Source organism: Bacillus sp. SD088, assembly GCF_017355205.1.
Lineage (GTDB): Bacteria > Bacillota > Bacilli > Bacillales > Bacillaceae_C > Lederbergia.
This window is the reverse complement of record NZ_JADIJK010000022.1, coordinates 1-93,157: the sequence shown is the minus strand read 5'-3', so window position 1 is coordinate 93,157 and position 93,157 is coordinate 1. Positions and strand designations below refer to the sequence as shown.

Below are 93,157 nucleotides of genomic sequence, written 5' to 3'. Positions count from 1 at the left end.
TAACCTTTGAACATTTGAGTTACATTCCTACTCAATTGCTGGCAATGGTTTAAAACCATTTATCCAATATTTATTGACGTTCGTTTCGTTCAGTTTTCAAAGATCAAATTCCCCATCGCCTCAAAGGCGACTTTTATATAATAACATTAATCAAAGTCATTGTCAATGTTTTTTTTATTTTTTGTTTTGTCCTCTCAAGGACATGTTCTAATATACCAAGTTTTTCATTTGATTGCAAGAGTTTTTTCAAAAAAATATACTTACTAATATCTTTCTTTCATTAGTAAGTATTGAAAGTCTTCTAATTGTCTTTTACTATACACTCAATATAAAGATTTCTGTTTTTTTCAAGATCAATAATCTCCCCAGTTTCTCCTATACTTACAAGCGGTCGTAATTTGGCATCGGTTTTAGCGAATACAGCCTTCGCTTGTTGACCATTTGATAGACGGATAGTTGTGCCAATTGGCAAATTTGCAATAGTGGATATAAGTTCCTTTAAAATTGTAATATGTAATTTTCCAAATTGATCAATTTTCATTAACTCGAGTGTTTTAAAAGGGGATTCTTGGTTTTTAAATAATCTTTTAGACGTCATCGCATGATAAATATCAGCTATAGCTATAATTTGAGACATCATGGATACGGAATTTCCCTTTTTTCCACTTGGGTACCCAGTTCCATCTAATCTTTCATGATGCTGAACAATCGCAAGCTTTGTTTCTGGTTTTAAAATAGATATATTTTTAATCATCTGGTAGCTATAAAGCGGATGTTCCTTAATTTTTCTCCACTCTGAATTATTCAGCGTTCTAGTGTTCATAAAAAGATTTGTATCAATTTTTGCCATTCCACAATCAGCTAAAAGACCAGCTAGTGCAACTTGAAATATCTGTCCTTGGCTATACCCCATTCTCTTTGCTATCCATCCAGAAAGAATACTAACGGCTATAGGGTGATGATACATATACTCTTCTGCCTGTGATAAATGATGGATAGAATAAATCCATTTCTTATCTTCTAAAGCTATCGTCAATAACGGGATAAGCAAGGCACGTACATTTGAGATGTTAATTGGTAAACCTGTTTGCCAGAGCTGGAATTCCTTCCTAAACTGCTGAACCGTTCCCTCATATTCACGTGTAAAATGAACAGAACTATCCATATTCTTTACATTATATTCTGCATCTCTATTGATTTCCTTTTCGCTTTTGCTCCCTAGTTGGTATTGAACTTCAATTTTCTCTATTGAAAAGGCCTTCAAAACCTCGATATGCTTTTTTTAATTCTGTATTAGCGGGTATAAGTGGATAATTGGAACGCCCGTACACATCTTTCTGCACGATGTATCCTCCCTTAGCTCTTCCACCGTTACATTCATCTCATCACTTCCAAGTTGGCAAATTTAGAAAAAGTCTCTTTACTACTTCTTTCGGCTCCAAATTTAATATTTTTAGCCATGAATAAAGGCGCCAAAAAATTGGCGCCCTTCTCTTATTCTTCATTTGGCGATTCAGGAAGTTCTTCATTTTCCACTTCTTCCTCTATTACTTCTTCCTTTTCAACCTTTGCAACGGTTGAAACAGAAGAATCATCTCCAAGAGTCATTAGTTTAACCCCTTGTGTGTTTCTGCCAATTATAGAGATATCCTGAACATCCATTCGAATGACGACCCCACTATTCGTGATGATCATAATGTCCTCGTCACCTTGAACAGTTTCTACTGCAACTACCGTTCCAGTACGCTCGGTGATTTTACAAGTAATTAACCCTTTTCCACCACGGCTTTGAATCCGGTATTCTGCTGCTGGAGTACGTTTACCAAAACCATTTTTGGTTACGACCAAAACATCTTCATGTTCTTCTAGTATTTCCATACCAACTGTTTCATCGTCACCTGCTAATGTAATACCTTTTACCCCTGTTGCTGTTCTCCCCATCGATCTAACATCTACTTCGTTAAACCGAATAAGCAAGCCCTTCTTGGTCCCAACAACAATATCTTTATTTCCATCGGTTAATTGTACAGAAATTAGTTCATCATTTTCTCTTAAACCAAGAGCAATTAACCCATTTGTTCTAATATTAGCAAAGGCTGAAAGAGGTGTGCGCTTGATCACTCCTTGTTTCGTGGCAAAGAATAAATACCAATCTTCAAGGAATTCTTCCACACAGATCACTGTATTAACCCATTCATCCTTTTCAATGCCTAAAAGATTAATAATCGGCAAACCTTTCGCTGTCCGACTAAATTCAGGTATTTCGTAACCTTTCGCACGGTATACCTTTCCTTTATTGGTAAAAAAGAGGATGGTGTCATGAGTTGAACTAGTAATTAAATGTTGAACAAAGTCATTCTCATTTGTTCCCATTCCTTGTACTCCACGTCCGCCTCGTCTTTGACTACGATATGTTGTGATTGGCAATCGTTTAATATAACCATTATGAGTAAGGGTGACAACAATATTTTCTCTAGGAATAAGATCTTCATCCTCGATTTGCTCAATGCCACCTGAAATGATTTCTGTTCTGCGGCCATCGTCAAAACGTTCCTTAATTTCGAGTAGTTCTTCCCTAATAATTTCTAGCACTTTTTCTTCATCTGCTAGAATTGCTTTAAGTTCAGAAATCAGGGAAAGTAAATTTTGATATTCTTCTTCAATTTTCTCCCGCTCTAAACCAGTCAAACGCTGTAAACGCATATCCAAAATAGCTTGTGCTTGCTTTTCAGATAAATCGAATTGCTCCATTAAGCCAGCTCGTGCAATATCAGTTGTCTTAGAGCCACGAATTAAGCTAATAATCGCATCAATATGATCAAGGGCAATTCGGAGTCCTTCTAAAATATGGGCTCTCGCTTCTGCTTTGCGTAATTCAAATTCAGTTCTTCTGCGAATGATGACTTGTTGGTGTTCGAGATAATAGGTAAGGCATTGTTTAAGATTTAAAACCTTTGGTTCGCCATTTACCAGTGCAAGCATGTTGATACCAAAGCTCGTTTGCATGGCCGTCATTTTATATAAATTATTTAAAATAACCTCTGCATTTGCATCCCTACGAACTTCCATGACGATTCTCATTCCGTTACGGTCAGATTCATCATTTAATTCTGTAATGCCATCTATTTTTTTATCGCGGACCAATTCTGCAATTCTTTCAATTAGTCTTGCTTTATTCACTTGGAAAGGTAGTTCATGAACGATAATCGTTTCTCTTCCATTTTGTTTCGTCTCAACATCTACCTTTGCTCGAATAATAATCGAGCCTCGCCCTGTTTCATAAGCCCTTCTAATACCGCTTCTGCCTATAATCATACCGGCTGTTGGAAAATCTGGACCTGGAATATATTCCATTAGCTCCTGAATAGAAATTTCAGGTTCCTTACTTAAAGCCAAGATCGCATTAATAACTTCTCCTAGTTGATGTGGTGGAATATTCGTCGCCATTCCGACCGCAATCCCTGATGTACCGTTCACTAATAAATTAGGAAAACGAGATGGTAATACTTCAGGTTCTCTTTCAGATCCATCATAGTTGTCCTTATAGTCAATCGTATCTTTTGTGATATCGCGAACAAGTTCCATCGAAATTTTCGACATTCTTGCTTCTGTATAACGCATGGCTGCCGCTGAGTCACCATCAACAGATCCGAAATTCCCGTGTCCATCGACAAGCATATAGCGATAACTAAAATCTTGGGCCATCCGAACCATCGTCTCATAGACAGCTGAATCACCGTGCGGGTGATACTTCCCGATCACTTCTCCGACAATTCTTGCTGATTTTTTAAAAGCCTTATCACTCGTCATTCCAAGATCATTCATTGCATAGAGGATACGACGATGGACAGGTTTTAAGCCATCACGAACGTCTGGGAGCGCTCGAGACACAATGACACTCATCGCATAATCCAGGAATGAGGTACGCATCTCCTGACTTAAATTAATTTCTCTTACATTCGATTCCTCCATAATAGGAACACCCTCCTCTCACTTCGTTTTTAAATATCTAAGTTTTTCACATATAATGCATTTTCTTCAATAAACACTCGACGCGGTTCGACTTTTTCCCCCATAAGCATATCAAAGGTTCTATCTGCATCAATTGCATCTTCTAGACTAACTTGTAGCATTGTTCTGCCTTCTGGATTCATAGTTGTTTCCCATAATTGTTCTGGATTCATCTCTCCAAGACCTTTATAACGCTGAATCCCTGGTTTTGGGGCCTCTGGCAATTCTACTAGCTTTTCATCCAATTCTTTATCTGAATAAACGTAGTGGTCCTTTTTCCCTTGGGAAATTTTAAATAATGGTGGCTGAGCAATATACACATACCCCGCTTCAACCAAAGGCCTCATAAATCGATAGAAAAATGTCAATAATAATGTTCGTATATGAGCTCCATCCACATCCGCATCTGTCATAATGACCACTTTATGATAACGGGCCTTAGCAATATCAAACTCTTCGCCAATCCCTGTGCCAAGAGCCGTAATAATGGTCCGAATTTCATTATTGGAAAGGATTCGATCCAATCGGGCCTTTTCGACATTGAGGATTTTCCCTCTTAAAGGCAAAATAGCTTGGAAATGGCGATCCCGTCCCTGTTTGGCAGATCCTCCAGCTGAATCACCCTCAACAATATACAATTCACTAATTTTTGGGTCTCGTGAAGAGCAGTCTGATAGCTTTCCAGGGAGATTAGAGATTTCTAAAGCACTTTTTCTTCTCGTTAGGTCACGTGCTTTTTTCGCTGCATCACGTGCTCTTGCAGCCATTAAGCCTTTGTCGACAATTTTTCGAGCAAGTACGGGGTTTTCTAATAAAACTTTCGCAAAATGCTCAGAAAAGAGAGCGTCAGTAATCTGACGGACCTCTGAATTCCCTAGTTTTGTTTTCGTTTGACCTTCAAATTGGGGTTCAGGATGTTTAATCGAAATAATAGCTGTTAGTCCTTCACGAACATCCTCTCCCGAAAGATTGCTATCATTATCTTTGAATATATTATTTCGTCTTGCATAATCATTAATGACTCTCGTCAAGGCTGTTTTAAAACCAAATTCGTGAGTACCACCTTCATATGTGTGGATATTATTGGCAAATGAATAGAGACTGCTGGCAAATCCATCGTTATATTGAAGTGCCACTTCCACGATGATTTCATCTCTTTCGCCTTCGATATAAACAGGCTCTTCATGAAGGACTTCTTTAGAATGATTCAGATACTCAACATATGATTTAATGCCGCCCTCATAATGATATTCACTTTTTTTGCCTTCTTCACGCTTATCTTCAATGGTTAATTTTAATCCTTTATTTAGAAAAGCTAATTCTCTTGTACGAGTAGCTAATGTATCAAAGTCATATTCAGTTGTTTCTTTAAAAATTTCAGGATCTGGGGAGAAACGAATAATCGTTCCCGTATGGTCTGTCTCGCCGATCACCTTCAAATCGCAAGCAGGTACACCCCGCTCATATTTTTGATAATGAATTTTTCCATTCAAATGGACATATACTTCAAGCACAGATGATAGAGCATTTACAACAGAAGCTCCTACCCCATGGAGTCCACCGGATACTTTATATCCACCTCCACCAAATTTCCCTCCAGCATGAAGAACCGTTAAAATAACCTCGACGGCTGGTCTTCCCATTTTTTCCTGAATCCCAACTGGAATTCCACGGCCATTATCCGTTACGGTTATACTATTATCTTTTTCAATTACTAGATTAATTTCATCACAATAGCCCGCCAAGGCCTCGTCGATACTATTGTCTACAATTTCCCATACTAGATGATGAAGTCCTTTTGAACTAGTAGAGCCTATATACATTCCTGGCCGTTTTCGAACAGCCTCCAAGCCCTCAAGCACTTGTATTTGATGCTCATCGTATAATTGATTTTGAACTTCTTTGTGGTCCATTGTCAAAAAACTCACCTGCTCTTTCAATCAATTTTGCCTATTGATATCTGTTCAAAAAGGAGGACAAAAAGAGAAGGATCGGCTTAAATCGCAACGAGTTAGGACTATGATTACTCGACCCATCATAAATATTTGTTGTGATGCCGACACTAGCGCATTCTGTTATGAAAGTCGCCTGCTATTTTCCCTATACTTTTTGAACACCCCTTACCTGACAAAACATTTATATCATTAACCCATGGTCCTGCATATCCAACAACCGCTTTTGTAAAGTTGATGAGGCTATAGGAGAGAAATAAATATGAGGTTCTGTAATGATCAAAGATTTAAAATCTCCATTGGCTAGATTAATAATTAAATCTTCTTTATGCTGCAAAAACTTTTGGATTTCAACAGAATATTCAACTGTCTCCTTTTCCAAAATCGCAATGATCTCATTCGATCGAATCATAATATCTTCTCCAGCATGAACATACATTCCTTCACCTCATTTCTCTCTTTCAATTTCGCCATTTCGCACCATGAAGGTAGTTGCGTCCCTTAAGGTTTGATGGTCAATGCCATCTACTGTTGTGGTCGTAACAAAAGTTTGAATTCTTCCCTCAATTGTATTGAGAAGATGAGTTCTGCGATAATCATCCAATTCTGATAAAACATCATCAAGAAGGAGAATGGGATATTCACCAATTTCAGAATGAATCAAGTCAATTTCAGCTAATTTCACTGAAAGAGCGGTTGTTCGCTGCTGTCCTTGGGAACCAAATGTTTGAACATCCCGTCCATTCACAAGAAAACCAATCTCATCCCGATGGGGACCAATTAAAGTAATTCCCCGGTCAATCTCTCTTTGTTCTAAAGAGGCAAACTTTTCCTCTAATCCTTTTATCATCTTTGACCAATCTACTTCATTCGATACCTCAATGGATGGTTTATAGCGAATTTCAAGCTTTTCTTTTCCTTGTGATATTCCTTCATGGATCGGTTGTGCCCATTTTTCTAGCATACGAATAAACTCAAAGCGTTTTAGCATGACTTTGATTGCTACTTCTGCAAATTGTTCATTCAAAACATGTAAAAATGTTTTATCATCATTCTTTCTTGCTTGCAATTGTTTTAGAAAATGATTTCGTTGTTGTAATACCTTTTGAAAACGATTCATATCATGTAAATAAACTGGAGAAACTTGGCCAATTTCCATATCAATAAAACGACGCCTTATTTGTGGGCTCCCCTTAACAAGGTGGAGATCTTCAGGCGCAAACATGACAATATTCATATTTCCAATATAACGGCTTAATTTCTTCTGTTCAATATGATTAAATTTGGCTTTTTTCCCTTTTTTAGAAATCGTTAGTTCTAGAGGAACAGTTCCATGACGTTTTTCTATCCTACCCTCTATTTTAGCATACTCTGAGTCCCAACGGATCAAATCTTTATCATTTGAGGTACGATGGGATTTTGCCATTCCTAATACATAGATCGATTCCATCATATTTGTTTTCCCTTGAGCATTCTCTCCTAAAATCACATTAACATTATTTTCAAAATTCAGCTGAAGGCTCTCATAATTCCTATAATTAACTAATTCCAACTCTTCAATATACATGAAAGGCAACATCCTTTAACTAAGAAAAGCGCGGCACCGGAAGCTGAATAGCTCCTACACCAAGTTCAGAAGCGATCCTAAGGAAGCATTTTATTTCCCCATCCTTTGTAAAAAGCGAGAACAACCAGTTTCCGGCATAAATCTCCCTTTTTGAAGGAAGGTAGTAAACCTCTTAAACAATTGTAAAGATGCCGATCCCTTTAATCTCTATTCTATCATGAATTCTCAGTTTACGCCCTCGCCGTTGGTCCTGCTCTCCATTAACCCAAACCTCATACTCACTTAAGAACCATTCCGCCATTCCGCCCGAAGAAATTAGATCTGTTAGCTTTAGAAATTGGCCTAAGGTGATCGTGTCAGTATCAATCTTCACTTCATTTTCCATTTCGCTCACTCATTTCCGAATAATCACTCCTTTTATTTTACTAAAAGAAATGCGAGAAGACAAAGGAAAGTCAGAAGAATAGCTGGAAACATAGGTCCTATGGTAATGCAGTTCTGATTATGCAAAAGGAAAATCCCGCCAAGTGGCAGGATTATTGAAAAATATTAAAATGTCCTAACAGGCATATTCAATTGTAAAATCGTATCATCGTGTACAGCTTGAATGATGAAGGGACGCATAGCCCCTGTAAATCTAATTTTGATGTCTGTTCCTTCTACCGCTTTTAAGGCATCCATCATATATTTTGCACTAAATGAGATTTTGAGCTCTTCTCCCTCAATTGACTCCGTATTGATCTGCTCAACAACCGTTCCGATTTCAGGTGTGGTAGACGATATTTCAATCTTCTTCCCCTCCATCGTCGTTAATTTCACGACATTATTCCGGTCACTTCTTGTTAATAAAGAAGCACGATCAATTGCATGTAGGAAGTCTTTAGAAGGCAAAATCAATTCAGTTTTATACTCTGTTGGAATCAATTTAGATGTGTCTGGATAATTACCTTCCAACAAACGAGAAAAGAATAATAGATTTTTAAATTTAAATAAGACCTGATTATCTGTGATCACAATATCAACCAAATCGTTAGAGCCATCTAAAATTTTACTTAATTCTACTAAACTTTTTCCAGGGATGACTGCTTGAAATGAATTCTCTCCTGCTCCCTCTATTGGCGCAGTCCTCATCGCAAGACGATGGCTATCTGTTGCTGTGCACCTTAAAGTATTTTTCTCCACTAACCAGTTTACACCTGTCAAGATCGGACGTGTTTCTGAGGTGGACACAGCAAAAACCGTTTGTCTGATTAGGGTTTTTAACAAATCAGCTGGTAAAGAAAAAATATGTTCTTCAGGTATTTGTGGTAAGTATGGATATTCATCTGGATCTAAACCATTTAAATTAAATTCCGCTGATCCTGAACGAATAATTGTTTGTTGATGATTAGATACTTCAAATTCGACTGTATCCATAGGTAATTTACGAACGATTTCTGAAAAAAACTTTGCATTTAAAACAATTCCACCTGTTTCTTGTATTTCGACAATTTCATCCCCGTTTTCCTCTTTTGGAATAAAAGATTCAATGGAAATATCAGAGTCACTTCCTGTAAAAGTTAGCCCCTCTTCTGTTGCAATCATTTTGATCCCCGTTAATATCGGGATCGTTGTTCTTGAAGATACGGCTTTTGTTACATCTTGAACACTATCGATTAGTCGGTTACGTTGAATGATAAACTTCATGCTTTGCCTCCCAGTCATCAAAAATTTTAAGGACATAATATTAATTATTAATAATAAAAAAATAGTAATAATAGTAATAGTACCTGTGAATATGTGGATAAGTCTGTGTATGACTAGATTTCATCGGTTATTCACATGTGGAAAGGTTGTGTACGAAAGAAAGATAGTTATACACAACATCCCCATTATGAATTCTTTAATGAAGCCTGAATTTCCTCTAGTTTACTTTTAAAATTAGAATCTGATTCTACAAGCTTGGAAATTTTTTCATGTGCGTGAATTACAGTAGTATGATCTCTACCACCAAATTCCTCTCCAATTTTAGGCAGGGAGAAATCTGTAAGCTCTCTAGATAAGTACATGGCAATTTGTCTAGGAAAAGCAATTGACTTTGTTCTTTTCTTTGCCTTGAAATCTTCAAGCTTAACATTATATTCGGCACCAATCATTTTTTGGATATCAAGAATTGTAATTTCCCTTTGTTTAGCTCCAGGAATAATACTTTTTAGAGCTTCTGCAGCTAAATCAGCATTAATATCTTTGTTAATAAGAGAAGAAAAAGCGACAACGCGAATAAGGGCTCCTTCTAATTCCCTTATATTCGTGTCTATCTGGTTCGCAATATAGAGCATGACTTCGTTGGGAATATCTAATCCATCTGCTTTCGCCTTTTTTCGTAAAATAGCGATCCTTGTTTCTAAATCTGGTGGGGTAATATCAGTGATTAATCCCCATTCAAAACGGGAACGTAATCGATCCTCTAGGGTTGGAATTTCCTTTGGCGGCCGATCACTTGCAATGACAATTTGCTTACTCTCTTCATGAAGAGTATTGAATGTATGGAAAAATTCTTCCTGTGTTGATTCTTTTCCGGCAAGGAATTGAATATCATCTATTAATAGAATATCGACACTACGGTATTTATTGCGAAAATCGACCGCTTTATTGTCACGAATTGCATTAATAAATTCGTTTGTAAATTTTTCTGATGAGAGATAAACAATTTTGGCGTCTGGTTTATGTTCGACAATATAATGCCCAATTGCGTGCATAAGATGGGTTTTCCCCATTCCAACACCACCATAGATAAACAAAGGATTGTAGGCCTTTGCTGGTGCTTCTGCTACAGCTAATGAAGCGGCGTGAGCAAAGCGATTTCCGGCACCAATGACAAAAGTTTCAAACGTATATTTGGGATTCAGCATATTTTGATAGACATCAACAGACTCTTTCTTCTCCACCTTTTGAATCTTGGGAGCTTGTTTGCTTTCTTCCTCTTGATCAGGAGGGATAATGAATTTCACATATAATTCTTCACCGATAATTTCATAGAGGAGACCAGCCAATAATTCTGTGTAATGACCTTCTAGCCAATCTCTTGCAAATTCATTAGGCGCCGTCACAATCATTGTATCCCCTTGGAGCTTGTGAGCTTTCGTAAGTCGCAACCATGTATCAAAACTTGGTTTGCTTACTTTTTTTTCAATACTTAATAAAACCTGATCCCAAAGCTCGGCTATGTTTTCCAACTTTCTACCTCCCTTGCAATAGGTCAACACTGCTGTTATATAACTGCGTACCTTAAATTTTAGGTTTAAGTATAAATATACATTGCTATGAATGTGGGTAAATGTATATATAAGAAGAAAAGCGGTTTTCGACATCTTCCACTCATTGTGGACAAGTTTATTCAGAAGGGGTGGATAATATATCCACAAGATATCCACAACTGTGGATAATGTAATAAACAATAAAAATGTATCCAGAGTGAAAACAACATAATCATATCAAATAAACATGAACTAATCAATGTGTAGGAAGAAGTATCCACAAAGCACAACATAAGTGGATGAAAGTTACCCACAGGCCGTTGGTTTGTGAAAAACTTGTCGATATCTGTTGTGGATAATAAAAAACGTGTCGAAATTATCCACATTCGAAAAAAGAGGGAAAAAATGACCAAAGATAACGCTGGGGATAAAGTAAGATTGTCTATCAAATATAATTTTTAAAAAATCTGGAATACCTCTTAAACAATGCCTTTATGTTGAACTTTTTGTTGCCCTCTTGACAATAAAAGGTCATCTATTTATACTTATTTAGTATGTCTGATAGCGAAATTTTTTAAGTGTGTGTTGAAAAAGGAGGATAAAAAGGACCAAGAAGTTCGAGGCGGCGTAGTTTTGAGTAACGGAAAAACGAGTCAGCGAACTTACGCGTGTTGTTGGTGATTTCGGAAGTTGGAGATCCATTATCTCGCAGTGTCATTTTTACCGGACTTTTTAAACATCCTCTTTAACCTCGAGGAGGTGTCATGAATGAAAAGAACATTTCAACCAAATAAAAGAAAAAGAAGCAAAGTACACGGATTCCGTCAACGTATGAGCACGAAAAATGGTCGTAGAATTTTAGCTGCTCGTCGTCGTAAAGGAAGAAAAGTGTTATCAGCGTAGACCACTGAAACGTCTCAGTGGTCTTTTTTTAGATTCTAGCTCTATCTAAGAATGAAGCAAGGATCGATACATTAACTTGAAAAGACAGATACTGTGGGTGAAGGAATGAAAAAGGGATTCAGAATCAAAAAAAATGATGATTTCCAGGCTGTTTTTAGAAAAGGCAAGTCAGTAGCTAATCGACAGTTTGTTGTGTATATATTAAAAAAAGAAGAGCAAGAAAATTTCAGAATAGGCCTCTCTGTAAGTAAAAAGGTTGGCAATGCGGTAAAGAGAAATGAAATAAAGCGTTATATAAGGCAAGTGTTTCATGAATTTAGCCCACAGATAAAAACAGGAAATGATTATGTGATTATTGCAAGAAAGCCAGTAGCAGAAATGGACTTTCATCAGGCTAAAAAAAGCTTACAACATGTACTGAGGCTTGGAAAAGTTCTAGAAAGGTTAGAAAAATAAATAAAAATACCCATTTTTTCACAACTTATGCTTATAAAAATGGTAAAATAGCCAAAGAACATTTGTATAGATGAATGCTTAACGAAAACAGGAGGATATTAGGCTTGAAAAAGAGAATATTATGGATGTCAGTACTGTTATTGGTTGTGTTGCTGGCAACAGGGTGCTCTACTATCGATAACCCTGATTATATTACAGCAGAAAGTACGGGATTTTGGAGTAAATATATTGTTTATCCCTTATCAAGTGTGATTACTTTTTTTGCGGAACTTTTTGGGAATAGTTATGGACTAGCTATTATTGTTGTAACCATACTAATTCGTCTGGCGATTCTACCTTTAATGATTAAACAAACGAAAAATTCAAAAGCAATGCAAGCGATTCAACCAGAAATGCAGAAGTTGAAGGAAAAATATAGTTCCAAAGACCAAAAGACACAACAGAAGTTACAAGAGGAAACAATGAAGCTTTTTCAAACGAATAAGGTGAATCCATTGGCAGGCTGTTTTCCGCTTCTAATTCAAATGCCAATTTTAATCGGATTTTACCAGGCGATTATTCGGACAAGAGGAATATCGGAAGGTGGGGATTTCCTTTGGTTTGATTTGGGAGCTCCGGACCCACTATACCTATTACCGATTATTGCTGGAATTACAACCTTCTTGCAACAAAAGATTATGATGGCTGGAACTGGTAGTGCAAATCCGCAGATGCAAATGATGCTTTATATCATGCCGGTAATGATTTTAATTTTTGCGATTAATTTCCCAGCAGCTTTAGCTTTATACTGGGTGGTCGGGAATATATTTATGATCGTACAAACGTATTTTATTAAACCACCAGCAATCCAGACTAATAACCTAACGAATACCAATAAAGGAAAGGTGAGGGGAGCTAAAAAGTGAGAGAAATCACTGCTACTGGACAAACCGTTGAAGAAGCAGTAGGATCCGCATTGGCTCAATTAAATACAACAAAAGATCGGACAGAAATCACCATTGTGGACGAAGGAAAAAGGGGATTACTTGGTTTATTTGGTGCAAAACCAGCGATTATAAAAGTAAAAGTAAAACCGACAGCGATTGAAACAACCGTTGATTATGTAAAAATGATTTTAACGAGTATGGGGATATCAGCTGAAATTGAAGTAGAACAAAAAGGTGAAAGATATGTTATTTTGCAAATAACAGGTGAAAAAATGGGACTTTTGATCGGAAAAAGAGGACAAACGATCAATTCATTGCAATATTTAGCCCAGCTTGTCGCAAACCGCCATGCAGATCCTTATATTACGGTAATTTTGAACCCTGAAAATTATCGGGATCGAAGGGAACAAACATTGATTCAATTGGCTGAACGTCTTGCTTCAAAGGCCATTCAAATACAAAAGCCTGTAAAACTTGAACCTATGCCTAATTTTGAACGGAAAATTATTCATACAGCATTAGCGGGACATAAAAAAGTCCAGACAGTTTCTGATGGCCATGAGCCTAATCGTCATATTGTCATTAAACCAAATTATTGAACCGCTCAAGAGGGAACATCTGCTAATATGTTAGCGGATGTTCTTTTTTTCACTTAGAGATGATGATAAGATAGTTGTAATGAATTGGATAGAAATGGATGGTGACATACATGATTCAGAAAGCCCCATCAGAAAAAAATAAAGATTTTTGGATATTCCTGATTGCGGTGATACTTTTATGGATCAAAATTTCAATTCTGTATAAATGGTGCTTTCATATTCATATCCAATCTTTTTGGGAAGCATTTTTATTAGAAGCGACGACATTAGCGTCACTTTTAGTGATTTTCAGTTTTGGCTTTTTGTTCAAAAAAAATCGAAGCAAAATATGTATAGCAATTTATTTTCTCTTAACCGCCATATTATATGGGAATGTACTTTATTATCGCTTTTACATTGATTTTGTAACGGTGCCAGTTCTGTTTCAATTTAAAAATGTAGGCGGTTTAAGCCAAAGTACATTGGAATTGGTCAAGTTTTATGATGTGTTTTTATTCTTAGATTGCATTGTGCTCATCTTTTTAGCAAAGCAGCAGGTATTGAAGGATTACGCTCTTACTATTCGGAAAAGAGTGGTTCGAGGTGTGCTGGGGATTGCTGTCATTGTTCCAATTGTTGCTTCCTGCTTTTTTCATTCTGGCTTTTGGAATCAATCCTATGATAAAGAGTTAATTGTCAAATCTTTAGGCCTTTATTCATATCACCTTTTTGATATTTACCAAAACTCAACATCCTCTATGAAAAGTGTGCTGGCCGATAGTAGCGAAATAGAGGAAATTGCCAGTTATGTAAAGGGTAGGCAAGGGCAAGATTCCGTATCTGAATATCATGGTGCAGCGAGCGGCAAAAATGTGATTGTCATCTTTTTGGAATCAACTCAAGAATTCGTAATTGACCAGGAAATTGATGGGCAGGAAGTTACTCCTTATTTAAATCAATTGAAGGAGGAGAGCCTCTATTTTCCGAATTTTTATCATCAAACCGCGCAAGGAAAGACATCCGATGCGGAGTTTATTTTAGATAATGGGTTATATCCATTATCAGGAGGGTCTGTTTTTGTAAGAAAAACGAACAATCACTTCGCGTCATTACCAAAAGTCTTAAAGGAACACGATTACTATTCCGCCAGTTTTCATGGGAATGATGCCTTTTTCTGGAATCGGGAAGTTGCTTATGAATCCTTTGGTTATGATCGGTTTTTCTCTAAAAAGGATTTTGAGGTGACCGAGGAAAATTCCATCAATTATGGTATAAAGGATATCGACTTTTTCCAACAATCGATTCCGTATTTATCAGAACTACCAGAGCCTTATTATGCTAAATTTTTAACGTTAACCAATCATTTCCCTTATTTGCTAGATCCTGAAGATCAGCTGATATCAGGACCCGATACAGATCAGGGAATGGTGAATCGTTATTTTACAACCGTCCGATATGAAGATGAAGCCATTAAGACATTTTTTGATGAAATAAAAGGATCAGAAATATATGACAATAGTATTTTTGTGTTGTTTGGAGATCATTATGGTATTTCTAAAAGTTATTATGATTCACTTGGTGAGGTGCTCGACCATGAAATTACACCAAATGATGATATGGAATTACAAAAGGTGCCTTTATTGATTCATATTCCCGGTATCGATGGTCAAGAGATAACGACTGTTGGGGGCCAAGTTGATTTACGGTCTACGATTTTCGATTTGTTAGGAGTATCAGAATCGGATGAGGCCTTATCATTTGGCAAAAGTTTACTTATGGAAGATCAAAAGCGCTTTGTCGCCTTTAGGGATGGGTCCTTTACGACAGACCAATATTCTTATATCGACCATACATGTTATGCAAAAGAAACAGGCAAGAAAGTAAAAAGAAATTTCTGTTCACCTTATTTTTCTGCTGTCCAACAGGAATTAAATGACTCAGACAAAATTATATATGGAGATTTGTTGCGATTTTTGGAATGAAGTTTAAAGACTTGGTATAGTACCAGGTCTTTTTTTGCTGAGGTAGATCATGTTAGAAAAAGGAGGAATATTTTCATCTTATTGTGGACAGCAATGGAAATAGATTCTAGTGATTCGGGTTATTGTTATTCACATGTGGATAAGTTAAAATAAAGAATAGAGTGTTTTTTATTCTGTGGATAGTTTTTTGTTCGAATAATAAAAAACTTTTGTGGATAACAAAAATTTGCTATTCTAGTTATTTGGGGAAAACATTTTTAGTAAGAGTAGCGCATGGGATATGCGATTTTTTTATAAAGTGCGTGTTCAAAAAGGAGGATAAAAAGGACCAAGAAGTTCGAGGCGGCGAAGCCCTGAGCAGCGGAATGTATGCATTTAGATACATGAGCAGCGTAAAGGCAAGCCAACGAGGAAATTCGCTGTGTCATTTTTATCGGACCTTTTGAACATCCTCTAAAAGAAGTAAGAGGTAGAAAAGAGGTGTGATAAATGGAGTTTGATACGATTGCAGCGATTTCCACACCAATGGGAGAGGGCGCAATTGCGATTGTTCGTCTAAGCGGGGAAGATGCGATCAAAATAGCCGATCAACTATTCTCCGCAGGGGGGAAGAAGAAACTAGCAGAAGTACCTTCCCACACAATTCATTATGGGTCAATTGTAGATCCAAAATCAAATGAATTGGTAGAGGAAGTCATGGTTAGTGTGATGAAGGCACCTAAGACGTTCACACGAGAAGATGTTGTAGAGATCAATTGTCATGGTGGAATCGTATCGGTTAATCGTGTCCTAGAGCTCGTGTTGACGACTGGGGCAAGATTGGCAGAACCAGGAGAATTTACAAAACGTGCCTTTTTAAATGGACGGATCGATTTATCTCAAGCAGAGGCCGTTATGGATTTAATAAGAGCAAAGACAGATCGGGCGATGAACGTAGCATTAGGTCAAATGGAAGGCCGCTTATCGCAATTAGTCTCCACGCTACGTCAAGAAATCTTGGAAGTTGTAGCTCATGTGGAGGTAAACATTGATTATCCAGAATACGATGATGTCGAAGAAATGACGCATCGATTATTGTTAGAGAAGGCTACCTATATTCGAGATCAGCTCCAGAGTGTTCTCCAAACTTCACATCAAGGGAAAATTCTACGAGAAGGATTATCGACTGTCATTATCGGGAGACCGAATGTAGGAAAATCTTCTTTACTAAATAGTCTTGTTCAGGAAAACAAGGCGATTGTGACGGATATCCCGGGAACGACAAGAGACGTGATAGAGGAATATGTCAATATTCGCGGCGTTCCTTTGAGGTTAGTGGATACCGCTGGGATTCGAGAAACAGAGGATATCGTCGAGAGAATGGGTGTAGAAAGATCGCGGCAAGTATTAAAAAAGGCTGATCTAATATTATTCGTTGTAAATTCAGCAGAAGATTTTACTGAAGAAGATCGGCAATTGTTTAAAGCAGTAGAAGGAATGGACGTCATTGTGATTGCAAATAAAACAGACTTACCACAAAAAATCGATTTGGATGAGGTAAGGAAACTAGCAAATGATTATCCGTTTGTGACTACATCTTTATTAGAGGATGAAGGAATCGATACATTAGAACAAGCCATTGCGGAAATGTTCTTCCAAGGGCATGTAGAAGCAGGCGATATGACGTATGTATCTAACAGTCGTCATATCGCCCTCTTAAACCAAGCATTACAGGCAATCGAAGATGTACTGACAGGGATTGACATAGGCACGCCGATTGACATCATCCAAATTGATCTCACGCGTACATGGGACCTACTAGGCGAAATCATCGGCGACACCGTAGAAGAAAGCCTACTCAACCAACTCTTCTCCCAATTTTGCTTAGGGAAATAAAGAAAAGCGAAGGCGCCTGTTTAGCGACGTACACATTTAAAGACTTTCGACGAGATAAAGGAAACACGGCGAAGGATGAGCCGATGTTGACTTATCGTAGGAGAAAGACGTAAATTTGCTAGTCGCTAGGCGCCGGAGCTAGACAAAAAGAAAAGCGAAGGCGCCTGTTTAGCGACATACAAATTTAAAGACTTTCGACGAGATAAAGGAAACACGGCGAAGGATGAGCCGATGTTGACTTATCGTAGGAAGGCACCGAAAGTTTGCTAGCAGTTAGACAAAAAGAAAAGCATAGGCGCCTATTTAGCGCCCGTTTTGACCAGTAACTAGCAGCCTTATGTTGGGAATAAAATTTTTAAGACTTAATGTTTACTGTTAAAATAGATCAATCACAAATACTAAGGAGGATTAAATGATATGCAACATTATGAGGCAGGCCAATATGATGTCATTGTGATCGGAGCAGGCCATGCCGGATGTGAAGCGGGTCTGGCGGCTGCCAGAATGGGTGCAAAAACACTCATGCTGACACTGAATCTTGATATGATCGCATTCATGCCCTGCAACCCTTCTATTGGGGGACCAGCTAAAGGGGTTGTCGTCCGAGAAATCGATGCACTTGGCGGAGAAATGGCTAAAAATATAGATAAAACATATATTCAAATGAGAATGTTAAATACAGGAAAAGGCCCGGCAGTGCAAGCTTTACGAGCACAAGCAGATAAGACGCTATACCAACAAGAAATGAAAAATACATTAGAAAGTGAACCAAATCTTACCTTGCTTCAAGCCATGGTGGATGAGCTAGTTTTGGAAGATGGTGTATGTAAAGGGATTGTCACTCATACAGGTGCGATATTCCGAGGAAAAACTGTCGTGATTACGACAGGTACTTTCCTACGTGGTGAAATTATTTTAGGAGAATTGAAATATTCAAGTGGTCCAAATAATCAAAAGCCATCGATTAAACTGGCAGAATATTTACAAGAGCTTGGTTTTGAAATGGAGCGTTTTAAAACAGGAACACCACCACGGATTAATAGCAAAACCATTGATTATAGTAAAACAGAGATCCAACCTGGGGATGAAGAACCCCGAGCCTTTAGCTATGAAACAACGAAATTTATAACAGATCAGTTGCCATGCTGGCTAACGTATACGAATTTACAAACGCATCAGTTGATTGATGAAAACTTGCATCGTTCTCCAATGTTTTCCGGTATGATTAAGGGAACGGGTGCCCGTTATTGCCCATCGATTGAGGATAAAGTAGTTCGTTTTAACGATAAACCGAGACATCAAATCTTCCTAGAACCTGAAGGCAGACATACAAATGAAGTCTATGTCCAAGGTTTATCTACTAGTCTTCCTGAGGAAGTGCAGCATCAATTAATTACAACTGTGCCTGGATTAGAAAATGCTAAAATGATGCGTCCGGGCTATGCGATTGAGTATGATGCCCTTGTACCAACACAATTGTGGCCAACATTAGAAACAAAAAAGATTAAAAATCTTTATACAGCTGGTCAAATTAATGGGACATCTGGATATGAAGAAGCGGCCGCTCAGGGAATTATGGCTGGTATTAACGCAGCAAGGCGGGTGCTTGGAAAAGATGAGGTCATTTTAAGTCGCTCGGACGCTTATATTGGTGTCCTTATTGATGATTTAGTGACAAAAGGAACGAATGAGCCATACAGACTCCTGACATCAAGAGCGGAGTATCGTCTATTGCTTCGTCATGATAACGCAGATCTCCGTTTAACAGAGTTAGGTCATCAAATTGGTCTTATCCCTGAGGAGCGCTATGAAACATTTATCAATAAGAAATCAGCGATTGCTGCGGAGATCAAACGATTCCGTTCAACGATTATTAAACCAAATGAAAAGACACAAGCCGTGATTCAGGAAGCAGGCGGAAGTCCTTTAAAAGATGGTATTCGAGCAGCAGATTTGGTCAAACGTCCAGAAATGTCTTATCAAAAGGTCATTGAATTGATACCATTAGAAGAAGAGCTACCAAAACATGTGATTGAACAGGTTGAAATTCAACTTAAATATGAAGGCTATATTGAAAAATCACTACAGCAAGTAGAAAAGCTAAAAAAGTTAGAAAATAAGAAGATTCCAGAACAGATTAATTATGAAGCCATTAATGGAATTGCGACAGAAGCACGGCAAAAACTAATGAAGGTTCGCCCGTTATCCATTGCCCAAGCTTCGCGTATTTCAGGAGTCAATCCTTCTGATATTTCGATTTTGCTCGTTTATATTGAACAAGGGAAAATTGCAAAAATAGCAGAGAATGCGGCACAATAACAAAGCTATTAAAGGTTGGAACGTCTAACACATCAGGTGGTCAGTGCGTTCCAGCCTATATCTTGAAAGATAGGAAATAAATTTAATTAGTGTTAGGATCAGGCCTAATAGATAAGGAATGAATTGATATGAATGTGGATCAATTTGTCAGTATGTTGGCGTCAAAGGGGATTCAACTAAATTCCCTTCAGCTTAATCAATTCGAGCAATATTTTGAAATATTGGTTGAATGGAATGATAAAATGAATCTAACGGCGATCACAGATCGGGAGGAAGTTTACTTAAAGCATTTTTATGATTCGATTAGTGCCGCTTTCTTTATGGACTTTAAAGGGCCCATCCGTATTTGTGATGTAGGGGCAGGAGCTGGTTTTCCTAGTATTCCTTTAAAAATTTGTTTTCCCGAGCTGAACATTACGATTGTTGACTCTTTACAAAAAAGAATACGCTTTTTAGAGCATCTATCGGCAGAGCTACATTTGGAACATACATATTTCTATCATGATCGAGCTGAGACCTTTGCTCAAAATCAATCATTCCGTGCTCAATATGATATGGTAATGGCAAGAGCTGTAGCAAGGATGTCTGTGTTAAGCGAATTATGTTTGCCGCTTGTCAAACAAGGCGGGCGCTTTGTTGCAATGAAGGCAGCCAATGCGGAAGAGGAGCTCCAAGTGGCAGAAAAAGCGATTAAACAATTAGGGGGAAAAACAATCGCTATCCATTCATTTGAATTACCGATCGAAAAAAGTGAGCGGAGCATTATTGTGATTGATAAAATAAAAACCACACCAAAAAAGTACCCAAGGAAACCTGGAACTCCAAATAAAATGCCTTTAGAATAGGGGAAGAAAGCAGGAAATGTCCAAAAAAGATAGAATGATATGGTATAGTGACATTTATCTGGATTTAATTGAAAGTCAAATCCCGGGCTGATTCAGGCAGGTCACAAAGGTGTTGCGAACTAGTACAGGCAAAGCGACAGGACGTCGCCATACTAAGCCTGCCAATAGGAAATTGCGAAATTAATCTGTGCTCCTTATTAAGGAGGATTAAAGTCCGCTTTATGTGAGAAAAAAGCGTTCATAACAGCCCTTCAAAAGCTGCTAAGAAATAGACCCATACAGCCTTGGCTTATGGGGGATCAGCTGTAAGGGAGTTTCTATAAGGTGGTGTCGAAGGATGAAGCATCCTTTTTCTCGTTTGTTTGGTATGGGGGATAAAGAATTACCAATAGATAAAGAAGAGATGGACGAAGAAATAGAAGAAAAAGAAGAAGTACGAAATATCCCCACGATAAAAATTGTCCCAAATCGGTTTCAGCCGAGAACAATCTTTAATGAGGAAAAAATTGAAGAATTAGCAAGAACAATACGAACACATGGCATGATTCAACCGATTGTCGTCAGAGAGATAGAAGACGATCAGTTTGAAATTATTGCAGGAGAGCGGCGTTATCGAGCCATTCAGAGCCTTGAATGGGCAGAAGTGCCTGCCATTATAAAAAATTTAAATGATACAGAAACAGCCTCTGTTGCATTAATTGAAAATTTACAGCGTGAAGAATTGACACCCATTGAAGAGGCGATTGCCTATGGAAAGTTATTAGATATTCATAATTTAACACAAGAAGCATTAGCTCAACGCTTAGGAAAAGGACAATCCACTGTAGCAAATAAATTACGTTTATTAAAGCTGCCAGAAGAAATTCAAGAAGGCCTTTTACAGAAGAAAATCACGGAGCGGCATGCTCGAGCACTTATTCCACTGAAGGACGTCGAAAAACAGATCCAAGTTATGAATTTGGTGATCGAAAAAAATTTAAATGTAAAACAGACGGAAGAGCAAGTGGTAAAAATGCTCACACAAAAAGAGAAACCTAAAACAAGGCGAAAAGCAATTAGTAAAGATATGAGAATTGCGGTTAACACAATCCGTCAATCTCTTTCCATGGTCACAGATAGTGGCATCAATTTAGATTCAGAGGAAGAAGATTTTGACGAATACTATCAAATAACTATTAAAATCCCTAAAAAGGGTGCTAAAAAGTAAAGGGGACTTTCTTTTAGTGAAATCCTACTAAACTAAGGTAAACGGAGAAGCTAATAAGTTTCTCTTTTTTTTGATTTAGCGAAGTCATAAAAAAATTAGCTTGTTGCTAACTAGTTTATATGGCGGTCGGTATCCGGCTCCAGCGCCTAGCCCCTCGAGGCTCGCAGGATGTGAGTCCATCGGTGTTGCGCCAGGACGGCGCGAACTTAGCTGATGTTCCGCTTAATAACCTGAGCCAATAAAAAACGGACTTTTATTGGCTCAGAACATTTGCTTGTCGGGGCTAACCAGGCGCTTGCGCTTTTGTTCTTTTAAAACTTTTTTTCTTACAAAGAGTTTTTAGTAGAGTTTTTTGTTAAAATAGAATACATGAGTCAATTTTGAACGAAAAAGGCAGGTGAAATCGTTGGGAAAGATTATTTCCATAGCGAACCAAAAGGGAGGCGTCGGAAAAACGACCACCTCAGTTAATCTTGGTGCTTGTTTAGCCTATATAGGAAAAAAGGTTTTACTTATAGATATAGATCCACAAGGGAATGCAACCAGTGGTTCAGGAATTGATAAAGGGGATGTACAGCAATGTGTCTATGACGTGCTTGTTGATGATGTTGATATGAAGACGGTCATTAAGCAAACAGCTGTAGAAAGGTTATTTGCAGTCCCATCAACGATTCAATTAGCGGGAGCTGAAGTTGAATTAGTACCAACTATTTCAAGAGAGGTACGATTGAAAAGAGCAGTAGATCAAGTAAAGGATGAATATGATTATATTTTAATTGATTGTCCTCCATCCCTTGGATTACTCACATTAAATGCTTTAACAGCATCCGATTCAGTGATCATCCCTGTTCAATGTGAGTATTATGCTTTAGAAGGTTTGAGTCAGTTATTAAATACAGTCCGTTTAGTACAAAAGCATTTAAACAATGAATTGATGATTGAAGGCGTGTTGTTAACAATGTTGGATGCACGCACAAATCTAGGACTCCAGGTCATTCAAGAAGTGAAGAAGTATTTCCAAAATAAAGTATATCAAACCATTATTCCACGTAATATTCGGTTAAGTGAAGCACCGAGTCATGGAGAACCTATCATTCTATATGACCCAAAATCACGGGGAGCAGAGGTTTACTTAGATCTTGCAAAGGAAGTGGCTGAAAATGGCTAAAGGTCTTGGGAAAGGGATTAATGCTTTATTTACAAATGTAGAAGTTAATGAAGAGGAAACAGTACGAGAAATTGAATTAATGGAAATTAAGCCCAATCCTTATCAACCTAGAAAGGTATTTTCAGAAGAGGCAATTTCGGAATTAAAAGAATCGATCAAACAACATGGTGTATTACAACCGATTATTGTTCGTAAAAATATTAAGGGATATGAAATTGTTGTAGGGGAGCGCCGTTTTCGCGCTTCTAAAGCAGCAAAGCTAAAAACTATTCCGGCTGTTGTCAAAGAATTTACAGATCAGCAAATGATGGAATTGGCTGTACTTGAAAATTTACAAAGGGAAGATCTAACGCCCATTGAAGAGGCGCTCGCTTATCAAACCTTAATGGAAAAACTAGACTTTACACAAGAAGATTTGGCCAAAAGGTTAGGGAAAAGCCGCCCATATATTGCCAACCATATTCGCCTTTTAAGCTTGCCAGAAAATATTCAAAACCATATTGTGGAAGGGAAGCTTTCCATGGGACATGGGCGCACTTTATTAGGACTAAAAAGAAAAGAAAAAATTGAAGCAATTGCGGAAAAGACTGTAAAAGAGGGACTGAATGTAAGGCAGCTTGAGCAACTAGTTCAGCAAATCAACCAAAATGTTCCACGTGAAACAAAAAAGGAAAGACCCAAAAAGGATGTTTTCCTTGTTGAAAGTGAAAATAATTTACGGGAAAAGTTTGGAACAACCGTTACAATCAAGAGAAACAAGAAAAAGGGTAAAATTGAAATTGAATTTTTATCAGCAGAAGATTTAGAAAGAATTTTACATTTATTAGAAAAAAACTAATTAAAGGGGAGGAAAATAAAGCTAGTGAGTTATAATAAATTTTCCTCCGACATATCCCATTGACGGGATGACGAGCCTTTTTGCTCAGTATAGATCTGATCTGCCTGAATAATGGCTGAAGCCAGTTGTTTAGCCATATTCATGACTAAGTTAAGCCGTGTATTTTGTAGAACAAAGAATTCCATATAGCCACTGACATTAACAATGCCTGTCATATGCATATGACCAACATGAGGTAGCTCCTTCTTTACACCTGCACCAGGCTTAACAGGTCCCGCACCAACTTTAATCATTCCGATATTCTTCATTCTCCCTAAACAGGCGTCAATGCCAATTATAAAGGGATTGGTGTATTGAGTTTGAATAGCTTCCAACTTTTCCTGGAGGTTTACGGCATGGACCGGTTCATCCAATGTCCCATACACATGGAAATGGGTTAAGTTAGCTTCTTGAAGAAAACTGCCTGTTAAAGGGCCTAAAGAATCACCTGTTGAACGATCTGTCCCAATACATACAAGGATAATCGGGGAACGCTGATAAAGAGGAAGTAAATCTACCATCCCATCGGCAATAGATTTTGTAGACAGTGGATCTGTATGATGAATATGAATTTCCCTTTGTTTGGATATATGGAGGAAAGCTTCTTCTCTCATGCCGGTAGCTCCTTTTCCTTGGGATTGATTTGGTAATCAATGTAGGTGTGTCTAGCTACAGGCGGTAGGGGATCGAGCTGCACCTAGGAAGGGAACATTTACTTGTCGCCCCTAAACTACCGCCTTCCGCTTTTCGCAATCAGTACCATTATACGGAAGAGATATTCTTTCTATACATTGAAAGTGAAAAATCATAAGGAAGCTGTTCATTTCAATACACTTTTGCTAAAATATTATAAAATATTCATCAGGGGGAAAGAAATTGGAAAAAAAAGAATTCAATCTTCATGATGTAGTGGAAATGAAAAAGCAACATCCATGTGGCACCAACCGTTGGAAAATCATTCGGATGGGAATGGATATTCGCATAAAGTGTGAGGGATGTGGCCATAGTGTTATGCTGCCTCGACGCGAATTCATGAGAAAGATGAAAAAGATCGTAGAAAAGCATGAGGAATAGCCTCATGCTTTAGACTGTGAACAAACACATACCTACTGCGCTGTTTAGCTCGCTTGTCTGTCCTCTTGGTCGACGAGCGTTTTCACACAGCTTGGTCAATCATATAATGTATGATGAAATTGTTTTTTAAAAAAGGACTCTCTATAATGGTAATGAATGAAATAGTAAAGACAACCTTTATGGTAGTCGATAGAATGGACAAGTTAAAAGAGGAGTGACAACAATGGCCCTTACAGCAGGGATTGTAGGTTTACCGAATGTCGGGAAATCTACCTTATTTAATGCAATTACTAAGGCAGGGGCAGAAGCTGCCAATTACCCATTTTGTACAATTGATCCGAATGTTGGAATTGTAGAGGTTCCTGATATTCGTTTACAAAAATTAACAGAGCTTGTACAACCTAAAAAGACTGTACCTACTGCCTTTGAATTTACGGATATAGCTGGGATCGTGAAAGGTGCAAGTAAAGGCGAGGGACTTGGTAATAAGTTTCTCTCCCATATTCGTCAAGTTGATGCTATTTGCCATGTAGTTCGTTGCTTTGACAGTGAGGATATCACCCACGTATCAGGCAAAGTGGACCCAATTGACGATATAGAAACGATCAATCTTGAATTAATTCTTGCCGATTTAGAAACAGTTGACAAACGAATTGGTCGAGTGGAAAAATTGGCGAAACAAAAGGATAAAGAAGCCGTTATAGAATTTGCAGCTCTATCCAAATTAAAAGAGGCATTTGAAGCAGAGAAACCTGCTAGATCGATCGAGTTTACAGAGGAACAAATGAAACTTGTCAAAGGTCTTCATCTCTTGACAAGTAAGCCTGTTTTATATGTGGCCAATGTGAATGAGGATGATATTCAAGATCCTGAACATAATGAATATGTGCAGAAAGTAAAGGCGTTTGCGAAAGAAGATCAAGCAGAAGTGATTGTAATTTGTGCACAAATTGAAGAAGAGATGGCTGAACTAGATGACGATGAAAAAGCGATGTTCCTAGAAGAATTAGGAATTGATGAGTCAGGCCTTGATAAATTGATTCGTGCTACCTATAATCTTTTAGGTCTAGCTACTTACTTTACTGCTGGAGTTCAAGAAGTGCGCGCATGGACATTCAAAAAGGGAATGAAGGCTCCCCAATGTGCAGGAGTCATACATACCGACTTTGAAAGAGGGTTTATCCGTGCAGAAACAGTTTCCTACGAAGATTTATTAGCAGGGGGCTCTATGACAGCAGCGAGAGAAGCTGGAAAAGTAAGACTTGAGGGAAAAGAGTACCTCGTCAAAGACGGGGATGTTATTCATTTCCGATTTAATGTATAAGGGTATCCTAACGGGTACTCTTTTTTTATTGGGTAATCTTTGAGTCCATTTCATAATTTCTTTTGTAAAAAAGCCCCTGTTCAATATAAATGATAATATAGCCTTGTAAAATCGTTGCGCTTTCCGGGGGCGTGCAGTGAGCCTCCAGGGTGTGTCACAAAGAAGCGTCAGGACAGGCGCGTATTTAGTCTTTGATTTATAGCCTCTCAACCCGTTTTTGTGCGCATAGCCCCTCCTACGCACCAAATCTCCGTTAATGAAGCTGCATTTGTGCGCGTAGAACCTCCTACGCACCAAAATTCCGTTAATGAAGCTGCATTTGTGCGCGTAGAACCTCCTACGCACCAAAATTCCGTTAATGAAGCTGCATTTGTGCGCGTAGAACCTCCTACGCACCAAAATTCCGTTAATGAAGTTGCATTTGTGCACGTAGAACCTCCTACGCACCAAATCTCCGTTAATGAAGTTGCATTTGTGCACGTAGAACCATCTACGCACCAAATCTCCGTTAATGAAGCTGCATTTGTGCGCGTAGAACCTCCTACGCACCAAATTTCCGTTAATGAAGCTGCATTTGTGCACGTAGAACCATCTACGCACCAAATTTCCGTTAATGAAGCTGCATTTGTGCACGTAGAACCTCCTACGCACCAAATTTCCGTTAATGAAGCTGCATTTGTGCGCGTAGAACCTCCTACGCACCAAATCTCCGTTAATGAAGCTTCTTTTGTACGCGTAGCCCCCTTTTAGTTATAGGTCGCTATTGTGAGAGCTCACCTGTCACACTAATCACCAAGAGTTTGCGCCTTCCACTATAATCAACTAGTTCACCTTTTGAAATTTGACAATAAGAAATTAAACGTTCTTCATTTTTCAAATGAAAGGCGTTTTTTGCCTTTTATTAACCAGGTTATTTGCTTGTAACCAATAGTCAGATCCTCGATTTTTAATAAAAGTTAAACTAAACTTTAACTTTTATTATATTTATGTTAAAGTAAATTTATACATTGAGTGAGGAGAGGTGACTAAATGGATATTAAAGATGTGCCAAATTGGATCTTATCTTTAGATGAGGAGGATGTGGAATTCATTAAGAAATTTGTGATGAATTCAGGTTCTCTAAAAGAGATCGCAAAAATTTATGGAGTTTCTTATCCAACAGTGAGGATTAAATTGGATAGATTGATTGAAAAAATAAAATTAAATGATGCTACTGATAATGAGGATTTTATAAAATTCATTAAACAGCTATCGATTGATGATCGGATTAATTTGGAAGAAGCGAAATTAATTATAGAAAAATATAAAAAAGAAAAGGAACGCTTATAGTGGGGTGGCTTATTAATTCATTATTATCAATTTTAACATTGGTTGTTCAGCATTTTCTATCAACAAGAGAGAAGGCATTTTGGGGTGCAGTGTTACCAGTATGTTTTGTTGCCTTAATGATGTATCTGAGATTTGGAGGGGGAGTAGTTGGTGAGAAAGATTTTTGGTTTATCCTAACGTTAGGAACAGTTATTTTACTTTCAATTTGGACATCAGGTAGAGAAACTCTCAAAAAAAGTAGAAAAAGGGAACTAGATAAGATGAAGTCTCACGATTTGAAGTAATGGTTATGTTTCCTATAGTGACTAAATTTTATGTGAATTGAAACTTTAGCTGCCTCTTAAACGTATATGTAATGAACAGAAAGTGGGGAATCTGTATATGGCTGAAACAGCGATGGAATTAATCAATGTAGAGAAAACCATCGGAAAAAGGAAAATTATTAATAATCTTTCATTTACTGTCAACAAAGGAGAAGTGTTTGGTTTTCTTGGACCAAATGGTGCTGGTAAGACGACGACAATCCGCATGATCGTTGGTCTAATGAAGCTGTCGAAAGGGGACATTCGGATCTGTGGCAGCAGTATTAAGACTGATTTCAATGAAGCTGTGCGTCATGTTGGTGCGATTGTTGAAAATCCCGAACTTTATCAATTTATGAGTGGATTGCAGAATTTGCGTCATTTTGCCCGAATGATCCCTGGTATTACAGAAGAGCGCATATGGGAAGTCGTCAAATTGCTCGGTATGGAAAAGCCAATTAAGGAAAAAGTGGGGAGATATTCACTTGGTATGCGGCAACGACTTGGTATTGCTCAAGCTCTACTTCACAGACCTTCCATACTTATCCTTGATGAACCGACAAACGGACTTGATCCTGCCGGTATCCGTGAAATCCGTCAATATATTCGTAAGCTTGCTGAGGAAGAAGGGGTTGCCGTAATTATATCCAGCCACCTTTTATCTGAAATAGAACTCATGTGTGATCGGATCGGCATCATCAAAAATGGTGAATTGATTGCAACAGAATATGTACGTGACCATGAGGACCAACATCTCAAGCAAATCATGGTTGAATCTGAACCTACCAATGAAACACTTCAGGTGCTTAAAAGAGAATTTGAATTTGAGACAAGTACCAGAGATGGCCAAATCATCTTCAAATGTGAAAAATCGGATGTGCCTAATGTCGTTAAGACGCTCATTGCCAATGACATTCATGTCTACCAGGTCAACATATCCAACGACTCCCTGGAAGATAAATTCTTTAATTTGATTGGGGAGAACATCATTGAGTAGATTTTTCAGACTAGTATTTAACGAAGAATTCAAAGTATACATACGCAAGTCAACATGGATTATGTATATCTTTATGGCAGTTATCATTATTGGTTTAGGTGTGATGACAAAGACAGTTGGTGATCTTGAAGATAAATACCAACAAGATAACTGGCGTGAAGTAATGCAAGATGAAAATAAACAACTGGAAAAAGAAAACGAAGAATACCAGAAAAAACTTGAGGAAAATGAAGACGCCTTTATTGTCGGACCGGACATGAGCAGGGTGGCCAAGAATAACTATTACCTAGAAAATGACATTCAGCCGACCCAATACGGTGCTTGGCAATTTGTTAAGGACAATGAACTTCTTCTCTCGCTTGTTAGTCTATTTACAATTATTGTTGCAGCGGGAATTGTTGCACAGGAATTCAGATGGGGCACGATTAAGCTGCTATTAATCCGTCCTATTTCGCGTACGCAAATCCTGTTGTCTAAATATATATCGGTGTTATTGTTTGCGCTTTTGACATTACTATTCGTGTTTATTTTCTCATGGATTATTGGTGCGCTCATATTCGGGGTGGAAGGACTAAATCCCGAAATAATTGTTCCAACGGACATCTTTTCTGATAATCCCGATTTTACACATTTAAATGTTATTAAAGAGATTGCTTCCGGCTATGGTTTCAAAATCGTCAATCTAGTTATGATGGCGACCTTTGCATTCATGATTTCGGCGGTTTTCCGCAACGGAACATTGGCGATTGGAGTAGCCGTATTCCTTATGTTCACAGGTAACTCGATTGTCGCCTTCTTCTCTAAGTATAGTTGGTCTAAATACATTCTGTTTTCAAATACAAATTTGAAGCCTTATTTTGAAAATGGAGGATCGCCAATCGCAGAAGGAATGTCTCTAGGCTTTTCTATAACGATTTTGATTGTGTATTATGTCGTCTTTCTATTGTTATCATGGATATTCTTTGCCAAACGTGACGTTGCTGGACAATAATAAATTTCGTTTTGTCTAAGAAAAGTCAAGGAGATAATATCTATGTATAAAACCACCTCGCCAGACAAATAATAAACTGGAATCAAATAATTGATTCAATTTGGCATAAAAGAGGTGTGCTTACATGACAACGTTAAAGCGGATTGCGCTAGCATTAGTCATTATAGGAGCCATAAATTGGGGGCTAATTGGTTTATTCCAGTTTGATTTAGTCGCTGCGATCTTTGGTGGACAGGCTGCAGGTCTTTCCCGAATTGTCTATACTTTAGTTGGCCTTGCGGGACTTGGAAGTATTGTCTATTTCTTTGATGAAGATGCTGTAGAGGGGAATGAGTCAGCTTTTAGAAATACTGACTTTGCAACAGAATTTGCAGAAGAACCAGATGTCGATCGATTATATAATCCCTCTTTAGAAGCGTACGAAAACGAGGATGAAGAAGAATTTTAACAAAGACTCGGTGAGGATAAAACTCACCGAGTTTTTTTATGGAAAATGCCCAATGCCTTTTCTCACTATGGTATAATGGAAAATCAAAATGAGAAATTTCTTGATTATTAGAGAAGGGGAACAGCATGAATATCGATTATCAGTTGTTTAAATTAGTCAATCAGCTTGCTGGTCAAAGTCATTGGTTAGATCAGTTCATTATTTACTTTTCTAAATTTGGACCAATTCTTTTTGGACTCGTTTTTATCTTTCTATGGTTTGTACCAACAAAAAATAAAAATACAAATCGACAAATTGTTTTATTTGCTTTTACGATTGCGATTTTCACACTTGGCGTCAATAAAATAATTGAATGGATGTATTTTAGGCCACGACCATTTGTGAATCATGATGTGAATTTTTTAAGCGATAAATTAGAGACCGATCCTTCATTTCCAAGTAATCATTCAGGTGGTGCTTTTGCATTAGCGATTGCCTTGTTTTGGAGGCAGAAAAGGTGGGGGAGTATTCTGCTATTTATGGCTGTCTTTATGGCAATTTCCCGACTGTACATCGGTGTCCATTACCCAACAGATGTACTAGCAGGTGCAGTGATTGCTTTGCTTGTCACGATGATCATTATGTCCTTGAGTCGATATTTAGAACCTATTTTTAATTGGATCATTGGAATCTATAATCGAATTGAGGAAAAATTATTTGGGAAAAGGGACCATGAATTTACAATGAAAAAGTAAAATTAGTGAGTTATTATTCATTCAATGCTACATAAAATTCGAGTGAAGAACATGATCATGTTTCTTCATTCGGATTTTTTTATTGGTTGTGGCTGGGGATATTGCAACCTGTCCGCCATTGTGATAGAATAAATTATTGTGAGTAATGCAAATTGCTCCTTGCTCTTTATCATAGATTAGCTGCAGCGCTTAGCCCATCGAGGGCAAATAACCTTCCACCAATGAAGTCAAAAAACAGACTTCCTTGTTGAAAGAACATTTGCTTGACGGAGGACTACAGGACGTAGGTCAAAACGATGTTGCGACAGGCCGTCGTGTCTTTAGCCGTTTATCCTACCAAGACGCTTCCGCTTTTCAGATAAAAGAGCCGCATAGACCATAGGGAGGTGACTATACGATGAAAAAGTACGAAATTATGTACATTATCCGTCCGAATATTGAAGAAGAGGCTAAAAAGGCTCTTGTTGAGCGTTTTGATGGCGTTCTTACTTCAAATGGTGCGGAAATCATCGATTCAAAAGATTGGGGCAAGCGTCGTCTTGCATATGAGATTGAGGAGTTCCGTGAAGGACTTTACCACTTAATCCATGCAAATGCTAATCCTGAAGCTGTTCAGGAATTTGAACGACTTGCGAAGATCAACGGTGATATCATTCGCCATATTGTTGTTAAAGATGAAAAATAAAAATGTTTCACGTGGAACATTTATAAAAAAAGAGAAGTAAATCGGGAAGAGGTTGATTCTGATGATGAACCGAGTTGTCTTAGTAGGTCGTTTAACGAAGGATCCGGATTTGCGATATACTCCCAATGGAGTTGCCGTTGCAACATTTACTCTAGCTGTTAACCGTACTTTTACGAACCAACAAGGTGAGCGGGAAGCTGACTTTGTTCAATGCGTGACATGGCGTCGCCAAGCTGAAAATGCAGCTAATTTCTTGAAAAAGGGAAGCTTGGCTGGTGTAGACGGGCGAATTCAAACACGTAATTTTGAAGGACAAGATGGTAAACGCGTATATATCACTGAAGTTGTAGCAGACAATGTGCAATTTCTTGAACCTAAAAGTTCAACATCGGACCGGAGAGGGGATTTTGGTGGGAACCAATTTGGAGGAGATCAGGGAAACTCCAATTATTCTCATGGTTCAAATCAGGGTCAGCGCATTAACCAGAGTAACAACCAGAATTTTACTCGATCCAATGATGATCCGTTCTCAAATGATGGAGAACCTATCGATATTTCGGATGATGATCTACCGTTTTAGAGCTTGATTCGATGAAATGAAATACATTTAACTGCTTCTTTTAAAAGGAAGTTGCTTTGACAAGAATTTGGATGAAAAGGAGGTTATCTTGATGGCTGGTGGACGTAGAGGTGGACGTAAACGTCGGAAGGTTTGTTACTTTACAGCAAATGGGATTACTCATATTGACTATAAAGATATCGATCTTCTTAAAAAATTCGTCTCTGAGCGTGGGAAAATTCTTCCACGTCGCGTAACTGGAACAAGTGCTAAGTATCAACGTAAATTAACGATCGCAATCAAACGTGCTCGTCAAATGGCATTGCTTCCATTTGTACTAGGAGAATGATGATAGAAGTAAAAGGGCAGTAAGGGTAAAACCTTCTGCTCTTTTTATTTTTAAAAAGATAAGAAAGTATAAAATTTTTCTTAAGATTGCTTCAAGGCTGGGCAGTTGTTGTCCAGCTTCAGGCGCCATCGGCTCGAGGCTCGCAGGAGCGAGCCCATCGGCGTTGCGACGTACAGGATGTACTAGTGCAGACGAGCGACAGGACGTCGCGAACTTAGCCGATGTTCCATGAAATAACCCTGAACCTATAAAGGGAAAATACACCCTTTCTAGGTTCAGGACATTTGCTTGTCGACGATAGGCGGGCGCCTTGCGCTTTTCTTAATGGATATTAATTAGTGTTTCTTATGGAAACCTTAAAAGAGGGATACTTTTCTTTGAAATCACTGTTTTAAAGAATATGCAGAACGATAATAGTGGAGTAAATATTGATAGCGCATTCACATCCCTTCGGAAAGTCGATCTTCATTTCTTTTTAAATCTAGGGTGGCAAGGTTGAAGGTTATGGCAATCATCGGTAAAATAGAAGGGTATATGAATTAAGAGGGGTGACAAAGTGGGAAATGCCCGTATGATAACAGAAGGGGCTATGTTGTTAGCGATTTTCTCGATTATGCTTGGAATAGCCATTTATGTGCCATTTTCGGCAATTCTATTTCAATTGTTTTTTGTTTTGCCGTTTCTTTTATATGCTGCTAAGCATCCAACGAAATATTCGCTTCTTTTTTTTGTTCTTGCTTTCATTCTTTCCTTCTTTATAGGATCCGTTCTAGGTGTAACCATTACAATTTTATATGGGATTACAGGATTAATAATGGGATATGGCATACAGAAGAATGAGAAGAAAGGGAATATTTATATTGCTTCTAGCATAGGATTTTTGTTTAGTTTGTTATTAGTATTTGTTGCAGCAAAGGTATTCTTCCAATTAGACTTCATTGATGAATATCAACAAATGTTTAAGAATACTGTGAATCAATACATGGATACCTTAACAGCTTTGGGACAAACGCCAACGACAGAATTAAGGGAACAGTTATTGGGGATGGGGAATCTAATTGGTTCAATGGCTCCTACTATATTAGCTGGTGGGGCGTTTATTACTGTTCTGATTTTGATCGCTGTGAACTTTCCCATTGTTAAGCGCTTAAAGGTGCAAGTTCCGAAATTTCGTCCTTTTCGTAATGTAACTTTCTCTAAAGCAATGGTATGGATATACTTAATTGTCCTATTGTGCTCGATGTTCATTACAGATGACACTAATTCGTACTTTCAAATGGTGATTTTGAATGCAACCTTTTTGCTTCAATTCTTATTAGTGATTCAGGGATTATCTTTTGTTTTTTACTATGCCCATATGAAAAGATGGGTGATAGTCATACCGATTTTGGTGGTTGTTGCCACGATTTTCTTACCGTTTTTGCTTTCAATTGTAAGTGTGTTAGGTATAATTGATATAGGTTTTAGTTTGCGGCAGCGTATGAATACTAAAGTGTAGGAACAAGTTTTTTAAAGGAGCTGAAGGGATGCCTTTTTATTTAAAGGAGCGCAAATCGCTATATCCACTATATGGCATCATGGCCGTGGCAGTTGTTTTGCTTATTTATATTGGCTTGACGAACATATGGGTTGCGCTAGCGGGTGCTTTTATGCTCTTGGCCTTGTTTTTGCTTGCTGTCTTCTGGGAAAATAAGATGGTGAAGGCAAGAGAGGAATATGTCAAAACCCTTTCTTATCGAGTGAAAAAGGTTGGAGAGGAAGCCTTGTTAGAAATGCCAATTGGGATCATACTCATTAACGATGATTATTATATTGAGTGGTCCAATTCTTATATGGCCTCCTGTTTTAATGAGACTTCTCTTATAGGTCGTTCCTTATATGAAGTAGGGGAGCAGCTTATTCCATTAATTAAGCAAGATATTGAGAGCGATATTGTGACGATTCGTCATCAGAAATTCCGTGTCGTGATGAAACATGAAGAAAAATTACTTTACTTCTTTGATGTGACGGAACAAATGGCTTTAGCAAGACAGTATGCGGAGGATAAAGATATCATCGGAGTCATTGTAATGGATAATTATGATGATGCGACTCAAGGAATGGATGACCAGGCTCGGAGTGGTTTAAGTAACCTTATTACATCATTAATAAATGATTGGGCATTAGAACATGGAATCTTTTTAAAAAGAACATCATCTGATCGGTTTGTGATCTTATTAAATGAAAAGATTTTTCGCGAGTTGGAAACAGGTAAATTTTCCATATTAGATACAGTGAGGGAAACAACCGGTAAGGAAAATGTCCCTCTGACATTAAGTATTGGGATAGGCGTAGGAGATTACTCACTTCCTGAATTAGGAGAACTCGCACAATCCAGTCTAGATTTGGCGTTAGGCCGAGGGGGAGACCAAGTTGCGATTAAGCTGCCAAATGGTAAGGTAAAGTTTTATGGCGGCAAGACCAATCCGATGGAAAAACGCACAAGAGTGCGAGCGCGTGTCATTTCCCATGCATTAAAGGAATTAATGGTTGAAAGTGACCAAGTGATTGTCATGGGCCATAAATTCCCTGACATGGATGCCATTGGTGCTTCGATCGGAATTCGAAAAACGGCAGAATTGAATCAGATTGATGGCTATATCGTCGTTGATTTTGACAATATTGATATTTCTGTTCAAAGACTGATTGAGAAAATGAAGGATTATCCTGATCTGTATTCAAAGCTCATCAGTCCAGATGAAGCAATGGAATTAATAACAGATCATACTTTATTAGTTGTTGTGGATACACATAAACCTTCTCTTGTGATTGAAGAGCGTTTATTAGGGAAGACCGAACGAATTGTGGTTATGGACCATCATCGCAGAAGCGAGGATTTTATTAAAAAGCCTTTGCTAGTCTATATGGAACCATATGCTTCCTCGACAGCTGAGCTTGTAACAGAGTTATTGGAATATCAACCAAAAGTGAAGAAATTAAATTCATTAGAAGCAACAGCCCTATTATCTGGTATTATTGTTGATACAAAGAGCTTTACACTTCGAACTGGTTCACGTACCTTTGATGCTGCATCATATTTGCGGACCCAAGGAGCCGATACCGTGATGGTACAAAGCTTCCTGAAGGAAGATATAAATACGTATATTAAGCGGTCTAAATTGATTGAGACAGCAGAGTTATATCGTGACGGCATTGCTATCGCTAGTGCGGAAGAAAATGAAATTTATAACCCCGTGACCATCGCGCAAGCAGCGGATATTTTACTATCGATGGATCAAGTTACAGCTTCTTTCGTCATTTCTAAGCGGACTGAAAGCCTTGTTGGGATCAGTGCAAGATCCTTAGGAGAAGTCAATGTGCAAATCATCATGGAGTCCTTAGGGGGCGGAGGACATTTATCCAATGCCGCTGTCCAATTAGAAGGATATGAGGTTGTAGAAGCCGAATTAAAACTAAAACAAGTCATTGATGAATATCTAGAAGGGAGTCAAGACGAATGAAAGTTATTTTTCTAAAAGATGTAAAAGGAAAAGGGAAAAAGGGCGAGGTTAAAAATGTCGCCGATGGCTATGCACATAATTTCCTTATAAAAAATGGCTATGCTACTGAGGCCACTTCTGGAAATATGAAGTCACTAGACAATCAAAAGAAAAAGGAACAAAAAGAAGCTCAGCAAGAATTAGAGGAAGCGAAACAGCTAAAGGCGAAAATGGAAGAGTTAACTGTGGAGCTTACAGCAAAATCAGGTGAAGGAGGCCGTCTATTTGGCTCCATCACAAGCAAGCAAATTGCGGCTGAATTGAAAAAAACGCATAATATTAAAGTAGATAAACGGAAAATTTTATTGGAAGATGCTATTCGTTCATTGGGTGTTACAAAAGTTGAGGTTAAGCTTCATCAAGATGTGACCGCCACATTAGATGTGCATGTTTCAGAAGAAAAGTAAAATTACGTGAAAAACCGCCTCAAGGCCCATTGAGGCGGTTTTGTCGCTCCAAAGGCAGGAGATTGCAAATGGAATATACCTTTGAATCAGAAAGATTAGGTTTCAGAAGATGGCAAGAGGCAGATAAAATTCCATTTGCCCATATGAATGCGGATTTGCAGGTGATGCGCTATTTCCCTAGCACGATAACAAGAGAGGAATCGGATCAATTGGTAGAAAGGTTCGAAAGTCATTTTCAAGAAAAGGGATATGGAATATGGGCGCTTGAGTTAAAGGAGACGAGGGAATTTCTCGGTTTTATTGGTTTATTGACGATCAAGATGGATACCGACTTCCATGGTTCAACTGAGATTGGTTGGAGATTAAATTCTCCGTTTTGGAAGAAGGGATATGCGATGGAAGGTGCGAAGGCCTGTCTGAACTATGCCTTTCACACTTTGCAGCTACCGGAGGTTTATTCATTTACGGCATTGCTAAATAAGGATTCGGAGAAGGTTATGCAAAGAATTGGTATGAGAAAAGTAAAAGAATTTAATCATCCAAAACTTGAAATCGATCATCCATTAGGAAGGCATGTTTTATATAAATTAGAGAATGTTTCAACTGAGTTATAGAGGTTGTTCAAAAGTCCGGTGAAAATGACTGCGAACGAAAGGATCTTCGACTAAGTACTGACATGTCCTGTGTCGAAGCTCGAAGTTACCACAACACGCGCAGGTCTGTCTTGATAGCCGAACTTGCTCCTTTTTGAACACGGTATTTATAAGGGATTTGGTAAAATGGAAGAGATTTCCCAAAAAGAATATTGGGAGAGAGCAGGATTCTTTTGTCGAAAAATAGTATAATGATAGATAGACTGTAATTAGCAGGGGAGAGGAATCATCGTGAGTGAGTTGTTTTTAGATCGGACACCACCGCAAAATATTGAAGCTGAACAAGCTGTTCTGGGAGCTATTTTTCTAGAGCCTTCTTCCATGATGCTTGCAACTGAAATTCTGTTGCCGGAGGATTTTTATCGGAGCGGTCATCAGAAAATTTTTGATTGTATGATGAAACTAACTGAAATAGGAAAGGCCGTGGATTTGGTCACTGTTTCAGAGGAATTAGCAGCTTCCAAAACGCTAGAAGATGTTGGGGGCATTTCTTATTTAAGTGAATTGGCTGTCTCTGTTCCAACCGCCGCCAATATTGGCTATTATGCCCGGATTGTAGAAGAGAAATCTTTATTGCGGCGTCTGATTCGAACAGCAACAAATATTGCGAAAGATGGCTATTCACGAGAAGATGAAATTGAAGCTCTTTTAGATGAAGCGGAAAAACAAATTATGGAAGTGGCACAAAGGAAAAATGCGGGTGACTTCCAAGATATAAAAGATGTTCTAGTCAAAGCTTATGATAATATTGAGCTTTTGCATAATCGAAAAGGAGATACAACCGGTATTCCAACTGGGTTTGCGGAGTTAGACAGAATGACTGCTGGTTTCCAGCGCAATGATTTAATCATTGTAGCGGCCCGCCCATCTGTCGGGAAAACGGCTTTTGCTTTGAATATTGCTCAAAATGTTGGGACGAAAACAGAGGAAAACGTCGCGATCTTTAGTCTTGAGATGGGAGCAGAACAGCTTGTGATGAGGATGCTTTGTGCAGAGGGAAATATTGATGCACAAAATCTTCGAACTGGTTCACTTACAAATGAAGACTGGGGCAAACTCACCATGGCGATGGGGAGTTTATCGAATTCAGGAATTTATATTGATGATACTCCAGGTATTAAAATTGGTGAGATCCGCTCCAAATGTCGCCGTTTAAAACAAGAGCATGGACTTGGGATGATCTTAATCGATTATCTTCAATTGATTCAAGGGAGTGGGAATTCAAAGGAAAATCGCCAACAGGAAGTTTCTGAGATATCTCGTCAATTAAAGGGACTTGCTCGTGAATTAGAGGTGCCAGTGATCGCTTTATCTCAGTTATCACGTGGAGTAGAGCAACGTCAAGATAAGCGCCCGATGATGTCAGATATCAGGGAATCAGGAAGTATTGAGCAGGATGCCGATATTGTCGCCTTCCTCTATCGTGATGATTATTATGATCATGAATCAGAAAACAAGAATATTATTGAAATTATTATTGCTAAGCAACGGAATGGCCCAGTTGGGACGGTTCAATTGGCCTTTGTAAAAGAATATAATAAATTTGTTAATTTAGAGCGGCGTTTTGATGATGAAGCCGTACCATCTGGGGCTTAATGAAAAAGCATCCTATCCGATTTCATGGATAAGATGCTTTTTGCATTAAAAAGGGAATCTCCATAAAATGATTGAGATTTCCTCATAGATGTGCTATATTAAAGAATGCGCCAAAACTATATATAAGTGAAATATACGTATCCAATTTATATTTTACTACAAGTTACATGGGATGTCAAGCATATAATTTCAATAAAGGAGTGTTGTTGGTGGAGAAGCGGAATGAGGAGTGGCAAAGGGAGCAAACCCGCATTGAGATGATTCAACAGGTGATTAAAGCAAAGCTTGAAAAGCTCCAAGAACAAATGGGCGGATTAAAGGAAGGGGTTATTGAGCTTAGACGTGATTTTTGGAAGGATGTCACAATTAATTTAGATCATCCTGATGATGTGATTGAGACCTTTGCGAGCATTAAGCAGCAGTCTGAACTGTTAGCCGAACAAGAACGAAATCACAAGCAATCCTATAAAAAAGTCCAGCAACTTTTGCAATTGAATCAATCGCCTTATTTTGGCAGGATTGATTTTCATGAGGAAGGAGAGCCAGAAGTTGAGCAGATTTATATTGGGATCACTTCTTTAATGGATCAAAAAGATGAAGACTTTTTAATCTTTGATTGGCGAGCTCCCATTTCCAGTCTCTATTATGACCACTCACCAGGAGTGGCATCCTATCGCACACCATCTGGCGAAATCGAAGGAAATATGAAGTTGAAGAGACAATATATAATTAAGGGCAGTAAGCTAAAGGGAATGTTTGATACAGGTGTAACGATTGGTGATCAATTGCTGCAGGAAGTATTAGGTGGAACGGCCAATACCCAAATGAAAAGTATTGTCGCGACGATCCAACGGGAGCAGAATCATATTATTCGTAATGAAAAAAGCCGATATTTAGTTGTACAAGGCGTTGCCGGCAGTGGAAAAACCTCGGCAGCTATGCAACGTGTCGCTTATTTACTCTATCGTTATCGCCACACTCTTACATCGGAAAATATTATGCTTTTTTCTCCCAATCCACTATTTAATAGCTATGTTGCTACTGTACTACCAGAATTGGGCGAGGACAATATGGTCCAAACGACATATCAACAATATCTTCATTCTCGATTTGGCAAAGCTTTCTCTGTAGAAGACGCCTATTCACAAATTGAATATACATTAACTGCTATGGATGAACCGGAATACGAGCAGCGTGTAAAGGGGATTCGCTTAAAAACCAGTATTGGTTACAAAAAATTAATCGATGAATATGTTGCAAAGCTGTCCACTCAAGGACTCATTTTTAAAACCCTTTATTTCCGTGGGGAAGTACTTTTTTCGAGCGAAGAAATCCACGATTTATTTTATTCTCTTGATCCAGAGATCTCGATTCCCAATCGTCTAAAGCTCACAGCAGAAAAACTGCTAAAGGATTTGTCCGCTTTTGCCAAAAAGGAAAGGGATAAGGATTGGGTTTTAGAAGAAGCAGAGCTTTTAGATAAAGAGGACTATTTAGAGGCCTTCCGCCAAACACAAAAGGAAGAAGAAGCTTTTGGTGATATAGAACAGGAAGAGCGATTTTTAAAGAAGAAGATTGTCAGTGAACATTTAAAATCCATTCGTCGCCAGTTGAAGGGATTAAAGATATGTCATATTGAATCTCTGTATCGTCAATTTCTTTCAGAAGATATAATGGCAGGTACTGAAGATTGGGGGCAGATTCGTGCATATACGATCAACCAGATCGATCAGCGGGTGATTCCTTATGAAGATGCGACACCTTATCTATATTTACAAGATCAACTAGAGGGAAGAAAGGCGAACACATTCATTCGCCATTTATTTATTGATGAGGCGCAAGATTATTCTCCCTTTCAGTTTGAATTTTTACGACAACAATTTCCCAATAGTAAAATGACGATTTTGGGTGATATGAATCAAGCCATCTATGCTCATTCTATGCATGCCCCTACATTATTGAATGCTGAGCTTGAGGGGGAAGAAAAGATCGTTCTCACAAAAAGCTATCGTTCAACTAAGCAAATTGTAGAATTTACGCGCAATATGATTGAGGGTGGGGAGCTTATTGAACCTTTTAACCGGAATGGTGAGGAGCCAACGGTCACGAAGGTAGAAAGTCCTGAATCTTTACATGAAGGAATCGTGAAACGTGTAGGAGAGTTGCAGGAGAAAGGGCATGAGACCATTGCAATCATTTGTAAAACAGCCGCGGAGAGTCAGGAAGCTTATGAGCAGCTCCAAGAGCAGATCCAAGTGCGCTTAATGAAAAAAGAAACGAATGCATACGAAAAAGGGACGATTATTTTACCTGCCTACCTCGCGAAGGGAATCGAATTTGATGCGGTTATTCTCTACAATGCCTCAGAACAGCAATATGGCAGGGAAATGGAAAGAAATTTGTTTTATACTGCTTGCACAAGAGCCATGCATGAATTACATCTCTATTCACTAGGTCCTTGTTCTCCTTTTATCCAAAAAGGACTGTAATAAAATTAGATTTACTGTGATTTTGTCGAAAACTGTTGCCAAGTAGGAAGGTTCATGATAACATAAAAACCATTCATTACATTTTTCCTCAAGGAGTATTGCGATGACGTAGCCTCTCGCAATGCTTTTTTTATACCCTTTTTTACCATTCCTCATGTAAAACTAATCCATTGTAAAGTAATTGTAATATGAATGTTATGTAATGTAGTAATAGGTTCTGACTCTGTTTGAAGCAGGAGATAGCTTAAGAACAGCGTTATCGTAGTTCTTTTAATCAATCGTATTACAAGAAGTGACATCAATTATACATTTATATTACATTGTCTTACATATCCTTTATTCCCAATATTTATATGGTAAAGTAAACCCGAAAAGAGTAATAAAACTATTGACCTACTTGAGTAGTGTTCAATGGTCTAGAGAAACACACCATTAGATAGAGAGATTAGGTGGAAAACGATCTAGGGAGGAAATAAGGGGAAAATGAATCTTCATGGTAGAAGAAGAAACATAGTCGGAGCATATCTGATTGCGACCATATCTGTGCTAGCACTTATCATGAGTGGGACACCATCTGCACAGGCGGAAACAAACTTAAATACAATTTATCATGTGTATATGGATGAAGAGTATCTTGGCAATGTATCCAGCAAAGCTGTCGTAGAATCAGAAGTAGATAAACTGGTTGAGGAAGAAACACAAAAGTATAATGACTATCAACTTGAACTAGCGAATGACCTTACATATATAGAAGAGGATGTATTTCGAGCAGGATCAGAGGATGACGCTATTCGGGAAAAAATAGCTGAAAAGGCGAAAATCCAAGCTATCTCAACAGCTATCGCCGTCAAGGATGAGGCAATTATTTACGTGAAAAATGAAGAGGTAGCAAACAAGGTAATTGAACGCTTTCAGCAGGAATATGTGCCAGAGGCTGAGTGGAAGGCGTATCAAGAAAACGAAGATGCCTCTGCTGACCTTAAAAAAGATGAATCAAAGATTACCGATATTAAGATAAAAGAGGATACGAGCTTCCAAAAGGTAGTGGTTGATCCAAAAGATATATTAGAAGAGAAGCAGGCAGTAGAATTTCTGCAAAAGGGTACATTGGAAGAAAAACAACATGAGGTTCAAGAGGGAGAAGTACTAGAGTCAATTGCGAACAAGTATAATCTATCTACGAAAGAATTAATGGAGCTAAATGAAGGCATTACAGAGGATACAGTGTTGCAAATTGGCCAAAAACTACAAACTGTTGTAACGAAGCCATTGCTTCATGTTGTAGTAGAGAAAGAATTGTATCAGGAAGAATCGGTTCCATTTGAAAAAGAAGTGATAGAAAACGATGAGATGCCAAAAGGGGAAACGAAAACCAAGCAAGCAGGCAAAAATGGAACAAGTGGATTTTTATATCAGATTGTAGAAGAAAACGGGAGTCAGAAGAAGAAGAAAACAAAAAAAGAAACACAGATTAAAAAGCCAGTAAAAGAAGTGATTGAAAAAGGAACGAAAGTAGTTCCTGACCGTGGTTCAGGAACATTTGCTTGGCCAACCAATGGCGGGTATGTCTCTAGTAAAATGGGCCAACGTTGGGGTTCTCTCCACAAAGGCATTGATATTGCGCGCTCTGACAATCTCACTATCAAGGCAGCGGATAACGGTGTTGTCGTATCAGCAGGCTGGGACGATGGTGGATACGGAAATAAAGTGGTCATTGATCACCAAAATGGATTCCAGACTGTTTATGCGCATATGGATTCGATTAGCGTATCAGCTGGACAAAAGGTAGAAAAGGGTTCTGAATTAGGGATAATGGGTGCCACGGGATTTGCGACAGGTGTTCATCTTCACTTCGAAGTTCATAAAGATGGTAACCTGAAGGACCCATTAAGTTATTTATAAAACGTTTGGAATAAAATGGCAGGGACAGATCCTTAAGAGTGACGAACTCCTTTGGACCTGTCTCTTTTCATATGGTAAAATAGATGAGATATCTAGAAATTTATCTGAATGAATTCTCTAGAATATTATTAAGTTGGATCAAAATTGACTATTACATGTCCCAGTACGCTGATGAGAGGGGACTTTTTCTTAAGAATTATACATTTTACCCCAGAAATGACTGATCCTCTTCTGGGTCTGTATTCCATTACGAAGATAATGAAAGGGAGATGAGAAGCGATGGATAAAAAGATATTGGTCGTCGATGATGAGAAACCCATTGCCGATATTTTGCAGTTTAATCTGAAGAAGGAAGGATTTACTGTTCAATGTGCTTATGATGGGGATGAGGCTTTACAACTTGTGGAAGAAATGAAGCCAGATATGATTCTTTTAGATATTATGCTTCCGAATCGCGATGGAATGGAAGTCTGTCGGGAAGTGCGCAAGAAATATAATATGCCCATCATCATGTTAACAGCGAAGGACTCGGAAATTGATAAAGTATTGGGCTTGGAATTAGGGGCAGATGATTATGTAACAAAGCCCTTTAGTGCGAGAGAGCTCATTGCACGTGTGAAAGCAAACTTACGCCGTCATACGCAAGTTCAAAGCTCCGAGGATGAGGGAAATAATGAAATTACGGTTGGTGCTTTAACCATTCATCCAGATGCGTATGTCGTAACAAAGAATGGGGAAACGATTGAATTAACGCATCGTGAATTTGAATTAATCCATTATTTGGCGAAACATATTGGTCAAGTGATGACGCGTGAACATCTTCTCCAGACTGTTTGGGGTTATGATTATTTTGGTGATGTTCGGACGGTGGATGTGACAGTAAGACGCTTGCGTGAAAAGGTAGAGGACAATCCAAGTCATCCAATGTGGATCGTCACAAGAAGAGGAGTCGGTTATTATTTACGAACTCCTGATCAGGAGTAGGATCCATGCGAAAAGTTGGTTTTTTTCGTTCGATTCACATTAAGTTTGTACTGATCTATGTACTCTTAATTCTTATTGCGATGCAAATTATTGGTGTGTATTTTGTTGGAAAGTTAGAGGATCAATTAGTCGAGAATTTCCAAAGTGGAATTAAAGGGCGGCTTCCTTTATTAGAATATAATATTAAAGAAGAGATCAATAAAGATCGCACAGGGGAAGATGTCCCACCACTTGAGGACGAGATTAGGAACCTTCTGTTTGACTTTACGGCAACAGATATAGAAGAAGTTCAAGTGATTAATAATCGCAGTGTCATCATTGGTACATCTGAACCTGATAATCAAGGGCTGGTTGGGCAGAAAATACAAAATATGATGGTCAAACGAACACTTTCCCTTGGGGAAGATCTTGATAAAATCCAGTTTGATAAGGAAGAGGAAGGCCGCATTTGGGTCGTAACCTCGCCGATCATCACCAACGGAGAAGTAGCCGGGGCTATCCTTTTGGTCGCGAAAATTGAGACTGTTTTTGAACAGCTAAATGAAATCAATAATATTTTTATTACAGGTACAGTCATTGCGATGTTGATTACAGCACTACTTGGTATTTTATTAGCACGAATGATTACAAGACCAATTGCAGATATGAAAAAGCAAGCGACGGCGATGGCAAAGGGAAACTTTTCCCGAAAGGTTCGTGTATATGGCAATGATGAAATTGGTCAATTGGCGCAATCCTTTAACCATTTAACAAAAGGATTACAGGAAGCCCATGCAACAACAGAAGGAGAGCGGCGAAAATTATCCTCGGTACTAACGTATATGACCGATGGGGTCATTGCGACAGATCGTAAGGGAAGAGTCATTTTGATCAATGAACGAGCAGCCGACATGTTGACTGTTTCACGTGAAACAGTCCTTTCCCAACCGATTACAGAGTTATTGGAATTGGAAGAGGATTATAGCTTTGATGATTTGTTAGCTGAGCAGGAATCGATTGTACTAGATTATAGTTCAAAAGAAAGCTATTTTATTTTACGGGCGAATATGTCTGTTATTCAACGAGAGACCGGATTTGTGAATGGTTTAATTGTTGTGTTGCATGATGTAACAGAACAAGAGAAACTGGACAGAGAGCGGCGAGAATTTGTTTCGAATGTTTCCCATGAATTACGGACACCATTAACGACGATGAAGAGTTATTTAGAGGCATTATCAGAGGGAGCAATCAAGGATGAAGAATTGGGGCCACGCTTTTTAAGTGTGACACGTACTGAGACAGAGCGGATGATCCGATTGGTGAATGATCTCCTTGACTTATCACGGATGGATAGCCGTAATTTTACCATCAATCCTGGTTGGGTCAACTTTAGTTCTTTCTTAAATCAGATCATTGATCGTTTTGAAATGACAAAGGAAAGGAATGTTCATTTTAAACGTATTCTTCCGAAGGAATCAGTATTTGTAGAGATTGATGAAGATAAACTTACACAAGTGATTGATAATATTATCTCGAATGCATTGAAATATTCCCCTGAGGGGGGAAGCATTACCTCCAGGCTTAAAGTACTGGATGATCATATTGAAGTAAGTATTAGTGACCAGGGGATCGGCATCCCAAAGGATAATTTAAATAAAGTGTTTGAACGGTTTTATCGCGTTGATCGTGCCAGGACAAGGCAGCTCGGTGGTACAGGGCTTGGCCTGGCGATTGCCAAGGAGATTATCGGTGTTCATGGCGGAGATATATGGGCGAAAAGCCAAGAGGGGAAAGGAACGACCATTATCTTTACATTGCCATATGACCCTGTACAAGGGGATGATTGGTTGTGAAATATGAGACATTAAAATCAATAGTGTTGTTTCTATTAGTCATTTTAAGTGTTGGATTAACGTGGAGCTTATGGACGTATCAGCCTAAATACGAATTTCTGGACTCTAAAAATGTTCATAGTATCATGATTGCAGAACAAAAAGAGATTTCAGAGCTTATTAAGCCCAATCGCATTCTTTATCATAAAGCTGAAAAGCATTATGGAACACAAAATAGAGAATTTGTTCAATCAACGATTATGGAAATAAGCACATGGAATTTTTATGATATTGGCAATGGGCAGGTTAAAGAGCCTAATCAAATTCAAGAATTGCAAAATGGCCCTGACCGGATAGTGGTTGATTATCCAAGTAAAGTCCCTTTTGAAGTGTATAAAGGGATTATTCAAGTGGAAGATCCTACGCCAAATGCTTCCTTTGATCATATTGTTATCTTATCCCCTCAGGTATCCAAGGAAGGACCATCGGTTTATTTTATATCGACCGAGGATAGTCGGGTATATGAAAGTCATATTAATCTTGATCGCCTAGAGCGGCTGTTTGCTGCAACCGAGCAGGATATAGAAAAGTTTCAGGAATATCAGGAGTTAACCTTGCCTGATCAGCGACTGCTCTATGCTCCTAAAGATAAAATGGAAATGAGAAAATATAAGTATTATCCTGAGCTGATTAAACTTAGCGAATTTAAAAATGCGCTTTTCCGCAATCCAAGTAAAGTACGACGTGATGACATTCCTAGTGGCGAGCAATTTACCGATGATACAAGCTTGATGAACGTGGATTCCTTCACGAATGTGTTAAAATATGTCAATCCAGGCCTGGATTCTGGCCGCCATGTGGAGCAAAGCCAAGCGGAAATTTTGAAGCAAGGTATTGACTTTATAAATGAGCATGGGGGATGGACAGATAATTATCGATATGATGAAATGTCTGTATTTGAAAAAAAGCTGGTTTTCCGTTTATATGTTGGTAATTATCCGGTGTTCAATGAGAACGGGATGACACAGATTACTCAAACCTGGGGAGACGAAGAAATTTCTGAATATAGACGACCTTACTTTACATTAATGATTCCATTGCCTCCCCAGGAAAGAATAGAACTTCCTACAGGAGATGAAGTCCTTGATTATTTGCTTTCGGATAAGGAGCGGAACCCGAAGCTTTTACAGGACCTAGTGCTAGGCTATCGGCTTTCAAGAGATACAACAAATGAAGATGTAGTGGAGCTAGAACCGACTTGGTACTATTTATATGGCGGCACTTGGATGCCTTTTGACATGAAAGAAGAAATGGGGGGGCTCTAGATGGATTGGGGGAAAATTAAAGCCATCTTTATCATTGCTTTTCTCGTCTTAGATGTGTTTCTTCTGACACAATTGCAGGTCAAAAGAGAGCAATATGAAGTGAGCACAAATACTACAGCTACTTTAGCAGAAAATTTGAAAGCGGATGGAGTCGAATATGACGAGCTATCAGAAGAAACGGTAATGGATCATTATTTAAGTGCGAACACGAAGACTTTCACAAAAGAAATGTTCAAGGACTTGAAGGATCAGGAGATTCAATTGAATGATGGCACGGCCATTCATAGTCAGTTAGCAAAGCCGTTTTTACTAGAAAGCTTTGAGGACCCTGAAGCTTTAAATGAGTTTGTGCAAGAGAATGTTGTCAATGGGGAGCAATATGCTTTTTGGGGTTATGATGAAGAGGATGATTCGATTATCTATTTTCAAGAGGCGGAAGAAGATAAATTTATCTTTATGAATCAGAGTGCCCAATTAACTTTCCACCTTAATGATGATGGAGCCGTTGTTTCTTATGATCAAACGATGCTAGATCCGATTGAACCGATCAATGATGAAGAAGATGAAGTGCTTGCACCAATCCGAGCCATAGAAGCTCTTTATCATCGGGGGGCTTTAACCGATAGTAAAATCGTCGGGAAGGTAAAGCTCGGCTATTATACACTCGTAAATATGGAAGCAACACAGGTGTTAACACCGACTTGGCATGTGATTGTAGAAAAAGATGGTGAACGAATGGACATGCTTGTCAATGCGTATGAGGGAAATGTAATACAAGGGAAGCCGGACAAGGAGAAAACGTTATTGGAGTGAAGGGAATGTCAATGCAGTTTAGTGTACTGGCAAGTGGGAGTACCGGAAATGCTACTTATATAGAAACAGAGGACCATTCCATTCTGGTAGATGCGGGATTAAGCGGAAAGCAAATGGATAAATTATTTCAGCAAATTGGACGAGACCCAGCCAATTTGGATGCGATCCTTGTCACACATGAGCATTCCGATCATATAAAAGGGGTCGGAATTATGGCACGTAAATATAAGTTACCAATCTATGCGAATGAAAAGACATGGAATGCAATGGAGCGCCAATTAGGGACGATTTCGACCGATCAAAAATTCAATTTTGAAATGGAAACAGTGAAAAGCTTCGGTGCATTACAGATTGAATCCTTTGGTGTCTCCCATGACGCGGTAGAGCCGATGTTCTATAGCTTTCATCTAGGAGAGAAAAAACTTGTTCTCATTACCGATACAGGCTATGTGAGTGATCGAATGAAAGGGACGATTGAGAACGCGGACATGTATGTATTTGAAAGCAATCATGATGTCCAGATGTTACGAATGGGAAGATATCCTTGGAATATCAAACGGAGAATTTTGAGTGATGTCGGGCATGTTTCCAACGAAGATGCTGCACTGGCGATGTGCGATTGCATTGGCGACCGCACGAAGGCGATTTATTTAGCCCATCTAAGCTTGGACAATAATATGAAGGACCTAGCAAGGATGAGTGTTCAACAAACATTGGAAGAAAAGGACATGCCTGTTGGCAGCCAATTTAAATTATTTGATACCGACCCAAGTAAGCCTACAAGTTTAACAGCTGTTTAGTGAAAGTACCCCGCAAGTCGATCTGCGACTAGCGGGGACTTTTTTAAAAAGATAAGAAAGTATAAAATTTTGGCTAGTGTTTTGATCTAGCTCCAGCGCCTAGCCCCTCGAGGTCAAATAACCTGAGCCAATAAAAGTCAAAACCGGACTTTTCTTGTCTCAGAACATTTGCTTGTCGGGGCTGAGCAAGGCGCCTTACGCTTTTCTTGTGGCGAGGAAAAAATGGTCACGGCGAATAAAAGTGTTCTAACGACGAATAACATCATACCGATGGCTAATAAACAGAGAGTATGGCGAATAAATCGGGTCTAACGGCAAATAACGGAATTATATTTGCTAACGTGCGGCATGTAAAAAGTAAAGTAAGCGTAATAGAGGGGTTTCATTATATCGATGATCAGATTATGGAGTCAGTTGATGTGTATGGAAATTATCAAGAAGCACTGCCAAGCGATTTTTCCCGTGAGTAATCAGGAATTTACATAAAGCTTTTCTATCCTAAACGAGATAGGAAGGCTTTTTTAAAAATTCACAGTATAGATTGAGCTGGGACACCGATATTGTTAGAACAAAAAAGGGTAACGAGCATAACGGAGACGATTCCTTTTTGAAAGTTTCGCTTTTAGATTATAATATAAGAAAGAAAAGCCAAACTAAATGGAAGAGTTTATAGAAAGGAATGGTGTGTGTGGGGTATTATGATGATCACAGCACAAACCGAGATCGAAAAAGGGGGAAGGGATCAAGCTTTTTCATCGGCTTGGTTGGTGGCATTATTGGTGCACTATTAGTGGTTTTGATTTATCCTGCTGTTACGAGTAATACAAATGATCATGCGCAAGTAGAATCCGGACAAAGTAATCAGGGAAATGCTCCGTCAAAAAATGTTTCCCTTGATGTAACAACAGATGTTACATCTGCAGTCGATAAAACGGCGAAAGCGGTTGTCGGGATTACGAACATTCAAACCTCTAGTTTTTGGTCTGGAACTGAGGGCCAAGGCCAAGAAGCTGGAGTCGGTTCAGGTGTCATGTATAAAAAAGCGGATGACACTGTCTATATTGTTACGAACCATCATGTGGTGGAAGGAGCTTCTCAATTAGAGGTCACGCTGGAAGATGGGACAAAGTTTCCAGCAGAATTAAGAGGAAGCGATGTTTGGACAGACCTTGCCGTTGTAGAAGTTGACTCCAAAGATATTCCTGATGAAATGATTTCCGAATTCGGTGATTCAGATGCTTTGAAGATTGGCGAGCCCGTTCTTGCAATTGGAAATCCACTTGGATTGCAATTCTCCGGATCAGTTACTCAAGGAATCATATCAGGTGTGAATCGAACGGTCCCGGTTGATATTAACCAGGATGGAATTCCTGATTGGCAGGCAGAGGTTATTCAAACGGATGCAGCGATTAACCCAGGAAATAGTGGAGGAGCTTTAGTGAATATTGGTGGCCAAGTGGTTGGCATTAACTCCATGAAAATTGCTGAAAGTGCTGTAGAAGGAATTGGATTCTCCATCCCGATCAACTATGTGATCCCAGTGATTGAGGATTTAGAGAAATTTGGCGAAGTAAAACGTCCTTCAATGGGAGTTACATTACGGAATGTCAATGAAGTGGCGGCTTATCATCAAGAGCAGACATTAAAATTGCCTAAAGACGTTCAAGAAGGCGTGATGATTGAATCAGTTGTACCGAATTCTCCAGCACAAAGTGCAGGTCTAAAAGAATTGGACGTTATTGTTGAACTTGATGGAGAAAAAGTAGATGATATTCTTCAATTACGAAAGCACCTTTATAATCAGAAAAGTGTCGGAGATTCTATGGAGGTGAAATATTACAGAGGTGGTGAATTGAGCGAAGCCACTCTTAAATTAACAGATGAATCGCGAATGTAAATGTGGATAACTGTAAAACGGGGAGGTGAAGAATACTTTCCCGTTTTTTTTCGTGAGAAAAAAGATTGAGTATACTCACTTGGGGATAACCTAGATCTGTGACTTTGTCGAAAAAAGCGTTTAAAATACAAAAAGTAAAGCATGAAAAAAAGATTCTAATCAAAAAGTAAGAAAATGCAAGTTGTGGTAAAAGCAAGAAGGATAGGCGTTTATGAAGGTGAATTGCTGTGAAAGGCATGTGGAATTAGCTTTAGATGTGATTGTTGATGAATGGGAAACAGCACCGATTATGGACAAGCTACAAACAGAGGGAGATTTATCAACAGCCTGTGAATATTGTCGAAACGTAGCAGCATATCTTGTGGGGAACTAATATTCTAATCACGAAATGTGGATAGGATCTGTGCATATGTGGATAACTATTGTGCATAACTTGTTCGTAACCTGTGTGTAATAAATGAAATGTCCTCCTGTGGGTAACTCTATTCAGGTTGTGGATAAATAGAAAGTGAACAAAAGATAAGCAATCCTTTTGGTAACTTTATTGTGATATAGGGGATTTTTCCTTGATGCAACATACTTGCCTTTTGCTCATTAACATAGAGTCAGGTAAAAAGGTTTCTATAGACCCACTCATAGTTCATTCAGTATGATGGATACAAGTGCTTGGTGAGGGAGGGACGAAGATGGATGAGCAAAAGTACAAAAATCTTAAATTAGGCGAAAGAGGAGCCATTGTTAGCATCATGGCTTATATCTGCCTTTCCATCTTAAAATTAGTTTTTGGCTATATGAGTGACTCCACTGCTTTAAAAGCAGATGGTTTAAATAATACTACCGATATTATTGCCTCTATTGCCGTCCTCATTGGGCTCAAGTTATCGAGAAGACCACCTGATCAGGATCATCGGTATGGTCATTGGAAAAGTGAATCGATTTCCTCGATGATTGCTTCTTTTATTATGTTAGCTGTTGGCATACAAGTATTGCGGGATGCCATCACCTCCATGTTTCAAGAGGAAAAGGTCGCACCAGATATGTTGGCAGGATATGTAGGAGTCTTTTCAGCATTAGCCATGTATTTTATTTATCGTTACAATAAAAAATTAGCGAATAAAATTAATAGCAAAGCGGTTATGGCAGCAGCAAAGGACAATCTTTCCGATGCATGGGTAAGTATAGGGATCGCAATTGGTATCTTCGGTTCTCAATTCAATATGGCGTGGCTTGATACAGTAACAGCCATTATTGTGGGGCTATTAATTTGTAAAACCGCTTGGGATATCTTTAAAGGAGCGTCTCATGAGCTTTCCGATGGATTTGATGAAGATAAAATTCAACTTTATCACGACGTCATCGTTAAGGTCGATGGCGTAAAGGGAATCCAGGAAATCAAGGGCAGAAATTATGGAAATAATGAAGTCATCGATGTTGCGATTCTGGTGAATGAGAATTTAAATATTCATGAGGCCCATGATATAGCGAGCCGTGTAGAAAATGTCATGATTGAGAAATACGGGGTTTACGATGTCCATGTTCATATGGAGCCGAATTAAAGAATCTGTGTTAGATTCTGAAACCATTCAAAATCACTCCTCAGAGTCTGCACAAATAGAACCCGCTGATTTAAAAAGGCAGCGGGATCAAGGCTCTTTGATCATATTCTAACACCTCCGCCATAGTGGTTCCTCGCTAAGGCATCGACAGCCTTTTTTGGGTTTGAATATTACTGTTTGCTATGACTGAGGTCACTAAGCAAATCTTCTCCTGGTTGATAGGCATATTGTCCACCCCCGTACTATAAAAAATGCCTTCAATTTCTGTGGTATAATGTAGACAAACATACCTGAACGGAGGGATGAGATGCGTTGGCTAGAAGTACAAAAACGATTTCCAAATGAATGGGTTGTATTAGAAGTCATGAAGGCGCACTCAAAAGAAGGGAAAAGATATATTGAAGAAATAGTAGTTATTGATCGATTTGAAAAGTCAAGTGAGGCTATGCGGCGTTATGATGAATTACGAAAAGAAAAACCTTATCGAGAATATTGCTTTTTTCATACATCACGCCCTAACCTAGTTGCACGTGAGAGATATGCAGGGATTAGGAGTTTAAGATGAAAATCGATATTCAGTATGGTCTTCCATTTGTTCGTCTTGAGATAGAGTTTCGTGGGAATAAGAGAGAACTTAATAAAGTCTTATTAGACACAGGATCTGCGGGAACTATTTTTAATGCGGATGTAGTAGGGGAAATTGGGGTTGAACCTGAAAAAAACGATATTGTAGATATGATTCGAGGAGTCGGTGGCGTCGAGTACGTATATGTAAAAATTTTTGATCATATTCATTTTGGAAACATTCGCCAAGAGAACTTTGAAGTTGAAATTGGGAATATGGATTATGGAATGGATATTGACGGTATTCTGGGATTTGACTTTATAAAGGCTTCGAACCTTATAATTGATACGAAGGAATTATCGGTTTATACGTAAATATAGCTAGCTCCGCGATCCCTTTCCAATTAACTTCATTAGACGGATTATAATGGGCCTTATAAAGACAAGCATGCCAGGTACTGAAACGATTCAAAATTGTTTCAGTACCTGGCACGCTTTATTAAGTATTGCGAACTGCCATCATCCCTATGTTTTAGGAGGAAATGGAGTTACTTCCACTTTTTAGCGGAACAAATCCAAGAACCGATCCCAAAGACCTTTGTTTTCTAAATTTGTTTCTTTTATGCTTTCAGGTTCTTCTATTTCAATCAATTCAGTCTGCAGGGCGAATTGTACAACATCGACTTTTTTATTTTCTTCAGACACAAACGAGATTGGCTCGAAGTCAGATGTATCATATTCCTCTAGCATTTTATCTATCTCGGACTGCATTTCGTTAGGCAAATCACTGGTTTCTTTTTCAAGTTCTTCCGTGCCGTTCTGAAGAGCTCCGGCACCTTCCTCAAGAGAAGCAGTGCCACTGCCAAGTCCCTTGATACCTTTATCAATCTCTTGATAGTTGGTTGCCAAATCGCTAACGCCATTGGTGTATTCTGCTAATCCTTGATGGAAAGATTGATACTGTGATGCAAGGTCTGATATGCCTGATTGCAATTTTTCTAGTTCATCAAAACCATCCATATTATTAAGTCCACTTTCCACTGCAGATGCGGTAGAGTTGGCTTCGTCTGCCATTTTTCGTACTGCACCAGAAATGTTATCCAATGTTCCCGTCACTGCATCAAATAAGGGCTTCACTGACTCATACGTACCTTTAGCTCTCTGAGCTGATTCATAAGACTCTAATAATTGGTTGACAACTTCCTGATCGACATCACTTGTTAATAATTCCTCTATTTGATCTTCTGTGATGTTACCATTCGGGATCGCGTATAGCGCCTCAGCTAAACTACTATAGGCCTTATCATAGTTAGCACGCAATTCATCAAGTCCATCAGCCGTTTCGTTTAAGCCACCTGCTAATGCATGAAGGCCTTCTGGTAATTGTTTAAGATCACCTGTGTCAGGAGTCTCATTTGGAGCACTTTGCAATGCACCTGCCACTTGCTGTAGAGCCTTTTGGATTTCCGAGGAACCGCCGACCAGTTCACCGGATGATCGATTCAGCTGATTGATCCCATTCAGGTAACTACTAGAACCATTACTCAGTTCGGTGGCACCACCATTCAAGTCCGAAATGCCACCCTTCAAATCGCCAACCCCGTCATTAATCTTTTTAATCGCGTCGGCCAAGGATGTCATATTCCCTTTCATGTCTCCCAAATCCGGATCATCAAAAGGAATCGTAGCCGGTGTTGCTGATATGTTAATCGGGTCCATTTCAAGATCCGTCACATCAGCAGATACAATGAATGTTTCTTCCTTTTTCGGCATAACAGTAAAGGTTAGCATCGTATCTTTACCGGATTTCGCTTTGGTTGCATCAGGAGCTTGAATCTGATCAAACTTGACTGGATCAAGCGTCAGCGAGATTTGCATCATATAATTCTCGAAAAACGCGGGGTCTGCATCATCATTGCCAGAAGTCTTAATCTGCAATTCTAAAGATCCACTTTTCCCAGCCAATTCATTAGGGTCCACTTTTTTTCCATCCAGCATATAGCTGATTTCAATATTCCATGGCAGTGGCCGGTTATCGATGGCACCTTGATAATAAAAATTATCATCCCCTTTTTCCACCTGAAAACGGACCTTACCATCATCCAGCTGTTCGATATCCAATAAATTACTCAAGTTTTGAACATCCGTATATTCTCCATGATCTGTGATGGTGCCAGGCTTCGCGTCATGAAATGTATTGACCACATACATATCCTGTAGGGCTCCATTTGCCCCCAGTTTGCCGTATATGGCTTCATCCTTCGTTGTATAGGCATCCTCATTCTCTTTCGCTAACACTGAAAAAGGAAGTGAGCCAAATACCAAAAAGGTTCCCATCATCACGGCTGCTATTTGTTTAAAACGCATCATATCACTCCTCATTCTTTTTATAAAAATTCGGTTTCCAGCTTGTTTTTTCAAGCAAACGGTCGAATACGACGAGCAGTGCTGGTAGGAAGATCAATACGGAAATAAAGGCTAATAACGCACCGCGTCCGAGTAAAAGCCCAATGGACGAGACGATCGGATCTGATGATGTCGCCGACAAAATAAATCCAACACTGGATAGAATAGACGCAGACACCCCAATGGAGAATGTCTTTTCATCAATGGTTTTCTTCACGGCAGCCAATGCACTCATGTCTTTACGGAGTTGCGTATAGTTTTCGGTAAATAAGATGCCATAGTCGACTGTCGCTGCCAACTGGACCGTACTGATGATCAGATACCCGATATAAACAAGTGGTGAATCGGTTAAGTACGGAACGGCCAAGTTAATCCATACGGATGTCTCGATCGTCAGCAATAAAACGACAGGGAAGGAAATAGACCGGAATGTGATCAGTAGAACAATGGCAATCGAAATTACTGTAAGTGCGTTGACTAACGTATTGTCCTTTTCCACAATATCCTTCATATCGTACATCGTCACGCTTTCCCCAAGAGCATGGTAATCATCATCATAATAATCGGTGGCAATTTGTTTAACCTTTTCGACAAGAGCAAATGCCTCGTCACCCTCCGAATCCGTTGTCGTATTTAAAGTGATACGACTGTAATGCTTCGAAAAGAATGATTCAGTTACCGATTCATCGAGATACCCTGACGGTATACCTGCCCCGACAGTATTCACATAAGAAATTGTACTTTTCACTTCATCGAGATCACCAAGATCCTGTACTAGTAGCTCTTCTCGTGCCAGATCTCCTTTTGGTACTAACAGAACCATCGGTGTATATTTATCAAACACAGCTTCAATTGCACGCTCATCCTGACCGGCACGTGTATCAGCAGGATTGTCTCCAGTTCCATAAAGGAAATCCGTATTTCCTTGTGCCAAGAAAGCCGGAACAATGAGAATAGCCACGATCAATAGGACCGGAATACGAAGCTTCACGATATATTTCCCGAAATTATATTTACTAGGCAAGAAGGCACGATGCTTAGTTTTATCAATCCATTTATACAGCATCAACGTGAGAGCAGGGAGGAAGATCATCACACTGATGAAGCTTAGCAAAATTCCTTTCAGCAGGTTCAAGCCTAAATCTGCACCAAGCCCAAAATCCATAAACATCAAAGCTGTAAATCCAAAGACTGTTGTTGAGGCACTAGCTGCAATTGCCGGAAAAGATCGCTTCATTGCCAGCTTCATCGCTTCCGCTGGCGTCTCCTCTGTCTTCCGATAATCGGTGAAGCTATGAAGCAGGAAGATGGCGTAGTCAAGTGACACAGCCAGCTGTAAAATCGGGGCTACAGCTTGGGTGACAAAGGAAACCTCACCTAGAAAGATATTTGTTCCCATATTAATCAGAACGGAGACGCCTATGGTTATGAGAAAAAACACTGGCTCCAGCCACGACGTAGTGGACAGCAGCAGAATCAAAATTATAACTGGTACAAGAATTAACGCTGCATTCATTGACTCATCGCCTGTTAATTGCTGCGATTTCGCCGTATTCAGGGCTTCTCCTGACATCGCATTATCCTTACCAATCAACTCATAGACGGCATCTGTCGTTTCCACTTCTTTTCCACTTTCAATTTCAAAGGAAAACAGTGCATTGCCATCTTTATAGTACGTCTCAACGGTATCTTTATTTTCCATTTCGATGGGTGTTGTAATATCCATTACATCATCGAGCCACATCACCCCAGAGACACCAGCAATGTCTTCCAATTTCTGTTTGTATGCTAATGCTTCTTGGATGTCGACATCCTTTATCATGACCCGTGTATTGGCCACATCATCGTTAAATTCTTCATCCATCACATTCGTGGATTTAATCGATGGTGCATCATCGGACAGATAGTCAACCATATCATAATTGGTCCTAACGCCAAACTGCACCACCGCACTAACAATTGCCAGAACGACAAAGGTGATGACAATCGATTTTTTATATTTTAAAATAAGTTCTGTCATTTCTGTCTTTGTTCATCCTTTCTTGCTCTATCCATTCAAACACGATATCATTATACACGACACCGTGTTGGAGATACAACAGACAGTTTTGTATTGAAAGTGTAAAAACCAACATATAGGATCGATGTGTTGAAGAAAAGTAAAAGTGAGTGTGACAATTTAATGAACAAAAAACTCGATCGACGAAAGAAGTACACCCGAAAGGTTTTAATGGATAGTTTCATCACTTTATTGAAGACCAAACCGATTTCTGCTATCACCGTTAAAGAAATCTGCGAACGGGCCGACATTAACCGTTCCACTTTTTATGCACACTACAAAGACCAATTTGACCTGCTTGCGCAAATAGAAGAAGAAATCATCACAGACCTACATATGTATTTAAATCAATACAATGTTGAGCAGGAACAGGAAGTACTGCAGCTGACAGAAAGGCTGCTGGAATATGTCGTTTCCAAGTATGAAATGTTCCAGGTACTTCTCAATGAAAATGCCGACCATACCTTTGAAAGACGTGTAATGGATGTCGTCCGTTCCTTTCTGATCCAAAGTAAGATCACCAGCGATGAAGTAGATGCGAATACTTCCGAATATGTGATTACTTATTTAATCAGTGGCAGCATTTACGTTATAAAACAATGGGTTGCCAACAACATGGACCAGTCACCAAAACAGCTCGCACAGTTAATTAATAGTTTTAGGTTTAAGGAATGATGATTTCTGTACAAGAAGCAATCTAGCATTGTCATTCTTAAACGGGAACTTTCGACAGCAAAAATAAAGAGTAAAGGGACAGGCCATGTTAGCTAGAAAGAGAGTAGGAAGCAAGTCCTTTTTTGCTACACTTGAGGGAAGAGAAAGCGGATAAAAAACCTTATCGAAAAGCAAAGGAACGAACCTAATGAAAATTACGATTATTAGCGTTGGAAAACTAAAAGAAAAATACTTGAAACAAGGCATCCAGGAATATCTAAAACGCTTAAGTGCCTATGCAAAAGTAGACGTCATCGAAGTCGCAGATGAAAAAGCACCGGAAAACTTAAGCGAAGCAGATATGGAAGCGGTCAAGTACAAAGAAGGAGAGCGTATCCTCTCACATATGTCCCAAGACACCTACGTTATCACCCTAGAAATCAACGGCGCCATGCTCACCTCAGAACAACTTGCCAAAAAAATGGACGATCTCGCCACCTATGGCAAAAGTAAAATCGCCTTCATCATTGGCGGGTCTCTCGGTTTGAGTAAGGATGTCCAAAATCGCAGCAACTATGCCCTCTCGTTCTCCAAAATGACGTTTCCACATCAATTGATGAGATTGGTGTTGTTGGAACAGGTGTATCGCGGGTTTAGGATTATGAGGGGGGAACCGTACCATAAATAAAGGCCTGCCAAGCAAAAAGGGAAATTCCCTGGGAAAGTAACCGGATAGAACAAAGTTATTTATACTGATATTCATCTAAAATACGGTATATTCCATAATGGGAAGTTAGCAAGAAAGTTATGCGCTATAATATGGCAAACGAATCCCAAAAATGAAGGTGGAGTAAAGTATGGGTGAACAAATCCACATTTTAGTAGTAGAAGATAATGATGATATTAATCAATTATTATGTAACATCATAAGAAAGAATGGCTATCATCCGCAGCCTGTATATTCTGGTACAGAAGCAATGCTGTACTTGGAAAAGCAGGAATGGGATATGTTACTCCTTGATCTTATGCTTCCAGGGATGTCTGGGGATGAAATCCTTACAAAGATTGCTGAACAAAGCAATTGGGGAGCATCTTATTCTATAAAAAGGAAATAAAATAAAGAAATGAGCGGGTGAGGTAAATGGTGTATATAGCAATATTTTCAATTTTTATCGCATTATTTATTCTCATCCGCTTTATTTTCTTGAAAAAGGAAATACGAAGTGTGAATGAACAACTACAGGAGAGACATCAAACTAAAACGGATATGAAAATCAGACTCGGATATTATGATAAAGATTTGGAAAAATTAGCAAAGGAAATAAATATCCAAATAGATGAAACGAAGAGGGCCACTGCACAAAGAAGACGGACAGAGAATGAGTTAAAGCAAGCCATTTCAAGCATTTCACATGATATCCGTACCCCGATGACCTCAATCTTGGGGTATATTCAATTTTTGTAAGATGATAATACCCCTGCTGACATAAGAAAAGAGTATACCATGATTGTAAAAAATGGTGCATCAAGGTTAAAAGTTCTACTAGAAGACTTTTTTGAGCTCTCTATTATTGAGTCAGCAGATTATCCATTAAAGATAGAATCCATTCAATTAAATGATTTGGTCCTGGAGGTTTTGGTCGGTTTTTATGAAGAATTCAATCAAAAGCATATAGAGCCGACTATTAATATTCCGGAGGATGAGATAAGGGTCGAGGCTGATGTCTCTGCAGTCAAGCGGGTAATTGAAAACCTAGTTACAAACGCTTTAAAGCATTCTACTGGCAATGTAACCATTACCTTAAAAAGGAACCCTTCATTCGTTGAGCTTACGATTAGTAATCCAGCTCTGCAATTAAAGGAAGAAGATCTCTTTCACATGTTTGATCGCTTTTATAAAGCGGATCAAGCAAGAAAGGGAAAAGGAACAGGGCTCGGATTATCCATTGCCAAAAGTTTAATGGAAAAAATGAATGGAAATCTTTCAGCTGAATTGAAAGACCAGCAATTAGTTATGAAATGTGAGTGGAAAACGACGGTTCGTGATGGGGGATAGGTTTATATAAGTGAATGGGGACAGTAACTGCTTCATTTCCCCTTTGTTGATTTCGTGAAGCGATGATGACATGCCAATCTGTTGAGGATACAGCTATAGCTTTTTCCGTTTCAAAACCCAATCCTGTGTTTCCCCCAGCTATGATAATTGTTTTCGTGGCTTCTTTCATTTTATCTACTACTCCAATCAATTTCCTATGAGCTAACAAATAGAATCCGCAAGGCCAAGCGTTCAATCTTGGTAGTAGCATTTAATCCCGGCATGATGCCTGGCAAAGGTTCAGAGCTAACGAGGGATTATAAACCCTTTCAACGTTTCACGTGGAACAATATTATGCCGCTCATGCGTTTTGTTCACCCTGGCATTCGCTCAACCAAACAATCGGGAAACGATCTTGCAAACCTTATTAACAGCAGCTCTATTAACAGCGGGACGTATTGGGACGGTCGCAAACAAATCCCATCCTCTGAGGAATCTTACAATAAAGAACGTGCCATCGAGCTATGAAATTGGAGTGCTGAAAGGCTTGACTTGGCAAAGGATATTTAGGGATGAGCGGGGGAACAAGAGTAGCAACAACCTTAATTATTTTTCAAGCCAACTGCAAAATAGACAATAATCCAAGAAGGGTTATTGCCTATTTTTGTTGAAGTTATTGAATGAATGGTTTGGGGACTTAAAAAATTTGAAATAGGAAGTGTATTTATGGAAGCAACTAAAATATTGAATATGAATAAGGAAGGCTGGGAAAAATCAGCAGAACGTTTTTTCGGAAGAACTGCTCTGCCTGAATATGGTCCCTTATCTTTAACAGAAAATCAACTTAACTTATTTGGTGATATTTCGGGTAAAAGGGTTTTGGACATTGGATGTGGCAGCGGGCATTCATTAGATAGCTTTCAAGAACGATATTAATCTTCTAGAAGGTTATTGCTAGATTGATGGAAATAACGATAAAATAATTGTTTTGAAGGGAGAGGTAGCTTTGTTTCCTGACTTATCCAATTGCCTTTTTACAGGAACTTATAAGGAAAGAATGGATCATATTGCGGCTGAATTAGGTAAATATGAGTACACTTGTAATTTTAAGTATGAAGGAATATTAGCAGAAGAAATATTAACTGAGGAGTTAAGGAAGACACTCCGCGGCGGGAAAGTATTGGATGTTGGTTGTGGTCATGGAGAGTATACCAATAGTTGGTCTGATTATGCAGAAGAAGTTGTTGGATATGATATGACGGAAGGCTTTATTGAAACCGCAAATAAAAATAAAAATCCCAATGTAAGGTACGTAATTGGAAATACAAAAGATGGATTAGGGCTTCCTTTTCCAACAGATTACTTTGATGTCGTTTATACAAAGAAAGGACCAACAAGCTGGTTTCCAGAAGGAAATAGGGTGGTAAAACCTGGAGGTACAATATTGTTACTTTATCTATATAATTGGATATCTGACATTGGAGATTATTATAAAGGGTGGATTGATCCGAATACTAATGGAACAGAAACTCTTAACATAATAAATGAGAGGTTAGCTAAAAGTGGGTTTGAGGACATAAAGACCAAAACCATAGAGGAGATTGCTTATATACCTACTCCAGAAGATGTTATTAACTACATATTCTTTGGCCAGAGTAAAAAGTTTACTGATTATGTTAAAGAACAGTACTTAGAAAAAGTCCAAAGACAGTTCGAAAAATATACTCATGACAAAGGAACAGACAGAGGTATTAAGGTAACGAATTACTATTGTTTAATCCAGGCAAAGGCATCGTCATAGATACTATTAATTACTTTTGGAGGATATTCTATGAAAACTAGAGATTACTCTAAAATTGCAACAGTTCCTCAAACGGGCCATATTGTTGAACAGTGGAATTTTTGACGATTGAGGAATCTTAATAGAATACGCATGGCAAGCATGAAACAGTTATTAGCGTATATGGGGTTGTAACAGCAAAACGTTAAAACTGTACACTGTCAGCCCCTTGTATAACCACATTGTTACAACAACAAAATATGGAATATACTCTTATAACATTATTTATTAAGCAAATTATATGCTTCTCATAGATGTTTGTGACTTATGTTTACTCTTAACATACGATTTCCGAGTTTTGTTGGTGAACCCCAGTAAGATCAATATGATTTGTACTATAAACAAAACGAAAGAATGGGTGAGATGATGAATATTGTAATTTTCGGCGCATCAGGTGCTACTGGACATGAACTGGTCAAACAGGCGTTAGAGCAGGGACATCATGTAACCGCATTTGTGCGTAATCCGGCGAAGCTACAAATTCAACATGATCAGTTAAAGTTCATTCAAGGAAATGTGACTGACTATGCCTCGGTCGAACGTGCTGTACAGGAGCAGAATGCGGTATTTTGCGCGCTTGGCGCTTCTTCTCCTTTGCGAAGGGATCCGGCACTGATTGAAGGTGTTGGCAACATTACGTTAGCGATGAAGAAGCAACACGTAAACCGATTCATTTATTTGTCCTTCCTAGGGGTTAAGGAAGGTCGTAAGGGATTAGGTTTCTTTATTAAATACATCGTTGTTCAATTGCTCCGTAATGTAGTTGCCGACCATGAGGTCAAGGAACAGATTGTAAAGAACAGCAATCTCGACTGGACGATCGTTCGTCCCCCCAGATTGACAAATGGCAACCAGACAGGCAATTACAGAAGTGGGGAGATTATTGAACAGCGTTCCTTCATTCTAACGATCTCACGTGCGGATCTTGCTGATTTCATGCTTAGGCAGCTGTCTGACACGAGTAATATAGGAAAGGCGCCGCGAGTCATGTATTGACATCACCTTTTCTTATCGATGATCTTTCAAATATACCTCCCGTATTAATTGTAATTGCTGAATATGATCTACTCCGAGATGATAAAAATTGCTTAAATATAATACCGATGATTTAATGTTGAACAGAGACCAAGGAGGATTAACGTGGCAAGGATTATGGAATATCTTCATTCGAAGAAGCAGAATGCCGAGAAAATACAATGCTAAGATATTGTGATTACCCAACCGCTGTATTGCAGGATAAGGCAGGCGGTGACCATACCCAACACCCTGAATTCGCCGTAGCGCGACGGGCAGCTAATAAGATGACACCTGAAGAGAGAAGCAAGGCGACAGTTTATACCTCTGGTGAACAGTGTTAAATTCATTTCTTTTTCTGATAGATGGTGTAATAGGTCGATCAAAACAATGGGGAAGGGAGAAGAATAGAATGAAAAAAGTCGCTGAAATATGTTGTGGCAGTATAGAGGATGCTTTAATCGCACAGAGAGCAGGAGCGGATCGAATAGAATTAAACAATGCCATGTATTTATTTGGATTAACACCATCTCTTGGGACTATCAAGTTGGCAGTTGAATCTTGTCATGTTCCCCTTGTAGTCATGGCTAGGCCGCGTCCGGGCGGATTTAATTATAATGACCATGAACTTGACACGATACTTGCGGATATTGAATCTATGGTGGAGTATGATATTGAGGGCGTGGCATTTGGGTGTTTAGATGAGAATAGGAATATTGATAAAGAAAAGAATAACAAAATAATAGATGTGATTCATAAAGGTAATAAGGATGCAATTTTTCACAGAGCATTTGATGGGGTCAAAAATCCTTTTAGGTCAATGGAATTACTTATTGATTTGGGAGTAAAGCGGGTATTGACCAGCGGATTAAATACAACTGCAGAGCGTGGGGTAGAATTATTAGCGGAATTGCAGCATAGTTACGGGGATAAAATCGAAATTCTGGCTGGCGGTGGGGTTACTGCTTTGAATTGTAATAATATCCATCATAAAACTGGAATTCTTCAATACCATAGTTCTTGTAAATCATGGAGATTGGACCCAACCACAATAGGGAATGTCTCCTTTGCTTTTGCTGAAAAACCACATGAAGCCGAATATAACGTAGTAGATTACATTAAAGCAGTAGAATTCGTTAACGCAGTGAGAGGTAATATATAATGTAAATTGAAAATAAAACTCGGATATACTTCCGGGTTTTTATTTATGGAGAATTTATAAGTGAACAGACAAAGGTATTCACAAATTTTGGAGACAGGAATATCCAAATTTAAATCTGCCTGCTTATCAGTACAATTTTACACACTTCTATGTGGTTTACTTGGTCTTATCTTAAGGCTGAAATCCTATTATAATTCAGATATAGGCATACTACAAATGAACAATTGATTAGGAGGATAATGATGGATCAACGTAGTATGGCAATTTTAAATAAGCTTTCGAAAGCGGATTCATATATTACTGTCCAGGCGTTTGCCGCATTGCTAAATGTGTCGCGACGCACCATCTACAGTGACCTTGAAAAAGTTAATGATTGGTTGGCGGAACATCACCTTGCCAAAATCAAACAGGTAAGAGGACAGGGCTTGTATATAGATGAGCCGACTAGGAAAGAACTAATAAGGAACTATTTTTTCACTGGAATGACTTATTATGAATTCTCTCCTGTAGAGAGGAAGGCTTGGATATTCATTCATGCCGCGGGAGCGGACCAAGCTTGTTTTTTAGAAGATATCAGGCAGCTCTTTCAAGTAAGCAGGAACACAATCCTAGAGGATGTTAAAAAGCTGAAGGAGGAAGTCAAAGCTTACCAGTTGAGCATTCATACAGAACGAAAAACAGGATACGTCATCAGGGGAAATGAAAATAAGATAAGAATGTTGTTAATCAATTATCTATCAATGGTCACCCCACATGAAGGCTGGCATGATGCCCTATCCGATTTACAAGATGCTCCCAAGAGGAATCAAGCATTGCAGCCTTATTCACTTTTTAATACACATTTGATAGGCGTATTACGTCAGTTAATACATGATTATGAACAACGATTTATGATTGAATTTACGGATGAGGTTTTGGACAATATTGTCATTTGGTTTTTCTTTTTCTTAAGACGTATCTCTCAAAAGGAGTTTGTGGAGGTAGACCCCATTGAAAAGGAAGTCATTGAAACAACGGATGAATATGCAGGCGTCCATTTACTATGTAAACATTTATCCGAGTCATTGAATATGACGATCCCGGATAATGAAGTCCATTATTTCACGAGGTTTCTTTTAAGCGCGAAAGTCAATTACAACCTTCGTACAAGATTAGAAAGCGAAGAGATGCAGGAATTATTGCAAGTTGTGGAGAAAATGGTTTCAGACTTTCAACTGTATGCTGCGATAGAGTTTCAGGAGCCACAACAATTGATCCAAAATTTGTTGCTACATTTAAAGCCTGCATACTACCGAATAAAATATGGGATTGAAATTGAAAATGCATTGCGGGATTCGGTCATACAAAATTATCCTGAGGTTTTTCATTTAACAAAAAAGGTCGTGCACCATTTTGAAGATTTGATTGGTCAGTCGATCGCAGAAAGTGAAGTCGCATTTATTGCGATGCATTTTAGTGGGTGGCTTCGAAAAGAAGGTCTGATGCTTGAACAAACCGTAAAAAGGATGCTTATTGTATGTACGAATGGATTAGGCACATCACGGCTGCTGGAAAGCCAACTGGAAGGGCTGTTTTCGGATATCCAAACTACCGGAGTAGCATCATTAAGAGAATATGAAAAAATGGATTTAGATGTCGATTTCATTGTATCCACGATAGCGCTCGAAGACAAAGGGGTTCCAGTCTTTGTCATCAACCCTGTTTTAAATAATGAAGACAAAGAGCAGTTGTTGATCAAGGTGAACAGCTTGTTTAACTATTCGCCGAAAAAGCAAATTTACTCGGTGGAGACAATCATGGATATTGTGAAAAGATATGCGGTGATAGAAGATGACAAAGCGCTATCCAAAAAACTTAGAAGATACTTGCATCCTCCGATCAATATGGAAAGTGAAACGCCAAAGCCAAACCTCGCTGAACTTCTACCACCGGATAGGATTTTATTAAGAAAACAGGTATCTAGTTGGAAAAAGGCTATAAGCATTGCCGCAGAGCCATTACTTAAACAAGGATATATCCAAGAAGAATATATATTCAAGATGATTGAAAATGTGGAAGCAAATGGCCCATATATCATCATATCGGAATACTTTGCCCTTCCGCATGCCAACCCGGATAATGGCGTGGTGAAAACCGGAATGAGCATGCTGCATTTGGAAGAGCCAGTCGATATATTGGGAAAACCTGCAAAAGTCATTGTTGTTTTAGCCTCAAAAGATAATGAACAGCATTTAAAAGCTTTATCCCAGCTTACGAAACTATTTTCGGACAAAAAAAACAAAGAACAAGTAATGAATGCGACAGATGTAAATGAAATTGCCGAACCTATTAAAACATACGGTGCAGTGCAAAATTAACAGCATGATAAGGTGAGTGAAGTTGATGAAGTTTTTGGAAGAAAGCATCGTAAAGATTGGTCTGGAAGTGGCCGATGCAGAAGGTGCTATTGAAGCAGCCGGAAATCTCTTAGTGGATGAGGGACTTGTAGAGAAATCATATACTGAAGCGATGAGGAATTCATATAAGGAAAATGGCCCTTATTTCGTATTGGCACCCAGCATAGCGATACCACATGCGCGACCCGAAGATGGGGTGAAGGAAGCATCCGTGTCTCTTGTACAGCTAAAGAAGCCTGTCGTATTCGGGCATTCCGCAAATGACCCGGTACACCTTGTATTCGGTCTTGGTGCATCATCAAGTGATGAGCACCTCATCTTACTGCAAAAGTTGACAACTTTATTAAACGACCCTGTTAATGTAGATAAATTGAGATCAGCTACAAGTTATGAAGATATAAAAAACATTTTGGAAATGGAGCGATGAACATGATTAAGGTATTGACTGTATGCGGATTAGGACAAGGAACAAGTTTGATTTTGAAAATGAATGTGGAACAGGCATTAGCAGATAAGGGGATTAGCGCAGATGTCGAACATACAGATGTCTCGACAGCTTCAAGTATGCAGGCGGATTACATCATCACCAGCAACGAACTTGCAGAAGGTCTCGTTGGCCATAGTGCAAAGGTCTTCATTGTAAATAACTATTTTGATATGGATGAGATAAACAAGGCAATAGATGAAAATGTCACAGATTAAATAGGTATTGGGAGGAATATGAAATGGATGTCATTTTTTGGATTGCCACGAATATTTTCGGACAAGCAGCAATCTTGCTAGGATTCATCGTCCTTTTAGGATTGCTGCTTCAAAAGAAAAGTACGAGTCAAGTAATCAGCGGAACTTTTAAAGCTGTCATTGGTTTTCTAATCATTAGTGCGGGTGCAGCTGTAATCACTAATGCACTTACGGTATTTGAGCCATTATGGAAGGAAGTATTCAACCTTTCGGAAGAGCCTCTCGGGAATTTCATGGGGCAAGAAGGGTTTAACGCGAAGTATGGCAGTGCTGTCACATTAGCAATGACGTTAGGATTTATCATTAACGTTTTACTAGCCAGGTTTACTAGACTTAAATTCATTTATTTAACTGGTCATATGATGTTCTGGACGACGACCATTTTTGCGGGTATTGTGATCCAGACCGCCGGTGATGTTTCATTTGGGAAACTCGTCATCTTTCTGGCTGTGTTCATGGGATTATATTGGACTATTCAACCGGCATTGACACAGCCTTTCATGCGTAAAATCATGGGCAATGACAATATTGCATTAGGGCATACATCCGCTTCTGTTTCATTGCTAAGTGCCCTTGCAGGTAAGTATCTTGGTAATAAAGAAAATGACTCTGAAAAAATCAAGCTGCCCAAAGGTCTGGAATTTTTAAGAGATTCCAATGTCATTACGGCATTGACAATGGGATTACTGTTTTTAATCGGTGCGATCATCATTTCCTTTAAAGATACACCAGGATCGCAAGCGTTGGTCGAAGCCGCTGGAGAACAGAACTTTATCGTGTACGCCATCATCCAGTCGTTCACCTTTGCCGCAGGGATTGCAGTTGTATTACTGGGTGTACGTATGTTTATCGGCGAGATGGTGCCAGCGTTTAAAGGTATAGCGACTAAAATCGTCCCTGGTGCGAAACCCGCGTTAGACAGTCCGGTTGTATTCCCATTCGCACCGAACGCGGTCATCCTAGGCTTTTTAGGATCATTCATCGGAGCCTTGATTTGGTTGGTTATTTTGGGAAATACAGTTGGTTACGTATTTGTTCCGACAATGATTGTATTGTTCTTCCACTCCGCGACTGCAGGTGTATTTGGTAATGCCACTGGGGGTGCCAGAGGTGCCATCATAGCTGGTTTCATTACTTCTACTGTCGTAGCTTGGGGGCAATTCATCACGGTGAAAATGCTATTGCCAGATACCATTCCGGATACGGCAATGTGGGCAGCGGATTCAGACATGTTTGTTTTAGGCCCAATCGTCCGTTGGTTGGCACAACTACTTTTCTAATATAAAAGTGAATAGGGAGATGCCCATTCTCCCTTTTCCCCTTTCAATTAAAAAAGTTCAATTCAGGAGTGATGAACATGAGTTTTATTAGAACAATGCATGGTGATATAGATCCAAAGAAATTAGGCTTTACCTATTCACATGAACATATTGTCTGCCGCCCGCCATATTGGGTAGAACATGAAGCGGATGATCTGCTCTTAGATGATAAAGAAAAGTCCAAGCAAGATGTACTGGATTTCAAAAATTTAGGGGGTCAAGCAATTGTCGACGCAACTGCAGTCGATTATGGCCGTGATGTACAAGCGGTAAAAGAAATTGCCGAGGAAACAGGGATAACCATCGTGGGCACAGCAGGATTCAATAAGAGCTTTCTATGGGATGCCCAAATACCTGAGCATGTGAAAAAGGTAGTCGGTGATTATAACAGGTATTATGAATGGATTGATGCCAAATCTATCAATGAGCTTGCTGATTTTGTCATCCGCGAAATTGAAGAGGGACTAGAAGGTACGAATATTCGTGGTGGCCAAGTGAAGTTTGGGACAGGTTACAACAGGATAACCCCTTTGGAAGAAAAGACATTGCGTGCAGTAGCGCGAGCACATCATGAGACCAAGGCTCCGTTGCATTCCCATACAGAAGCAGGGACGATGGGACTTGAGCAGGTCGAGTTACTAAAAAGTGAAGGTGTTAATTTAGAATATATCAGTTTTGGTCACATGGACCGTAATCCAGATCCATATTACCATGAAAAAATGGCACAAACAGGCGCACTGCTTTCCTTTGATGGCATTTCAAAAATCAAATATGCCCCTGAAAGTACCCGCATCAAGTGCATATTGAATTTAGTAGAAAAAGGGTATGAAGACCAAATATTGGTCAGTGGAGATACAGCTAGAAAATCCTACTACAAACATTACGATCATGGATTAGGATTAAAAAATATAATCGGTAACTGGGTACCGAGGTTTATAGACGAAGCAAATAAAAATGGCTTTGACGGCGAGATGTTAATTGATAAATTTTTCGTCAAAAACCCTGCACGCAGCTTTGCGTTTAAAAAATAAGGTCTTTGGTGTTACAGGAATTAGGTTGGCGTGACTTCATTTATAAAGAATGAAACTCTGACGAAATATGGTGGTGTAGGAGAAATGAACTTCCAATACGAGAATTCCTTTGATATAAAAGAAAAAATCAATCAATCCAACGTAGCCATTTTGCCAATTGGGGCTGTGGAAGCACATGGCCCCCATCTGCCACTTGGAACGGATAATTTGCTTGCCGAGCGGTTGGCGGCAAAATTGGCGGAGCGTGTAAATGGTTTGGTACTGCCGACATTGCCTTATGGCCAAGTATGGAGCCTACGCAATTTCCCAGGGAGTATTAATATAAGCAACAACTCTCTTATCGCTTTTCTTGTTGATATTGGTGAGAGCCTTTATAAACAAGGGTTCAGGACATTTGCGATGGTCAATGGGCATTTAGGGAACCAAACAGCATTGAAAGAAGCTGCACGTGTATTGTATGAATCTTGCCCCGAGATGCGTGTGTTTTATTTCTTCTATCCTGGCATGAACAAGGCCGCGTCTGAAGTCCGGGAAAAAGGTTCAGCACACAACACATACTTCCATGCCTGTGAAATCGAAACATCTTACATGCTTTATTTGGCGCCGGAACATGTGGACATGGACAAGGCGCTTACGGATATTCCGGACATACCGATGCATGCAGACTCAACGCCGACGCCCTGGGAAGAATTCACAAAAACAGCTGTCCTCGGTGATGCCAGCCTTGCAACCGAAGAAAAAGGAAAATATATAATTGACATTGCTCTGGAGAATATGTGCCAGATGATAAAAGAGAAGCGATAGAAGTAAGGAGTGAAGGTTTTGACAAAGAGACTTTATGATAAGTTTTTGTTTAACTTTTTAGCAAATGACCGTGACAATGCTGCTGCAATAATGGAGGCTGGTTCTGGTTATGTGGTCCCGGGAATTGTATCAGACAAATTTGAATCGATAGAAGCGGCTGCAGAAAAAGTTGCCGAATTAAAATCTGTAACCGAGCTGGTGAGCATCGGCCTAGGCGGTGGGGGAGACACAACCAATTGGAAAAAAGTATTGGGTATCGCTGTTGCTTCTATTCCGGGTCATATCAACCAGCCATTTGAAACCTCCCCATATGCCAGAGGATACTTGGAGGGGAAAAATATTCCAAAACAGTTAGTCAATGCGCTTGTTCAACCAACGGGCGAGCTTGGGACAATAAAGATGGCTAATTCCGGTAAAATTATCCGAGTTGAGGATTTCATTGAAATAGCTGTAGCACTTGGAATAGAAAGTATCAAAATGATGCCGATCAAGGGTACACAGCACTTGGAGGAGCTAATCCATTTGACTAAAATAGCAGCTAAAAGAGGAATTCGTGGAATAGAACCTGCAGGAGGAATCGATGCAAGCAATATCAAGGATATTATTGCCGGTGTAAAAGACATTGACATCGAATTGTTCATGCCACACATCTTTGGATCAACGATTGATAAAGATACGGAAGCGACAATTCCATCCAAAGTACGCGAAATCATCAGCGAGGTGAAGGGAACATTATGATCAATCAATATTTTAACAAAATCAATGAATTATTAGCTACTGTAGAAAAAAATGAATATGAGGCAATGAATAACACAGCCAAAAAAGTAGCCGATGTCATTCAAAATGGTGGAGTGGTTCATTTATTCGGTTGCGGGCATTCACATATATTGACTGAAGAAGTCTATTATCGTGCGGGTGGCCTAGTTCCCATCCATCCAATTTTGCATGAGCCGCTCATGCTTCATGAAGGTGCTTTGCGTTCTTCTGCATTGGAAAGAAAAAACGATTATGCGAAGGTATTTATGGAACAACAGGATATTCGTGAGAAAGATGTATTAATCGTAATCTCGACCTCGGGAAGAAATCCGGTTCCTGTCGATGTGGCACATATTGGCAAGGCAAAGGGTGCCTTCGTTATTGGAATTACTTCAAAGGAATATTCATCTAGCCAACCATCACGTCATACATCCGGGGAATATTTGTACGATGCAGTGGATCTGGTAATCAATAATCACGCTCCGGTTGGAGATGCACTATTGTCACACGACAAAGTAAAGGTGAACTTTTCACCTAGTTCCACTGTTATTGGCTCAGCCATTTTAAATGCCATTTTTGCAGAATCCATAAAGTATATGGCAGAAAATGGCTTTGAACCACCAATTTTCCTAAGTGGAAATATTGAAGGTGCTGATGGGCATAATCAGCGATTGATTGATATGTATAGTGAACGAGTAAAATTATAAGAGAAAGACGGCCTGTTACCATGGTTTGGTAGCAGGCTTGTTTAATCTGGGCACTGAAACGGAAAGGTATGATGGCCTGGAAATTTATTAAAAATGTCCGTTATATGTTCAGGGGTTTGGAATGTAGCAATTGAGCATGATGTAAAGGAATATACTCCGCAGCGGGAAAGTACTCGATGTTGGTTGTGGTCATGGAGAGTATACCAATAGTTGGTCTGATTATGCAGAAGAAGTGGTTGGATACGATATGACGGAAGGCTTTATTGAAACCGCAAATAAAAATAAAAGTCCCAATGTAAGGTACGTAGTTGGAAATACAAAAGATGGATTAGGGTTTCCTTTTCCAACAGATTACTTTGATGTCGTTTATACAAAGATAGGATCAACAAGTTGGTTTCCAGAAGGTAATAGGGTAGTAAAACCCGAAGGTACAATATTGTTACTTTATCTATACAATTGGATATCTGACATTAGAGATTATTATAAAGGGTGGATTGAACCGAATTCTAATGGAACAGAAACCCTTAACATAATAAATGCGAGGTTAGCAAAAAGCGGGTTTGAGGACATAAAGACCAAAACCATAAAGGAAATTGCTTATATACCTACTCCAGAAGATGTTATTAACTACATATTCTTTGGCCAGAGTAAAAAGTTTACTGATTATGTTAAAGAACAGTACTTATATTTGTAGTTTTACAACTTATTGTTTTGATGTATTTGTATAATGTTACCATCTGGATCAGATAAGAAAATGACATGATTAGTAATTGTTTTATTGCAATATACTTTATAATTTTCTGTTTCCAATAATCGGTAATAGTAAAATATATTATAGGGTTGGGCATTTTTAATGGAATAAAGAAGTTCTTTTATTAGCCGTGAATCATTAAATTCATTTATTATTGTTTCTTCATTTGATCTGTCGTTCTCTTTTAATCTTAATCTTGCCCTGTGTAATGCTGTTTTTACCGTCTGGTCCCTAACCCTTAGCATCTCTGCTATCTCTTTCGAAGTATACAGAAAGACATCTTTCAAAGTAATTAACATTGCTTGTCGAAATGGAAGAGTACTGTATAGGACTTCCAATAAGCTATCCCATTCAATAAAGTCTTTCGAACTATTATAATAATCATAAAGTTCAATGGAAATTTCCTTGTTTTTACGTTTTTGATCAATAAAAAGGTTTCTGGCGACTGTATAAAGAAATGTCATATTAATATGTCTGTGAGGCTCATTTTTTAAAATAATTATATATTTCATTAAAGTTTCTTGTGTTAAATCTTCAGCAATCCATTTGGAGGAGGTTAATGATTGGCAGTAGTGATACAATTTTAAAGTTATTTCTTCAAAGTTTAACTTTTGTAAATCCATTTGCTCACCGCCAAAAAATAATAAAAAAATGTAACTTTTCTCTTATTATAATCGTTTATGTATGAATTGAAAATAAGGAGTGGTGATATTTATGTTTAAAATTGGCGGTATTTTTATTCCAGTAACTAATTTGGAACGTTCGAAAAAATGGTACGAAAAGAACTTAGGAGTTTTAAAAGTTGATGAGTGGAGAGAAGAAGGTGAAGATCATGGTGTAGATTACATTTTTCCTAAAGACACTAAGGGACTTGCTCTAATCAAAGTTGACAAGCCTCAACCAACTGAGTTTACAATTAAAGGGAAGAGAAAGAATGCCTATTATAATTTTGTGGTTGATGATATTCAAACAGCATATAATCACCTCAAACGAAATGATGTTAAAACAACTGAAATACATGATTACGTTGTCATGAAGGGGTTTGATTTCTTTGATCCTGATGGTAATCCATTTAGTGTTGTGAGTGAAGAAGAGAATTCACCACTACATGAAGATAATTTAAAGAGTTTCTAAAATGATAGAATCATTTTAGAAAATTTCCTCACTGTAAAGTAAGTATATGCATAATTCAGAGTAACTATTTTTGTAAATCACTGTCAGCCCTTTGTATAACCACATTTGTTGCAACAACAAAATATGAAATATACTCTTATAACATTATTTATTAAGCAAATGATATGCTTCTCATAGATGTTTGTGGCTTATGTTTGCTCTTAACATACGATTTCCAAGTTTTGTTGGCGAACCCCAGTAGGATCAATATGATTTGTACTATAAACAAAACGAAAGTATGGGTGAGATGATGAATATTACAATTTTCGGCGCATCAGGTGCTACTGGACATGAACTGGTCAAACAGGCGTTAGCGCAGGGCTATCATGTGACCGCATTTGTGCGTAATCCATCGAAGCTACAGATTCAGCATGAACAGTTAAAGTTCATTCAAGGAAATGTGACTGACTACGCCTCGGTCGAACTTGCTGTACAGGAGCAGAATGCGATATTTTGCGCGCTTGGCGCTTCTTCTCCTTTGCGAAGGGATCCGGCACTGATTGAAGGTGTTGGCAACATTACGTTAGCGATGAAGAAGCAACACGTAAACCGATTCATTTATTTGTCCTTCCTAGGGGTTAAGGAAGGTCGTAAGGGATTAGGTTTCTTTATTAAATACATCGTTGTTCAATTGCTCCGTAATGTAGTTGCCGACCATGAGGTCAAGGAACAGATTGTAAAGAACAGCAATCTCGACTGGACGATCGTTCGTCCCCCCAGATTGACAAATGGCAACCAGACAGGCAATTACAGAAGTGGGGAGATTATTGAACAGCGTTCCTTCATTCTAACGATCTCACGTGCGGATCTTGCTGATTTCATGCTTAGGCAGCTGTCTGACACGAGTAATATAGGAAAGGCGCCGCGAGTCATGTATTGACATCACCTTTTCCTATCGATGATCTCTCAAATTTACCTCCCGCGATAATTGTGGCTGCTGAATATGATCCACCCGAGATGAAGGGGAGGCATATGGTAATCGGTTATAAGAAGCATGGGTACCCGATACTCTTACAAGATAAAGGAAGATGCATTTCTGGCTTCGAGCGCAATTGACAATTTTGTGATATGGGAGATAAATGTCATGAAAGATAAAAGAAATAAGCGTTCGATATTTATTTTACTCATTGTTATCAGTATACTTTTATATTCACTAATAGAAATCATTCATCAAGTTCAAGTTGGTAATTCTCCTAGAATTACAACTATCATCTTATTCTTATATGTAACTTTCACATTCTATATTTTCTTTTCAAAAAGGAAGAAGAAATAAGATGTTGTTTCGAGGAAAAGGCTTGAAATTGCTAATTAAGAATCCATTTTGATCGTTTTTTTATCAAGTGGATTTTTTTAGTGCGCCTGGTAGTGGTATAAATAAAGTTTTAATTTTTGAATTGAACAATAGAAAAATTCATTAAAGCATTAATCCATCTCATTATAATATAGTGATTAAGAGATTAAATTTTTTAACCAAATGTAACTGCTAAACTAGACTGGTTCTTACGCACTTTTGGTGATTAGAAGAGTTATGTTTTTGGGTATAGATTAGTAAAATACTAAGGAGTTGATAAAAGTGAGCACTTCTATCGTTGATCCGATTTCCTGTTTGGATGAGAATGCACAGATTATTTATGAAAAACAAACAGAAAGTGAACTCTTCTTTATTATTCAGATTGATTCAACTTTAGCTATCTGCCCCTCTTGTCAAAATTACTCAACTCGCGCCCACAGTCGATACTGCCGGAATGTTGATGACTTACCGATTTCGGACCACCATGTTCATTTTCAAATCCTTACTCATAAATGGTTTTGTGATAATCCTTATTGCCCAAAATCAATTTTTACTGAGCGCCTGTCGTGGCTTCAGCCATATAAAAGAAAAACTGATAGATTGGAAAAGGCGATTGAGAAAATAGCTTTTTCAACTAATTGCCTTACTGCGGAAAAAGTCTGCAGGGCACTTCAAATTCCTGTTAGTCACGATACATTGCTTCGCAGAGTTGAGGCAGTTTCATTCGAAAATGAAACATCTCCCTTTCGTCGGTATTGATGATTTTGCTTTCAAAAAAAGGATGACTTATGGAACAATTTTTGTTGATTTAATAACAAAAAAGCCGATTGATCTTTTGAAAACACGCAAGCAGGAAGACGTGACAGAGTGGTTGAAATCACATTCGAATATTGCACTAATTACCCGAGATGGCTCTAAATCTTATGCGAAAGCCATTACAGAGGCATCTTCATCTATAACTCAAGTAGGTGATCGATGGCATATTCTTCATCAACTTTTTGAAGCAATAAAGAAAACGATTACTAGTATTGTACCTTTGAAATGGAAGCCCCCTAATCCGGAACTGTCGGCTTCTAAGAAAGCTACGCCAATAGTGCCAGCTCGAAAGGATGAAACTCGTAGAATTCAAAACGAGGAAAAGAGATGGGAACGAATTCAACAAGTTCAACGTTTGTATGAACAGGGCTATTCCGTAACAGCCATTCAGAAAAAATGCCAGATTTCACGCGGAACAGTCTATAAAGACCTGAGACAAAAAGGAAAACCAAGCAATAAACGAGGAAGTCCATATCAAAAATACCGTCCACTTATTCACTCGCTCCTTTTAAAAGAACAGTCGAACACGAACCATCAAATTGAAAAAGTTTGTCGTTCAAAAGGGTATACAGGATCACTCTCTACTTTAAATGCGATGATTGCGGAAGAACGCAGGAATGCAAAAAATCTTGAACCAAAATCGTATTACTTCCGCCAAAAAATCATTAAGATCATCTGGGACTTTGAAAAGAATAATCATATAGAATGCCTTCGTCAATTACATCCCAAACTACTTGAAGTATTCCCTGAATTAAAAGTTATCGATGAACTTGTCGGTTCTTTCCGTAACTTGTTTTCAGAAAAAAGCATTGAATCTCTGGAATACTGGATGAATCATTATAACGAATCCGATTTATCTCATGTCAAATCCTTTATAAACGGACTCAGACAAGATCTGCAGGCAGTCAAATTGAGCGTTCAAGAAGAGTGGAATAATGGGATTACCGAAGGCCATGTAAACCGTTTGAAAATGATTAAACGAATAATGTACGGTAGAGCCGGTTTTTCCGTACTAAAAAACAGGGTTTTATATCAAATTTAAAAAACACAAAAATATTGCATTGATTCTACGAGTATCTTTTCACCAAGAGTGCGTAAGTACTTGACGGTTACAAGCTGAAAAGCCGCATCTTTACGGTACAGTTCCTTTTAGTATTGGATTATGGATTGGAAGTGACTCCTCTCCCAATCGACTAAAAGAAGCTAGTGAGAAATTAGAAGAATTAAAACAAGGAAAAGAAGTATTAAAAGGAAATCCGATGCAGCTTAACTCTTGTCCATGGTGTGGAACAACATTAACGACAGATGATTATGAAATCACGGAAAAAATGCAAAGAATCAGATGTCACCATCCTCTGTGTGAATTCCATGGGGAACAAGGACTCCCAGTTTATACAGTTGATGAAGAAATATACAAACAAGTACCGACCATAATCATTGGTACGGTAGATAAAATAGCGCAACTTCCTTGGAAAAATAATATGTATGAACTTTTTGGCCAAAAGAACTTTTATCACCCAGAACATGGCTTTAGATATGAAGACAAAGAATCAAAACGTGGATGGGAAAGTATAAATCGTTTAAAACCACCCGAATTGATTATTCAGGATGAACTTCATTTGATATCAGGACCTCTTGGATCACTAACAGGATTATATGAGGTAGCTGTTGATTTACTTTGTCAACAAGATGGAAAAGGTCCAAAGATTATTGCGTCAACAGCTACGATTCGTGGTGCAGAGGCTCAAGTCAGAGCTTTATATGGAAGAGATGTAACACAATTTCCCTTAGCAGTTCAGAAGTCGGATGATAACTTTGTTTCCTACTCTGTCAATACTACTGACCAGCCAGGACGATTATATGTTGGTATTTGTGCACCAGGAGTAAGTGGTAAAATCCAATCTATACAAACGTACGCAGCCTTGACTACGATTACACGTTCAGGTGAATCAGAGTATATGGATCCTTACTGGACAATGTTAGGGTATTTTAATACAGTGAAAGAATTATCTGGAATGTTGACTACTTTTAAAAATGAAATTCCTACTAGGTTAGACATGTTAGATAGTGACAAAGCATTTCCACATGAATTATATGTGGAAGAAATGACGAGTAGAAAAAAGGCTAAAGAAATACCTGAATTACTATCTAAAATGGAAAAAACGATGAAAGAAAAAGGAGCTCTAGATGCAGTACTTGCAACCAATATGATATCTGTTGGTGTTGATATTAATCGATTAGGAATTATGCTCATGCATGGCCAACCGAAAACCACTTCAGAGTATATTCAAGCTACCAGTCGTGTAGGTAGGGAGTTTCCAGGATTAGTATTAACGATATTTAACTCTATGCGTTCACGCGATCTATCACACTTTGAGAGATTTAGAGCCTATCATCAATCTATCTATCGTAATGTCGAAGCAATGAGTGTTACGCCATTTTCAATGGGCAGTCGGAAGAAAGGATTAACAGGAGCATTTATAGGATTTCATAGACAATCACTTATTGATATCAGCAAAGAAAAAAGTGCTAATAAGTTTCATTATTCACAACAAGTAGAGGAATTAAAACATCGGTTTCATTCGAGAATTAATAAAACAAACAATTGGGAATACGAAGAAGCGGAAAACACACTGACCGAATTCATTTCTTGGTGGGGGAATATGGCTAATAAGTATAATGAACAACTTAGTTATCGAAAAGATCAATATTCTAAAGATCATTTGCTTAAGCAATTTCAAGAGAAACCCAAAACAAAAGAATCTAGGCCTGCAATGATGTCTTTAAGAAATGTAGAAGGCGAGATAAAAGTGGAAGAGATGTGGTTAGAAGATGAGTAAAGATATGGGATCCTTACGTCCGTCACAGCTCCTTTATCATTTTGGTCCAGGATCCATTGTAGATATGATGGATCAAAGTGTAATGGTCATGGCTGCTGATTTATGGGATACACGGTATACACCTCAAGAAAAAGATGAACGGATTATTAGAGCGCTCGGTCATAACATCAATCATATTAAATTACTGAATGAGAGACCGGGCTCAGTAAAGGTGAGAGCAAGAGAATTTCCGAAATGGAAAATATGTCCGAAATGTAATATGATGACAGATTTTAAAAATAAACATTGTCATTTTTGTAAACAAGAGGGAGAAGAAGTAGAATTATATCCTAGTAGATTTATTGTGGCATGTAATCATGGACATATACAAGATTTTCCGTATATGGAATGAGTTCATAAAAATAAAGCATGTACGAGTGATAAACCTGTTCTAAAATTCATACGACATGGAGATAGTGGATCATTATCTGATTTAAGTGTGCAGTGTGTTAAATGTAAGGAAAAGCAATCATTAGGACCGATTATGAAAAAAGGAGCACTTCAACCGATTATAAAAACATGTTCAGGAGAGCGTCCGTGGATAGGGAATACCGAAGCTTGTACAGAAACAATGGAAACATATCTACGTGGAGCATCAAATATTTATTCACCTGCTGTAACTAGTTTCTTACAAATTCCACTTTCCGAACAAAATGTTGACCCTCTTGTTGAAGCAGTGAATGAAAATAAGATGTCACTACAGAAAGCAAGGGAAAAGGGAGAAGAAAAGCTTTCAAATATAATGGAAGTGTTGGACTTCAATGAATCAGATATAGAAAAAATTAAAAAGATACTCGATGGGGAATATGATGAAGAAATAACGTATGAATCGATTCGTAAACAAGAATGGAATACATTGATTCAAGGAGAAATTGATGATTCACATCACACGGGTTATAAATCAAACGTGGTAGATGTCCACGAGGGAATGAAACCTTATTTCTCATCCATCCATAAAATCGAGTCACTTCCGGAAATTCAAGTTTTACAAGGATTTACACGAATTGAATACTTGGATCGATTTGAAGTAAGTGAGAAAAAAGATTTGATTCCCATCATGAAGAATAAAAATACAAATTGGTTACCAGGGATTCGAAATAATGGAAAAGAAATTTTCTTTCAGTTTGATGAAAATAGTCTAAAAGACTGGGAGAGAACTACAAACCATTCTAAATATACAGAAGATACGATTATACGATTTAACCGGCAAAGAGACCAACTAGGCTATGCTACTTTACCAATTAAGAGTAGGCATTTGCTTCTTCATACATTTAGTCATGCCTTAATAAAAGAATTAGCTGCATACTCTGGTTATTCCACAACTGCCTTAAAGGAAAGAATCTATTGTAGCGATGTGATGCAAGGAGTATTAATCTATACTGCTTCCGGGGATTCGGAGGGAAGTCTTGGTGGATTAATTGAACAAGCCGATCCTGATAAATTATATCCAATTTTTATTCGTGCAATGGAACGTATGATGTATTGCTCTTCGGATCCGAACTGTTCGGAAGGACAATTTAAGTATCATTCAACAGCAAATGGTGCAGCATGCCATGCTTGTTCTTACGTATCAGAAACGTCTTGTGAATGGGGAAATCAGTTGTTGGATAGGAGGTTGTTATTGAACATTAATCCCGATGAAAATGTTGGTTATTTTCATATATAATAATTCTTAGGGTGTAGTTTATTAAAATCTACACTCTATTTGTTTAAGGGATGTTAAAATTACGATATACTTAGAATAAGTATAGCTATTTATACAAAATAAAGGAAATTTGCACTAGGAAATTGGGATTATATATAATTAATTAGAAAATATCATTTTAGCATTCAAAAAGGATGTTTTGACATGAATATACATAGTTTGAAAAATGATATTAGCCAGATTGATAGCTGGTATCATAAGTTGATTTTTATAGTTGATCGGAATGAGCAATTTCACTCGAGAATTCCTTTGCTTGATGATTATGAAAAAATAAATGTAAATCATGTGCTAAGTGAAAGCCTAATTAGTATTACGAAACAGGAATACCCAATGTATATTGATGAGCTTTTGGAGAAAGTTCTAAAGAGCAAAGAAAATATTTACATCTTACAACATATTGATATTTTATTTGATCCTATATTACAAATAAATCCAATTCGTCTACTAGAAAATCTAAGTAAAGCATACAAATTGATTGTTGAATGGCCTGGTAGATATGTAGGTGGCCAATTAATTTATGCAGAGTATGGACATCCCGAGTATTTTGTTAGTGATAATTTTGAAGGAAAAGTATATATAAAGTAAAGTGAGGAAATTGAGATGCTTTATTATAATGATTTAATTTCATTTGAGCCTATTGAATCGGTTATTCAATTAAGAGAGGCTGATGATAAAGAAAAGGCAATTTCACTATTGCAATCATATGTTATTTCTGATCATATGGCAGATAAGTTAATGGATGATATCTTTGAAAATCTCCAGTTTGAACGTATGGTTGATAACCGTGGAATGCTGATTGTTGGAAACTATGGATCAGGTAAATCACACTTAATGAGTGTTGTTTCTACTATAGCAGAGTTACCTGAATCTAGCCAGTATCTTCGTTATGAAAAGGTAGCTGAAAAAGCGAAAGAAATTGAAGGTAAATTTAAAGTGATTCGTGCAGAGTTTGGCGCCGTTACAATGTCTTTACGCGATATTATTTGCCAACACTTGGAGAAAGGACTAGAAAGAATGGGGATTGATTATACATTCCCACCTGCTGATCAAGTTACGAACAATAAAGATATGTTATACGAAATGATGGATCTATTCCATGAAGAATATCCAGATCAAGGATTACTCTTAGTTATTGATGAGTTATTAGATTATTTACGTAGTAGAAATGAAATGCAATTAACATTGGATCTCGGTTTTTTAAGAGAAGTAGGGGAAGTTTGTAGTAATTCCCGCTTTCGATTTATTTCTGGCGTACAGGAAATGCTATTTGATAATCCCCATTTCCGTTTTGTTGCAGATTCATTAAGAAGAGTAAAAGAACGATTTAAAGAAACACGGATTGTTCGTGAAGATATTGCGTTTGTTGTCTCCAAACGTTTATTAAATAAAAATGAGGAACAAAAAGCATTAATAAGGGAGCACTTAAGCAAATTTACAAAGATGTATAATGGTCTATCTGAAGAAATTGAAACATATGTGAATATGTTCCCGATACATCCAGCATATCTTGAAATGTTTGAAAGGGTAAATATCGCTGAAAAACGTGTTGCTTTGAAAACGATAAGTGATGAAATAAAGAAATTAATCCCAAAAGAAGTCCCAGAGGATGCTACTGGTTTTATTTCCTTTGACAATTACTGGAATTATATCATAGAGGACTCTTCACTACGATCGAATGATCGCGTAAAAGTAATTATGGATAAGGTGAATACACTAAAAGGAACCATTCAAAGTGGAGTGAAGCGTCAGTACAAAGCGATGGCTGAAAAGATGGTCGATGCTTTGGCTATATTTCGCCTAACAACAGATGATCTTAACACGCCAATCGGTCTGACATCTGAAGCAATGCGTGATAAGCTTTTTATTAGCTATCCAACATTGTTAGATTTTGATGAAGACGTAGCTGAATTCTTGAAAACAACGATTGATGCGGCGATGAGAGATTTGCGTAATGCAGCAAGTTTTCAATTTATCTCGTTGAATGATGAGAATGGTCAATATTATATCAATATTGATGAGGCTATACCTGTTGATGAATTGATTAGTCAACGTGGTGAAATGTTAGATAACAGTAAGTTAGACAGTTATTACTTTGATGTATTAAAAAATGCTACAGAAGTATCAGATAATACATATGTGCATGGCTATAAAATCTGGTTACACGAGATTCCTTGGATGGACCGTCGTGTCAAACGTCAAGGTTATTTATTCTTCGGTGCACCAAACGAACGCTCTACTGCACAACCTGAACGAGATTTTTACATTTACATGCTTCAAGCATTCGATGAGCCGAAGTATAAAGACGAAGAAAAAGAAGATGAAGTATTCTTTAGGCTAAAGAAAAAGAATGATGAATTTATTAAATTGCTACGTTTATATGGCGGAGCAACAGAAATGTACAATTATACAACAACAAATAAGAAACTATATCACCCTAAGATTTCAGAATACCAAAGAAAACTAGTTAAGTGGATTAAGGAGCATTTTGTAGATGCTTACGAAGTGGTATATAAAGGGAAAAGTGCTAGTGTACTAGACCATGGGATTTTCTTACCATCGAACCCAGATACATTAGTCGATTTAATTGATTCCGTTTCTCAGGATTTGTTAACTCAAAGGTTTGAAGTAAAGTATAGTGAATATCCAGTATTTAGAAAAATAGACCGTTCCTTTTTAACGAAAGGGAATATGCATACGTATGTAGAAGATGCCCTAGATTATTTAAATGGTAAAAGAAAAGCACAAGGTGAAGCAATACTTGACGGTCTCATTCTACTTGATCAAAATGGCAAACCTACTACAAGGAAATCTGCGTATGCAAATTGGGTTGTTGATTTGTTGAATCAGAAGGAAAGAGGACAAGTATTAAATCAGAATGAATTGATTGAAGTAATTAATACTGTCCAAGGTACTCCAGACCAGCGTCTTACCAGAAAATTTGATATGGAACCGGAATTACTTGTCGTTGTCCTTGGCGCGCTCATTCAAAGTGGCGAAATAGTGGTAACAATCGATGGGACAACATATGAAGCAATGAACTTCTCTGACTTTGTTCGATTACCTGTAGAAGATATTACTTATTTTAGCCACATCAAAAAGCCAAGTGGTCTGCCGATTCCAGAAATTCAGGGCTTAGCGGATATGTTTGATACGTTCAAAGTTGACTTTTCAGATACAGAGTCTGTCGATCGAGTTATTTTGCAAATAATTTCCGGAGCAAAAAGAGAAACAAGCCGGACGGTTGAGATGTTAGCAAATTTACGGGGGAAATTTCAAAAATGGGATGGCCCGTTATTTACACCTGAAGAAATAGAAGAATATACAGACCAACTAAACAGTTTAAATGAGTTTTTACAAGGTCTTCAAGTATATAATACTAGAGCCAAAATGGTGAACTTGAAATATGATGTAGCTCGAATTGAGCAGGAAAAAGGCCATTTAGAACTCATCAACAAACTAGAAAGTTTGCAGAAACGATTAATTGAGTACACGAAAGTCGCGGATTACTTAACAAAAGCAAGATACATTGTTTCTCCGAGCAAGGAATGGATTAACAATATCGATATTGCACTTGATAATTTAAGTATTGCATTGAAAAATGATGAAGATTGTTCTCGTGAAGTTGCTGATTTAGAACGTTTGAAAAAAGAATATATCGATCATTATCTCGGATTACATCAACGAAATAGGTTAAATGCAACGGAAAACAGGAAAAAAGCAGGTTTACTAGAGGATGATAGACATGATGCTATTCAGTTATTGTCAACCAGAATTGAATTGTTTCGAACAAGTAATGTCTTTGATGATTGGAAAGGAAAAATTCAGTCATTAAAGGATTGTTATCATTTAACAGCCGACAAATTAGAACATCGTCCAGAATGTCCTAACTGCCATTTCAATCCTAGAGAGGAATTGAATAGGGAAAAGGTATCGATAGAAGAATTAGATGAAGAACTAGATTCCATCCTTACGAAATGGACAGATACATTGTTAACAAACTTTAATGATCCGGTTGTAAAAGAAAGTATAGAACTATTAGAAGGAAATCAAAAACAACTCATTCAATCATTTATAGAAAATCAAGCATTTCAATTGCCAATCTCTGTTGAATTAATAAAAGTAATTAATATTGTGTTAAAAGGAATTCATCAGGAGAAAATTGACGTAGAGCAATTAGTCAAAGTTGTTGGAGATGGCAATCCGATCACGATACAGGAAGCAAAACATAATTTTGAGAAACTACTTAGAGCAATGGTTGGGAAAAATGATGAGAGTCGAGTACGTTTAACGGTTAAGAAGTAAGAGGAGGAAGGAACTGTGGATAAAGAATCAACACAATTGTCATTTGATGAAAAAAAGTCCCAAGCAGATAACGAACCTGTTGTCTGCTTAGGTATGACTTTTAAAAATGATGAAGAACGAAGAGAATATTTTCGTGAAGAACTTAGAAAAAAACTACCGGAACTGAAGAAAATTGAAGGTTTTCCTATTGGGGAAGATGAGGATATTATTGCATTGTCAGATCCTCCTTATTATACGGCTTGTCCTAATCCTTGGATGAATGATTTTATTGAGGAGTGGGAGAAGGAGAAGGTTACAAAATATGATAGAGATTTATATGAGAATTATCATAGGGAACCGTTTGCTGCTGATGTTAGTGAAGGAAAAACTGATCCAATTTATTTGGCACATAGTTACCATACAAAAGTTCCCCATAAGGCTATAATGAGATACTTACTTCACTATACAGATCCAGGAGATATTATTCTAGATGCTTTTTGTGGGACTGGTATGACAGGTGTCGCAGCATCTAGGTGTGATAATGAAGAGGATATACTTGCTATGGGGTATACTCTTAATGGTAAAGATATTTTCGACAAAAATGGAAACTATGTTTCAAAGCTAGGTAAAAGAAATGCTATATTAAATGATTTATCATCTGCAGCTACTTTTATTTCACATAATTATAACACTAAATTAAATATGGATACATTTAAAGAGGAATTTCTTAAAATAATTTCAAATATTGAACAAGATTATCATTGGGTCTACGAGACAAACCATAGAATTGGTGATAAAGTATTTAAAGGTATAATTAATTACGTTATATGGAGCGATGTGTTTTATTGTCCTTCTTGCTCTGATGAACTTGTTTTCTATGATGTTGCATTAAATTCACAGGGGAATAAAGTACTAGATAAGTTTAATTGCCCACATTGTGAGGCGGAATTATCTAAAAATGTCTTAGAACGTAAGAAGATAAGTTTTTTTGACCCGGATTTAAATAAAACAATCGAACAAACAGAGCAAATACCTGTGGGCATACATTATACATATAATAAAAAACGATATTTTAAAAGGATAGATGAAAATGATAAGGAAGTCATTAATCACATAAAAAATCTTACTATTCCTGCATGGTATCCTAAAGTTAAACTTCCTATCGGTAAAAATACAAATCAGCCACTTGTAAGCCATGGATTTCAAAATATCCAACACTTTTATACGAGACGAAATCTTTTTATTTTATCAATAATTAATGATAACATTCAAAAAATGGATGGATTTAGAAATATAGGTAAATTGGTACTGCAGTCAGTTGTATCTACCCTCACTTCAAGATTAGTTCGTTATAACCTAGGCAATAGAGGAAATGGAGTATTAAATGGTACTTTATATGTTTCTTCATTAAATGCTGAGAGCAATGTTTTTAATGTTATAAAAGGAAAAATTAATGATTTTTATAAAGCACTTAATGGTCACAAACACAATAATATCATTTCTCTTCAATCTGCTAATGCAGTAAAAATAAATGACAATAGTATAGATTATATTTTTACAGATCCTCCATTTGGGGCAAATATAAATTACTCAGAACTAAATTATATTTGGGAATCATGGATAAAAGTTGTAACAAATAATCAATCCGAAGCAATTATAAATTCCGTTCAAGGGAAAAAGATATACGAATATCAAAGTCTGATGGAGAAAAGTTTTAATAATTATTATCGTATATTAAAACCGGGTCACTGGATAACTGTAGAGTTTAGTAATTCTAAGGCTTCAATTTGGAATGCTATTCAAGAGTCTATTCAAAAAGCGGGATTTATTATCGCCAATGTTTCTGCGCTTGATAAGAAACAAGGTAGCTTTAAAGCAGTTACTACTACAACCGCAGTTAAACAAGATTTAGTTATATCTGCTTATAAACCAAAACAAGAGAATATAGAAAAAATCAAACAGCAACAAAATACAGAAGAGTCTGCTTGGTCCTTTGTTACGCAACATCTAGAGCAATTGCCGAAATTTTCAGGAAGTAAAGGTGAGGCAGTAGTCATCCAGGAAAGGACACCTCGTATCCTGTTTGATCGTATGGTCGCCTATCATGTTCAAAATGGATTACCAGTACCATTATCATCTGCTGAGTTCCAAGCCGAGGCAGCACAACGTTTTCCAATGCGTGACGGAATGGTGTTTTTAGAAAGTCAGGTAGCTGAATATGACAAGAAACGGACGTTGGTTAAGGAATTCTCTCAATTAAGCTTATTTGTTTCTGATGAAAACAGTGCAATCGAATGGCTTCGTCAACAATTAATGAAAAAGCCCCAAACCAGACAAGACATCCATCCAAGTTTTATGAAAGAATTACAACACATAGCAAAACACGAAATGCTTCCTGAACTAGATGATTTACTAAATCAAAACTTCTTAAGATATGACGGAGATGGTCCCGTTTCAAATCAAATTCTTACCTATCTAAGAAGAACATACAAAGATTTACGTGGTCTGGAACCAACTGACACAACCGTGGTTGAAAAAGCAATGCATCGTTGGTATGTACCAGATCCAAATAAACAAGCGGACTTGGAGAAACTCCGTGAGAAAGCATTATTACGAGAATATGATGGCTATTTACAGGAATTGGAAGGGAACAAAAAGAAACTAAAAACCTTTCGAACAGAAGCGATACGTGCAGGATTTAAAAAAGCCTACAGTGATAAAGATTTCGAGAGTATCGTTAAAATTGGTGAACGTATTCCAGAGAAAGTGATTCAAGAAGATGATAAATTGTTAATGTATTATAATAATGCTTGTATTCGTTTAGGTTTATAGGAGGGATTAAGAGATGTCGAATTGGCGGGATATCATATTAAGAAAATTTAAGAATCAAAGCAATTCTTTTCTTTTTGTTTACGATTTTGACCTTTTACTAAACGAAGAAGTTATCATAAATGATCTAGTTGAAAGTGGTTATCATGTTCTAAGATATGAAGACAGCATGACCTTTCGTTATATCTATGAACAAAAAATTCGTGGCAATGAAAAGAACGTAAAACTTATCGTCTTTGCCAATAAAGACATTTTCTTCCCTTATGAATTTGACAAAAAAGCATTGAAAATAAAAATCGATATTCAAACGATATTTCCTATGTTCTCTGCAAATATTATTCGGAATATGAATCGAGAGGACTTCGATGAGTTGTATCGACTTCATCATGCCTATCAAGGAACCTCATCGGAACAAGATACATTGGCTTTTATTATCAAAAGCTTTTATAAAATTCCTTATGAAATCATTGATGGAGAAATAGGATTATATAAAATACTGCTTTCTATCCATTATCAAAAGAAAGATATTCCTGAAGTGGTCAGGCAATTTTTATATAACAAGTGGAATCAAGTTCATGCTTTTAAAAATATACCATTAAAGAATATGATAGGAACGTCTTCATTTTTCTATCAATATCTAGAAGAAAAGTGGAAGAGTCTAGTTATGAAGGTTTCTAGTTTCAAGAAAGGCCAAATTAATGATTCTTTTGCCATTGAATACAGCAGCCCGTTAGCTGATGGTGATGTACGTCGCATGATAAATGATTTATTTTTGGATGGAACGTTGCAGAAAGTAAAAGGGATAGATGCTTCCAATTTTCCAGATTGGATGAGACCAGGTATTGAAGCGAAAGAATCAGGAGAAGATGTAGAAGGGAAACTGGATTATCTTTATGGAGAAATAATTAGCAAACTCGCCAATGCTAAAAGGTATAAAGACTGGATAAATATCATGGAATATCTAGCTGAATTCAAGCATTCGTCGATAAGTATTGGAAAAACGCAGGATGAATTGATCAATAAAGTTAATCAATTTTTTGAGGATTGGATGATGAAGCATTATCATTCTTTAACCAGCTTACCACCGTATCCGAAGCCGAAACTGGTTCATCATATTGCCCATGTAATAAATAATGATAAAAATGTTAATGAAAAAGTGGCGTTATTAGTATTAGATGGAATGAGTTATTTTGAATGGATGATTGTAAGGAAGTATTTAAAAGGGAAAGATTTTTCCTTTGATGAAGATGGTGTGTTTGCCTGGGTTCCAACCTTAACATCTGTGTCTCGGCAAGCGATTTTTACCGGAAATACGCCATTAACATTCGGTAAATATATTACAACAACATCTTCTGAGGAAAAGGGCTGGAAGGCGTTTTGGGAAGAAAATGGTGTTTTAAAACAATATGTCACCTATCAAAAAGGGTTAGGAGCGGAAGCTTACGATCGGACCAAGATAAAAGGTTTATCAAGAAAAGCTACGAAAGTGTACGGAGCTGTTGTAGATGTGATTGATCAATTTACTCATCATGCCGTACTTGGTGAAAAAAGCGTCCTATCACAATTACAATTGTGGTTAGAATCAAATTATCTTGAAAATTTACTGTCTGATTTACACCAAGCTGGATTTACGATCTACATTACATCAGATCATGGCAATACCAATGCAACAGGTATTGGACGGATATCTGAAGGAGTGTTAGTTGATCAAAAAGGAGAACGGGTCCGAATCTACAACGACCGTACGATTTACGATGATTCAGCAAATCAATTACCAGCAATAAAATGGCCCAATATCGGATTACCTGAAGATTATCATGTACTCTTAGCAAAATACGGACAAGCTTTCGTACCTAAGGGGCAGGAAATTGTTACACATGGTGGAATTAGTATCGAAGAGGTAATTGTTCCATTTGTTAAAGTTGAACCAATTAAGGGAAGTGGGTTGAATTGACCAAACCAGTAGGATTTGATCAAAAAGTTTTACTACATCATTTAGATTACACTGCAAAGCAATCCAGAAAGCTTTCAAAGAAAGATATGTATGCCGTCCTTGATGGTTATCTACGCGAAGATATTACAGGTGCAAAGTCACGTAAGAATGTGATTACGATGCTAATGAAAATTTGGTATAACGTTCCTCATCATATTACAACTATCAGAGATGAAGTGTTAATCGATTTTAATGACTTTAGCATAGGGGAACGATTATTTGCCAATTGGTGCATGACGATTATTGCTTATCCATTTTTTAAAGAAGTAGTAAATGAATTTGGTCGTTTATTTCAATTACAGGATACAGTATCTAGCATGTCCATTGGTAAACGAATGAAAGATTCTTATGGCAACCGAAGAAGAGTAGAAGTTGCTACTAGTGCTGTTATATCCAGTTTGAAAGCTTGGGAGATTATTCTGCCAAGCGAGAATAGATCATATATACAAAACGATAAGGTTTCCATTTCAACTCCGTTATTGCAAATCTTGTTATTTGAAACCGTCTTGTTTGTCTTGGATAGTGAATCATTGTATGTAAATACAATTACAAGTCATCCCTTGTTTTTCCCATTTCAATTTGACTTGAATTTACATGAGTTGAGGGAACGTAAGGATTATTTTACCTTCCATTATCAAGGTGTTGAAAATCTAGTCGTTGAAAGAGTGTAGAGAGCCTTATTCTATGTTGAATAAGGTTTTCTAAATCATTTAACAAAATAACCCACCGTAGATCGCATATGAAAATGCGTGGTGGGTTCTGTTATACTTATAGTAAATTCTTTAATGTTTACAGCCATCAAATTGACCCAGTGATGCCATCTTTTTGACCCACCTCGGACATGAATTTGACCCAACCAAGACATCACTGACCCACCCTCCTATATAATGAAGGAGCACATATGTGCAAATTTATTGTATAGGAGGTTTTTTTGTGGTTAAGTATCGAGAAATTTTAAGGCTTCATGCACAGGAAGTCACACAAAGGGGGATAGCTTCAAGCTGTGGTCATTCAAGGAACACGATTAGAGAAGTGATCCGAAGAGCAGAAGAGAAGAATATTCAGTGGCCACTTGAAAAGGACATGACTGATCTAGATCTACAAATGATTTTATTTCCTGAGAAAAAGGTTCCTTCGGACCATCGTCGAAAGCCTGATGGCGAGTATGTTCACAAGGAATTGGCAAAATCTGGGGTTACACTCTCCCTTTTATGGGACGAGTACTCTTTACAGTGCAGGGCAAGCGATGAAATTCCTTATAGTTATCGCCAGTTCTGTAGGTTTTACAACGATTATGCAAGGAAAACCAAGGCAACAATGCGCATTAAAAGAAAACCTGGGGAACAAATGGAAGTGGACTGGGCAGGTAAAACCATGCATCTCACGAACAATCTAACAGGAGAAGAGATTCCTGTTTATATCTTTGTTTCTATATTGCCATGTAGTCAATATGCTTATGTGGAAGGGTTCTTATCTATGGATATAGAGAGTTGGATTACGGCTCATATCCATGCTTTTGAATTTTGTGGGGGAGTTACAAGAATTATTGTTCCCGATAACTTAAAGACTGGAGTGACAAAGTCTTCTCGTACTGATCCAATTATTAATCAAAGCTATCAGGAAATGGCTGAGTATTACCAGACTACTATTATCCCAGCACGTGTACGTCATCCCAAGGATAAAGCAAGTGTAGAAGGTAATGTTGGTCATATATCAACTTGGATTATTGCTTCCCTTCGCAATGAAAAGTTCTTTTCTTTGACTGAGCTAAACAAAGCAATTAAAGAGAAATTAGATGTGGTGAATACAAAACCTTTCCAAAAGAAAAAAGGGAATAGGCAGGAAGCGTTCTTAGAAGAAGAAAAATTCGCATTGATTCCCCTGCCTCATTCACAATACGAGATTGCGAGCTGGGCAAAGACCGTTGTCCAGCCTGACTATCATGTGAAAATTGATAATAACTATTATTCTGTTCCCTATGATTATATCAAATGTACGGTAGACGTTCGAGTAACGAGAAATATAATTGAAGTAATTTATAAGAATATCCGGATTGCTTCACACAAAAGGTCAAATAAGTCAGGTGGGGATTTCAGTACGATTCCTAATCATATGCCTAGGGATCATAGAAAGTATGCGTCATTCGATAAGGATTTTATATTAGAGTGGGGTGCCACAACTGGCCCTTCCACCTTATTAACCATTGAAAGAATCCTAGAATCTTATCCTACGGAAAAGCAGGGATTGAAATCCACCTATGCATTAATGAAACTGGCAGATAAATACTCTATCGAACACATAGAGAAGGCGTGTGAAAGAGTATTGTCTTATACACCACGACCAAAACTAAAAAGCATACAAACCATCCTAAAAACAGGGCATGATAAATTGCCATTAGAGGAAACAAGCAAACAAATGAATACACAAAAAATGATAACGCTTACGGTTTTACTCGTGGCGCTGCTTACTACGGAGGGAATAAATAATGACAACTGATAACACCTTAACGAAATTAAATGAAATGAGAATGTCTGCGATGGCAGAAACATTTAGAGAGCAATTGAGAAATCCGGAATATCAAGAACTATCTTTTGAAGATCGATTTGGATTACTGGTTGATATTGAATGGTCCAGAAGGCAAAACAATAAACTTGATCGCCTAATCAAACAAGCAGAATTACGGGACACACAGGCATGTATCGAAGATATTGAATATCATCCGGATAGAAAGCTAGATAAGGCGCAAATTTTGCGGTTAGCAACTGGTAATTATATTGAAGAGCATCACAACATTATATTAATGGGTGCTTCAGGAAATGGTAAGACATACTTAGCCTGTGCATTTGGCATAGCTGCGTGTCGTCAATTCTATAAAGTGAAATATATTCGATTACCTGACCTCCTGGATGAATTGGCAATCGCTAGAGGAGAAGGAACATACAGAAAGGTAATGAAAAAGTATAAGAATGTCAACTTACTCATCTTAGATGAGTGGCTATTAACTCCGTTAAAAGAGACGGAAGCAAGAGATCTTCTTGAAATCGTAGAAGCACGCCATCAGCACGGTTCCACCATATTTTGTTCTCAATTCGATCCTAGAGGATGGCATGATAAAATTGGCGAAGGTACGCTGGCAGACGCCATTCTAGACAGAATTATCCATGATTCCTATAACATACTGATTGACGGTACAGTATCCATGAGAGAACGTAACGGATTGGCGGCAACAAAATGATTCCCGAGGAAGTAGAACTTCGTATAGCAAGGTATTTCTTTCATGTGTATTTACCTGAAGAAATAATGTAGGAAGTGGAAGCGAAGCTATTACCCCCATGTATTTGGACAGATGAAGAGGAATTAGACCACGATGAACTCGTTCGTTGGGCTCTTGAGATTATTAATAAACAACTAGACGGAAAACACTTTAAATAAGCTAAACAGCCATTGGAATGTTTTAGGTTTCAATGGCTGTTTATAAATTTAAT

The 93,157-nt window shown here is 38.1% G+C and carries 84 protein-coding genes and 2 pseudogenes; 74 read left to right on the top strand and 12 right to left on the bottom strand.

Annotated features, from left to right (window positions below):
- Nucleotides 1-301: 301 nt before the first annotated feature.
- The 8 genes from IPU53_RS18145 to dnaA form a co-directional block, all read right to left on the bottom strand.
- The gene (locus tag IPU53_RS18145; RefSeq protein ID WP_207452419.1) at nucleotides 302-1,264 is read right to left on the bottom strand and encodes an HD-GYP domain-containing protein; all 963 of its coding nucleotides are present in this window, start codon (nucleotides 1,262-1,264) and stop codon (nucleotides 302-304) included.
- Between the two features lie 230 nt (nucleotides 1,265-1,494).
- Complete coding sequence (gene gyrA / locus IPU53_RS18140) at nucleotides 1,495-3,972, bottom strand: DNA gyrase subunit A (RefSeq protein ID WP_207452418.1); 2,478 nt, start codon at nucleotides 3,970-3,972, stop codon at nucleotides 1,495-1,497.
- Nucleotides 3,973-4,001: 29 nt separating this feature from the next.
- Nucleotides 4,002-5,924: a DNA topoisomerase (ATP-hydrolyzing) subunit B gene (gene gyrB / locus IPU53_RS18135; protein ID WP_207452417.1), complete on the bottom strand. Its 1,923-nt coding sequence runs from the start codon at nucleotides 5,922-5,924 to the stop codon at nucleotides 4,002-4,004.
- 223 nt (nucleotides 5,925-6,147) lie between these two features.
- Nucleotides 6,148-6,402 (bottom strand): extracellular matrix regulator RemB, encoded by a 255-nt coding sequence (gene remB, locus IPU53_RS18130; protein WP_207452416.1) that lies wholly within the window; start codon nucleotides 6,400-6,402, stop codon nucleotides 6,148-6,150.
- A gap of 9 nt (nucleotides 6,403-6,411) precedes the next feature.
- Nucleotides 6,412-7,530 (bottom strand): DNA replication/repair protein RecF, encoded by a 1,119-nt coding sequence (gene recF / locus IPU53_RS18125; RefSeq protein WP_207452415.1) that lies wholly within the window; start codon nucleotides 7,528-7,530, stop codon nucleotides 6,412-6,414.
- A 172-nt stretch (nucleotides 7,531-7,702) separates the two neighbouring features.
- Nucleotides 7,703-7,915 carry a S4 domain-containing protein YaaA gene (gene yaaA, locus IPU53_RS18120; RefSeq protein WP_207452414.1) on the bottom strand — a complete coding sequence of 71 codons (213 nt, stop codon included), beginning with the start codon at nucleotides 7,913-7,915 and terminating at the stop codon, nucleotides 7,703-7,705.
- A gap of 164 nt (nucleotides 7,916-8,079) precedes the next feature.
- Nucleotides 8,080-9,216 carry a DNA polymerase III subunit beta gene (gene dnaN / locus IPU53_RS18115; protein WP_207452413.1) on the bottom strand — a complete coding sequence of 379 codons (1,137 nt, stop codon included), beginning with the start codon at nucleotides 9,214-9,216 and terminating at the stop codon, nucleotides 8,080-8,082.
- A 185-nt stretch (nucleotides 9,217-9,401) separates the two neighbouring features.
- On the bottom strand, nucleotides 9,402-10,745 hold the full coding sequence (gene dnaA, locus IPU53_RS18110; protein ID WP_207452412.1) for a chromosomal replication initiator protein DnaA: 1,344 nt from the start codon (nucleotides 10,743-10,745) through the stop codon (nucleotides 9,402-9,404).
- A 789-nt stretch (nucleotides 10,746-11,534) separates the two neighbouring features.
- On the opposite strand from dnaA, the gene rpmH reads away from it, so the two are divergent.
- The 11 genes from rpmH to IPU53_RS18055 all read left to right on the top strand — a co-directional run bounded on the left by rpmH (nucleotide 11,535) and on the right by IPU53_RS18055 (nucleotide 23,863).
- Nucleotides 11,535-11,669, top strand: coding sequence for a 50S ribosomal protein L34 (gene rpmH, locus IPU53_RS18105; protein ID WP_081243455.1), 135 nt, complete (start codon nucleotides 11,535-11,537; stop codon nucleotides 11,667-11,669).
- Between the two features lie 105 nt (nucleotides 11,670-11,774).
- Nucleotides 11,775-12,125 (top strand): ribonuclease P protein component, encoded by a 351-nt coding sequence (gene rnpA / locus IPU53_RS18100; RefSeq protein WP_207452428.1) that lies wholly within the window; start codon nucleotides 11,775-11,777, stop codon nucleotides 12,123-12,125.
- Nucleotides 12,126-12,229: 104 nt separating this feature from the next.
- The gene (gene spoIIIJ, locus IPU53_RS18095) at nucleotides 12,230-13,030 is read left to right on the top strand and encodes a YidC family membrane integrase SpoIIIJ (RefSeq protein ID WP_207452411.1); all 801 of its coding nucleotides are present in this window, start codon (nucleotides 12,230-12,232) and stop codon (nucleotides 13,028-13,030) included.
- Nucleotides 13,027-13,650, top strand: coding sequence for an RNA-binding cell elongation regulator Jag/EloR (jag, locus tag IPU53_RS18090; RefSeq protein ID WP_207452410.1), 624 nt, complete (start codon nucleotides 13,027-13,029; stop codon nucleotides 13,648-13,650). Before spoIIIJ ends, jag begins: the two co-directional genes overlap by 4 nt.
- Nucleotides 13,651-13,760: 110 nt before the next feature.
- A complete protein-coding gene (locus tag IPU53_RS18085; RefSeq protein WP_207452409.1) occupies nucleotides 13,761-15,611 on the top strand; it encodes an LTA synthase family protein in 1,851 nt (616 codons plus the stop codon).
- Between the two features lie 489 nt (nucleotides 15,612-16,100).
- Nucleotides 16,101-17,486 (top strand): tRNA uridine-5-carboxymethylaminomethyl(34) synthesis GTPase MnmE, encoded by a 1,386-nt coding sequence (gene mnmE / locus IPU53_RS18080; RefSeq protein WP_207452408.1) that lies wholly within the window; start codon nucleotides 16,101-16,103, stop codon nucleotides 17,484-17,486.
- Between the two features lie 417 nt (nucleotides 17,487-17,903).
- Complete coding sequence (mnmG, locus tag IPU53_RS18075) at nucleotides 17,904-19,805, top strand: tRNA uridine-5-carboxymethylaminomethyl(34) synthesis enzyme MnmG (RefSeq protein WP_207452407.1); 1,902 nt, start codon at nucleotides 17,904-17,906, stop codon at nucleotides 19,803-19,805.
- Between the two features lie 128 nt (nucleotides 19,806-19,933).
- The gene (rsmG, locus tag IPU53_RS18070) at nucleotides 19,934-20,650 is read left to right on the top strand and encodes a 16S rRNA (guanine(527)-N(7))-methyltransferase RsmG (protein WP_207452406.1); all 717 of its coding nucleotides are present in this window, start codon (nucleotides 19,934-19,936) and stop codon (nucleotides 20,648-20,650) included.
- A 337-nt stretch (nucleotides 20,651-20,987) separates the two neighbouring features.
- Nucleotides 20,988-21,857 (top strand): nucleoid occlusion protein, encoded by an 870-nt coding sequence (noc, locus tag IPU53_RS18065; protein WP_207452405.1) that lies wholly within the window; start codon nucleotides 20,988-20,990, stop codon nucleotides 21,855-21,857.
- A 406-nt stretch (nucleotides 21,858-22,263) separates the two neighbouring features.
- Nucleotides 22,264-23,025 carry a ParA family protein gene (locus IPU53_RS18060; protein ID WP_207452404.1) on the top strand — a complete coding sequence of 254 codons (762 nt, stop codon included), beginning with the start codon at nucleotides 22,264-22,266 and terminating at the stop codon, nucleotides 23,023-23,025.
- The gene (locus IPU53_RS18055) at nucleotides 23,018-23,863 is read left to right on the top strand and encodes a ParB/RepB/Spo0J family partition protein (protein WP_207452403.1); all 846 of its coding nucleotides are present in this window, start codon (nucleotides 23,018-23,020) and stop codon (nucleotides 23,861-23,863) included. Before IPU53_RS18060 ends, IPU53_RS18055 begins: the two co-directional genes overlap by 8 nt.
- A gap of 29 nt (nucleotides 23,864-23,892) precedes the next feature.
- Here IPU53_RS18055 and yyaC read toward each other — a convergent pair whose 3' ends face one another.
- Nucleotides 23,893-24,516 (bottom strand): spore protease YyaC, encoded by a 624-nt coding sequence (yyaC, locus tag IPU53_RS18050; RefSeq protein WP_207452402.1) that lies wholly within the window; start codon nucleotides 24,514-24,516, stop codon nucleotides 23,893-23,895.
- Nucleotides 24,517-24,778: 262 nt separating this feature from the next.
- Between yyaC and IPU53_RS18045 the strand changes: the two genes are divergently transcribed.
- The 29 genes from IPU53_RS18045 (at nucleotide 24,779) to IPU53_RS17905 (ending at nucleotide 53,405) form a co-directional block, all read left to right on the top strand.
- The gene (locus tag IPU53_RS18045; RefSeq protein WP_207452401.1) at nucleotides 24,779-24,976 is read left to right on the top strand and encodes a DUF951 domain-containing protein; all 198 of its coding nucleotides are present in this window, start codon (nucleotides 24,779-24,781) and stop codon (nucleotides 24,974-24,976) included.
- A 223-nt stretch (nucleotides 24,977-25,199) separates the two neighbouring features.
- A complete protein-coding gene (gene ychF, locus IPU53_RS18040) occupies nucleotides 25,200-26,300 on the top strand; it encodes a redox-regulated ATPase YchF (RefSeq protein ID WP_207452400.1) in 1,101 nt (366 codons plus the stop codon).
- Nucleotides 26,301-27,329: 1,029 nt separating this feature from the next.
- A complete protein-coding gene (locus IPU53_RS18035; RefSeq protein ID WP_207452399.1) occupies nucleotides 27,330-27,629 on the top strand; it encodes a DUF2089 family protein in 300 nt (99 codons plus the stop codon).
- A complete protein-coding gene (locus tag IPU53_RS18030; protein ID WP_207452398.1) occupies nucleotides 27,629-27,913 on the top strand; it encodes a hypothetical protein in 285 nt (94 codons plus the stop codon). The genes IPU53_RS18035 and IPU53_RS18030 overlap by 1 nt, the downstream gene beginning before the upstream one ends.
- Before the next feature lie 97 nt (nucleotides 27,914-28,010).
- Entirely contained in the window at nucleotides 28,011-28,928 is a 918-nt protein-coding gene (locus IPU53_RS18025; RefSeq protein ID WP_207452397.1) for an ABC transporter ATP-binding protein, read from the top strand.
- Nucleotides 28,921-29,919 (top strand): ABC transporter permease, encoded by a 999-nt coding sequence (locus IPU53_RS18020; RefSeq protein WP_207452396.1) that lies wholly within the window; start codon nucleotides 28,921-28,923, stop codon nucleotides 29,917-29,919. The genes IPU53_RS18025 and IPU53_RS18020 overlap by 8 nt, the downstream gene beginning before the upstream one ends.
- A gap of 124 nt (nucleotides 29,920-30,043) precedes the next feature.
- Nucleotides 30,044-30,367: a DUF378 domain-containing protein gene (locus tag IPU53_RS18015; RefSeq protein WP_207452395.1), complete on the top strand. Its 324-nt coding sequence runs from the start codon at nucleotides 30,044-30,046 to the stop codon at nucleotides 30,365-30,367.
- 125 nt (nucleotides 30,368-30,492) lie between these two features.
- Nucleotides 30,493-31,101: a phosphatase PAP2 family protein gene (locus tag IPU53_RS18010; RefSeq protein ID WP_207452394.1), complete on the top strand. Its 609-nt coding sequence runs from the start codon at nucleotides 30,493-30,495 to the stop codon at nucleotides 31,099-31,101.
- A 397-nt stretch (nucleotides 31,102-31,498) separates the two neighbouring features.
- Nucleotides 31,499-31,786: a 30S ribosomal protein S6 gene (gene rpsF / locus IPU53_RS18005; RefSeq protein WP_207452393.1), complete on the top strand. Its 288-nt coding sequence runs from the start codon at nucleotides 31,499-31,501 to the stop codon at nucleotides 31,784-31,786.
- A gap of 61 nt (nucleotides 31,787-31,847) precedes the next feature.
- Nucleotides 31,848-32,366 carry a single-stranded DNA-binding protein gene (gene ssb / locus IPU53_RS18000; protein WP_207452392.1) on the top strand — a complete coding sequence of 173 codons (519 nt, stop codon included), beginning with the start codon at nucleotides 31,848-31,850 and terminating at the stop codon, nucleotides 32,364-32,366.
- Between the two features lie 91 nt (nucleotides 32,367-32,457).
- Entirely contained in the window at nucleotides 32,458-32,694 is a 237-nt protein-coding gene (gene rpsR, locus IPU53_RS17995) for a 30S ribosomal protein S18 (protein WP_207452391.1), read from the top strand.
- A gap of 556 nt (nucleotides 32,695-33,250) precedes the next feature.
- Complete coding sequence (locus IPU53_RS17990; RefSeq protein WP_207452390.1) at nucleotides 33,251-34,192, top strand: YybS family protein; 942 nt, start codon at nucleotides 33,251-33,253, stop codon at nucleotides 34,190-34,192.
- A gap of 28 nt (nucleotides 34,193-34,220) precedes the next feature.
- Nucleotides 34,221-36,194 (top strand): DHH family phosphoesterase, encoded by a 1,974-nt coding sequence (locus tag IPU53_RS17985; protein ID WP_207452389.1) that lies wholly within the window; start codon nucleotides 34,221-34,223, stop codon nucleotides 36,192-36,194.
- Complete coding sequence (gene rplI, locus IPU53_RS17980; protein WP_207452388.1) at nucleotides 36,191-36,640, top strand: 50S ribosomal protein L9; 450 nt, start codon at nucleotides 36,191-36,193, stop codon at nucleotides 36,638-36,640. The genes IPU53_RS17985 and rplI overlap by 4 nt, the downstream gene beginning before the upstream one ends.
- A 68-nt stretch (nucleotides 36,641-36,708) precedes the next feature.
- On the top strand, nucleotides 36,709-37,254 hold the full coding sequence (locus IPU53_RS17975; RefSeq protein WP_207452387.1) for a GNAT family N-acetyltransferase: 546 nt from the start codon (nucleotides 36,709-36,711) through the stop codon (nucleotides 37,252-37,254).
- Nucleotides 37,255-37,524: 270 nt separating this feature from the next.
- Complete coding sequence (dnaB, locus tag IPU53_RS17970) at nucleotides 37,525-38,889, top strand: replicative DNA helicase (protein ID WP_207452386.1); 1,365 nt, start codon at nucleotides 37,525-37,527, stop codon at nucleotides 38,887-38,889.
- Between the two features lie 209 nt (nucleotides 38,890-39,098).
- Nucleotides 39,099-41,378, top strand: coding sequence for an RNA polymerase recycling motor HelD (gene helD, locus IPU53_RS17965; RefSeq protein WP_207452385.1), 2,280 nt, complete (start codon nucleotides 39,099-39,101; stop codon nucleotides 41,376-41,378).
- 483 nt (nucleotides 41,379-41,861) lie between these two features.
- A complete protein-coding gene (locus tag IPU53_RS17960; protein ID WP_207452384.1) occupies nucleotides 41,862-43,280 on the top strand; it encodes a M23 family metallopeptidase in 1,419 nt (472 codons plus the stop codon).
- A 279-nt stretch (nucleotides 43,281-43,559) separates the two neighbouring features.
- On the top strand, nucleotides 43,560-44,264 hold the full coding sequence (gene yycF / locus IPU53_RS17955) for a response regulator YycF (RefSeq protein ID WP_207452383.1): 705 nt from the start codon (nucleotides 43,560-43,562) through the stop codon (nucleotides 44,262-44,264).
- Nucleotides 44,265-44,269: 5 nt separating this feature from the next.
- Entirely contained in the window at nucleotides 44,270-46,096 is a 1,827-nt protein-coding gene (gene walK, locus IPU53_RS17950; RefSeq protein WP_207452382.1) for a cell wall metabolism sensor histidine kinase WalK, read from the top strand.
- The gene (locus tag IPU53_RS17945; protein ID WP_207452381.1) at nucleotides 46,093-47,400 is read left to right on the top strand and encodes a YycH family regulatory protein; all 1,308 of its coding nucleotides are present in this window, start codon (nucleotides 46,093-46,095) and stop codon (nucleotides 47,398-47,400) included. Before walK ends, IPU53_RS17945 begins: the two co-directional genes overlap by 4 nt.
- Complete coding sequence (locus IPU53_RS17940) at nucleotides 47,401-48,213, top strand: two-component system regulatory protein YycI (protein ID WP_207452380.1); 813 nt, start codon at nucleotides 47,401-47,403, stop codon at nucleotides 48,211-48,213.
- A gap of 5 nt (nucleotides 48,214-48,218) precedes the next feature.
- Nucleotides 48,219-49,013 carry an MBL fold metallo-hydrolase gene (locus IPU53_RS17935; RefSeq protein WP_207452379.1) on the top strand — a complete coding sequence of 265 codons (795 nt, stop codon included), beginning with the start codon at nucleotides 48,219-48,221 and terminating at the stop codon, nucleotides 49,011-49,013.
- A 290-nt stretch (nucleotides 49,014-49,303) separates the two neighbouring features.
- Entirely contained in the window at nucleotides 49,304-49,483 is a 180-nt protein-coding gene (locus tag IPU53_RS17930; protein WP_207452378.1) for a hypothetical protein, read from the top strand.
- A gap of 218 nt (nucleotides 49,484-49,701) precedes the next feature.
- Complete coding sequence (locus IPU53_RS17925; RefSeq protein WP_207452377.1) at nucleotides 49,702-50,910, top strand: S1C family serine protease; 1,209 nt, start codon at nucleotides 49,702-49,704, stop codon at nucleotides 50,908-50,910.
- A 211-nt stretch (nucleotides 50,911-51,121) separates the two neighbouring features.
- Nucleotides 51,122-51,283, top strand: a complete 162-nt coding sequence (locus IPU53_RS17920) for a CxxH/CxxC protein (RefSeq protein ID WP_207452376.1) — start codon at nucleotides 51,122-51,124, stop codon at nucleotides 51,281-51,283.
- 313 nt (nucleotides 51,284-51,596) lie between these two features.
- Complete coding sequence (locus tag IPU53_RS17915) at nucleotides 51,597-52,466, top strand: cation diffusion facilitator family transporter (protein ID WP_207452375.1); 870 nt, start codon at nucleotides 51,597-51,599, stop codon at nucleotides 52,464-52,466.
- Between the two features lie 307 nt (nucleotides 52,467-52,773).
- Complete coding sequence (locus tag IPU53_RS17910; protein ID WP_207452374.1) at nucleotides 52,774-53,031, top strand: hypothetical protein; 258 nt, start codon at nucleotides 52,774-52,776, stop codon at nucleotides 53,029-53,031.
- A complete protein-coding gene (locus IPU53_RS17905) occupies nucleotides 53,028-53,405 on the top strand; it encodes a retropepsin-like aspartic protease (RefSeq protein ID WP_207452373.1) in 378 nt (125 codons plus the stop codon). The genes IPU53_RS17910 and IPU53_RS17905 overlap by 4 nt, the downstream gene beginning before the upstream one ends.
- Nucleotides 53,406-53,591: 186 nt before the next feature.
- Here IPU53_RS17905 and IPU53_RS17900 read toward each other — a convergent pair whose 3' ends face one another.
- Both IPU53_RS17900 and IPU53_RS17895 read right to left on the bottom strand, forming a co-directional pair.
- Entirely contained in the window at nucleotides 53,592-55,400 is a 1,809-nt protein-coding gene (locus IPU53_RS17900) for a YhgE/Pip domain-containing protein (RefSeq protein WP_242698398.1), read from the bottom strand.
- Between the two features lies 1 nt (nucleotide 55,401).
- Entirely contained in the window at nucleotides 55,402-57,456 is a 2,055-nt protein-coding gene (locus IPU53_RS17895; RefSeq protein WP_207452372.1) for an efflux RND transporter permease subunit, read from the bottom strand.
- 129 nt (nucleotides 57,457-57,585) lie between these two features.
- On the opposite strand from IPU53_RS17895, the gene IPU53_RS17890 reads away from it, so the two are divergent.
- From IPU53_RS17890 to IPU53_RS17800, 20 genes and pseudogenes are all read left to right on the top strand, one after another.
- Entirely contained in the window at nucleotides 57,586-58,170 is a 585-nt protein-coding gene (locus tag IPU53_RS17890; RefSeq protein WP_313886521.1) for a TetR/AcrR family transcriptional regulator, read from the top strand.
- 187 nt (nucleotides 58,171-58,357) lie between these two features.
- Nucleotides 58,358-58,837, top strand: coding sequence for a 23S rRNA (pseudouridine(1915)-N(3))-methyltransferase RlmH (rlmH, locus tag IPU53_RS17885; protein ID WP_207452371.1), 480 nt, complete (start codon nucleotides 58,358-58,360; stop codon nucleotides 58,835-58,837).
- 169 nt (nucleotides 58,838-59,006) lie between these two features.
- Nucleotides 59,007-59,264, top strand: coding sequence for a response regulator (locus tag IPU53_RS17880; RefSeq protein WP_313886520.1), 258 nt, complete (start codon nucleotides 59,007-59,009; stop codon nucleotides 59,262-59,264).
- A gap of 26 nt (nucleotides 59,265-59,290) precedes the next feature.
- A complete protein-coding gene (locus tag IPU53_RS25055) occupies nucleotides 59,291-59,614 on the top strand; it encodes a histidine kinase dimerization/phospho-acceptor domain-containing protein (RefSeq protein WP_242698397.1) in 324 nt (107 codons plus the stop codon).
- 39 nt (nucleotides 59,615-59,653) lie between these two features.
- Entirely contained in the window at nucleotides 59,654-60,205 is a 552-nt protein-coding gene (locus IPU53_RS25050; RefSeq protein WP_242698396.1) for a sensor histidine kinase, read from the top strand.
- A gap of 705 nt (nucleotides 60,206-60,910) precedes the next feature.
- The gene (locus IPU53_RS17870; RefSeq protein WP_242698395.1) at nucleotides 60,911-61,120 is read left to right on the top strand and encodes a hypothetical protein; all 210 of its coding nucleotides are present in this window, start codon (nucleotides 60,911-60,913) and stop codon (nucleotides 61,118-61,120) included.
- Nucleotides 61,121-61,190: 70 nt separating this feature from the next.
- Nucleotides 61,191-61,985: a class I SAM-dependent methyltransferase gene (locus IPU53_RS17865; RefSeq protein ID WP_207452370.1), complete on the top strand. Its 795-nt coding sequence runs from the start codon at nucleotides 61,191-61,193 to the stop codon at nucleotides 61,983-61,985.
- 402 nt (nucleotides 61,986-62,387) lie between these two features.
- Nucleotides 62,388-63,020, top strand: a complete 633-nt coding sequence (locus IPU53_RS17860) for an NAD(P)-dependent oxidoreductase (RefSeq protein WP_207452369.1) — start codon at nucleotides 62,388-62,390, stop codon at nucleotides 63,018-63,020.
- Nucleotides 63,017-63,136, top strand: coding sequence for an alpha/beta hydrolase fold domain-containing protein (locus tag IPU53_RS25685; RefSeq protein WP_207452368.1), 120 nt, complete (start codon nucleotides 63,017-63,019; stop codon nucleotides 63,134-63,136). Before IPU53_RS17860 ends, IPU53_RS25685 begins: the two co-directional genes overlap by 4 nt.
- Before the next feature lie 129 nt (nucleotides 63,137-63,265).
- Nucleotides 63,266-63,379, top strand: a pseudogene (locus IPU53_RS17850) (nucleoside deaminase); the annotation flags it as partial.
- A gap of 71 nt (nucleotides 63,380-63,450) precedes the next feature.
- Entirely contained in the window at nucleotides 63,451-64,200 is a 750-nt protein-coding gene (locus tag IPU53_RS17845) for a copper homeostasis protein CutC (protein WP_207452367.1), read from the top strand.
- A gap of 242 nt (nucleotides 64,201-64,442) precedes the next feature.
- Nucleotides 64,443-66,557 (top strand): BglG family transcription antiterminator, encoded by a 2,115-nt coding sequence (locus IPU53_RS17840; RefSeq protein WP_207452366.1) that lies wholly within the window; start codon nucleotides 64,443-64,445, stop codon nucleotides 66,555-66,557.
- Nucleotides 66,558-66,582: 25 nt separating this feature from the next.
- Nucleotides 66,583-67,023: a PTS sugar transporter subunit IIA gene (locus IPU53_RS17835; RefSeq protein WP_207452425.1), complete on the top strand. Its 441-nt coding sequence runs from the start codon at nucleotides 66,583-66,585 to the stop codon at nucleotides 67,021-67,023.
- Between the two features lie 5 nt (nucleotides 67,024-67,028).
- Nucleotides 67,029-67,298, top strand: a complete 270-nt coding sequence (locus tag IPU53_RS17830) for a PTS sugar transporter subunit IIB (protein ID WP_207452424.1) — start codon at nucleotides 67,029-67,031, stop codon at nucleotides 67,296-67,298.
- A gap of 23 nt (nucleotides 67,299-67,321) precedes the next feature.
- Nucleotides 67,322-68,617 carry a PTS ascorbate transporter subunit IIC gene (locus tag IPU53_RS17825; RefSeq protein ID WP_207452365.1) on the top strand — a complete coding sequence of 432 codons (1,296 nt, stop codon included), beginning with the start codon at nucleotides 67,322-67,324 and terminating at the stop codon, nucleotides 68,615-68,617.
- Between the two features lie 77 nt (nucleotides 68,618-68,694).
- Nucleotides 68,695-69,687: a phosphotriesterase family protein gene (locus IPU53_RS17820; protein WP_207452364.1), complete on the top strand. Its 993-nt coding sequence runs from the start codon at nucleotides 68,695-68,697 to the stop codon at nucleotides 69,685-69,687.
- 84 nt (nucleotides 69,688-69,771) lie between these two features.
- A complete protein-coding gene (locus IPU53_RS17815) occupies nucleotides 69,772-70,491 on the top strand; it encodes a creatininase family protein (RefSeq protein WP_207452423.1) in 720 nt (239 codons plus the stop codon).
- A 9-nt stretch (nucleotides 70,492-70,500) separates the two neighbouring features.
- Nucleotides 70,501-71,229: a KDGP aldolase gene (locus tag IPU53_RS17810; protein WP_207452363.1), complete on the top strand. Its 729-nt coding sequence runs from the start codon at nucleotides 70,501-70,503 to the stop codon at nucleotides 71,227-71,229.
- Nucleotides 71,226-71,954 (top strand): SIS domain-containing protein, encoded by a 729-nt coding sequence (locus IPU53_RS17805; RefSeq protein ID WP_207452362.1) that lies wholly within the window; start codon nucleotides 71,226-71,228, stop codon nucleotides 71,952-71,954. The genes IPU53_RS17810 and IPU53_RS17805 overlap by 4 nt, the downstream gene beginning before the upstream one ends.
- Before the next feature lie 151 nt (nucleotides 71,955-72,105).
- Nucleotides 72,106-72,648 carry a class I SAM-dependent methyltransferase gene (locus IPU53_RS17800; RefSeq protein WP_207452422.1) on the top strand — a complete coding sequence of 181 codons (543 nt, stop codon included), beginning with the start codon at nucleotides 72,106-72,108 and terminating at the stop codon, nucleotides 72,646-72,648.
- A 2-nt stretch (nucleotides 72,649-72,650) separates the two neighbouring features.
- Here IPU53_RS17800 and IPU53_RS17795 read toward each other — a convergent pair whose 3' ends face one another.
- A complete protein-coding gene (locus tag IPU53_RS17795; RefSeq protein WP_207452361.1) occupies nucleotides 72,651-73,328 on the bottom strand; it encodes an RNA polymerase sigma factor in 678 nt (225 codons plus the stop codon).
- A 91-nt stretch (nucleotides 73,329-73,419) separates the two neighbouring features.
- Between IPU53_RS17795 and IPU53_RS17790 the strand changes: the two genes are divergently transcribed.
- From IPU53_RS17790 to istB, 14 genes and pseudogenes are all read left to right on the top strand, one after another.
- Nucleotides 73,420-73,839 carry a VOC family protein gene (locus IPU53_RS17790; RefSeq protein WP_207452360.1) on the top strand — a complete coding sequence of 140 codons (420 nt, stop codon included), beginning with the start codon at nucleotides 73,420-73,422 and terminating at the stop codon, nucleotides 73,837-73,839.
- 253 nt (nucleotides 73,840-74,092) lie between these two features.
- Nucleotides 74,093-74,758 carry an NAD(P)-dependent oxidoreductase gene (locus IPU53_RS17785; RefSeq protein ID WP_207452359.1) on the top strand — a complete coding sequence of 222 codons (666 nt, stop codon included), beginning with the start codon at nucleotides 74,093-74,095 and terminating at the stop codon, nucleotides 74,756-74,758.
- A 693-nt stretch (nucleotides 74,759-75,451) separates the two neighbouring features.
- Nucleotides 75,452-75,928: a transposase family protein gene (locus IPU53_RS17780; RefSeq protein ID WP_207452358.1), complete on the top strand. Its 477-nt coding sequence runs from the start codon at nucleotides 75,452-75,454 to the stop codon at nucleotides 75,926-75,928.
- Nucleotides 75,900-77,027 (top strand): ISL3 family transposase, encoded by a 1,128-nt coding sequence (locus IPU53_RS17775; protein ID WP_207452357.1) that lies wholly within the window; start codon nucleotides 75,900-75,902, stop codon nucleotides 77,025-77,027. The genes IPU53_RS17780 and IPU53_RS17775 overlap by 29 nt, the downstream gene beginning before the upstream one ends.
- Before the next feature lie 217 nt (nucleotides 77,028-77,244).
- Nucleotides 77,245-78,825, top strand: coding sequence for a helicase-related protein (locus tag IPU53_RS17770; protein ID WP_242698392.1), 1,581 nt, complete (start codon nucleotides 77,245-77,247; stop codon nucleotides 78,823-78,825).
- Entirely contained in the window at nucleotides 78,818-79,216 is a 399-nt protein-coding gene (locus IPU53_RS25045; RefSeq protein WP_242698391.1) for a hypothetical protein, read from the top strand. Before IPU53_RS17770 ends, IPU53_RS25045 begins: the two co-directional genes overlap by 8 nt.
- Nucleotides 79,217-79,228: 12 nt before the next feature.
- Nucleotides 79,229-80,530 (top strand): annotated as a pseudogene (gene drmB / locus IPU53_RS17765) (DrmB family protein); the annotation flags it as partial.
- 183 nt (nucleotides 80,531-80,713) lie between these two features.
- Complete coding sequence (brxF, locus tag IPU53_RS17760) at nucleotides 80,714-81,154, top strand: BREX-3 system P-loop-containing protein BrxF (RefSeq protein ID WP_207452356.1); 441 nt, start codon at nucleotides 80,714-80,716, stop codon at nucleotides 81,152-81,154.
- 15 nt (nucleotides 81,155-81,169) lie between these two features.
- The gene (locus tag IPU53_RS17755) at nucleotides 81,170-84,871 is read left to right on the top strand and encodes a DUF6079 family protein (protein ID WP_207452355.1); all 3,702 of its coding nucleotides are present in this window, start codon (nucleotides 81,170-81,172) and stop codon (nucleotides 84,869-84,871) included.
- A 15-nt stretch (nucleotides 84,872-84,886) separates the two neighbouring features.
- Nucleotides 84,887-87,682, top strand: coding sequence for a DNA methyltransferase (locus IPU53_RS17750; RefSeq protein ID WP_313886519.1), 2,796 nt, complete (start codon nucleotides 84,887-84,889; stop codon nucleotides 87,680-87,682).
- A 13-nt stretch (nucleotides 87,683-87,695) separates the two neighbouring features.
- Nucleotides 87,696-89,633: a BREX-3 system phosphatase PglZ gene (gene pglZ / locus IPU53_RS17745; RefSeq protein ID WP_207452354.1), complete on the top strand. Its 1,938-nt coding sequence runs from the start codon at nucleotides 87,696-87,698 to the stop codon at nucleotides 89,631-89,633.
- Nucleotides 89,630-90,343, top strand: a complete 714-nt coding sequence (locus tag IPU53_RS17740; protein WP_207452353.1) for a hypothetical protein — start codon at nucleotides 89,630-89,632, stop codon at nucleotides 90,341-90,343. Before pglZ ends, IPU53_RS17740 begins: the two co-directional genes overlap by 4 nt.
- 262 nt (nucleotides 90,344-90,605) lie before the next feature.
- A complete protein-coding gene (gene istA, locus IPU53_RS17735; protein WP_313886518.1) occupies nucleotides 90,606-92,168 on the top strand; it encodes an IS21 family transposase in 1,563 nt (520 codons plus the stop codon).
- Complete coding sequence (gene istB, locus IPU53_RS17730; protein ID WP_207452352.1) at nucleotides 92,158-92,907, top strand: IS21-like element helper ATPase IstB; 750 nt, start codon at nucleotides 92,158-92,160, stop codon at nucleotides 92,905-92,907. Before istA ends, istB begins: the two co-directional genes overlap by 11 nt.
- Nucleotides 92,908-93,157: the final 250 nt, after the last annotated feature.

Excerpts from the sequence above, each read along its gene's own strand:
- gyrA (WP_207452418.1), bottom strand. The coding sequence starts at position 3,972 with ATGGAGGAATCGAATGTAAGAGAAATTAATTTAAGTCAGGAGATGCGT.
- gyrB (WP_207452417.1), bottom strand. The coding sequence starts at position 5,924 with ATGGACCACAAAGAAGTTCAAAATCAATTATACGATGAGCATCAAATA.
- remB (WP_207452416.1), bottom strand. The coding sequence starts at position 6,402 with ATGTATGTTCATGCTGGAGAAGATATTATGATTCGATCGAATGAGATC.
- recF (WP_207452415.1), bottom strand. The coding sequence starts at position 7,530 with ATGTATATTGAAGAGTTGGAATTAGTTAATTATAGGAATTATGAGAGC.
- yaaA (WP_207452414.1), bottom strand. The coding sequence starts at position 7,915 with ATGGAAAATGAAGTGAAGATTGATACTGACACGATCACCTTAGGCCAA.
- dnaN (WP_207452413.1), bottom strand. The coding sequence starts at position 9,216 with ATGAAGTTTATCATTCAACGTAACCGACTAATCGATAGTGTTCAAGAT.
- rpmH (WP_081243455.1), top strand. The coding sequence starts at position 11,535 with ATGAAAAGAACATTTCAACCAAATAAAAGAAAAAGAAGCAAAGTACAC.
- rnpA (WP_207452428.1), top strand. The coding sequence starts at position 11,775 with ATGAAAAAGGGATTCAGAATCAAAAAAAATGATGATTTCCAGGCTGTT.
- IPU53_RS18085 (WP_207452409.1), top strand. The coding sequence starts at position 13,761 with ATGATTCAGAAAGCCCCATCAGAAAAAAATAAAGATTTTTGGATATTC.
- mnmE (WP_207452408.1), top strand. The coding sequence starts at position 16,101 with ATGGAGTTTGATACGATTGCAGCGATTTCCACACCAATGGGAGAGGGC.
- mnmG (WP_207452407.1), top strand. The coding sequence starts at position 17,904 with ATGCAACATTATGAGGCAGGCCAATATGATGTCATTGTGATCGGAGCA.
- rsmG (WP_207452406.1), top strand. The coding sequence starts at position 19,934 with ATGAATGTGGATCAATTTGTCAGTATGTTGGCGTCAAAGGGGATTCAA.
- noc (WP_207452405.1), top strand. The coding sequence starts at position 20,988 with ATGAAGCATCCTTTTTCTCGTTTGTTTGGTATGGGGGATAAAGAATTA.
- IPU53_RS18055 (WP_207452403.1), top strand. The coding sequence starts at position 23,018 with ATGGCTAAAGGTCTTGGGAAAGGGATTAATGCTTTATTTACAAATGTA.
- yyaC (WP_207452402.1), bottom strand. The coding sequence starts at position 24,516 with ATGAGAGAAGAAGCTTTCCTCCATATATCCAAACAAAGGGAAATTCAT.
- ychF (WP_207452400.1), top strand. The coding sequence starts at position 25,200 with ATGGCCCTTACAGCAGGGATTGTAGGTTTACCGAATGTCGGGAAATCT.
- IPU53_RS18035 (WP_207452399.1), top strand. The coding sequence starts at position 27,330 with ATGGATATTAAAGATGTGCCAAATTGGATCTTATCTTTAGATGAGGAG.
- IPU53_RS18025 (WP_207452397.1), top strand. The coding sequence starts at position 28,011 with ATGGCTGAAACAGCGATGGAATTAATCAATGTAGAGAAAACCATCGGA.
- IPU53_RS18015 (WP_207452395.1), top strand. The coding sequence starts at position 30,044 with ATGACAACGTTAAAGCGGATTGCGCTAGCATTAGTCATTATAGGAGCC.
- IPU53_RS18010 (WP_207452394.1), top strand. The coding sequence starts at position 30,493 with ATGAATATCGATTATCAGTTGTTTAAATTAGTCAATCAGCTTGCTGGT.
- rpsF (WP_207452393.1), top strand. The coding sequence starts at position 31,499 with ATGAAAAAGTACGAAATTATGTACATTATCCGTCCGAATATTGAAGAA.
- ssb (WP_207452392.1), top strand. The coding sequence starts at position 31,848 with ATGATGAACCGAGTTGTCTTAGTAGGTCGTTTAACGAAGGATCCGGAT.
- rpsR (WP_207452391.1), top strand. The coding sequence starts at position 32,458 with ATGGCTGGTGGACGTAGAGGTGGACGTAAACGTCGGAAGGTTTGTTAC.
- IPU53_RS17985 (WP_207452389.1), top strand. The coding sequence starts at position 34,221 with ATGCCTTTTTATTTAAAGGAGCGCAAATCGCTATATCCACTATATGGC.
- rplI (WP_207452388.1), top strand. The coding sequence starts at position 36,191 with ATGAAAGTTATTTTTCTAAAAGATGTAAAAGGAAAAGGGAAAAAGGGC.
- IPU53_RS17975 (WP_207452387.1), top strand. The coding sequence starts at position 36,709 with ATGGAATATACCTTTGAATCAGAAAGATTAGGTTTCAGAAGATGGCAA.
- IPU53_RS17960 (WP_207452384.1), top strand. The coding sequence starts at position 41,862 with ATGAATCTTCATGGTAGAAGAAGAAACATAGTCGGAGCATATCTGATT.
- yycF (WP_207452383.1), top strand. The coding sequence starts at position 43,560 with ATGGATAAAAAGATATTGGTCGTCGATGATGAGAAACCCATTGCCGAT.
- walK (WP_207452382.1), top strand. The coding sequence starts at position 44,270 with ATGCGAAAAGTTGGTTTTTTTCGTTCGATTCACATTAAGTTTGTACTG.
- IPU53_RS17940 (WP_207452380.1), top strand. The coding sequence starts at position 47,401 with ATGGATTGGGGGAAAATTAAAGCCATCTTTATCATTGCTTTTCTCGTC.
- IPU53_RS17935 (WP_207452379.1), top strand. The coding sequence starts at position 48,219 with ATGTCAATGCAGTTTAGTGTACTGGCAAGTGGGAGTACCGGAAATGCT.
- IPU53_RS17930 (WP_207452378.1), top strand. The coding sequence starts at position 49,304 with ATGGCGAATAAATCGGGTCTAACGGCAAATAACGGAATTATATTTGCT.
- IPU53_RS17920 (WP_207452376.1), top strand. The coding sequence starts at position 51,122 with ATGAAGGTGAATTGCTGTGAAAGGCATGTGGAATTAGCTTTAGATGTG.
- IPU53_RS17915 (WP_207452375.1), top strand. The coding sequence starts at position 51,597 with ATGGATGAGCAAAAGTACAAAAATCTTAAATTAGGCGAAAGAGGAGCC.
- IPU53_RS17910 (WP_207452374.1), top strand. The coding sequence starts at position 52,774 with ATGCGTTGGCTAGAAGTACAAAAACGATTTCCAAATGAATGGGTTGTA.
- IPU53_RS17905 (WP_207452373.1), top strand. The coding sequence starts at position 53,028 with ATGAAAATCGATATTCAGTATGGTCTTCCATTTGTTCGTCTTGAGATA.
- IPU53_RS17900 (WP_242698398.1), bottom strand. The coding sequence starts at position 55,400 with ATGATGCGTTTTAAACAAATAGCAGCCGTGATGATGGGAACCTTTTTG.
- IPU53_RS17895 (WP_207452372.1), bottom strand. The coding sequence starts at position 57,456 with ATGACAGAACTTATTTTAAAATATAAAAAATCGATTGTCATCACCTTT.
- rlmH (WP_207452371.1), top strand. The coding sequence starts at position 58,358 with ATGAAAATTACGATTATTAGCGTTGGAAAACTAAAAGAAAAATACTTG.
- IPU53_RS17880 (WP_313886520.1), top strand. The coding sequence starts at position 59,007 with ATGGGTGAACAAATCCACATTTTAGTAGTAGAAGATAATGATGATATT.
- IPU53_RS25055 (WP_242698397.1), top strand. The coding sequence starts at position 59,291 with ATGGTGTATATAGCAATATTTTCAATTTTTATCGCATTATTTATTCTC.
- IPU53_RS25050 (WP_242698396.1), top strand. The coding sequence starts at position 59,654 with ATGATTGTAAAAAATGGTGCATCAAGGTTAAAAGTTCTACTAGAAGAC.
- IPU53_RS17870 (WP_242698395.1), top strand. The coding sequence starts at position 60,911 with ATGGAAGCAACTAAAATATTGAATATGAATAAGGAAGGCTGGGAAAAA.
- IPU53_RS17860 (WP_207452369.1), top strand. The coding sequence starts at position 62,388 with ATGATGAATATTGTAATTTTCGGCGCATCAGGTGCTACTGGACATGAA.
- IPU53_RS17845 (WP_207452367.1), top strand. The coding sequence starts at position 63,451 with ATGAAAAAAGTCGCTGAAATATGTTGTGGCAGTATAGAGGATGCTTTA.
- IPU53_RS17840 (WP_207452366.1), top strand. The coding sequence starts at position 64,443 with ATGGATCAACGTAGTATGGCAATTTTAAATAAGCTTTCGAAAGCGGAT.
- IPU53_RS17835 (WP_207452425.1), top strand. The coding sequence starts at position 66,583 with ATGAAGTTTTTGGAAGAAAGCATCGTAAAGATTGGTCTGGAAGTGGCC.
- IPU53_RS17825 (WP_207452365.1), top strand. The coding sequence starts at position 67,322 with ATGGATGTCATTTTTTGGATTGCCACGAATATTTTCGGACAAGCAGCA.
- IPU53_RS17820 (WP_207452364.1), top strand. The coding sequence starts at position 68,695 with ATGAGTTTTATTAGAACAATGCATGGTGATATAGATCCAAAGAAATTA.
- IPU53_RS17815 (WP_207452423.1), top strand. The coding sequence starts at position 69,772 with ATGAACTTCCAATACGAGAATTCCTTTGATATAAAAGAAAAAATCAAT.
- IPU53_RS17805 (WP_207452362.1), top strand. The coding sequence starts at position 71,226 with ATGATCAATCAATATTTTAACAAAATCAATGAATTATTAGCTACTGTA.
- IPU53_RS17795 (WP_207452361.1), bottom strand. The coding sequence starts at position 73,328 with ATGGATTTACAAAAGTTAAACTTTGAAGAAATAACTTTAAAATTGTAT.
- IPU53_RS17790 (WP_207452360.1), top strand. The coding sequence starts at position 73,420 with ATGTTTAAAATTGGCGGTATTTTTATTCCAGTAACTAATTTGGAACGT.
- IPU53_RS17775 (WP_207452357.1), top strand. The coding sequence starts at position 75,900 with ATGAAACATCTCCCTTTCGTCGGTATTGATGATTTTGCTTTCAAAAAA.
- IPU53_RS17770 (WP_242698392.1), top strand. The coding sequence starts at position 77,245 with ATGCAGCTTAACTCTTGTCCATGGTGTGGAACAACATTAACGACAGAT.
- IPU53_RS25045 (WP_242698391.1), top strand. The coding sequence starts at position 78,818 with ATGAGTAAAGATATGGGATCCTTACGTCCGTCACAGCTCCTTTATCAT.
- brxF (WP_207452356.1), top strand. The coding sequence starts at position 80,714 with ATGAATATACATAGTTTGAAAAATGATATTAGCCAGATTGATAGCTGG.
- IPU53_RS17755 (WP_207452355.1), top strand. The coding sequence starts at position 81,170 with ATGCTTTATTATAATGATTTAATTTCATTTGAGCCTATTGAATCGGTT.
- pglZ (WP_207452354.1), top strand. The coding sequence starts at position 87,696 with ATGTCGAATTGGCGGGATATCATATTAAGAAAATTTAAGAATCAAAGC.
- istB (WP_207452352.1), top strand. The coding sequence starts at position 92,158 with ATGACAACTGATAACACCTTAACGAAATTAAATGAAATGAGAATGTCT.